Source organism: Nostoc edaphicum CCNP1411 (assembly GCF_014023275.1).
Classification (GTDB): Bacteria; Cyanobacteriota; Cyanobacteriia; order Cyanobacteriales; family Nostocaceae; genus Nostoc; species Nostoc edaphicum_A.
The window spans coordinates 2939511-3054853 of record NZ_CP054698.1 but is presented as its reverse complement, the minus strand read 5'-3'; the positions used below and the strand labels follow the sequence as shown (position 1 = coordinate 3054853).

General features: G+C 42.3%; 99 protein-coding genes, 1 tRNA gene and 6 pseudogenes (2 of these 106 cut by a window edge). 56 read left to right on the top strand and 50 right to left on the bottom strand.

What is annotated here, in order from left to right; all coding sequences use genetic code 11:
* Both HUN01_RS35400 and HUN01_RS15265 read right to left on the bottom strand, forming a co-directional pair.
* Positions 1 to 82: the 5' portion of a hypothetical protein gene (locus HUN01_RS35400; protein ID WP_238846268.1), read on the bottom strand. 56 nt of this gene lie to the left of the window's left edge; the window shows 82 of its 138 coding nt (coding positions 1-82); it begins with the start codon at positions 80 to 82; its stop codon lies beyond the left edge, outside the window.
* 8 nt (positions 83 to 90) lie between these two features.
* Entirely contained in the window at positions 91 to 585 is a 495-nt protein-coding gene (locus tag HUN01_RS15265; RefSeq protein ID WP_181931974.1) for a hypothetical protein, read from the bottom strand.
* A 157-nt stretch (positions 586 to 742) separates the two neighbouring features.
* Between HUN01_RS15265 and HUN01_RS15260 the strand changes: the two are divergent.
* The 5 genes and pseudogenes from HUN01_RS15260 to HUN01_RS15240 all read left to right on the top strand — a co-directional run bounded on the left by HUN01_RS15260 (position 743) and on the right by HUN01_RS15240 (position 5099).
* A pseudogene (locus HUN01_RS15260) lies at positions 743 to 2056 on the top strand (IS701 family transposase).
* Positions 2057 to 2141: 85 nt separating this feature from the next.
* A complete protein-coding gene (locus HUN01_RS15255) occupies positions 2142 to 2942 on the top strand; it encodes a DUF1838 family protein (protein ID WP_181931973.1) in 801 nt (266 codons plus the stop codon).
* Positions 2943 to 3446: 504 nt separating this feature from the next.
* Positions 3447 to 3686 (top strand): hypothetical protein, encoded by a 240-nt coding sequence (locus HUN01_RS15250; protein ID WP_181931972.1) that lies wholly within the window; start codon positions 3447 to 3449, stop codon positions 3684 to 3686.
* A 139-nt stretch (positions 3687 to 3825) separates the two neighbouring features.
* Positions 3826 to 4734 carry a HEAT repeat domain-containing protein gene (locus HUN01_RS15245; protein ID WP_181931971.1) on the top strand — a complete coding sequence of 303 codons (909 nt, stop codon included), beginning with the start codon at positions 3826 to 3828 and terminating at the stop codon, positions 4732 to 4734.
* Positions 4725 to 5099, top strand: a complete 375-nt coding sequence (locus HUN01_RS15240) for a helix-turn-helix domain-containing protein (protein WP_181931970.1) — start codon at positions 4725 to 4727, stop codon at positions 5097 to 5099. Before HUN01_RS15245 ends, HUN01_RS15240 begins: the two co-directional genes overlap by 10 nt.
* A 51-nt stretch (positions 5100 to 5150) precedes the next feature.
* On the opposite strand, the gene HUN01_RS15235 is transcribed toward HUN01_RS15240, so the two are convergent.
* The 4 genes from HUN01_RS15235 to HUN01_RS15220 form a co-directional block, all read right to left on the bottom strand.
* Positions 5151 to 5759, bottom strand: a complete 609-nt coding sequence (locus HUN01_RS15235; protein WP_181931969.1) for a HEAT repeat domain-containing protein — start codon at positions 5757 to 5759, stop codon at positions 5151 to 5153.
* 229 nt (positions 5760 to 5988) lie between these two features.
* Positions 5989 to 6483 (bottom strand): globin family protein, encoded by a 495-nt coding sequence (locus tag HUN01_RS15230; protein ID WP_181931968.1) that lies wholly within the window; start codon positions 6481 to 6483, stop codon positions 5989 to 5991.
* Between the two features lie 85 nt (positions 6484 to 6568).
* Complete coding sequence (locus HUN01_RS15225; RefSeq protein ID WP_181931967.1) at positions 6569 to 7126, bottom strand: globin family protein; 558 nt, start codon at positions 7124 to 7126, stop codon at positions 6569 to 6571.
* 362 nt (positions 7127 to 7488) lie between these two features.
* Positions 7489 to 7659, bottom strand: coding sequence for an NblA/ycf18 family protein (locus tag HUN01_RS15220; protein ID WP_238846266.1), 171 nt, complete (start codon positions 7657 to 7659; stop codon positions 7489 to 7491).
* 314 nt (positions 7660 to 7973) lie between these two features.
* Here HUN01_RS15220 and HUN01_RS15215 point away from each other — a divergent pair, with 314 nt between their 5' ends.
* The 3 genes from HUN01_RS15215 (at position 7974) to HUN01_RS15205 (ending at position 10367) form a co-directional block, all read left to right on the top strand.
* Positions 7974 to 8591, top strand: coding sequence for a phycobiliprotein lyase (locus HUN01_RS15215; protein ID WP_181932705.1), 618 nt, complete (start codon positions 7974 to 7976; stop codon positions 8589 to 8591).
* On the top strand, positions 8588 to 9133 hold the full coding sequence (locus tag HUN01_RS15210) for a hypothetical protein (protein WP_181931966.1): 546 nt from the start codon (positions 8588 to 8590) through the stop codon (positions 9131 to 9133). The genes HUN01_RS15215 and HUN01_RS15210 overlap by 4 nt, the downstream gene beginning before the upstream one ends.
* 466 nt (positions 9134 to 9599) lie before the next feature.
* On the top strand, positions 9600 to 10367 hold the full coding sequence (locus HUN01_RS15205; protein WP_181931965.1) for a phycobilisome rod-core linker polypeptide: 768 nt from the start codon (positions 9600 to 9602) through the stop codon (positions 10365 to 10367).
* A 240-nt stretch (positions 10368 to 10607) separates the two neighbouring features.
* On the opposite strand, the gene HUN01_RS15200 is transcribed toward HUN01_RS15205, so the two are convergent.
* From HUN01_RS15200 to HUN01_RS15185, 5 genes and pseudogenes are all read right to left on the bottom strand, one after another.
* Positions 10608 to 11525, bottom strand: coding sequence for an RluA family pseudouridine synthase (locus HUN01_RS15200; protein WP_181932704.1), 918 nt, complete (start codon positions 11523 to 11525; stop codon positions 10608 to 10610).
* Between the two features lie 236 nt (positions 11526 to 11761).
* On the bottom strand, positions 11762 to 12412 hold the full coding sequence (locus HUN01_RS15195) for a Uma2 family endonuclease (RefSeq protein WP_181931964.1): 651 nt from the start codon (positions 12410 to 12412) through the stop codon (positions 11762 to 11764).
* Between the two features lie 175 nt (positions 12413 to 12587).
* Entirely contained in the window at positions 12588 to 12941 is a 354-nt protein-coding gene (locus HUN01_RS35395) for a DUF952 domain-containing protein (protein ID WP_238846388.1), read from the bottom strand.
* Positions 12942 to 13112: 171 nt separating this feature from the next.
* A pseudogene (locus tag HUN01_RS35390) lies at positions 13113 to 13631 on the bottom strand (HAD family hydrolase); the annotation flags it as partial.
* 96 nt (positions 13632 to 13727) lie between these two features.
* On the bottom strand, positions 13728 to 15242 hold the full coding sequence (locus HUN01_RS15185; RefSeq protein ID WP_181931962.1) for a thioredoxin-like domain-containing protein: 1515 nt from the start codon (positions 15240 to 15242) through the stop codon (positions 13728 to 13730).
* Between the two features lie 78 nt (positions 15243 to 15320).
* Here HUN01_RS15185 and glsA point away from each other — a divergent pair, with 78 nt between their 5' ends.
* Positions 15321 to 16250, top strand: a complete 930-nt coding sequence (glsA, locus tag HUN01_RS15180) for a glutaminase A (RefSeq protein WP_420832800.1) — start codon at positions 15321 to 15323, stop codon at positions 16248 to 16250.
* Here glsA and HUN01_RS15175 read toward each other — a convergent pair.
* Positions 16227 to 17909 (bottom strand): hypothetical protein, encoded by a 1683-nt coding sequence (locus HUN01_RS15175; protein ID WP_181932703.1) that lies wholly within the window; start codon positions 17907 to 17909, stop codon positions 16227 to 16229. The two genes, glsA and HUN01_RS15175, sit on opposite strands and share 24 nt — an antisense overlap.
* A gap of 539 nt (positions 17910 to 18448) precedes the next feature.
* Between HUN01_RS15175 and psaA the strand changes: the two genes are divergently transcribed.
* The 8 genes and pseudogenes from psaA to HUN01_RS15140 all read left to right on the top strand — a co-directional run bounded on the left by psaA (position 18449) and on the right by HUN01_RS15140 (position 27264).
* A complete protein-coding gene (psaA, locus tag HUN01_RS15170) occupies positions 18449 to 20707 on the top strand; it encodes a photosystem I core protein PsaA (protein WP_181931961.1) in 2259 nt (752 codons plus the stop codon).
* A gap of 134 nt (positions 20708 to 20841) precedes the next feature.
* Positions 20842 to 23067, top strand: a complete 2226-nt coding sequence (psaB, locus tag HUN01_RS15165) for a photosystem I core protein PsaB (protein ID WP_181931960.1) — start codon at positions 20842 to 20844, stop codon at positions 23065 to 23067.
* Between the two features lie 403 nt (positions 23068 to 23470).
* A complete protein-coding gene (locus HUN01_RS15160) occupies positions 23471 to 24073 on the top strand; it encodes a hypothetical protein (protein ID WP_181931959.1) in 603 nt (200 codons plus the stop codon).
* Between the two features lie 154 nt (positions 24074 to 24227).
* Positions 24228 to 24539, top strand: a complete 312-nt coding sequence (locus HUN01_RS15155) for a hypothetical protein (RefSeq protein ID WP_181931958.1) — start codon at positions 24228 to 24230, stop codon at positions 24537 to 24539.
* On the top strand, positions 24533 to 25006 hold the full coding sequence (locus tag HUN01_RS15150; RefSeq protein ID WP_181931957.1) for a DUF7689 domain-containing protein: 474 nt from the start codon (positions 24533 to 24535) through the stop codon (positions 25004 to 25006). Before HUN01_RS15155 ends, HUN01_RS15150 begins: the two co-directional genes overlap by 7 nt.
* Positions 25007 to 25166: 160 nt before the next feature.
* The gene (locus tag HUN01_RS36105) at positions 25167 to 25301 is read left to right on the top strand and encodes a hypothetical protein (RefSeq protein ID WP_257798312.1); all 135 of its coding nucleotides are present in this window, start codon (positions 25167 to 25169) and stop codon (positions 25299 to 25301) included.
* 45 nt (positions 25302 to 25346) lie between these two features.
* A pseudogene (locus tag HUN01_RS15145) lies at positions 25347 to 26455 on the top strand (IS630 family transposase).
* A gap of 26 nt (positions 26456 to 26481) precedes the next feature.
* A pseudogene (locus HUN01_RS15140) lies at positions 26482 to 27264 on the top strand (DNA-methyltransferase).
* A 73-nt stretch (positions 27265 to 27337) separates the two neighbouring features.
* Here the strand turns inward: HUN01_RS15140 and HUN01_RS15135 are convergent.
* Together HUN01_RS15135 and HUN01_RS15130 are read right to left on the bottom strand one after the other, a co-directional pair.
* Positions 27338 to 27550 (bottom strand): hypothetical protein, encoded by a 213-nt coding sequence (locus tag HUN01_RS15135; RefSeq protein ID WP_100899890.1) that lies wholly within the window; start codon positions 27548 to 27550, stop codon positions 27338 to 27340.
* A 363-nt stretch (positions 27551 to 27913) separates the two neighbouring features.
* Positions 27914 to 28126 (bottom strand): helix-turn-helix domain-containing protein, encoded by a 213-nt coding sequence (locus HUN01_RS15130; protein ID WP_181932701.1) that lies wholly within the window; start codon positions 28124 to 28126, stop codon positions 27914 to 27916.
* A gap of 44 nt (positions 28127 to 28170) precedes the next feature.
* Between HUN01_RS15130 and HUN01_RS36100 the strand changes: the two genes are divergently transcribed.
* From HUN01_RS36100 to HUN01_RS15120, 3 genes are all read left to right on the top strand, one after another.
* Positions 28171 to 28299, top strand: coding sequence for a hypothetical protein (locus HUN01_RS36100; protein WP_257798310.1), 129 nt, complete (start codon positions 28171 to 28173; stop codon positions 28297 to 28299).
* 385 nt (positions 28300 to 28684) lie between these two features.
* Positions 28685 to 29737 carry an SGNH/GDSL hydrolase family protein gene (locus HUN01_RS15125; RefSeq protein WP_181931956.1) on the top strand — a complete coding sequence of 351 codons (1053 nt, stop codon included), beginning with the start codon at positions 28685 to 28687 and terminating at the stop codon, positions 29735 to 29737.
* Positions 29738 to 29807: 70 nt separating this feature from the next.
* On the top strand, positions 29808 to 30164 hold the full coding sequence (locus tag HUN01_RS15120) for a DUF4864 domain-containing protein (RefSeq protein WP_181932700.1): 357 nt from the start codon (positions 29808 to 29810) through the stop codon (positions 30162 to 30164).
* A gap of 10 nt (positions 30165 to 30174) precedes the next feature.
* Here the strand turns inward: HUN01_RS15120 and larE are convergent, their stop codons facing one another.
* Together larE and hrmK are read right to left on the bottom strand one after the other, a co-directional pair.
* Positions 30175 to 31002 carry an ATP-dependent sacrificial sulfur transferase LarE gene (larE, locus tag HUN01_RS15115; RefSeq protein WP_181932699.1) on the bottom strand — a complete coding sequence of 276 codons (828 nt, stop codon included), beginning with the start codon at positions 31000 to 31002 and terminating at the stop codon, positions 30175 to 30177.
* A 136-nt stretch (positions 31003 to 31138) separates the two neighbouring features.
* Positions 31139 to 32992, bottom strand: a complete 1854-nt coding sequence (hrmK, locus tag HUN01_RS15110; RefSeq protein ID WP_181931955.1) for a hybrid histidine kinase/response regulator HrmK — start codon at positions 32990 to 32992, stop codon at positions 31139 to 31141.
* Between the two features lie 206 nt (positions 32993 to 33198).
* Here hrmK and HUN01_RS15105 point away from each other — a divergent pair, with 206 nt between their 5' ends.
* Positions 33199 to 34065, top strand: coding sequence for a branched-chain amino acid ABC transporter permease (locus tag HUN01_RS15105; protein WP_181931954.1), 867 nt, complete (start codon positions 33199 to 33201; stop codon positions 34063 to 34065).
* 21 nt (positions 34066 to 34086) lie between these two features.
* On the opposite strand, the gene psaX is transcribed toward HUN01_RS15105, so the two are convergent.
* A complete protein-coding gene (gene psaX / locus HUN01_RS15100) occupies positions 34087 to 34224 on the bottom strand; it encodes a photosystem I protein PsaX (protein WP_181931953.1) in 138 nt (45 codons plus the stop codon).
* Between the two features lie 187 nt (positions 34225 to 34411).
* A complete protein-coding gene (lipA, locus tag HUN01_RS15095; RefSeq protein ID WP_181932698.1) occupies positions 34412 to 35326 on the bottom strand; it encodes a lipoyl synthase in 915 nt (304 codons plus the stop codon).
* A 236-nt stretch (positions 35327 to 35562) separates the two neighbouring features.
* Here lipA and HUN01_RS15090 point away from each other — a divergent pair, with 236 nt between their 5' ends.
* Positions 35563 to 36234 (top strand): response regulator, encoded by a 672-nt coding sequence (locus HUN01_RS15090; protein WP_181931952.1) that lies wholly within the window; start codon positions 35563 to 35565, stop codon positions 36232 to 36234.
* Between the two features lie 650 nt (positions 36235 to 36884).
* Positions 36885 to 42563 carry a trifunctional serine/threonine-protein kinase/ATP-binding protein/sensor histidine kinase gene (locus HUN01_RS15085; protein WP_181931951.1) on the top strand — a complete coding sequence of 1893 codons (5679 nt, stop codon included), beginning with the start codon at positions 36885 to 36887 and terminating at the stop codon, positions 42561 to 42563.
* A gap of 278 nt (positions 42564 to 42841) precedes the next feature.
* On the opposite strand, the gene HUN01_RS15080 is transcribed toward HUN01_RS15085, so the two are convergent.
* On the bottom strand, positions 42842 to 44233 hold the full coding sequence (locus HUN01_RS15080) for a cytochrome P450 (RefSeq protein WP_181931950.1): 1392 nt from the start codon (positions 44231 to 44233) through the stop codon (positions 42842 to 42844).
* A 148-nt stretch (positions 44234 to 44381) separates the two neighbouring features.
* Positions 44382 to 45347 (bottom strand): terpene synthase family protein, encoded by a 966-nt coding sequence (locus tag HUN01_RS15075; RefSeq protein ID WP_181931949.1) that lies wholly within the window; start codon positions 45345 to 45347, stop codon positions 44382 to 44384.
* 472 nt (positions 45348 to 45819) lie between these two features.
* Between HUN01_RS15075 and HUN01_RS15070 the strand changes: the two genes are divergently transcribed.
* The 4 genes from HUN01_RS15070 to HUN01_RS15055 all read left to right on the top strand — a co-directional run bounded on the left by HUN01_RS15070 (position 45820) and on the right by HUN01_RS15055 (position 49633).
* Complete coding sequence (locus tag HUN01_RS15070) at positions 45820 to 45972, top strand: hypothetical protein (protein ID WP_181931948.1); 153 nt, start codon at positions 45820 to 45822, stop codon at positions 45970 to 45972.
* 56 nt (positions 45973 to 46028) lie between these two features.
* On the top strand, positions 46029 to 47351 hold the full coding sequence (locus tag HUN01_RS15065) for a sensor histidine kinase (protein ID WP_238846264.1): 1323 nt from the start codon (positions 46029 to 46031) through the stop codon (positions 47349 to 47351).
* A 192-nt stretch (positions 47352 to 47543) separates the two neighbouring features.
* Entirely contained in the window at positions 47544 to 48086 is a 543-nt protein-coding gene (locus tag HUN01_RS15060; protein ID WP_181931947.1) for a methanogen output domain 1-containing protein, read from the top strand.
* 83 nt (positions 48087 to 48169) lie between these two features.
* Positions 48170 to 49633 (top strand): PAS domain-containing sensor histidine kinase, encoded by a 1464-nt coding sequence (locus tag HUN01_RS15055; RefSeq protein WP_181931946.1) that lies wholly within the window; start codon positions 48170 to 48172, stop codon positions 49631 to 49633.
* Between the two features lie 178 nt (positions 49634 to 49811).
* Here HUN01_RS15055 and HUN01_RS15050 read toward each other — a convergent pair whose 3' ends face one another.
* From HUN01_RS15050 to HUN01_RS15035, 5 genes are all read right to left on the bottom strand, one after another.
* Positions 49812 to 51416 carry an NAD(P)H-quinone oxidoreductase subunit N gene (locus HUN01_RS15050; protein ID WP_181931945.1) on the bottom strand — a complete coding sequence of 535 codons (1605 nt, stop codon included), beginning with the start codon at positions 51414 to 51416 and terminating at the stop codon, positions 49812 to 49814.
* A gap of 208 nt (positions 51417 to 51624) precedes the next feature.
* Positions 51625 to 51756 carry a hypothetical protein gene (locus HUN01_RS36095; protein ID WP_257798303.1) on the bottom strand — a complete coding sequence of 44 codons (132 nt, stop codon included), beginning with the start codon at positions 51754 to 51756 and terminating at the stop codon, positions 51625 to 51627.
* A 229-nt stretch (positions 51757 to 51985) separates the two neighbouring features.
* The gene (locus HUN01_RS15045; protein WP_181931944.1) at positions 51986 to 52258 is read right to left on the bottom strand and encodes a hypothetical protein; all 273 of its coding nucleotides are present in this window, start codon (positions 52256 to 52258) and stop codon (positions 51986 to 51988) included.
* 78 nt (positions 52259 to 52336) lie between these two features.
* Complete coding sequence (locus tag HUN01_RS15040) at positions 52337 to 53398, bottom strand: WD40 repeat domain-containing protein (protein ID WP_181931943.1); 1062 nt, start codon at positions 53396 to 53398, stop codon at positions 52337 to 52339.
* An 86-nt stretch (positions 53399 to 53484) separates the two neighbouring features.
* Complete coding sequence (locus HUN01_RS15035) at positions 53485 to 54456, bottom strand: CobW family GTP-binding protein (RefSeq protein ID WP_181931942.1); 972 nt, start codon at positions 54454 to 54456, stop codon at positions 53485 to 53487.
* A gap of 299 nt (positions 54457 to 54755) precedes the next feature.
* Here HUN01_RS15035 and HUN01_RS15030 point away from each other — a divergent pair, with 299 nt between their 5' ends.
* Positions 54756 to 55700, top strand: coding sequence for an all3515 family Zur-repressed PEP-CTERM protein (locus tag HUN01_RS15030; RefSeq protein ID WP_181931941.1), 945 nt, complete (start codon positions 54756 to 54758; stop codon positions 55698 to 55700).
* Between the two features lie 52 nt (positions 55701 to 55752).
* Here the strand turns inward: HUN01_RS15030 and HUN01_RS15025 are convergent, their stop codons facing one another.
* The 5 genes from HUN01_RS15025 to prfC all read right to left on the bottom strand — a co-directional run bounded on the left by HUN01_RS15025 (position 55753) and on the right by prfC (position 63064).
* The gene (locus tag HUN01_RS15025) at positions 55753 to 56667 is read right to left on the bottom strand and encodes an alpha/beta fold hydrolase (protein ID WP_181932696.1); all 915 of its coding nucleotides are present in this window, start codon (positions 56665 to 56667) and stop codon (positions 55753 to 55755) included.
* Between the two features lie 94 nt (positions 56668 to 56761).
* Positions 56762 to 57202 (bottom strand): SufE family protein, encoded by a 441-nt coding sequence (locus tag HUN01_RS15020; protein WP_181931940.1) that lies wholly within the window; start codon positions 57200 to 57202, stop codon positions 56762 to 56764.
* Positions 57203 to 57671: 469 nt separating this feature from the next.
* Complete coding sequence (locus HUN01_RS15015) at positions 57672 to 58187, bottom strand: RNA recognition motif domain-containing protein (protein WP_181931939.1); 516 nt, start codon at positions 58185 to 58187, stop codon at positions 57672 to 57674.
* Positions 58188 to 58952: 765 nt separating this feature from the next.
* Positions 58953 to 61223: a M48 family metallopeptidase gene (locus tag HUN01_RS15010; protein WP_181931938.1), complete on the bottom strand. Its 2271-nt coding sequence runs from the start codon at positions 61221 to 61223 to the stop codon at positions 58953 to 58955.
* A 212-nt stretch (positions 61224 to 61435) separates the two neighbouring features.
* Positions 61436 to 63064, bottom strand: a complete 1629-nt coding sequence (gene prfC, locus HUN01_RS15005; protein ID WP_181931937.1) for a peptide chain release factor 3 — start codon at positions 63062 to 63064, stop codon at positions 61436 to 61438.
* A 124-nt stretch (positions 63065 to 63188) separates the two neighbouring features.
* Here prfC and HUN01_RS15000 point away from each other — a divergent pair, with 124 nt between their 5' ends.
* The 8 genes and pseudogenes from HUN01_RS15000 to HUN01_RS14965 all read left to right on the top strand — a co-directional run bounded on the left by HUN01_RS15000 (position 63189) and on the right by HUN01_RS14965 (position 70186).
* The gene (locus HUN01_RS15000) at positions 63189 to 63548 is read left to right on the top strand and encodes a DUF4870 domain-containing protein (RefSeq protein WP_181931936.1); all 360 of its coding nucleotides are present in this window, start codon (positions 63189 to 63191) and stop codon (positions 63546 to 63548) included.
* A 411-nt stretch (positions 63549 to 63959) separates the two neighbouring features.
* A complete protein-coding gene (gene hemB, locus HUN01_RS14995; RefSeq protein WP_179074055.1) occupies positions 63960 to 64940 on the top strand; it encodes a porphobilinogen synthase in 981 nt (326 codons plus the stop codon).
* Between the two features lie 111 nt (positions 64941 to 65051).
* A pseudogene (locus HUN01_RS14990) lies at positions 65052 to 65282 on the top strand (VapC toxin family PIN domain ribonuclease); the annotation flags it as partial.
* A gap of 366 nt (positions 65283 to 65648) precedes the next feature.
* Complete coding sequence (locus HUN01_RS14985) at positions 65649 to 66632, top strand: alpha-ketoacid dehydrogenase subunit beta (protein WP_069070088.1); 984 nt, start codon at positions 65649 to 65651, stop codon at positions 66630 to 66632.
* 129 nt (positions 66633 to 66761) lie between these two features.
* Positions 66762 to 68171 carry a protein translocase subunit SecD gene (secD, locus tag HUN01_RS14980; protein WP_181932695.1) on the top strand — a complete coding sequence of 470 codons (1410 nt, stop codon included), beginning with the start codon at positions 66762 to 66764 and terminating at the stop codon, positions 68169 to 68171.
* Positions 68171 to 69157: a protein translocase subunit SecF gene (secF, locus tag HUN01_RS14975; RefSeq protein WP_181931935.1), complete on the top strand. Its 987-nt coding sequence runs from the start codon at positions 68171 to 68173 to the stop codon at positions 69155 to 69157. Before secD ends, secF begins: the two co-directional genes overlap by 1 nt.
* A 66-nt stretch (positions 69158 to 69223) precedes the next feature.
* Complete coding sequence (locus HUN01_RS14970; RefSeq protein ID WP_181931934.1) at positions 69224 to 69595, top strand: hypothetical protein; 372 nt, start codon at positions 69224 to 69226, stop codon at positions 69593 to 69595.
* A gap of 96 nt (positions 69596 to 69691) precedes the next feature.
* On the top strand, positions 69692 to 70186 hold the full coding sequence (locus HUN01_RS14965; protein ID WP_181932694.1) for a GNAT family N-acetyltransferase: 495 nt from the start codon (positions 69692 to 69694) through the stop codon (positions 70184 to 70186).
* A gap of 14 nt (positions 70187 to 70200) precedes the next feature.
* Here the strand turns inward: HUN01_RS14965 and HUN01_RS14960 are convergent.
* The 6 genes and pseudogenes from HUN01_RS14960 to HUN01_RS14935 all read right to left on the bottom strand — a co-directional run.
* Positions 70201 to 70743: pseudogene (locus HUN01_RS14960) on the bottom strand (sensor histidine kinase); the annotation flags it as partial.
* A gap of 98 nt (positions 70744 to 70841) precedes the next feature.
* Positions 70842 to 71450, bottom strand: coding sequence for an L-threonylcarbamoyladenylate synthase (locus HUN01_RS14955; RefSeq protein WP_181931933.1), 609 nt, complete (start codon positions 71448 to 71450; stop codon positions 70842 to 70844).
* A gap of 71 nt (positions 71451 to 71521) precedes the next feature.
* Positions 71522 to 72412 carry a peptide chain release factor N(5)-glutamine methyltransferase gene (prmC, locus tag HUN01_RS14950; protein WP_181931932.1) on the bottom strand — a complete coding sequence of 297 codons (891 nt, stop codon included), beginning with the start codon at positions 72410 to 72412 and terminating at the stop codon, positions 71522 to 71524.
* A 25-nt stretch (positions 72413 to 72437) separates the two neighbouring features.
* Positions 72438 to 73253: a Tic22 family protein gene (locus HUN01_RS14945; RefSeq protein ID WP_181931931.1), complete on the bottom strand. Its 816-nt coding sequence runs from the start codon at positions 73251 to 73253 to the stop codon at positions 72438 to 72440.
* Positions 73254 to 73993: 740 nt separating this feature from the next.
* Positions 73994 to 74067 (bottom strand) — tRNA-Pro (locus HUN01_RS14940).
* A gap of 299 nt (positions 74068 to 74366) precedes the next feature.
* Entirely contained in the window at positions 74367 to 74912 is a 546-nt protein-coding gene (locus tag HUN01_RS14935; RefSeq protein WP_069070095.1) for a GNAT family N-acetyltransferase, read from the bottom strand.
* 471 nt (positions 74913 to 75383) lie between these two features.
* On the opposite strand from HUN01_RS14935, the gene HUN01_RS14930 reads away from it, so the two are divergent.
* Together HUN01_RS14930 and HUN01_RS14925 are read left to right on the top strand one after the other, a co-directional pair.
* The gene (locus tag HUN01_RS14930) at positions 75384 to 76103 is read left to right on the top strand and encodes a hypothetical protein (RefSeq protein WP_012410214.1); all 720 of its coding nucleotides are present in this window, start codon (positions 75384 to 75386) and stop codon (positions 76101 to 76103) included.
* A 165-nt stretch (positions 76104 to 76268) separates the two neighbouring features.
* Positions 76269 to 77180, top strand: coding sequence for an alpha/beta fold hydrolase (locus HUN01_RS14925; RefSeq protein WP_181931930.1), 912 nt, complete (start codon positions 76269 to 76271; stop codon positions 77178 to 77180).
* A 158-nt stretch (positions 77181 to 77338) separates the two neighbouring features.
* Here HUN01_RS14925 and tsaD read toward each other — a convergent pair whose 3' ends face one another.
* A complete protein-coding gene (tsaD, locus tag HUN01_RS14920) occupies positions 77339 to 78388 on the bottom strand; it encodes a tRNA (adenosine(37)-N6)-threonylcarbamoyltransferase complex transferase subunit TsaD (RefSeq protein WP_181931929.1) in 1050 nt (349 codons plus the stop codon).
* Positions 78389 to 78655: 267 nt separating this feature from the next.
* On the opposite strand from tsaD, the gene HUN01_RS14915 reads away from it, so the two are divergent.
* From HUN01_RS14915 to HUN01_RS14905, 3 genes are all read left to right on the top strand, one after another.
* Entirely contained in the window at positions 78656 to 79150 is a 495-nt protein-coding gene (locus tag HUN01_RS14915; protein WP_181931928.1) for a Photosystem I reaction center subunit III, read from the top strand.
* Positions 79151 to 79189: 39 nt separating this feature from the next.
* The gene (gene psaJ / locus HUN01_RS14910) at positions 79190 to 79339 is read left to right on the top strand and encodes a photosystem I reaction center subunit IX (protein ID WP_012410218.1); all 150 of its coding nucleotides are present in this window, start codon (positions 79190 to 79192) and stop codon (positions 79337 to 79339) included.
* 273 nt (positions 79340 to 79612) lie between these two features.
* Positions 79613 to 80134, top strand: a complete 522-nt coding sequence (locus HUN01_RS14905) for a photosystem I reaction center protein subunit XI (protein ID WP_181931927.1) — start codon at positions 79613 to 79615, stop codon at positions 80132 to 80134.
* Positions 80135 to 80200: 66 nt separating this feature from the next.
* Here the strand turns inward: HUN01_RS14905 and gmk are convergent, their stop codons facing one another.
* Both gmk and remA read right to left on the bottom strand, forming a co-directional pair.
* On the bottom strand, positions 80201 to 80800 hold the full coding sequence (gene gmk / locus HUN01_RS14900; protein WP_181932693.1) for a guanylate kinase: 600 nt from the start codon (positions 80798 to 80800) through the stop codon (positions 80201 to 80203).
* Positions 80801 to 81094: 294 nt separating this feature from the next.
* Positions 81095 to 81361 carry an extracellular matrix/biofilm regulator RemA gene (remA, locus tag HUN01_RS14895; RefSeq protein WP_041233849.1) on the bottom strand — a complete coding sequence of 89 codons (267 nt, stop codon included), beginning with the start codon at positions 81359 to 81361 and terminating at the stop codon, positions 81095 to 81097.
* A 254-nt stretch (positions 81362 to 81615) separates the two neighbouring features.
* Between remA and HUN01_RS14890 the strand changes: the two genes are divergently transcribed.
* Positions 81616 to 82641 carry a phosphotransferase enzyme family protein gene (locus tag HUN01_RS14890; RefSeq protein ID WP_181931926.1) on the top strand — a complete coding sequence of 342 codons (1026 nt, stop codon included), beginning with the start codon at positions 81616 to 81618 and terminating at the stop codon, positions 82639 to 82641.
* A 5-nt stretch (positions 82642 to 82646) separates the two neighbouring features.
* Here the strand turns inward: HUN01_RS14890 and HUN01_RS14885 are convergent, their stop codons facing one another.
* The 3 genes from HUN01_RS14885 to tyrS are packed head-to-tail and all read right to left on the bottom strand — an operon-like array spanning position 82647 to position 85321.
* Positions 82647 to 83381 (bottom strand): hypothetical protein, encoded by a 735-nt coding sequence (locus HUN01_RS14885; RefSeq protein WP_238846263.1) that lies wholly within the window; start codon positions 83379 to 83381, stop codon positions 82647 to 82649.
* Positions 83378 to 84109: an orotidine-5'-phosphate decarboxylase gene (gene pyrF / locus HUN01_RS14880; protein ID WP_181931925.1), complete on the bottom strand. Its 732-nt coding sequence runs from the start codon at positions 84107 to 84109 to the stop codon at positions 83378 to 83380. Before pyrF ends, HUN01_RS14885 begins: the two co-directional genes overlap by 4 nt.
* 21 nt (positions 84110 to 84130) lie before the next feature.
* On the bottom strand, positions 84131 to 85321 hold the full coding sequence (tyrS, locus tag HUN01_RS14875) for a tyrosine--tRNA ligase (RefSeq protein ID WP_181932691.1): 1191 nt from the start codon (positions 85319 to 85321) through the stop codon (positions 84131 to 84133).
* A 173-nt stretch (positions 85322 to 85494) separates the two neighbouring features.
* Between tyrS and HUN01_RS14870 the strand changes: the two genes are divergently transcribed.
* A complete protein-coding gene (locus tag HUN01_RS14870) occupies positions 85495 to 87420 on the top strand; it encodes a transglycosylase domain-containing protein (protein WP_181931924.1) in 1926 nt (641 codons plus the stop codon).
* A 91-nt stretch (positions 87421 to 87511) separates the two neighbouring features.
* Here HUN01_RS14870 and HUN01_RS14865 read toward each other — a convergent pair whose 3' ends face one another.
* Together HUN01_RS14865 and HUN01_RS14860 are read right to left on the bottom strand one after the other, a co-directional pair.
* Positions 87512 to 87835: a DUF1825 family protein gene (locus HUN01_RS14865; protein WP_109011164.1), complete on the bottom strand. Its 324-nt coding sequence runs from the start codon at positions 87833 to 87835 to the stop codon at positions 87512 to 87514.
* 126 nt (positions 87836 to 87961) lie between these two features.
* Positions 87962 to 88894 (bottom strand): J domain-containing protein, encoded by a 933-nt coding sequence (locus HUN01_RS14860; protein WP_181931923.1) that lies wholly within the window; start codon positions 88892 to 88894, stop codon positions 87962 to 87964.
* A gap of 192 nt (positions 88895 to 89086) precedes the next feature.
* Between HUN01_RS14860 and HUN01_RS14855 the strand changes: the two genes are divergently transcribed.
* Positions 89087 to 89461, top strand: a complete 375-nt coding sequence (locus HUN01_RS14855; protein ID WP_069070106.1) for an NINE protein — start codon at positions 89087 to 89089, stop codon at positions 89459 to 89461.
* Positions 89462 to 89475: 14 nt separating this feature from the next.
* A complete protein-coding gene (locus tag HUN01_RS14850) occupies positions 89476 to 90009 on the top strand; it encodes a ComEA family DNA-binding protein (protein ID WP_181931922.1) in 534 nt (177 codons plus the stop codon).
* 85 nt (positions 90010 to 90094) lie between these two features.
* On the opposite strand, the gene lepB is transcribed toward HUN01_RS14850, so the two are convergent.
* Positions 90095 to 90667 (bottom strand): signal peptidase I, encoded by a 573-nt coding sequence (lepB, locus tag HUN01_RS14845; protein ID WP_181932690.1) that lies wholly within the window; start codon positions 90665 to 90667, stop codon positions 90095 to 90097.
* Positions 90668 to 92323: 1656 nt separating this feature from the next.
* Here lepB and HUN01_RS14840 point away from each other — a divergent pair.
* Complete coding sequence (locus tag HUN01_RS14840) at positions 92324 to 93235, top strand: polysaccharide deacetylase family protein (RefSeq protein ID WP_181931921.1); 912 nt, start codon at positions 92324 to 92326, stop codon at positions 93233 to 93235.
* Between the two features lie 149 nt (positions 93236 to 93384).
* Here HUN01_RS14840 and HUN01_RS14835 read toward each other — a convergent pair whose 3' ends face one another.
* The gene (locus HUN01_RS14835) at positions 93385 to 98088 is read right to left on the bottom strand and encodes a glutamate synthase-related protein (protein ID WP_181931920.1); all 4704 of its coding nucleotides are present in this window, start codon (positions 98086 to 98088) and stop codon (positions 93385 to 93387) included.
* Positions 98089 to 98855: 767 nt separating this feature from the next.
* Between HUN01_RS14835 and HUN01_RS14830 the strand changes: the two genes are divergently transcribed.
* The 9 genes from HUN01_RS14830 (at position 98856) to HUN01_RS14790 (ending at position 108574) form a co-directional block, all read left to right on the top strand.
* Entirely contained in the window at positions 98856 to 100913 is a 2058-nt protein-coding gene (locus HUN01_RS14830; RefSeq protein WP_181931919.1) for a phosphodiester glycosidase family protein, read from the top strand.
* Positions 100914 to 101271: 358 nt separating this feature from the next.
* On the top strand, positions 101272 to 101691 hold the full coding sequence (locus HUN01_RS14825) for a cupin domain-containing protein (RefSeq protein WP_181931918.1): 420 nt from the start codon (positions 101272 to 101274) through the stop codon (positions 101689 to 101691).
* Positions 101692 to 101941: 250 nt separating this feature from the next.
* The gene (locus tag HUN01_RS14820; RefSeq protein WP_181932689.1) at positions 101942 to 102268 is read left to right on the top strand and encodes a HesB/IscA family protein; all 327 of its coding nucleotides are present in this window, start codon (positions 101942 to 101944) and stop codon (positions 102266 to 102268) included.
* 124 nt (positions 102269 to 102392) lie between these two features.
* Complete coding sequence (gene rpsL, locus HUN01_RS14815) at positions 102393 to 102776, top strand: 30S ribosomal protein S12 (protein ID WP_015214573.1); 384 nt, start codon at positions 102393 to 102395, stop codon at positions 102774 to 102776.
* A gap of 516 nt (positions 102777 to 103292) precedes the next feature.
* The gene (rpsG, locus tag HUN01_RS14810) at positions 103293 to 103763 is read left to right on the top strand and encodes a 30S ribosomal protein S7 (protein ID WP_069070112.1); all 471 of its coding nucleotides are present in this window, start codon (positions 103293 to 103295) and stop codon (positions 103761 to 103763) included.
* A 138-nt stretch (positions 103764 to 103901) separates the two neighbouring features.
* On the top strand, positions 103902 to 105980 hold the full coding sequence (gene fusA / locus HUN01_RS14805) for an elongation factor G (protein WP_181931917.1): 2079 nt from the start codon (positions 103902 to 103904) through the stop codon (positions 105978 to 105980).
* 23 nt (positions 105981 to 106003) lie between these two features.
* On the top strand, positions 106004 to 107233 hold the full coding sequence (gene tuf / locus HUN01_RS14800; RefSeq protein ID WP_181931916.1) for an elongation factor Tu: 1230 nt from the start codon (positions 106004 to 106006) through the stop codon (positions 107231 to 107233).
* A 183-nt stretch (positions 107234 to 107416) separates the two neighbouring features.
* Complete coding sequence (gene rpsJ, locus HUN01_RS14795) at positions 107417 to 107734, top strand: 30S ribosomal protein S10 (protein WP_008232935.1); 318 nt, start codon at positions 107417 to 107419, stop codon at positions 107732 to 107734.
* 192 nt (positions 107735 to 107926) lie between these two features.
* On the top strand, positions 107927 to 108574 hold the full coding sequence (locus tag HUN01_RS14790) for an LON peptidase substrate-binding domain-containing protein (protein WP_181931915.1): 648 nt from the start codon (positions 107927 to 107929) through the stop codon (positions 108572 to 108574).
* A 114-nt stretch (positions 108575 to 108688) separates the two neighbouring features.
* Here the strand turns inward: HUN01_RS14790 and pheA are convergent, their stop codons facing one another.
* Positions 108689 to 109564: a prephenate dehydratase gene (pheA, locus tag HUN01_RS14785; protein WP_181931914.1), complete on the bottom strand. Its 876-nt coding sequence runs from the start codon at positions 109562 to 109564 to the stop codon at positions 108689 to 108691.
* Between the two features lie 469 nt (positions 109565 to 110033).
* Between pheA and HUN01_RS14780 the strand changes: the two genes are divergently transcribed.
* Positions 110034 to 110621 (top strand): DUF1997 domain-containing protein, encoded by a 588-nt coding sequence (locus tag HUN01_RS14780; protein ID WP_181931913.1) that lies wholly within the window; start codon positions 110034 to 110036, stop codon positions 110619 to 110621.
* A gap of 8 nt (positions 110622 to 110629) precedes the next feature.
* Here the strand turns inward: HUN01_RS14780 and HUN01_RS14775 are convergent, their stop codons facing one another.
* The 3 genes from HUN01_RS14775 to HUN01_RS14765 all read right to left on the bottom strand — a co-directional run.
* Positions 110630 to 111286, bottom strand: a complete 657-nt coding sequence (locus tag HUN01_RS14775; RefSeq protein ID WP_181931912.1) for a ribonuclease HII — start codon at positions 111284 to 111286, stop codon at positions 110630 to 110632.
* Between the two features lie 8 nt (positions 111287 to 111294).
* Positions 111295 to 113469 carry a ribonuclease E gene (rne, locus tag HUN01_RS14770; protein WP_181931911.1) on the bottom strand — a complete coding sequence of 725 codons (2175 nt, stop codon included), beginning with the start codon at positions 113467 to 113469 and terminating at the stop codon, positions 111295 to 111297.
* Positions 113470 to 114403: 934 nt separating this feature from the next.
* Positions 114404 to 115343: the 3' portion of a TIGR03960 family B12-binding radical SAM protein gene (locus tag HUN01_RS14765; RefSeq protein WP_181931910.1), read on the bottom strand. The gene runs 1775 nt beyond the window's last position; 940 of the gene's 2715 nt are visible here — the last part of the coding sequence; its start codon lies off the right edge, out of view; the stop codon is at positions 114404 to 114406.

The following is a 115343-nucleotide window of genomic DNA, read 5'->3' as shown; positions in this document are numbered from 1 at the left end:
CAGACAATGCAGGAGCCGTCAGTTTAACTTCTGGCGGCTCCACATTCTCTACTACTGGATCTTCAGAAGGGTTTTCTGACATACTCTCATTCACACACCACTCTGAGCAGGTGGCGACTTTAATAGCACTTCATCAGTTTCGGCACTAAAAGCATCTGCCAGTTCAGGACTAGCGATCGCAATGGCGCTCTCGTGCCATTCATGGATGAGAGCGTCAATCATCTCCCATGCTATGGGAGAAGAATCTATCAACCGAAAAGCCTCACTTAGTTCCTTAATAAAGTCTTGCAGATCATCTTTTTCAAAAACACTAAGCCATCCATAAGGATGTTCAAAGCCAATTTCTTTTCCAAGTAGCAAAGAGAAGGCGACGGTTAATGCTTCAAAAACAGCTTTACTCTGTGTTGCTGCCTTTACAAGAAAAGTCATTTCCTCCCGGCGTAACAAAGCAAAAGACTGATCATTGCGAGTAATTGTCACTGGACGTTCTAAAGCTTTGTCCAGAACTCGCCCAGGCTGACGATTCAACTCAGTGGCTGTAATTAACTCATCTGAGTAGATATTGCCGAAAGTCGCGATAGACATAGGTTATGCGTTTTTAGCCAACGCCGATTTCATGAAAGCAATGATTGTATACGTATAATTGTAGGTACTATTCATCAAGGGTCAATAGGGATAACCCTGTTTTGTCACTCTGGCAGTAGTATAATAAGGTACAAACGCTAGAACCAAGACACAGAGTATGGTACAGCCTCGTCCAGCCGCACCAACAGTAAAATTCGTGGACGAATATTGCCAATGGTATAAAAGCCTGTTTCCAGATGTTAGGAGCTTCGAGGCTTTTAAATACCTTCATGTAGGGTGTATTTCTGAACTAAAACGGAAAACCCTACCAGAAATAGCAAAAATTGTAGGATTGGACAATCAGCAGGGTTTGCACCATTTTTTTAACTACATCACCTTGGGATATAGAGAAGTTAAGAGCCTTGCGATTAGAGCTAATTTTACAAGTTCTAAAAGGTAGACCAATCATTCTAATTATTGATGAGACAGGAGATAAAAAAGAAAGGGAATAAGACAGATTATGTGAAACGACAGTACATAGGTAATTTGGGTAAAGTAGAAAATGGAATTGTAGCAGTCACGGCGTATGGTGTATTCTGTGGGATGACTTTTCCATTACTGTTTGAAGTATACAAGCCACGCGAAAGATTAAAGCCAGGGGATAAATATCTTACGAAGCCTCAAATAGCAGCAATAATGATGAAAAAGCTAGAGTTGATGGGTTTTAAATTCAACCTAGTACTAGCAGATAGCTTATATGGTGAGAGTAGTGCTAATTTCATATCTATATTAGACGATCTGGGGTTAAATTATCTAGTGGCGATTCGCTCAAACCATTCTGTAGAGCTACTTCCTAGACAACATACTCAATATTTAAAGTGGCATAAGTTTAAAAGAGTATTCTCTAACTTGAGTAGTGAGAATCGGTTTATTAGGGAAATAATTCATGGTAAACGACAAGAAAAAAAGGTATTGGCAGATTACTACTGACATTGAGAAATTACCCGGTAACACTACTTGGTATGTGATGAGTAAATACGCAGACCTTACACCAAGAGATGTTGGTAACTTTTATGGGTTAAGAACTTGGGTTGAATATGGCTTGAAGCAAAGTAAGAATGAATTAGGTTGGGCAGATTATCGGCTGACTCATTATGCGGATATTGAACGCTGGTGGGAGATTGTTTGTAGTAGCTACTTAATGGTGAGTCTACACTCTGAACAAATGCAGTCTTCTCCACCAAAGTCTCCATCAAAATTGGCTGCTCATCCTTGGTGGGATGATGGGAAGGGTTGGAAGAACATTCTTAACAATCTCCGTTTAATAATTCAACCTTTTACTTTATTTAACCTAATATATCCCTGGTTGACAGTTTTTCCTATTCCCCAATTGTCTTTGGGTTTTTCGAAACTTCAATCTATTATTTATAACCTCACCAGTTCAATATTTATTTTCCTGTCTCACCCTGATTTCTACTTTTCCTCTGCCTAGAGTGACAAAACAGGGATAAAAGCTCTGGGCGCTGGAACTATCTCCAGAAAGGCATTTCAGATTTTCAGACTAGAGAAAATGCGGTATGAGTGATTATTTAGATGACTACGAATTTAACAACCTCGATTTTTACAGAAAAAATCATGGTTTACAGCTTTATTACAACTGGTCTGGGGAAATTTGGTGGCAAGAAACACCAGACAAGTCAAAGGAGAAATTATTCTCTATTATTGGGATGAATGCTACCAAAGTATTTCTCAAACCCGATCCTGAGTATGTCGAAGTCGGGTATCGCATCAATAGAGAGTTGGGTTTATTTTGTGACCCGGATACTCAAGAAATTCTGCACTTTTGGAAGTTACCAACAGCAAGTCAACCAGTACCAGTAGTACACATTGCTAACCGGATTGTCCAAGGCTCAGTTAAACCAAAGAAATTTGTTATACCCAAAGGCAGCGGATATATTACCTCTGTCATGGAAATTCCTTTAGAATACCCGCATCCCTTAGCAGGAGATAGCAAATATTCAGACTATTGCCCTGGAGAAAAGTTTAAGGGAGTTGAGTACTTTATCTCAAATACATGCCGACCCGATGCAACTGATGTCCCTCCTGCTAAGTGGGCGAGAGACTGTCCTTGGTTGCCGTGGATGAAGTTAGGATATGCTCATCCAGCTAAATTAAGATTTGAAACCACAATCTTTAGAGTAGATTCTTTTGAACAGCTCCATCCTAGCTTGGTCAAGCTGGTGAGGGAAAAAGTCCCAATTTATGAATTCACGCCAACAGAAAGTGATGAACCGAATGTGACAAGCATTCAATATTTTAAGAAAAACTTTGAGTCCTACTTACGAGGAGATATTTTTCCACTTGAGGAAACCTCTTAAAATAATTCGTAATTCGTAATTAAATTCTTAGTATAAATTATGAATTAGTTATACCGTTTCTTTGTGAAGCTGCATATAATTCACCCCCCGGCTATCGCTGTCCTCCCTTGCCAAGTAGGGTGTGTTGTCGCAGAGCGCAACGCACCGTCAACAATCTCAGGTGCGTTAGCCTACGGCATTAACACATCTTACTAATTTATATTTCTTCATATACATTGAATTTTTCTCACCGACTTACTTAAAATACTTATCAGAACTTGGAGCAAAAGCTGTAGTTGGGTTCAACTTTTGAAGAATTCCGTAAAAAAGCTTTACCAGTGGTAACTCGATCTGAGAAGATCGGAATATATGCATTTTTCAGCTATTAGTTAGTTGCCTCTTGCCAATTGTTCAGTTTTATGTAAAAGCTAATTACTGGTCTTTAGCGAATAAGCAAATACAAACATTCTTTGGAACACTAAAAACACATCATTCATATAAACACGCATTTAGGAAACAAAACTTATGGATGAAACCTCAGAATTTACAACAACCAATAACGTAACCGCCCAAGATGTAGCAGAAGTCATTGCAGAACTTGAGCAATATCGGGAACGTCTAATCCAAGAAACTACGGAAACAGCAAAACGGGCTAAATTAATGAGAGTAAACGTCATGGCAAAACTAGAGCCTGAGCTTACCAAGATTGATTCTGCTCTCCAGGAACTTCGTAATCAACAGGCTGCCCTGAGTGTCAGCAACTAGTACCGCAAGGCGGAATTAAAAATTAAAAATTAAAAATTAAAAATGAATACAGCATAAGGGTTTCGTTGATTTGGAATGATTGGTTTATTTCCGCCGTGTTGTACTAGTAATTCATTTTAATAATTTAGCTATAAGTTATATGCTCAACTCCGAAACTCAATCCGGGGCTGATTCGTTAAGTCTGTCCCATGCAGAAACTGATGCTTTATTTGCAGCGGTGAGTGAGCAATTAAGCTTAAACACCTTCAACCCAGATGACCAAGAGCTAATACAGCGGATGGTTGAGAGTATGGGGGATTCACGGGGTATGGTTAGGTTGAGTTTCGCAGAGGCATTGGGTAAAATTGGTAAACCAGCGACCCCTTTATTGATGGAAGCTGTGGCAAATCATCCAAACCCAGTTGTGCGGAGAGCCAGTGCTAAAACCTTGACACTCATCGCTGACCCGATCGCAGTTCCCACTTTGGTCAATGCCCTCTTAAATGATGAAGATACCGTGGTCAAAACCTCTGCGGTTGGCGGGCTTGCCAAAATAGGGGAGGCAGCTGTACCAGCGTTGCTGAAAATCTTAGCGTCAACCGAGTATCCAGAAAGTGCCAAAGGTCATGCGATATGGGCGTTGGGATTTATTGGGGCAGAGGCGAAGGAGCATTTATATCGGGAAATTAACTCAGACTCGGCTGAAGTTCGGGCTGCGGTGGTAGGTGCGATCGCTAAAATCGCTCAAGAAGGCACTGAAGAAGGAGCATTTCACATTCTGGTGAACGCTCTCACTGATTCATCGTTAATCGTGCGGTGTGAAGCGGCATCTGCTTTAGGCAGCCTAGCCTATCAACCAGCAATTCCTAATCTGGTTGAGTTACTACATCATGCCGATTGGGAAACTCGAAAAGCGGCGGCTTTAGCATTGATGAAAATTGGCGATCGCACTGCTTTAGAACCACTGCAAGCTGCATTAACTGAGGAAAAAGAAGCGGGGGTTCAGGCAGTGATCAAGTTGGCGATTTCTCAAATTGAGAGACAGTTAGAGGAGGATGCTTGGGAATAAATCGATTATCTGAAGTTGCCCCCAAGGTCATTGAGACGGAAGAGGAATACAATCGCGCCCTAGCTGTGGCAGAGCGCCTAACGTTTTGCAAGAACCGGACTCCAGAAGAACAAGCTCTGCATAAGCTGATAGTAACGCTGATTGAAGCGTATGAGGCACAGAACTATCCAATGGATGAATCTGCGCCGCATGAAATTCTCCAACACATTATGGAAGCGAGTGATACTCGTCAAGCTGACTTGGTGGGCATCATCGGATCGAGCGGCGTGGTGTCTGAGGTTGTGAACGGTAAGCGGTCGATTAGTAAGGCACAAGCTAAGGCACTCGGAGATCACTTCAAGGTGACACCCAGTCTATTCATCTAATGTATCTGGTCTATTAGGATTGATAAAAGTAGTTGTATTTAAGAGCGATCGCTACTCTCTCTTATACTTAATCACCTGATCTAATCGAGGCAAAGCACTGACTGCGGACTCTCTAACATACGGTTCAATAGATTCATCATTTGTCAATGCTGTCAGCACTTCTACTCCTCGGATATCACCCATCGAACCGAGTGCATTGACGATCGCTACAGCCATTGCAACGTTATCTATTGTTTTCAAAGCTTCAGTCAAAACCTCAAAAGCAGGAGAACCAATTTCACCCAGCGCCATCACTGATGCAATATAAACAACGGGATTTTGGTCATTGAGCGCTGTTTTTAATCCCTGTAAGCCCTCAGCCGGGAAAGGAACATCAGGATGGTTAGCAGCAACCTGTGCCAGCGCCTTAGCACAGCTACCCCGAATGGTCGCATTATCGCTATTTACTAATGACTCTACTAGTAGAGGTACAGCATCTATACCAATAGCACCCAGCGCCTTTACCGCAGCTCGACGATAAGTGACATCTTCCTCATCCAAAATGCCCATCAACCGAGGAATGGTATTTTCATCACGGACATCAGCCAGTTCCCACATAGCCCGTTCCCGCAGATTGGGGTTGGGGTGTTTCAACTGTTCAAATAGAGAATCTATTGTCATAAAAGAAATTTCCCTGTTTAAATCCCCCAAGTTCAATCATGAATTACGAATTACGTTAGCGAGTATTCGTTCGCTTTTAGCGTTTCGTAGAGAGCGTCATTACGAATTACGAATTAGTAACAACTGAGGGACTCTTGGTCAGTCACTCAACCAGATACAGGCAAAGCAACAGACTGAGAGTCCCTAAGTTTTAGAGTATGACTATTGCTCGTCTAGTCAATCCGTGTGACTATGACAGGGAGTTGATTACATAGTCGAGGAGAGCGCGGAACTCAACCAAAGCTTGAGGAGACAAGTCACGAGGAGAGCAAGCGCGATCGCGAGTGTAAGTCAACGCGGTAACGTAAGGAGCGGTGGGCAGACCCAAAGAGCGATAAACTTCACGAGCGCCTGCAATACCCCATTCGTCTAGAGGGCCAGTACCGCCCACAACTAAGCTGTAGTTGATCAAGCGTAGGTAATGCTTGATGTCGCGGAGGCACTTGTCTTTTTTGACTTGGGTAGCGCCAGCTTCACCTTCTTGGGTCAAGTAAGGATATTTCTTGAAGGCAGCATCATAAGCTTCCTTAGCTACGTTATCGATACCAGCAGCTAGCTTTTCAGCAGCTTCTAGACGAGCACTAGCACGTTGAATGCTACCTTGAACTGATTCTAGATCAGAGGAGGTTGGGAAACGACCTGCTGCATCAGCAGCTCCAATAACCGTAGTGATAACTGATTTCATTGCTTTTTATACTCCAGATTAGATTTGATCGAGTTTTTATTTCAGTTGGCTTGACTAATAGGCTTTAGGCGTTAGCGATTAGCAATTAGCTCAGAGCAGAAATAACGCGATCGAAGTAGCTAGCAGCTTCAGCAGCTAGAGCAGAGCAGTCGCCTTGAGGAGTGTCCAGTTTGCGGAACTTTTTGCCAGCGTTAGCTTCAGTGTTGGTGTTGGTGATGTGAGCGACGCTGATAGCCTTCAGGATTTGGAAAGCGCGTACAGAAGATCCGGTGGGTACGCCCAAAGCTGTGTAGGTTTCTTTCAGACCGTTCAAAGCACGATCATCCAATACGGAAGAATCGCCAGCCAATAGCGCATAAGTTACGTAGCGCAGAACGATTTCAGCATCACGTAGGCAAGCAGCCATCCGACGGGTGGGGTACAAGTTACCACCAGATTGAATCAAACCTGTGTTTTCACAAGCAATCCCTGCAATGGCATCAGAAACCGCACAGCTAGCGTTGCTGGCGATCGCATTCACTGCATCAAGGCGCTTGTTGCCTTCAGCGATGAAAGACTTAAGGGCTGCCAAGTCAGCACCACCGATAGGAGCGGTTTTGGCATCAGCCGCAATTACAGCTCTGGAAAAAGCATCAAGAACCATGAGTTCTCCTTAATATTCACAAATGGCGGATATTATTTCTGGCGTGTTCTCGATCAGATTAACTGCGAGTAGCCAAACAAAAACATAGGGGATCAATAGTACCCTAGTCTTTACTATGAGAGACAAAGTAATAATCTGTAATATTTAATTTGGGATTGGGGCATGGGGACTAGAGAATCAGTAGTAGGGAAGCAGGGAGCAAGGGAGAAGAGTTTTACTCTCTGCTAAGAAACCCTGCCCATAGAGTCTCTTTCCAATGCCCAATGCCCAATTCCCAATGCCCAAAAAATTAAGACTTACGCGTTTCAATGGAACTCTACCACTGCGTAAGTCTTAAGGAAAAAATCTTATTTTTTAATTGATTAAGCTTGTTTGAGCAGATGTTTGACCAAATTATCTTTTACCATCATCTGCCGTAAGACTTCTAACAAAAAATCCTGAGCCTCTTCTTGACTCAAATTTTTTACCTGGTCTTTCAAATTTTGTAAGCGAAACTGTTGCTCTAAAGTTAGTTCGATAGGGAAGTCCATCATTCACTCCTGGATTGACTGGATCGAATGGTATGTGTTGTTACCGCTAGTGTGAAGGCGTAAGCTGTCATTGACATTGCTTCCTAATAGTCTAGCACTGAGATATTAAAACGTCTACATTGTCAAGCCATAAGAAATAGTCCCCATAAAAGTTTACAATTACACAACGACACGTCCGCCTCTCCCTTTGTAGGGAGTTTATTGAAGCTGACCGCTAATAGCTGTAATGTTTAGAATGTTTATATACCAACAACTGTAAAAAGAAAGAACAAGGAAAACATCATCCGCAGGAGTAATAAGTAGGAGTCAGAAGATTGATAGACGCAATGGAATTTTTTCAGCTAAGTGCTGGTAAGTGGCGATCGCAACGTGCAACTCATCATCTGGCGTTCAAGCGCTCAGAGACGGGAGAATCAGATATACAGGTAGAAACTCTAGATGCCGATCATCCAGAAATCATTGAACTGTGCCAGTATCATGAGATTGACCCCAGCCTTTCAATAGGTGGGTCACGTGTGTGTTGGCTAGGCACTATGGCTTGGGATAGAGAGGGTGAGGAAAACCATCAGGGAAAAACCATATTTGCGATCGTGCCTGATGGCGATAACCCAAGGCAAGGCAAATTACTCCGGGAAAGAGGTTACGCCGAAATAGTGCCTGTAGTCGGTCTTTTTCACATGGATGATGAAGATGGACTGGTGCTGACAACCGAATACGAAACAATGAGTTCCATTGAGCGATTCTGGTTTGCCAGCCCAAATATGCGACTGCGAACCAGTACAGTCAAACGATTTGGCGGCTTCAGTACAGCATCATTTTGTTCTGAAACCCGCATTGATAATTCTGTTGAGGTTTCCAGCACAGCAGAAGTAACAGAAACACAAGGGCCGGATGTTCTGGAAAAAAGACAGTTTTATTCAGTTTTGGGCTGGTGAATTATCTCAAGCAGAGTGATGCTTTTACTCGTGGGCAAGATTACCTGCGTCTGGTACAGGGACTTGCCCTAGAACCGGGTATGGTGGATGTGTTTGATAACCTGCGCGATCGCATTCCCATTTGCACTTGGATCGGTGAAAATATTAACACCGTAAACGCTCAGATAAATGCCTATCTAGAAGTTTGTCATGAGTGCTTTCATCCCCAAGAGCGTCGCCACATCCAAATTTTTGCAGTACCCATAGCTCAATCCTTCGGTATAGATGGGCTGTGCAACATTCTCACAAACCCAACCACCATTTTGGTAGATGTCGGTCGAGTTGCACCTCAAGACTGGTTTGGTGTAGTCGTCCATGAATACGCCCATGCCCATCTAGGAGACTTTGGTCACAATGAGCAGTTTGCTAGTATCCTCTCTCATCTATGTTTAGGACTGGGATTGGAACCACCCTACTGGGAGGTAGGTATGGAGTCAACCTTGCGTAGCTGGCCTTACTGTAAATCAACCATAGATCCCTTGGAATTTTGGATAGGTCACTGAAGGAGGCAGGGGGCAGGAGGCAGTAAGTAGAAACTCTTTATGTCTGATTTTGAGTCCTGCATTTTGTACCTTATCTACTTGAAAACTGCCGTATTATTTCTACCCAATGCCCAATGCCCAATGCCCAATGCCCCATTCCCCAATTCCCCAATTCCCCATTAATTTCTTTTGCTAAATGTTAAAAATTATTGCTCTAGTTCAAAAAGGTGAAACTGAATCTCCTAATCTAAAATATGTGAATAAAGTTTGTTTGGTGATTCACGTAGTCATTTAAGCTGGAAGTCCCACTCCCTTTATTGATTAGCTATGGTTGAATCTAGCGAGCTAATCATTTCTTTGAATTCTGAAAATCACTCTTAGTTAAGTTTCGTGAAATATTATCAGAATTCTGAGGTTCTGATCCAACTACTCCTTTAATATGTGATTAAAAGTTGTTAACTTTAATTAAGAACATGGAGGCTTTAGAGTGCCAATTCCTCTGTTAGAATATGAACCTTCAAGTCAAAACCAGCGTGTAGCTGGATATGAAGTGCCAGGTGATGAACAGCCCAGGATTTTTAATACAGACAATATACTTTCTCCGTCAGATTTAGGTGATCTGATCGAAGCAGCATATCGTCAAATTTTCTTTTATGCCTTTGCTGCTGATCGCGAAACATATTTAGAGTCTCAACTCCGTAATGGACAAATTACAGTGCGGGACTTTATTCGTGGGTTGCTGCTTTCTAATACCTTTAAGAAAAGCTTCTACGACCTCAACAATAATTATCGCTTTGTTGAGCAAGTAATCCAGCGGGTTTTAGGACGCGACCCATACAACGAGCGCGAAAAAATTGCTTGGTCAATTGTAGTTGCGACCAAGGGTATTGTAGGTTTCGTTGATGAAGTACTCAACACCGAAGAGTACCTGAGCAATTTTGGATACTCTACAGTGCCTTATCAGCGCCGTCGGATACTGCCATCTCAATCTGCGGGTGAGTTGCCATTCAACATCAAATCACCACGATACGAAGATTACCACCGTACCAAACTGGGTTTCCCCCAAATCATTTGGCAGGTCGAAGTACGCAGATTCCTTCCACAAGAGCAAAAGCCCAAAGCTGGCGATCCAGCTCTATTCCTGTCTATGGCACAAAGTGTCAATGCAACTGGCAATGCGCCACAAAGGATCTCGTCATTCAACATCGATATCGAAAAGTCTGTACCTTATCGGCAACTGGCAGGAATTAAATAACGATTTTTGATCGGTGGCTGGCTAGTACATCCATTTGATTGATTATTTTATAGCGTGCATAAGTCCTGGGTTATGTAGGAGTTTTATTTAGATATAACTAAGTGAAACAAACTCTATCCCATGTCTGATGCACGCTAATTGTTAATGGGAATTGGGCATTGGGCATTGGGAATTGAGTATGGTTTTTTATCAATGGCTCAATGTATGTGAAATGGAGCTAGTTTCAGGCGTGAGATGAGCTTAAAGTACAGTTCGTCTTTTTAACATCTCCAAAAGTTTTGTAAAGTGGGCGGGAGGAGTAGCTGTCACCTCAATCAACTCCCCAGACAGAGGATGCTGCAATTTTAGTCGCCAAGCGTGTAGTGCTTGACCGGGCAAATTTACCCCCACTGAATGACCAGAACTATAAACTCGATCGCCGACAATTGGATGACCCATTTTGCTGCTGTGGACACGAATTTGATGGGTGCGTCCAGTTTCTAATTGAAAGTGAATCAAGGTGAAGTTACCAAGGCGTTCTAGTACTTGCCAATGAGTGACGGCAGATCGTCCGCCTTGTTCAACGGATATAATTGCCATTTTCTTCCGGTCTTGGGGATGGCGACCAATGGGCAAATCTATGGTGCCACTTTCAGTTTTTGGCGCACCGTAAACTACGCCCAAGTATTCTCGCCGTGCAGTTTTTGCTTTGAGTTGTGCTTGTAGGTGATGATGGGCAATATCTGTTTTAGCGATCGCGATCGCTCCCGTTGTATCCTTATCCAATCGATGGACAATTCCGGGACGTTGGACTCCGCCAATTCCTGGTAAATTGGGACAGTGAGCCAATAAAGCATTTACCAAAGTGCCATCTGGATGACCGGGTGCTGGATGGACAACTAAACCTGCGGGTTTGTTGAGAATAAGTAATTGGTCATCTTCGTAGAGAATATCTAAGGGGATATCTTCTGCTAGTAGTTCCAGGGGTTGCGCTTCTGGTATTTCTAGAGTGATGCGATCGCCTAGCTTGACATTGATCTTCTTAGATGTGCAAACTTTGTCGTTAAGTTGGACGTTACCCTGTTCAATTAACTGTTGGATGCGAGAACGGGATAAATCTGGTAATTCTTGGGAAAGGAAACGGTCAAGGCGATCGCCTTTAGTGTTGATGCAGTGTATCGTACTCTTAAGGGGAAGCAAGCTAGGTAAAGCATCCTCCAGTGGAGTTGATAAGCGATCGCTATTTTCTTGGATTTGTAAATTAAATTCGGTCACAATTACTCTATATTAATTCCCCTTCTTTAAGTAAAGCGCGGAATGCCTTTAATTTGGCGGTTAGAAATCGCGTCTACCCAGGTAAAACCTTGATTTGACTTTAGCGGACAAGAGTTCGTGTACCCGCAAATGCTATTGCCTTAGCTGCCTTGTATTTGTTCTCTTACCGATTGTCGAAACGCTCTAAGTGCTGAACTCATTCCTGTAGTTCGCGCCATTTCCACAAACAGGGGAATGAGTTCCATGATAGAAAAAGTAGGAAATGTGGGGCTGATGAGAGACTTCACATATTGTTCACCTTGCAGCAAGCTAATTTCTAGGTTTTTGTTTTCATATCGCCAAATTTCAGGTACTCTTAACGCTTCGTAGGCACTAATTTGGGTTTTAGAGGTGACATCAATTTCAATCGCCAAATCAGGAGGAGGATCAACAGTTAGGTCGATCCTGTCTTTCCCAATCATTAGCTTATAGTTTTGAATATAAAAACAATCATCAGGTTCAATACCTGCACTTATATCTTTTCGCTTAAAGGTAGTTGAACCTAAAGACTCCCAATTGAGATCGAGTTCATCTAACAAAGCTTTCACCAAGTCTCCGATGATTACCTTAGATCGCTCATGTTCTGGTAATGGAGCCATAATTTCTAACGTTCCTTGGCTGTATGCTATTCGACTCCCGCGATGTTCCCCTAACTCATTGAGAATTGCTTCAAATACTTGCCAACTCACATCTTCCAGTATTATTCTTTGCCCTGGTGGAACTCGAATTTGGCTGAGTTGAAGAGTAACCATAGGATGTTAGTTGTTAAATAATTTTATTTTTACTCAAATTTGATATGAGCGAAAAGGGAATTTTCCCAAATTGGATGTAGCAAACGCCCCAAAAGCGATGGCTTCGCCAACGCCAAGGGCGAACGCTTAAATTCTTTCCATCTCTTCTCCTCTGTGTCCTCCGCGCCTCTGCGGTTCATAATTCTAAATTTATAACTTCTTGCGGCAACTCAAATAAACCATCTTTCCCAGCTTCAAAATCAATCACCTGATACACAGCATCAATATTTAATTCACCATAAATATGAGGAAATAATTCCCCTATTTCAGCAGGTTCATAGCGAATTTCAGCTTGTACTTTTTCAGAATCAATAAAAAGTAGTACTAATTCTTTTTGATTATCAAAAAATCTCTTGGCAACCTTGAGTATTTGCGTTGATTTTGAACAATGTATAAAACCTTCACTGTCTAACGAATCAGCGCGATATGTACCGAGATTTTTTGCTTGTTGCCATTGTTGGCGTTTGGTAATGTGGAGAATAGTGTTCATAGAAAATCTAGGGATTTCTGCATCTTGTAATATTGTCATGAAGTCATCTAAATTGGTAAAGTCTTGAATAACTTTTGTAGCGCCTATATTTATTAATATATTATTACCTATTCCAATAAAAGCAATACTCAACTGATAGGCTGCTTTTACATCCCAAACCCCATCGCCGATAAAAACAACTTTCTGAAATTTTTCAACTTGATAAAGATTCTCTGCTTTGATAATAGCTGTTTTAATAATATCTTCTCGCGAAAGTGCATCATTAGCTGAGGCTAACGGAATGCCTTCTATTTCTAAGTTGGCTTTTTGAAGTTTTAGTTTAGCAGACTCACGCCAACCACCAGTTGCGATCGCAACACACCAATCAGGGTATAACTGTAATTTAGCTAATACATTTGCAGAACCAGGTATTTCGCTGAATAAATCTTGGTTATTAATATACGCTTCTTGGAGTAGACTAACAAAACGCGCTTTGATTCTGATTAACTCTTCATCTGAAGGAAGACGTTTTAATTTTTCTTTGAAAATTTCTTGGGTAATTCCCGAATCTGTGGTGTATGAGTATTCAGACCAATTTGTATGTACACCAAAAATTCCAAATTCTAATGCAAAAGCACGTTTAAAACAATCTTCATCAACTTTGTAGGTATTTGTCAGTGTACCATCAATATCAAAAATTACTAATTGCATACAAGCGATCGCTCTACAAAATTCTTCTTTAAAATATCACGCTTAGACACTCCAGATGCAGAGCTTTTCTTTGTGCTTTTGCATGAGGTTATGATTCTATAAATTCGGCGGAATACAAACATCTGGCGCACATAACCCAAGAAACTCTAGGGTTGTCACCTCAAAAGTATTCAAATCTACGCGACGGATAGAGTGATTATTGGTATCAGCAATATATAGATATGAATCCATAGCACTCAATCCTGAAGGTTCAAAAAAGCGGCTATTCTTACCTTGACCATTTTGTAAACCAGCAAAACCATCTCCCAAAACTGTTTGACAATTCCCACTAGGACTAACTAATTTAATTTTATGGTTATAGGTATCTGCCACCCACAGAAAATTCTGGGCATATTCCACTCCTAAACAGTGCTGCAAACGGACATCTTCACCTTGTCCATCTACATCGCCAAAACCAAATAAACCGCCACTACCGCAAACAGTTCGTACTTGGTACGGTTCGACAATTCCCACACCACGAATTGAACTAACTTCACTGTCAGCTATATATAATTCTTGCCCATTATTAGTAATACCACTAGGTTGAGCAAAAGCAGATTCAGTAAGTGAACCATCAATACACGCTTCTGCACCAGTACCAGCATAAGTTTTGATAATGCCAGTTTCTAAATCCATTTCCCAGATTTGATGCGGCCCAGCCATTGCAATAAATAAGGTATTTCCTACTTTCACTAAATCCCAAGGGGAATTCAGCGCGGTTTCTAAACCAGCACCGCCATGAGGATGGATATTGTGGCTTTGTTCACCAATTCCTGCAATAGTTTCAACTACTTGGCCCTTTAAATCAACTCGCCGCAATGCATGATTTTCTGTATCAGCAACATAAAGAATCTCATTTTCGGTATCAAATACCATTCCCTGTGGTGCAAAAAATTGCGCTTCGTGAAAAGCACCATCGGTTAAACCTGATTTTCCAGTACCAATTAAGTGCAAAATTTCTCCATCAAAGCTACTCACAACCAGGCGGTGATGTCCAGAGTCAGCGATGAATAAATCGGCTTGGGTAGCTAGAACTTTACCAGGAAAAGCTAGGGGTGTGATTAATGGTTGACGCTGTTTTTCTAAAGTCAAGCTGATTTCTTGAAAATTAATTGTGCCTTTGTTTTGGTGTTGCTGAATTAACTTTTGAATCAACTCGTCTAAAGTGTCACGGTTTCCTTCACCAGAAATCTGGCCAATCACGTAACCTTCTGGATCAATAATTATTAACGTAGGCCAAGCACGCACAGCATACTCTTGCCAAATCCGAAAATCTCTGTCAACTACAACTGGATGTTCAATGTCGTAGCGCAGAATAGCTTGGCGGATATTTTCTGTTTCTTTTTCATTTTCAAATTTGGCGGAGTGAACGCCGATAATGGTAAGGCTATCTTTATATTTTTTTTCTAAATATTTCAGGTTTGGCAGAATATGTAGACAATTAATGCAGCAGTATGTCCAAAAATCTAAAATTACGACTCTACCTTTGAATTGTTTAAGAGACAAAGACTTATCGGTATTTAGCCAAGAGTAATTTTGTGGTAATTCTGGCGCTCTAACACGGGGAAGCATAATAATTCGTAATTCGTAATTCGTAATTCGTAATTAATAAATGCAAGCTTTATGCTTATTGACTATATGTAATTTAAGGTGGCTGTATCTGTTGTGGAAGGATTGGAAAAATTAACTAGTACGGAGTTATCAGTTTGGGTAGAACAAGCTAAATTCCAGGCTAAACGGGGACGAGTTATTGATCGCATTCCGCAATTAGCTAAAGCTGATCCTGGTTGGTTTGCAGCCCATATCTGCTGTGAATCGGGAAAAAATATCATTTTTGGGGATATAGCTTGCATTTTCCCGCTAATGAGTGTGATTAAGACATTTTCTCTCCTTTATCTGCTGGAACATTTTGGAGTAGAAACGGTTTTTAAGTGGGTTGGGGTGGAACCATCGGATGCACCCTTCAATTCTTTAGAACAATTAGTTAGCGATCGCGGCCGCCCCCGTAACCCGATGATTAATAGTGGGGCAATCACCCTCGCTGATAAGTTACCAGGAAAGGATGCTAATCAACGCACTCTTTTATTTTGTCAATGGCTCAACCAATTAGCAGGTTGCAAATTAAGCTTAGATGAGGTAATGCTGGCTTCAGTGCGATTAACCCGCTCAACAGCCAATGAAGCGATCGCAAATCATCTTGCCGAAGCTGGACATCTAGAAAATATTGAAACAGCACTTGACACCTACGAGCAAATATGCTGCATATCTGGGCAGGTTGAAGATTTAGCCTTGTTAGGAAAACTTCTAGCTTGTGAAAATAACTTTTTAAATTCACAAAACCGCCGAATTGTCAATGCTGTGATGTTAACTTGTGGACTGTACGAAGCTTCTGCCGAGTTTGCAGTCAAGATTGGTTTACCGATGAAATCAGGGATTGGTGGTGGACTTGTAGCAATAGTACCAGGTGAGGGAGCGATCGCTTGCTACAGTCCTGGGTTGGATAATATCGGAAATCCTGTAAGTGCGATCGCATTTGTTGAGGCTTTAGCGCAAGAGTTACAGTTGAGTATTTTTGGTTAACTCTGGTTTTTCTGCTTCGGGAGCGCTTATTTTAGATAACGGCGTTGATTCAGGAGTTGGCGTTACCTCCGGCTGTGCTTCTGGTGCTGGAGACTCGATAATCTCTGGCAGCGTTGGTGGCAAGGTAGGAGATGGCGCAACTGTTACTTGTGGAGTTGGTGTCTTGCCCGTTTGACGGTTAAAAAATCCGCCAAATTTAGATTTTTTTGTCTGAGGGACAACTTTTTCGGGTAACGGCGTTGATTCAGGAGTTGGCGTTACCTCTGGCTGTGGTTCTGGTGTTGGCGTAATTATTTCTGGTACTGGAGACTCGATAATCTCTGGCAGCGTGGGTGGCAAACTAGGAGATGGTGCAACTGTTGTTTGTGGTGTGGGAGCTTTACCAGCCCCACGGTTAAAAAATCCGCCAAATCTAGGTTTTGTTGGCTGGGGCGTAACTTTTTCGGGTAACGGCGTTGATTCAGGAGTCGGCGTTACCTCTGGTTGTGGTTCTGGTGTTGGCGTAATTATTTCTGATGGTGTCGGGGATAAGGTAGGAGATGGTACAGCCGTTGGAACTTCCAATTTTGGTTTTTCTGGCTGTGTTTTAGATTCTTTTGGAATTTCCGTTTCAGGAATGGGCTGTTTTTCTAGCTTCGGTTGTATTTGGGGTGTTTTTTCAACAGAAGGCGTAGGTGTAGTTTTAGGTGCAAGTCTATAATTCGGGTCTACAATGCCCCGCACCTCATCTGCTGTGAGTTCTCCTCTCACAATTTTTGATAAAGTGTCTTTACCCTTTGGCTGGTAGTCAATCAACCGGACTGTGGTATTAAAGGCATTTTTGAGAGGATTTCCCTGATTATCGAGAAATTCTAACTTTATCCAGTTTTTACCAGTTTGGAAGCCTTTAAGATAAACAGCTTGCCAGCGATCGAAAATAAAGCTTTCACCATTAATTGTGACGCGGATACGCCAATCACTAAATCCGTCGTTAGTGTTTTCCTTCTCAACCAGGTGTAGGGGAGCGTTAGTTAGATAAAAATCCAGTAATATTGGCTCTGCCCCATAGCTGCTTTGAGGACGGCTGTAAGTTAGCAGGGGTAATTTAGGATCTGGGTTGTTGTCGTCGGTTTTGGTAAAGACGTGAAATGTTGTCTGGGCATATGCGCCATCATTCTTAAAGCTTTCATGCCAAGGACGAGAAGCGAAGACGCGCAGGGTATGAGTACCTGGAGACAAGTCTGGCAAAACCAAGGGCTGATTCAGGTCGTAAACAGGTATATAAGGTTGATTATCCAGAATTACGTGTAGATGTTGCCCCAGTTGTAATTGTGGATCTTTAAATATTGGTAGATCCTTAACCTGAAAACTGGCTGTGATTTTATCATCTTGGAAAACTTCATCAGATTTTGGAGTAACAATTGTCACTTGTGGCTGATAAACTTCCAAAATTGTCCGCAGTTCTTGAATAACAGATGGTGGGGAAACTTCCGAAAATTGCTTTGAAATTTGAGAAATCTGTGGAGAGTTTTCTCTATAGCTATTAGATACTTCTTGGCTAGCGACTTTCTCGCCGCAACTGGTCAAGCTTAATACCAGCAACAATGTCATTATCCACCTGAGAATCGGGAACCTCTCAGGGAGGAGCTTCTCTAACACCCTTTTCTGCCACGAGTTCATGCGTTGCACCCAGTGATAGTCTTCGACAATTGACAGATTATTTTGGCTCAAACTGTCCATCTGGAACTATAGCCCAAAAGGTGAAATCTACCTCACATCGCCGAAGTTTTCCTGTGTCTATTTCAGTAGATTTGAAAATAAGTCATACTTTTTACAGCTTTTTACTTACAACAATGGAAAGATGACACAAATGTTCATGAGTAATAGAAGTAAAAGCTGGAACGCCCAACGCATACAGCAAAACCATAAAACTTACGAATTGTTATTCTTTGTAAATTAAAATGGTTAATCTATTGACTTTTAGACAAATAGTTTGAAGTTAAAAGGCAGATAAGGCGGGAATTCCAGCAATATTCCACCAAGTTTGAATTATTGTTAAAATATCTCCAACAAAGTGCAGGTGAAGACTCTATAATTCAACGAGAAACAACTCTCCACATAGGGTCTTCATCGCGGCTTCAGTAAAATTCTGAGTATCCGGTAATGGTTCACTTTGTGGTATTCATGATTCCTCATTCCTTATCAAGAGAGGAGGTCAAATGACAATAAGTCCTCCGGAGCGAGAGGAAAAAAAGGCAAGAGTAATCGTCGATAATGACCCAGTTCCAACCTCATTTGAGGCATGGGCAAAACCTGGACATTTTGACAGATCCTTAGCCAGAGGTCCCAAAACCACCACATGGATTTGGAACCTGCACGCACTCGCCCATGATTTTGATACACATACAAGCGATTTAGAAGATATATCCCGCAAGATATTCTCAGCCCACTTCGGCCACTTAGCCGTAGTGATGGTTTGGTTGAGCGGGATGATTTTCCACGGCGCGAAGTTTTCTAACTACGAAGCTTGGTTAAGCGACCCGTTAAACGTTAAACCAAGTGCCCAAGTTGTTTGGCCCATTGTCGGGCAAGACATTTTAAACGGTGATGTTGGCGGTGGTTTCCACGGTATTCAAATCACCTCCGGTTTGTTCCAAGTATGGCGTGGTTGGGGGATCACAAACTCCTTCCAGCTTTATGTAACAGCGATCGGTGGCTTGGTATTAGCAGGCTTGTTCCTATTTGCCGGCTGGTTCCATTACCACAAACGCGCTCCCAAACTGGAATGGTTCCAGAATGTGGAGTCGATGCTGAATCACCACTTGCAAGTACTGCTAGGTTGTGGTTCCTTGGGATGGGCAGGTCACTTAATCCACGTGTCCAATCCGACCAACAAGCTTTTGGATGCAGGTGTTGCTCTCAAAGACATCCCCTTGCCCCACGAGTTCATCTTGAACAAAGACTTGTTGACCGAGTTGTATCCCAGCTTTGCTGCTGGTTTAGCACCTTTCTTCACCTTGAACTGGGGTCAGTATGCTGACTTCCTGACCTTCAAGGGCGGTCTAAACCCAGTAACAGGCGGCTTGTGGATGACTGACATTGCTCATCACCACTTAGCGATCGCAGTTCTCTTTATCGTTGCTGGTCACCAGTACCGTACCAACTGGGGTATTGGTCACAGCATTAAAGAGATTCTAGAAAACCACAAAGGTCCTTTCACCGGTGAAGGTCACAAAGGTCTCTACGAAAACCTGACCACATCTTGGCATGCTCAGTTGGCTACTAACTTAGCCTTCTTGGGTTCGCTGACCATCATCATCGCGCATCACATGTACGCGATGCCCCCCTATCCATATTTGGCAACTGATTACGCTACGCAGTTGTGCATATTCACTCACCATATTTGGATTGGTGGCTTCTTAATCGTTGGTGGAGCGGCTCACGCTGCTATCTTCATGGTGCGGGATTACGATCCAGTTGTGAACCAAAACAACGTGCTGGATCGGGTAATTCGTCACCGGGATGCGATTATTTCTCATCTAAACTGGGTGTCTATTTTCCTCGGCTTCCATAGCTTTGGACTTTACATCCACAACGACACAATGCGTGCATTGGGTCGTCCTCAAGACTTGTTCTCTGATACAGGGATTCAATTGCAGCCAGTATTTGCCCAGTGGATACAAAATATCCACGCCTTGGCTCCTGGTACAACTGCACCCAATGCCCTAGAACCAGTTAGCTATGTCTTTGGCGGCGGTGTCTTGGCTGTTGGCGGTAAAGTGGCAGCTGCACCCATTGTTTTGGGCACAGCGGACTTCCTAATTCACCACATTCACGCTTTCACCATTCACGTCACCGTCCTAATTCTGCTCAAAGGTGTGCTGTACGCCCGTAGCTCTCGTCTGATTCCAGACAAAGCAAACTTGGGCTTCCGCTTCCCTTGCGACGGCCCCGGTCGTGGCGGTACCTGTCAAGTCTCCGGTTGGGATCACGTATTCCTCGGACTTTTCTGGATGTACAACTCCCTGTCTATTGTAATTTTCCACTTCAGCTGGAAGATGCAATCAGATGTTTGGGGAACCGTAGATGCAGATGGGACTGTAACTCACATCACTGGTGGTAACTTCGCCCAAAGCGCCATTACCATTAACGGTTGGTTACGAGACTTCTTGTGGGCACAAGCTACACAAGTCATCAATTCCTATGGCAGCGCGCTATCTGCCTATGGTCTACTCTTCTTAGGCGCTCACTTTGTCTGGGCATTCAGCTTGATGTTCCTGTTCAGTGGTCGCGGCTACTGGCAAGAACTGATTGAGTCCATTGTTTGGGCGCATAACAAACTGAAGGTAGCACCAGCAATTCAGCCTCGCGCTCTGAGCATTATTCAGGGTCGGGCTGTAGGGGTAGCTCACTACCTCTTGGGAGGAATTGCCACAACTTGGGCATTCTTCCATGCACACATCCTTTCAGTAGGGTAGCAATCAGTTGTGGAGTGCTGAGTGCTGAGTGCTGAGTGCTGAGAAAATACTCAAAACTTGGTACTCAGGACTCAAAACTCAGGACTCTAAACGCTGGTATTTGATGGCTAAAGGTCAGAGGATTTATTAAACCTATGGCGACAAAATTTCCGAAATTTAGCCAGGATCTCGCACAGGACCCGACGACTCGTCGGATATGGTATGCGATCGCTACAGGCAACGATTTTGAAACCCATGATGGCATGACGGAAGAAAATCTTTACCAAAAGATTTTCGCAACTCACTTCGGTCACTTGGCAATCATCTTCCTGTGGGCATCCAGCCTCCTGTTCCACGTAGCCTGGCAAGGTAACTTTGAACAGTGGATTAAAGATCCCCTTCACATCCGTCCCATCGCCCATGCGATTTGGGACCCCCACTTTGGTAAACCAGCGATCGAAGCTTTTACCCAAGCAGGCGCTAGCAATCCGGTAAACATTACCTACTCTGGTCTTTACCATTGGTGGTACACCATCGGTATGCGGAATAACGGCGAACTGTACAACGGTTCAGTGTTCTTGCTATTATTCGCTGCTGTATTACTGTTTGCTGGTTGGCTGCACTTGCAACCCAAGTACCGTCCTAGCTTGGCATGGTTTAAGAGCGCGGAACACCGCCTAAACCACCACTTAGCAGGTTTGTTTGGTGTTAGTTCATTGGCTTGGGCTGGTCACTTAATTCACGTTGCTGTCCCCGAAGCTCGCGGTCAGCACGTAGGTTGGGATAACTTCCTGAATACCCCACCCCACCCAGCCGGTTTAACACCATTCTTTACAGGCAACTGGGGTGTTTACTCTCAAAACCCTGACACTCCTGGACATATCTTCGGGACATCGCAAGGTGCAGGAACTGCAATTCTGAGTTTCTTGGGTGGTTTCCATCCCCAGACAGAAGCTTTGTGGCTGACTGACATAGCTCATCACCACCTAGCGATCGCAGTTTTATTCATCGTTGCTGGTCACATGTACCGGACAAACTTTGGGATTGGTCACAGTCTCAAAGAAGCATTAAATGCCAAGAGTTTCTTTGGTATTCCAGTTGAAGGCCCGTTTAACCTACCTCACCAAGGTATCTACGACACCTACAACAACTCCCTGCACTTCCAATTGGGTTGGCACTTAGCAGCGCTAGGTGTTGTTACTTCCCTGGTAGCGCAGCACATGTACTCCATGCCTTCCTACGCATTTATTGCGAAGGACTACACAACTCAGGCAGCGTTGTACACGCATCACCAGTATATTGCTGGATTCCTGATGCTTGGTGCTTTTGCTCACGGAGCAATCTTCTGGGTACGTGATTACGATCCAGAACAAAATAAAGGCAACGTACTTGACCGCGTGCTGAAGCACAAAGAAGCGATTATTTCCCACCTTAGCTGGGTATCCCTTTTCTTGGGCTTCCACACCCTTGGTTTGTACGTACACAACGACGTAGTAGTTGCTTTCGGTACTCCTGAAAAGCAAATCTTGATTGAGCCAGTATTTGCTCAATTCGTCCAAGCTGCAAACGGTAAAGTACTATACGGTTTAGATACTTTGCTATCTAACCCAGATAGTATTGCTTACACAGCATGGCCTAACTACGCTAACGTTTGGCTTCCAGGCTGGTTAGATGCCATCAATGCTGGTACTAACTCCCTGTTCTTGACAATTGGCCCTGGCGATTTCTTGGTACACCATGCGATCGCTTTAGGTCTGCACACCACCACCTTGATCTTGGTTAAAGGTGCTTTGGATGCCCGTGGTTCTAAGCTGATGCCCGATAAAAAGGACTTCGGCTATGCCTTCCCTTGCGACGGCCCCGGTCGTGGCGGTACTTGCGACATCTCAGCATGGGATTCCTTCTACCTCGCTACATTCTGGATGCTCAACACCATTGGTTGGTTGACCTTCTACTGGCATTGGAAACATCTAGGTATTTGGCAAGGCAACGTAGCTCAGTTTAATGAGAACTCTACATATCTCATGGGCTGGTTCCGCGATTACCTCTGGGCTAACTCTGCTCAGTTGATTAACGGTTACAACCCTTACGGCGTGAATAACCTGTCTGTCTGGGCTTGGATGTTCTTATTTGGACACCTAGTTTGGGCTACTGGCTTCATGTTCCTAATCTCCTGGAGAGGTTACTGGCAAGAGTTGATTGAAACCCTTGTTTGGGCACACGAACGCACTCCTCTAGCTAACCTAGTTCGCTGGAAAGACAAGCCCGTTGCTCTGTCAATTGTTCAAGCTCGTGTAGTTGGTCTAGCTCACTTCACTGTTGGCTACATCGTGACTTACGCCGCGTTCTTGATTGCTTCTACTGCTGGTAAGTTCGGTTAATTCCGCTACTAGTTTTGTAGATAAGTAATAAAAATCCCCTGCCGCAAGGTGGGGGATTTTCTATAGTGGTCATAAAGCCTGTGTGGTTGGTTTAGCTCACTTCACTGTTGGCTAACCTATGTCTTGATTTACGCAACATTGTTGATTTTTCGACTGCTGGTAATACTGCATACTGCGGTTTCAACCTCATCTTCACCTGATTCCTAAACCGAGTAGTATAGTATTGGACTGCTGGTAGATTTGGTTAATATGGCTACTAGTGTTGTAAGTATATAATTAGAATCACTACCAAAAAATCGGATATTTTTTAGTCAGTAATTTAAAGGTTAAGAAAACAAAATGGATCAACAAGAAATAGACAAAATCCGACAGCAGCATCTTGCTGGACAATGGCCTAAGGATAATGCTACTGCCTGGTCCATCTGGGACAAATATAGTTTATGGAGCGACTCCAGAATTTGCTTTGAGCCGTTTGGACGAAAATGTACATCCTGAACTATACATTTTTGTAGAAGACAGAGATTCGGAAATATTTTTACGCGAAATACTAGCAAGTAATCCTGATTCAGCAGAACTGCTTACACGTTTGGCAATAGTTCCTGTGGGACCATCCAATGTTGTTCAAATCATGGGGAATCTTGCAAAAAATAATAAATTGCCCTACAAATCGATTGCTGTACTGGATGGAGATGTTGTATCTAACGGTAGTTGTATAACTCTTCCTGGAACTGAAGCTCCTGAACGTGTTGTTTTTAAAGAACTAAAACAACTCGCATGGCCAGATCTTCCAGCTAGATTTGGAATTGGAGCAGGCACACTTCTGACATACCTTGATGACTCCATGTTAGAACCTGATCATCATAGGTGGACATCAATGGTTGGTGATCGAGTGATTAAAAGTTCAACAAGCGTCTGGGAAACTCTTGTGAATCAATGGTGCAAATCTTGCTTAAATAATGATGTGAGAGAAGCGTTGTTTAGGGAAATTAATAATGCACTAACTTAATAAATATTATTTAGGTTTTGGTTATGACTACTGAAAATCCGCTTGTTTCATAGAAACGCTTGGGTTAACTTTGTCAGATAAAAATTAAGTGTGATGATCATAACCTCACTGTATAGAGCGATCGCCTAAAATTAACTTAGTTATAAGCAGCAATATGGAAGAACTGCAAATCTCAGAAATAGAAGCTACGTTTACAACGCTTGTTAAGCAATGGCGTGAAGAAACTTTTGGGATATCATCTACTAACCAAATGTCGATGCACCCTGCATATCAGCAAATTATCGGCATGGGAAAACCTGTAATCCCACTTTTGCTTAGGGAACTGGAAAATAAATCTGGACACTGGTTCTGGGCATTAAAATCCATCAGTAGAGAAGATCCGGTTCCTCAAGAATATAGGGGAAAAGTAAAGGAAATGACTAAAGCTTGGTTGGAGTGGGGTAAGCAAAGAGGATACAGGTGGTAGGTAATAACGCTTGGGTTAAGTTTGTCAGAGAAAAAATTGAGCGTGATTATCCTAACCTCATAGTCTATGGATACAAACTTACCAGCCCAGATACAATTGATTACAACTGTGTTGCTTGGGCAGCAGAGGATGATGAAACATGGTGGTGGCCAGATATTCAACATCAATTTTATTGGCCATTGAGTGTTCCCAGAGAAGAAACTATAGAGGCTTTTCAACAGGCATTTGAAACACTTGGTTATGAAGTTTGTCAAGGTGATGTTTTAGAAGAGGGATTTCAAAGAATAGCCATATATGCTAATTCCAATAAAGTACCAACTCACATTGCTAGACAACTACCTACTGGTAAATGGACAAGTAAGCTTGGATCACTTGAAGATATAGAGCATAATAATTTACAAGGGCTAACTGGAAATCCTGGTTATGGTGAAATTGCCTGTATTATGAAAAAATCAATTTCAGTGTAGAAAATATTTAGCACAATCTAATTACCAGGCTAATTAAAAGTCTGAAGCTAATATACTCCTCTGCGTTACTTTGCGCTTTACTCTGTGTCCCTTTGCGTTAAAAAATAACTGTTAAAATTAAATCCTTGAACAATACCAAAACAAGTTAATTTTATAAATTTTGCAAGAAGAACCAATAACACCACCAAAAGAAATAAATTTTAATCCTTTTTATACCCAGCAGAACGGAGCAGCATATTTAGGTGATAGCCTTAAACTTATTAAATTTATTGATGATAAGCTGTTACGCAGCTAGATTGTATAATATTAGATTAAGTAATTAATTTAGTATCAGCCATCTATGCCAGCAAAAAATCATCTTTCCCAAGAGCAGAAGGAAAGGCTACTAAAAACGCTAAAAGAGCATGAAAATCCCTACGTAAGAGAAAAGATTCTGATTTTATTATTAATGAATGATGGAAAAACTTATCAAGAGATTAGTAAGTTTTTAGATATTGCATATCCAACAGTAGCATATTGGGCAGTTCACGGCGATCCAGATAACCTAGAAAGTTTTTTAGATGGAAGAAGAGAAGGGAACTTCCGCAAAGTTACCAAAGAATATGAGGATTTATTATTAGAAATAATTGAAAAAGAGCCACTAGAGTATGGGTATGAATTTGGTCGTTGGACAGCAGCAAGACTAGCTACATACCTCGAAAAGATAACAGGAATTAAGTTAAGTGGTTCACAAGTTGGGAGAATATTAGAGCGAAAAAAAGTACGTTTACCTTTGGGCAAAATACAGCCTAGAGGACAAACAGAATCCTGAAATGCGTAAGGCATTTAAAGAAAAATTGTCAGAATACTTAAGAATAACAAAGGAAGCCCCAGAGCGTTTACAGGTATGGTTTTGGGATGAGAGTGGATTTAGTTTAAGAGTGATAAGAAGAAAAAACTGGGGGTAAGAAAGGTACAAGGAAACAAATCACAGGTCAAAGAAGAAGAGGAAGAGTAAATATTATGGGAGGGTTACGTTATCACGACAAGAAGAGAATGAATTTTGTGATTAAAAAAGGAAATGCCGATGTATTTTATGAGCAGCTTCAATCTTTGAATAATTTTCTATTGCAAGAATGGATAGAGCAAGGAAATAGAATTGAGACTTTCAATAAATGTTCTGCGAAAATAGTGATTATCTTAGATAATGCCAGCTTCCATAAAAGAAAAGATATTTTAGTTCGTATCAAGGCAGAAATGCCAAATATTATCCTGGAATTTCTACCACCTTATAGTCCAGATTATAATTTGATTGAATTGGTTTGGCATTCAGCAAAAGAATATATAGCTCATAGATTGTTCGAGTCAGTATCACAGCTAGAAGAGTTGTTAAATAAATTGTTAAATGAAGGAGGTCTTATTATTAAATGGGAACGCAAAATTAAAAATAAAGGTAATGCTGTTTATTAAATTTAGCTGCGTAACAGCTTAATAGTATTAATTTAATTATCACATCACCTCCATTCGCACTCACCCGCAAAAAAGAATACGGTAACGAAACTGCTGAAAAATATATTGAGTGGTTTCTACCTTTTGCTTATGAATTTAAAAGAGTCCTGGCAGATAATGGCTCATTCGTATTAGATTTAGGCGGCGCTTACCTACCTGGTAATCCCGTGCGGAGTATCTACCAATACGAGCTTTTGGTCAGATTATGCAAGGAAGTAGGTTTCTTTCTTGCTCAAGAATTTTACCACTATAATCCGGCTCGACTGCCAACTCCTGCGGAGTGGGTGACAATCAGGCGAATTCGCGTCAAAGATTCAGTCAATACAGTTTGGTAGTTATCTAAAACACCGCATCCTAAAGCAGATAACAGAAAAGTTTTAAAGCCCTATAGCCAAAGTATGAAACAATTACTCAAAAATGGTTATAAGGCAAAAATACGTCCTAGCGGACATGATATTTCTGATAAATTCCAAAAGGATAACCAGGGCGCAATTCCGCCGAATTTGCTAGAAATTGCGAATACTGAATCTAATAGTGCTTATTTACGACGCTGCAAAACAGCAGAAATTAGACCCCATCCAGCACGTTTTCCGCAAGGGTTCGCCGAGTTCTTCATCAAATTCTTAACTGATGAAGGTGATATGGTATTAGATCCATTTGCAGGTTCTAATACAACTGGCTTTGTTGCTGAAACTCTGCAACGCCGATGGATTTCTTTTGAAATTAATGAGAATTATGTAATGGGAAGTCGTTATCGATTTAGCAAATAACCAAATTAAGTGAAGAGTCAGGAGTGAGGAGTTAAAATTTATAACTCATAACTCTTAACTCATAATTACTCACTTAAATTTCTCCATTCACCTGCATTTGATGAACTTGATCCGCTAGCTCTTGACGACCTTGATCATCTAATTTGTCAATAGCTAACATCCCCATCAGAATAACTTCTTTTAGGGTCAAACGTGTCGAATGTGCCTGTTTTTGCACAATCTCTTTAATAATGGGACTGACACCAATCGCTGTACTAGCTCTAGCCACGGAATAAAAGGAAAACACTAATGATTCAGCCTAAATCTTAGCACTTTCAATGAGGTTATTCTCTAGAGGTAAAACTTAATTTAAATGTGTTTCAACCCATACTTCAATGAGTAAACATAAATTTTTAAATTACGTATATAGGACTAGTATTTTATTCTTGAAATATACGTATATTATGTATTGCCGAGAGTACGGTACTACAAGCTTGAAATGGCGCGTTACCCTCTGCTAAAACATCCTACAAGACAACTGAGATTTTTTAAGAAATCAAATATGATTCCTATAGTGAGTTCTAAACTTCTCAGTATGGTAAACTTGATGCTTGCTCACTCAGGACACATCATCGTATGATATCAATATTCTAAACAGTTAAACTTTTGCCTATTCCTCCAGAATTTCCACTAAATTTTCAATCGTCACATCAAAGGTGCGAGCTAATTTGTGGATAGCAGTAAAGTCAACTGTTGTCATTGCCGGACGACGCGCATAACTTCTAACTGTGCTGTAAATTACCCCAGAACGGTCAGAAACTTCCTTTAGTGTCCATCCTTTCTCTTTTGCTAGTTCTCGAATCTTTAATCTGACTAATCCCATATTTGATAACTGATGCATTTGCACCGCTCAATTTAATATGAGAAATGAAAAAGGGTAGACGTGTGCTTCTACAAAAAAGCAAGCTACATGGAGCGTATCGTAGAGAAACCGCTTGTGGTCGGACATCGCCTCTCGGTCTAGCAAACTCTCATGCGATCGCTACAATTTACTGAAAGCTAGAAACATGAAATCAAATGGTTATTTCCTATATTACCAATATCAAAAGCAAAAGCCTCTGTCCTGAGATACTCAAAAATTACTCACTAATCGCCAAGTTTGCAAACACTTACAATATTTGTGACAACTGAGTTGTGGAAAGTGGTCGGTTGATGACAACAATGCTTTCAGTAGAAAGATTCTCACAAACAAGACTTCTATACCACCGAGAAAACCGTACTTTAAAGAGATCGTAAATTGTCAAATATAATCTCGTGAACACGCTTTACAGAACTATACAGTGTAAATAAGAATAATAACTTAACCGAAGTAAAATTTTCCTGAATACAGGCAACTAATGCTGTCATAGGGAAAAGCAGTGAGTAGAGGAGAGAGAAAACGATGAGGGACCCTTATCTGTTGGCAGCAGGCTTGTTAACAGGATTAGCAATACCAGCATCGGCTCTTCCACATCTGTCAATTGTCCTGCCCGAAAGTTCTAAGTTCCTGTGGGATTTAAAACAGGGTTCGCAGGCAATAGTCAGTACAAAAATTATCCCCAGCGTTGATCTCTCCTTACCAGAACTCAGCGGCCAAGCGTTCCAACCCCTAAAAAGTTCGCAGCCAACAGTAGGTGAGAAAAACGTCCCTAGCGTACCAGAATTCAGCAGTCAGGGACTACCAGCCGCAACAGAGTCATTAATCAACCCCAGCGCCCAAGCAACTAGCCTCTTATTGACATCTGGCAATCAGCTTTACTACCAAAGATTGGCGGCTCTGAAAACAGGTCAGATTTATACACGCGTAAATAGTGATAATTTGCAATCATTGTGGGAGTCGATCAAGAAACGTCAACTAACTTATGACGACTGGAAAAGTTTATTAGCTTTAGAAGCAAGAGCGATCGCTCAAGGTCAAGGTGCCAATCATCTAAGTATCTTAGTTGGTGATTCTTTAAGCATGTGGTTTCCTAGAGAAAAACTACCTGCTGGTAAATTGTGGCTAAATCAAGGCATATCTGGAGATACTTCCAGTGGCGTTTTAAAAAGATTGGGAGCATTTTCGGCAACACGGCCAAATGTAATTTACATTATGGCTGGGATTAACGACTTACGAAAAGGCGATAGCGATCAAGCAATTTTGCGTAATTATCGCCGGATTGTCCGTCGTTTACGGCAGACTCATCCCCAAAGTCAAATCATTGTCCAATCAATTTTGCCGACTCGCCTACCAAAACTTTCCAATAGCCGCATTCGTAACATCAACACACAACTAACCCTGATTGCCAAACAAGAAGGCGCTAATTATCTAAATATTTATAGCTGGTTTACGGATATGGAAGGCAATTTGCGCCCAGAGTTGACTACAGATGGATTGCACCTGTCTCAAGAAGGATATGATGTGTGGCGAACAGCACTACAGCAGATAGAATACAAGCTCACTCAGCGTGAGTAATTGAGCGATCGCTTGACCGACATTTTGAGCGATGTCTACGACGGGCTGCGCCTACGCAATTTTGACATTTATGGAAGTTACTGACAGCGATACCATCAACATCCGTTCTGTAATTGAACACCAATTGGCAGCCTTTAAAAAGGATGATGCCCAAGGTGCTTTTGCCTTCGCTAGTCAAGCAATTCAGGCGCAATTCGGAAACCCAGAAAATTTTATGCAGATGGTAAAGACAAGCTATCCGGCAGTATACCGTCCTCGTTCTGTTTTTTTTGAAAAGGTAACATCCATCCAGGGAAACATAACTCAACCAGTGCTGCTACTTTCTCCTGATGGAGTTCCCTTGAGGGCTTTATATTTCATGGAAAAACAGCCCGATAATATCTGGAGGATTAACGGTTGCTTTCTAGTTTCTCTAGAAGGCAAATAAATTAAAAATCTTATGCTTTAACGCCCAAGGCTTCCCGATTTAAAACCTGATTCAACTTACCGCTACGATAACCTTCCAAATCTAAGGTTACATAGATAAATCCAAAATCTTGGAATGCAGAAACTAATGTTTGTAAATCATTAGTCAACACAAACTCTTTAATTTGTTCTGGTGGTAATTCAATGCGTGCTGTATCCCCTTCCGATCGCACACGCAAATTCTGCCAACCTAGCTTTCGCAGATACATTTCTCCTCTACCGACTCGTTGCAACTTAGCGACAGTAATCTCTTCACCGTAAGGAAACCGAGAACTGAGGCAAGGTTGAGCAGGTTTATCCCACCAAGGTAAACCAAGTTGTTGCGAAAGTTGGCGAACTTCAACTTTGCTGACACCCACTTCTGCTAAGGGCGATCGCGCCCCTCTTTCCTTAGCCGCCTGAATTCCTGGGCGATAATCATGCAAATCATCAGCATTTACCCCATCGACTACATAGGGATAACCCAACTCTAAAGCTAAAGGTTTGAGAGTGTCGTGCAATTCACTTTTGCAAAAATAACAGCGATTAACCGGGTTAGAGGTGTAATTGGGATTTTCCATCTCGTGAGTCTGGACGATTTCATGACGAATCCCAATAGTTGCAGCTTGAATTTTGGCGTCTTCCAACTCTTCTGGTAATAGCGAAGGAGAAACAGCAGTGACAGCCAAAGCGCGATCGCCCAACACATCATAAGCAATTTTGGCAACCAAAGTGCTATCAACGCCCCCAGAGTAGGCAATCAACGCCTGCTCCATTTCTCTAAATAAGGCTCTTAATTGCTCAAATTTTTCTGTAAGCATCATTTCCCAATCCTGCCAAAACCCTATAGCACCCAATAAACACTATTGTAGTCATGAATTATGGGGCATTGAGCATGGGGCATTGGGGCAGGGGGAAGTGTCAGAGGAGAGGAATTTTCCCCCTGCTCCCCACTCCTCATTCCTCATCAACCGAGTTTGGTGCTTTACTGTACTTGGCCACCAGACTGGCTAAAAGTGGTAAATCAATTGGTTTAGAAATATAGTCATCTACTCCCGCGGCTAGACAAGTTTCGCGATCGCCTTTCATTGCCATTGCTGTTTGAATAATTACCGGAATCGTCCGATATTGTGGATGTTCTCGCAGTTGTTGCACCAAGTTAAGACCATTTCCATCTGCTAGATAAACATCCATTAAAATCACCACAGGCTCTAACTCAGTTAGAGTTTCCCACATCTCGGCAGCATTCTTAACCCAAGTCACTTGATATCCCAATTTACGTAGATAAATTTGCATCAAATCAGCGTTGGGTAAGTCATTTTCTACCAGCAAAATTTCTACAGAAGAACTAGGGGTGAAAGGCAGAGGATATGAGGAAAATTTTGCTTCCCTTGCTCCCTCATCTTCCCCTACTTCCTCATCTCCTCCCACTCCCACCTCTTGCTTAAGGGGAAGTACGAGGGTAAAACGGGAGCCGCGATCTACTTCAGATTCAACTTTCACCGAACCACCATGAATTTGGGCAAGTTTCTGAGTCACTGCTAAACCCAAACCAGTACCTTCAACACCATCAGCTACGGCCTTGGCAATTTGGAAATAGGGTTGAAACAGTTGAATTTGGTCTTCTTGAGAAATGCCACTGCCAGTATCCCAAACTGTAAAATGCACAGATACACCTTTGGAAACAACCTGTAAACCAACACTTCCTTTACTAGTAAACTTTAGGGCGTTGAAGAGTAAATTCAACAGCATTTGCTTGAGTCGTAAGGGGTCAGCTACTAGGGTTGTGATATCAGGTTCAAGTTCTAAGCACAGTTTCAAACCCTTATTTGCGGCTTTCTCTTTCACCAGTGCCAAAACGTTGCTACACAGCACTGGCACATCTACTTTTTCCCACTGCACTTCCAGCTGATTTGCTTCAATTTTAGAGAGATCCAAAATATCATTAATCAGAGCTAGCAGGTGCTTGCCGCTAGACTGAATGATATTTAAATACTCTTGCTGGCGTTCTCTAGTTGGTTCGTACCCTGGAGCTAAAAGCAGGTGGGTAAAACCAATAATAGAACTAAGTGGTGTGCGAATTTCGTGACTGGTATTTGCCAAAAACTGATTTTTGAGTTGATTGGTGCGCTCCAATTCTTGATTAGAATTACTTAACTGTTGATACCGTTGCTCCCAAGATAGGATGTGTCTAAGTTGCACCAAAGCTGTAGTACAGTACTTGGCAGACCTTGCCATCAATTGTGATCTGAGTTGAGCTTGTGATTGTATGAGCGACTCACGATCAGAGCTTAGGGGCGTTGCCGCGATAATTAGCCAACCTATGACGCTGCCAGAATCATCAGCCAACCGCCAAGCACTGGGTGGTTGTTGATTCTCAAGCTGTTGCAAATCTTCGAGTTTTATGACCTCTTGCAATCTCAACAGCAGCTTTTTTTCTGCTGTCAGCACTTCTAGAAATAAAGGTTGTGAGTTTGGGGATGGAGAACGAGAAATATAGCAAACTGTGGCAACAGTTTCTTGTGGTTGAAACAGAGCGATGCCTACGGCACAATCTGCAAGCACCAGATTACTGCTGTTAACAGCACTGTTAATTTCGTTAACCACAGTTTGGAGAATTTCCGCTTGTGCGGCTCCTGCCTGTGGGACAGTGTTACAAGCAGAAAGCAGGCAATCATTAAGGCGACTTTGCAACTTGTTCAAGCTGCTCTCCAGCCACAGCTGTGCGCGAAGTTGCTCAATTGTTCTCAAAAGTTTTGGCGTTACATCTATCTGTGAGTTCTGGTCTGATAAGCTTGAATACTGCTGCATGGTCAACTAGACCGCTGAACAAGTTTAGCTTCGCATAAAAATCCGAATAGGATTCTATGTATATTAGCCGACAATTCTTTTTTATTTATAAACCATAACTTATGTTGTTATAAACCATAGCTTATGATGTCGAGTTTAGCAGCTAGACCAAAAAAAATATTTTATGAGCCACTGACCTAAAATTTTTTAAAAGCAACTTAAGACTTATGGATACACAATTCGCCCAACTAATCGTTAATGGGATTGCGGTGGGGAGCATTATTGCTTTAGCCGCAGTCGGACTCACTCTTACCTATGGAATTTTACGGCTATCGAACTTTGCTCATGGTGACTTTCTCACTTTAGGAGCCTATCTGACTTGGCTGATAAACACTATTGGAGTTAATATTTGGCTGTCAATGATTTTGGCGGCGGTGGGAACAGTAGCAGCAATGCTGTTATCGGAAAAGTTGTTATGGTCAAAGATGCGCTCTATTCGTGCTACTTCCACTACGCTGATTATTATTTCTATCGGACTTGCCTTATTTCTTCGCAATGGGATTATTTTTATCTGGGGTGGCAAGAACCAAAATTATAATTTACCTGTTACTCCGGCTTTAGATATTTTGGGTTTAAAAGTGCCGCAAAATCAATTATTGGTATTGGGGTTGGCGGTGCTAGCAATTTTGGCGCTGCATTACCTGCTGCAAAATACCAAAATTGGCAAGGCAATGCGAGCAGTTGCCGACGATCTGGACTTAGCTAGGGTTTCAGGTATCAATGTCGACCGAGTAATTTTCTGGACTTGGCTAATTGCCGGCACTCTTACGTCATTGGGTGGAAGTATGTATGGGTTAATTACAGCCGTGCGCCCCAATATGGGTTGGTTTCTAATTTTACCATTATTTGCCTCAGTAATACTTGGTGGCATTGGCAATCCCTACGGTGCGATCGCAGCAGCTTTTATCATTGGCATCGTCCAGGAAATTAGCACTCCTTGGCTGGGTTCACAGTATAAACAAGGTGTAGCACTATTGATCATGATTTTGGTGCTACTCATTCGTCCCAAAGGTTTATTCAAAGGAACGATTTGAGCAGCACCATTCCACTTCTAATTATTCAATAATGTGGAAATAGTAGGCTGCTACCAGGAAATTGATAGCCAATAAGAACAGTGCCCAGCCTGTGCGATAAGCGTAGGGAGGTTTAGCTCCACTGTCGGCAACTGCGGAATTCTTAGCTTTAGCAGTCATAATGCGATTCTCCTAATGTCAGGACTTTTTAAGAAATACCAAACTGGCGTACCAAATACCCAAATTCTTTAAGAATATTTGTGTGAAGTTGGGAATTGGGCACAACAGTTCCGAGTTCCGAGTTCCGAGTTCTGAGTAAAGAAGTAAGATTTCCCACTCAGCACTCAGCACTCAGCACTCAGCACTACTACTTCCCCACTCCCTCCTCTCCAGCATGATAGGAACTGCGAACCAGAGGCCCAGAACGAACATGATTGAATCCCATTTCCCATGCTAATATGCCAAGTTGCTCGAATTCCTCTGGATTCCAATATTTTTGGACTGGCAGATGTTCAAGAGTTGGACGCATATACTGCCCGATAGTCAGGCGATCGCACCCCACAGCCCTTAAATCGGTCATTGCTTCAACGACTTCATCAAGTGTTTCTCCGTGTCCTAGCATCAAACCTGATTTGGTGGGAATTGTCGGATCGATTTCTTTGACTATAGCCAGCACCAAGAGCGAGCGATCGTACTTGGCACCCCGACGCACTGGCCCAGTTAACCGTCGTACTGTCTCAATATTGTGATTGAAACAAGCTGGTTTGGCTTTCACAATCATCGCTATCCGCTGGCGTTGACCTGATTCCCCAACACCAGCACCACCCCAAAAATCTGGGGTCAGCACCTCAATTTGAGTCTCTGGGTTTAACTGGCGGATAGTCGCGATCGTCTGCACAAAGTGCCCTGCGCCTTGATCGGGCAAGTCATCACGAGCTACAGAAGTCAGCACCACATAACGCAATCCTAAAAGCTGCACCGCCTGTGCGATCTTTTGGGGTTCCTCTAAATCAAGAGGCATTGGTGCATGACCTTTATCTACTTGACAGAAAGCACAAGAGCGTGTGCAAGTAGGCCCCATTAGTAAGAAAGTTGCAGTTTTTTGGGCATAGCACTCTCCCCGGTTGGGACAGCGTCCTTCTTCGCAAATCGTGTGAATCTGGCGCTGCTTAATAATGCGTTGTACGGTAGAGATTTCACTGGCTTTGCCAATAGGGCGACGTAACCAGCTAGGCATTGCCATAATTTCAGACTTGAGTTCGGCTTGTTGTGACGAAATCATAGACATTCAAGCAAGATCCAAAGGAACTGTGGGGCAAGTTTAAGCTTTAAATATCACGATGACATAAATTGCCCATAACAAAAATAGAAGTTTTGCAAAACACATCTAGCAATGTCATTTATACCGAAATATACTATCCCCCAATTGCTAGAAATTTTGTATATAGTGGGAGGATTCTCAAGGACAATCGGCAAGGCCGCTATTTACACTTATAGTTTCTGTTAGAGCAAACAGTCGTGGCAAGCAACAAGATTTTAGTTATCGATGACACTACAGTTGTCAGAGTAAAAGTACGAGAAATGTTGCCTCCGGGCAATTTTGAGGTACTGGAAGCAAAAGATGGTTTGGAAGGACTAAATTTTATCCTTCAGGAAAAACTCAGCCTGATTATGCTGGATTTCCTGTTGCCTAAAATGAGTGGCTGGGAGGTTTTCCAGAAAGTTCAAGCCGATCCGGAGTTAAGGAAAATTCCTTTAGTGATTATGTCTGGTCGCAAGGAAGAGGTGACCGAGAAAATTACAGAACCCTTTGAATATTTTGAATTTCTGGGCAAGCCTTTTGATCAGAAGCAACTAATTAGCGCAATTAAGTTAGCTATGACCAAGGCGAAACAGCCGCGCCCAGAACTCGTAGCAGTAGGAGCAGCAGTTGCTGTTAAAAATAGCACGGCTACAGCTTCTGGTGTTGCAACTGCTACGATGCCTACGGTGGCAAGCAACGTAGCCCCTAGTGTCGCAAATACTGCGATGCCTACGGCGGCAAGCAACGCAGATCCTAGTACTGGAGGAGTCTCCAACGCAGAAATTAATGCGTTGAACGAGAAAATTGTCAAAATGCAAGCAGAAATTGATGGTTTGAAGAAACAGCTAACTCAGGTTGTGACTTTTATTAAACAAAAAATCAAGTAGCATTTGTACTCCTTATTATTATCGCAGCCAAAAATACACCGTCTCTAATAACGGGTGTCCGATTAAAAGCGGGTAAAAATAGTTAGTTCAAAAACACTTATGTTGACAAATCAACGTTGACAACAAAATTCAAAAACAGGAAAAAATAACTAGCGATTATCTGCACCTCTATAATTTCTGAATTTTGAATTTTAAATTATCCATACTCCTATGGTGAAGTCAGCTACACATAGCGTCTTTACATGAGAAGGAGTTGAACTCAGTTGTTAGTCTAGAAAATCAGCCCAATACTCATGAAACCTGCCACAGTTTCCTCTTAAGCTAAGGAGAACGGCAGGCTTTTTTGTTATTTAGTCTGCTCATCCAAAATCTGCATCAAAATTTGCAAGCTAGTCCATAGATAAAAAGTAACAAGAGCAAATATTTGTCAGATACATTTGGTAGCAATATCCTTATAAACCTTATAGCTTTATACCAAAGTTAGCCTTTCCATAATTACATAGTTCAAGATTCAGATATTCGCGAAAATTATATTATAAATTATATTTTTTAAGACAAATTAAACAAAAAAAAAGCCTATTTAATGATACGGACAGTCTTAGCACGGGAATAATAAGCCATAGAAACAAGAATTATGAGCATAGTTTGCAATGTTAGTAGTATTAGATACTTTATATGCATTTCCTGGTTATCGCATTACCGAGGATATTTACTCAGGTAGTAAAACCCTGGTTTATCGGGCCATTAGAGAAAAAGACAAAAAACCAGTCGTTCTCAAATTGATGCGGAACGAATATCCGACGTTCGCGGAAATCGCCCAGTTCCGAAATCAATATATCATCACCAAAAACCTTGAGCTTCCTGGCATAGTCAAAACTTATAGCTTAGAAAGCTACCGTAACAGCTACGTCTTAGTAATGGAAGATTTTGGCGGCATTTCCCTCCAAGACTGGCGACTGGAGGACAAGGGGAAGAAGGAAAACTGGCTTTCCCTCAATGAGTTTTTCCATATTGCTATTAAAATTGCTTCTACCCTTGAAGGACTGCATCGCGATCGCATCATTCACAAAGACATCAAGCCTGCCAATATCCTAATAAACCCTACCACAGATGAAATAAAACTCATCGACTTTAGTATTGCCACCCTCCTACCAAGAGAAATCCAATTTCTTACGAATCCCAACATCTTAGAAGGCACCCTGGCTTACATTTCCCCAGAACAAACTGGAAGGATGAACCGAGGTATCGACTACCGCACTGATTTTTATTCCCTTGGTGTTACTTTCTTTCAACTCCTTACCGGACAGTTACCCTTCACCAGCAAAGATCCGATGGAGTTAGTTTACTCTCACATTGCCAAACAACCGCCAAGAGCAAGCCGAATTAACTCTAATATTCCATCAATTTTGTCTGACATCATCAGTAAGCTAATGGCAAAAAATGCCGAAGACCGCTATCAGAGTGTCTTGGGGTTAAAGCATGACTTAGAGATGTGCCAAAACCAGTGGCAAGAAACAGGAAATATTGCACCCTTTGAACTAGGTGTGAGAGACGTCTCAGATCGTTTCGTAATCCCTGAAAAACTCTATGGTCGCCAAAGTGAAGTTGAAACCCTACTTGCTGCTTTTAAGCGCGTTACAGAGGGGGCAACAGAAATGATCTTAGTCGCGGGTTTCTCTGGCATTGGCAAAACGGCTGTGGTCAATGAAGTCCACAAACCGATTGTGCGGCAGCGTAGTTACTTCATCAAAGGAAAATTTGACCAGTTTCAACGCAATATTCCTTTATCAGGATTGGTGCAAGCCTTTCGGGATTTAATCGGGCAACTGCTCTCGGAAACTGATGCCCAAATTCAACGCTGGAAAGCCAAAATTCTGCGGGAATTGGGTACACAAACTCAGGTGATTATTGATGTAATTCCTGAACTCGAACAAATTATTGGCAAGCAACCTCCGGTTACAGAACTGTCTGGTAGTGCTGCCCAAAATCGGTTCAATGTATTGTTTCAAAAATTCATCCAAATATTCACAACGAAAGAACATCCTTTAGTTCTCTTTATTGATGACTTGCAATGGGCAGATATAGCTTCTTTAAAATTAATTCAGTTATTAATGTGTGAAAGAGCATTGTCTTCTCTATCAAACGATACAGAACAGATGTTTGAAAACAAGGGTGGATTCTTGTTAGTTGGTTCCTATCGAGATAATGAAGTTTCCAAAGCACATCCACTCTATTTGACATTACAGGAGGTTGAACAATCAGGAGCAATTATTAATACGATCACCCTAGCACCATTAAATCAGGGTGACTTAAATCATCTCATTGCTGATAGCCTACATTGTCCTGAAGTAGTTGCGGTTCCTCTCACCCAGATGGTCTTTGCCAAAACTAAAGGCAACCCCTTCTTTTCCGTTCAATTTCTCAAATCTTTAAACGATGATGGCTTAATCGTATTAAACTTTGATGTTGGTTATTGGCAATATGATATTTCAAAAGTTAAAAAATTAGCTCTCACAGATGATGTAGTAGAATTTATCGGACTGCAAATAGAAAAATTGCCCATATATACCCAAAAAGTTCTGAAGCTTGCTGCCTGTATTGGTAATCAATTTGACTTAAAAACTTTAGCGCTTGTCCATGAAAAATCTGTAGTAGATACTGCATCAGACTTGTGGCAAGCATTACTTGATGGTCTAGTTTTACCACAGACTGAAAATTACAACATCTTTTCAAAAGATAATACTAATCAAGAATTTATTGTTCATGGAATAGAATCTACACAATTTCCAATTTCTAATTTACAGTTACCTAAATATAAATTTGTCCATGACCGCGTGCAGCAAGCTGCTTATTCTTTAATTACCGAAGAAGAAAAAAAGCCAATTCACTTAAAAATTGGGCTACTATTATTCAACAATATTCCTGTTGCAGAACAGGAAGAAAAGATTTTTGAACTTGTTAATCAATTTAATATCGCAGCGGAATTTATCTCCCCTCAAGCTAAACGAGATGAACTGGCCCAGATGAATCTAATTGCTGGACGTAAAGCTTTAGCATCAACAGCTTATCTTGCTGCTGTGAAGTATTTAACTACTGGTATTCAATTGCTGACAGATGATAGTTGGCAGACGAAATATGAGCTAATCCTAGCTTTGTATGAGACAGCCGCAGAGGCGGCGTACTTGGACGGCGACTTTGAGCAAACCGAGCAGTTAGCAGAGATAGTGTTGGCACGAGGGAAAACTCTCATAGATAAAGTTAAAGTTTACAAAGTAAAAATTAAAGTCTATGGAGCGCAAAACCAAGCACTCAAAGGAATTAATACTGCACTAGCTTTTTTGAAGCTTTTTGGAGTGGAGTTTCCTAAACATCCAAGCCAATCTGATGTTCAGCTAGTAATGGCAGAAATAGCATCAAATCTAGCTGGGAGGCGTATTGAAGATTTAATTAATCTGCCAGAAATGACAGAAGCTAAAATACTGGCAGTTATGAGTATTCTATCAACTACTCATGCTTTGACCTATCAAGCTATTCCTGAGCTATTCCCACTTATTCTTGTTAAACAGATAAACTTATCCCTACAATATGGCAACGCACCATTGTCTGCCTTTGTCTATGTTAATTATGGACTAATACTGTGTGCGCTAGTGGGAGATATTGAGTCCGGCTATCAATTTGGTAAACTAGCTGTAAATCTTTTGTCTAGGTTACAAATTAAAGAAATTAGTGCGAAAGTACTTGGATCTTTTCATCCACTTGTTAGACCTTGGAAGGAGCAAGCCAAGGAAATATTAAAACCTTTGTTGGAAGCTTACTCTATCGGTATTCAAACAGGAGATTTAGAGTACGCAGCTTATTCTCTACACGCTTATTCTTACTGTTCATATTTTATCGGTAGAGAACTGTCAGGGCTAGAACAAGAAATGGCAAATTACAATAATGCCATTAGACAAATCAAGCAAGAAACAGTATTTCAATGGGGTACTGTTTATCGGCAGAGTGTATTGAACTTGCTAGGGCGTGCAGAAAATTCGTCTTGTTTAATTGGTGAAGTTTATAACGAAGATAAAATGCTGCCGATTCACTTGGAAACTAAAGATGGACTCGGACTTCTATATCTGTATGTCAGCAAACTTCATCTCTGTTATCTATTTCATGAATTCCATCAGGCAGTTGAAAATGCCACACTGGCGAAAAAATATTTAGATGCAGCAACAGGACATCTAGTTATTCCAGTTTTCCATTTTTATGATTCTTTGGCAGGTCTGGCTGTGTATTCTGACGTATCCGGCTCTGAGCAAAAATCCATTCTCGATCGGGTTCAAGCCAATCAAGAAAAAATGGAGCATTGGGCACATCATGCTCCAATGAATTATTTGCACAAATATTATCTTGTAGAGGCTGAACGCTATCGGATTGGAAGTAAATATCTCGAAGCAATGGAATTCTACGATCGCGCTATCTTGCTTGCCAAAGAACATGAGTATATTAATGAAGAAGCCCTTGCTCAAGAACTTACTGCCAAATTCTATTTAGAATGGGGTAAACATAAGATTGCCCAAACCTACCTAATAGATGCTTACTATAGCTATGTTCGCTGGGGAGCGTTAGCCAAAGTTGACGATTTGGCAAAACGCTATTCCCAATTACTGGCTCCTATGTTTCAGCAAGAAAAACTGAGTATCCATTCCAGCGAGGAAAGCACTTCTTTACATAACACATCTATATCATCTTTATCTACCCTGAGTAATCAACAAACTGTTATTGGCTCGAAGACAAGTATTTCTGATTCTCTGGATTTAGCCGCATTCATTAAAGCATCTCAAGCACTCTCTGGCGAAATCGAGCTTGAGCGACTACTTTCTACTTTGATGGAAGTTGTGATGGAGAATGCAGGAGCTTCTAAATGCGCTTTAATTTTGAGTGAAGGTGATAACTTAGCATTAACTGTTACAGCAGTTTGTTCAAGTTCAAATTTTGATCATACCCACACCGAGTTTCCATCAACTTCTTTGGAGTCAAGTTACGATGTTCCCATTACTTTGATTAACTACGTTAAACGATCTAGAGAAATTTTGGTTATTGATGATGCAATGACTGTTTCCTTTTTAGTAGGTGATAGCTACATTCTGAGTGAAGAACCTAAGAGTTTGTTGTCTATACCTCTTCTAAATCAAGGTAAATTGATTGGAATTATTTACCTAGAAAATCATTTAACGACAGGAGCATTTACACGCGATCGCATAGAAATCCTTAAACTCCTTACTACTCAAGCAGCAATATCCCTAGAGAATGCTATCCTCTACAGAAATTTGGCACAAGCTAAAGAAAGCTTGGAGGAATACAACCATACCCTAGAGGAAAAAGTCCAGGAAAGAACGCAGGAACTCAACGACAAAAATCACTGTTTGCAACAAACTCTACAAGAATTGCAACGTACCCAAATCCAATTGATTCAAAGTGAAAAAATGTCTTCTTTAGGACAAATGGTGGCAGGAATTGCCCATGAAATCAATAACCCTATTAACTTTATTAATGGCAATATTACTCATGCTAGTGAGTATGTCCAAGATTTGCTGGATTTGGTAGTTGCTTATCAGCAGGAATATCCCCGTCCTTCGCCTTTAATTGAGGAAAAAGCTGAGGAGATTGATATAGATTTTCTATCAGAAGACTTGCCAAAGATTCTAGATTCAATGAAAGTGGGGAGTTCGCGTATCCGGAATATTGTTTTAGGCTTACGCAACTTTTCTCGCCTAGATGAATCTGAGATGAAGCCTGTGGATGTTCATGAGGGAATAGACAACAGCTTAATGATTTTACAACACCGATTTAAAGAAAAGAGCAATTTTACTGAAATTGAAGTCATCAAAGAATACGGAAAATTACCGGAAGTTATTTGTTACCCTGGTCAACTCAATCAGGTGTTTATGAATATCTTGAGTAATGCAATCGATGCTTTACAAGAGGCATTTTTCATTGATCATCCATCATTGGTAAATGACAAAGAACAAACAACAAAACAAATAGACGCGTCAGCGGCTTCTCATAGAGTAGGACAAATTCACATCTTTACTGAACTAACAGATTATAATACGGCGATAATTAAGATTGCCGATAACGGTTCTGGTATGACAAAAGCAGTGCAGCAGAAAATCTTTGACCCATTTTTTACCACTAAGTCGGTAGGAAGTGGTACGGGGTTGGGGTTGTCGATTAGCTATCAGATTATTGTGGACAAACACAAGGGTAGTTTAACCTGTGATTCCACATTAGGAAAGGGGACTGAGTTTACTATTGAGATACCGATGCAACAGTCAGATATCTAGACTATGGCAATTTTATTTTATTTTATTTGCTCTCTACTGAGATGCTCAGATCCCCGACTTCTTGAAACAGTCGGGGATCTTTTTGTTCGTAACTCTTGCACGGATTGCTATAGTAACACTTCTTTTAAAATACAAAGTTGGGTTAAGTAAAATGAAACCAAACATTTGTAAGTTTGTCGAGTTTTGCTCCACTCGACCCAGTCTAAAATTCTAAAAACCCAGTTTTTGTGACAAACTAGGTGATTTCTAAGACTCATCAAAACAACTCTGACAAGCTACTAGGATACGGATGCAGTTTTCATCTTCACTAAAGACTCTAAAGGCTCACGTCGTCCTGTAACTATCATCTTGATTCCACTAGCAGGTGCTAGGGTAAAACCTCGGCGCTGAAGTCGCTCAGGTTGCTCATTAACTAATGCGAACTGATAACGTGACAGGATGGTGGCTAATACTAGTTTCATTTGAAATAAGGCTAAAGCCTCACCCATACAACGACGGACACCACCACCAAAAGGCAGAAATTCATAGGGAGAAAATTGGCGTTCTATAAAGCGCTCTGGTCGAAACTCCTTAGGTTGAGGATATAAATCTTCGCGTTGATGAGTAAGATAAACACTGGGAAGCAATACTGTTCCAGTCTCTAAAGGATGTCCCAAAAGTTCAACTGATTCTCGTACCACTCTAGGGAATAAAATCATCAAAACAGGATGAATTCGCAAGGTTTCATTACAGACAGCAGTGAGATATGGTAGCCGATAAATGCTCATAGGATCTGGGAAATCACCAAGGGTATCCAGTTCCTTGAAAAGTTTTTCACGGACTAGCGGCTTATGGTAAATCCAATAGAATCCCCAAGCTATTGCTGTTGCAGTAGTTTCATATCCTGCAATTATTAGGCTCATCAACTGATCGCGCAATTGATGATCTGTCATTAATTGACCAGTTTCATCTTGAGCTGACATCAGTAAGGAGAGGATATCGACGCGTTCTGAATTAGGTTTTTGTCGGCGTTCGGCAATTTCGGCATAGAGCAATTGATAGATTGTCTCCCGATCGCGCAGAAACTTTCCCCAAGGACTCCAAGCTCCTAAATCCTGTTGCAAGAATCGGAAAAAGAAAAAACTGGAAGTGACAGGTGAGCGAAACAAATCTAACATCAATGGCAGTAGATGCTTAAGTTTCTCAAATCTTTCTCCTTCATACAAGCCTAATACAATCTGTAAGATGAGTTCCAAGGATATGTTCTGTGCGACATTACGAGCCAAAAAGGGCTGATCAAGTGGTAACTGACTAAAAACTCTATCGCTCAGATTACAGATTAGTTGGCCGTAGACTTGCATTCGCTGTCCATGAAAACAAGGCGTCATCAATTGTCGTAGCCATTTGTGAGGACTGCCATCAAGCATGAGGATTGAATTTTCTCCCACAAAGGCTTCAGTAATTCTGTTGAGTTCACCAGCAGCTACAAATTTCTTTCTATCATTCGTTAAAATTTCTTGGATTGCCTGAGGATGATTCACAAATACTATAGTGTCCCCAAAGCCAATTGTCCTACCAGTAAAAATATCCGGATATTTTTGAGTTGCATTTTCCATGTAGCCCACAGGGTCAGCAACCCAATGAAGCTTTTGTAGTAAAGAAGGAGTTTTGAGAGGATTAGGTAGTTGCATGTGAATTTTAAGTCCAAACCAAAATCTAAAATTGTATTAGCAGGGATAAACCTTTAACAGAATAAGATGGGGTTCATCTGTGATCAACTTTCAAGGCACTAGTGTACCTCTTAGGTATTTTTATTTGTTCTCAAAATAGAGTGAAATTTTATTGAGTTAACTCCAATCTTTCTATAGTTTGGTAGCGACCAGAGTGATAATACCAAGTCAGGTTAGCAGATATCCAGCTATGTATTCCTGATATGTAATTGGCAAGTTCAGTATCTAATTGTTCTCCAAAAGATGGAATAGATAATTCAAACTCTTTTAAGTGGCATAATTCTTGATCGTGTATTTTGCTAGCTGCAATAATTGATGTTTCTAAAGAAAGATTTTGTTGATAATGAATTAGTAATACTAAATTATGAACATCGCCACTTGACATTTCTCTATGTACAGAGAAAATATCATTACACCAGGCAAGAATGTTAATTGTCATCACTTTTAACTCTTTCATCACCTCATGATTCCGAAGAAAATCAGGAATTGTTAAATGATTACAAAATTCCATCAATGCAAGGCAAAGATACCCCCCTAAACTTAACCTACGTATAAGCATATAACTCTCAATATCGGGTGTAATTTCTTGTGCTCGGTTAATTGCTTCTTGGACACATCCATCGAAGTAGCCTTCATAGCGAGCAACAAAGTAATGAAACCATTCTTGACTGCTTCTTTGAAGTATCCGTTTTCGTAAATCATTTAAGGCATAAGCAAGTGGTATATCCTTACTCGTAAGTTCTGCGCCATTCAATACTTCCAAAAATCTTCTATGAAAATCTTTGAGAACATTAGGTTCTCTTCCTAAATTTGATAAATCACATTGGTCATCCCAAATAAACACCCAGCTTAACCAATCATTTGCAATTTTCAATTCTTCAAGCTGGCAGTTAGGATAAGCACTTGCTGCTAGGAAGAAAAACTTTGATTTGCAAAAACGCCTATAAGATGATTCATTAGCCAAGAGGTTAAAGCGAGTTACCCATTCAAGAGCATACTCTTCTAGAACATCAACATGCTTATTAATCTGGGATGGAAATGGACAGTATAGACCAGGGTAAAGTAATTGGTTCATAAAAAGTGTATTAGTTTTAAGTACTGAGAAAAAATGAATTGCATTAGAAGAAAGACAATATCTCAATAAATTTATTAAGAGTCTTTGAAAAAACTTTTTGAAAAATTCACAGCAATACGACTTTAATAAAATTTGTAAATGATACTTACGCCACTATGAGTAACGTGTAAATCTATATGAATATTTCAAAAGTTATTTAGCTATTGTTCAATGTTTTTTATTAAAAAATAACCGTAATTATCTGGAATTCTATTTTTTAATAAAAATAGCTATCTTTGTGTCTATTCATGTCGTGTCTATTCATGAGAAATGCTGTTGACGAACTGAAAAAATTAACTTAAGCCCTCAACAATATTTTCTGATAGAGTTCTACTCGTTCTACTCTTATAAAAAGACAAGGGTAATAATCACTAATTTCAGACCGATCACCTTCATGAAAGAGGATCTTCAACTTCGGCGAAAATGAAGATTCATGGTTGATGTCCATGCTGTAGCGATCGCACCAGCTAAAAGCTGTGGGCAATTTGGTGTAAGAATGTTGCTGTTATCAGACTTTTTGGGAACTATAGGATTGTCAGACGAGAAAATTGTCAGTCAGTCTGTAAAAAAAATGGAGATGACTTAGCTGCGATCGCAGGGCAATAGTGAATAAGTAACAAGGAGTTAAATTAATTTAAATACATGAATTACGAGCAAGATATAAAGATGCTTTATGCCCCAGAAGATAGTTTAATTTTAGTAGTAGATGATACTACTACTAATTTAGAAATTGTCTTTGATATATTAATGAATGTAGGATTTAAAGTCATTACAGAAAATGATGGGAAAAGAGCAATTCAACAGGTTGAGTATAGACTACCTGACTTGATTTTATTAGATGTAATGATGCCGGGAATAGATGGCTTTGAAACCTGTAAACTTCTAAAAGAAAATTCAGCTACTTGTGATATTCCTATAATTTTTATGACAGCTAATTCTGATACTGATAGTAAGGTAAAGGGTCTAAGTATAGGAGCAGTTGATTACATCACAAAACCTTTTCATGAAGAAGAATTATTAGCTAGAATTAAAACCCATCTTCAATTACGAAATCTCACAAAAACTTTAGAAAAGCGAGTTGCAGAAAGAACAGCCGCGTTATCTAAAGCATTAAAAGACCTACAAGAATCTCAACTTCAGCTTGTACAGACAGAAAAAATGTCTGCTCTTGGTCAATTAGTAGCAGGAGTTGCTCATGAAATTAATAATCCAGTTGGTTTTATTCATGGAAATCTCGGACACGCTTCAGTATATTTCCAAGACATGATTAATATTATTAACCTCTATCAGCAGCATTATCCTAATCCGGTTCCAGAAATTCAAGAGGAAATTGCAGCTATAGATTTGAAGTATATGCTTGCCGATCTACCTAATTTAATTTCTTCAATGAAAGAGGGAGTTCAGCGCATTCGCAACATTAGTACCAGTTTGAGAACCTTTTCTCGAGCAGATAGCGATCGCAAAATTTATTGCAATATTCATGATGGCATCGACAGTACCATCATGATTCTCAAACACCGCTTAAAAGCATCTGAGAATCGTCCTGATATTCAAGTAATTAAAGATTACGATAGTTTGCCAGAATTAGAATGCTTTATTGGACAACTAAATCAGGTATTTATGAATTTACTAGCTAATGCTATTGATGCTTTAGAGGAGTCTAATGTCGGACGCACCTATATTGAAATTGAAGCAAATCCCAATAAAGTTTTGATTCAGACTACTCTTACTGAAGATAAAAATCATATCTTGATTCGGATTAAGGATAATGGCATGGGAATGTCAACTGATGTCCAGCAAAAAATCTTTGACTATTTATTCACCACCAAGCCTGTGGGTCAAGGCACAGGATTAGGATTATCAATTGCCCGTCAAATTGTTGTCGAAAAACATGGAGGAACTTTAGAAGTAAATTCAGTCTTAGGAGAAGGTTCAGAGTTTATCATTAAGCTTCCCATTCAATAATCATAGTAAGTTACGTTCATCTACATAAACTGTCAGAACCACAAAATTCAGAATTTGTGATGAGCATTACATAAATATTGATTAGAAACAAAAGCAAGCATTAAATTCTCTGAGGAAAGAGATTAAGAGTTACTTTGGATATATTTTGGGGAACCCTAGAACTGTAGTTCCCAGATTGTGTCCTGAAAATTTATGAACAATGCACTTAATCACTCAATAGCTACGCTTAATCTCTCTTTAGAACGCGATATATTTTTACGTACATTAATCAGAGAATTATCTGGCACTTTACAGGATGTAGTTGGCTTAGAAGAAGCTTCTGGATTTATTAGCGTAGTTGGTGAAAGGATGGGAAGGCAGATTAACCAAGATTATAAATCTGCCTTGGAAGTCTCCAACCTTTCTCGTAAACAGGTAGCTGATGTCTTGATTGATTTAAAAAAACGAATTCAGGGCGATTTTTATGTGATTGAGCAGGATGATGAAAAAATCGTCTTTGGCAACCGCGTCTGCCCATTTGGCGAAAAAGTACTTAATCGCCCTGCCATGTGTATGATGACTTCAAACGTCTTTGGGACGATTGCAGCTAATAATCTAGGATATGCGAAAGTAGAATTGCAAGAAACCATAGCACAGGGTGATCCTGGATGTAGAGTTATTGTTTACTTAAAACTTACAGAAGAAGCAGAAGATGCAGAAGGTCGAGAATACTTTAGAGGACTAGAATCTGTGTAAACCCTTCAGCATCAAAATAATTCCGGGATATAAGCTTAGTGCAGATATGTAAAGTAGAATCGAACCCTGAGATTGGAAGCACCATGACTCCTGAACAATTTCTTGAATTTGCCAGAGTTTTACCAGAACCTTTACTTCTGGTGAATGGAGAGGGTCAGTTGTTAGCTACCAATCAACCAGTGGCAGATATGTTGGGGTTACGCCGTCAAGAACTGCAAGGAAGAATGCTTTTTGAAATTGTAATTGAGCCTGCCAACGACATTGTCAGGTATCTGCAAGCTTGTTCAAGTAGCAGGGCAATGGTTATTGGCTCCTTGACTTTACGAAAGAATGATGAGCAAACATTAATATGTCGTAGTCAAGGAGCCGTTATTCAACCTTGGTCTCCTGAATCTTCAGCTTTAATTCTCTTACGCTTGGAAAATAGAACTTTGACCAGCAGTAATTTCGTTCTCCTGAATGAAAAAATTGATGAGTTAGCCAAAGAAGTTCAGAGACGAAAACAGACAGAGGAAGCACTCAAGAAAGCGAATCAAGAGTTAGAAATTCGGGTTGAGGAACGTACCACTGCTTTACAAGAAACATTAAACGAACTACAACTTACTCAAACTCAGCTTATCCAAGCTGAAAAAATGTCTAGTTTAGGTCAGATGGTCGCTGGTATTGCTCATGAAATTAATAACCCAGTGAGTTTTATTTATGGGAACCTTCATCACGCCCATAAATACACTCATGATTTACTAAAATTGGTGCAAATTTATCAACAATTTTGTCCAGAGACTCCTCCAGAAATTCAAGAGCAAGTAGAAGAAATAGACTTAGATTTTCTGATTCAAGACATAACTAAACTTTTCAAGTCAATGCAAGTGGGAGCAGAACGCATTCAGGAAATTGTTAAATCACTGCGTAACTTTTCCAGACTTGATGAAGCAGAACTTAAGCAAGTCAATATCCATGAAGGAATTGATAGTACTTTAATGATTTTGGAGCATCGCCTGCAAGCTAGGCATGAGTACCCAGAAATCAAAGTCATCAAAAAATATAGTCAACTGCCAAATATAACTTGCTATCCTGGTCAACTTAATCAAGTGTTTATGAATATTCTTGCTAATGCGATCGATGCACTGGAGTCGTCGGCGCTTAATAGTCAGTGGTCAGAAGTAAATTCACAAACAACTGACAATCAAAAACGGATAAATAATAATCCCCAAATTCAAATTAAAACTGAGTTAGTCGATGAAAAATGGATCGTGGTTAGTATTGCTGATAATGGTTTGGGAATAAATGAACAAGTTCGCTCAAAGCTATTTGATCCATTTTTTACCACTAAATCTGTGGGCAAAGGTACTGGACTAGGACTATATATAAGCTATCAGATTATAGTTGAAAAACATAACGGACAACTTAGCTGTTTTTCTGTTCCAGGAGAAGGTGCAGAATTTATAATTAGGATACCTATCAATACTTGTCGGTTAAGGGGGAAAGGGGAAGGTGGGGCCCCCTCTGGGGATAAGGGGCGGGGGGAAAGGGAAATTAAAAACCTTTAACTCTTACTTTTTAACCCTTTCCCAAAACCAAACTTTGGGTTCAAAATGCTTAACCGAGTAGTATTGGGATACCTATTAATTCAGTCTCATAAAATTTCAGTTAAAAGATATAACAAACGCCTGTCTGCTAATTAGCAAACAGGCGTGTCGCTGAGTACAAAGTTTAGTTGAAACTCGGTTAAATCTTAGCAGTAGAATCAACTGAGGGTTGAGACTGACTAACCGAATCTAACTTTGGCAAAAGCAGGAGATTTTGTGCTTTTACATTACTGTTGATTGTTGCTTGCAAAAATGGTGTGTTGGAGATGGAATTGTTAGCCAATGTAAACAGTGGATTTGATAAAATCCCTGCTACGGTAGTGGCAATTAATGTTACTACCAACCCGACTTGCAAAGGTCTTAGCCCAGGCAAATCCCAACGCACTTGGGGATAATTCTTCACTGCGTCGGACATTTCATGGGGTTCTTTGACTACCATCATCTTAACTACGCGAATGTAGTAGTAGATGGAGACGACGCTGGTAACTAAGCCTAGCAAGACTAACCAATAAAGTCCTGCTTGCCAACCAGCCCAAAATAAGTAAATCTTGCCGAAAAACCCTGCCAATGGTGGAATACCACCCAAGGAAAGCAGGGAAATACTCAACGCCAGTGTTAGGAGTGGATCTTTTTGATATAAACCAGAGTATTCGGCAATCTGGTCGGTTCCTGTCCGCAGTGAGAATAAGATGATGCACGTAAAGCCGCACAGGTTCATGAACAGGTAAACCAGTAGGTAAAATACCATACTGGCATAGCCCGCCTGTGTACCAGCAATCAAGCCAATCATCACAAACCCAGCTTGGGCAATGGATGAATAAGCTAGCATCCGTTTCATGCTGGTTTGGGCTAAGGCGACTACGTTACCCAAAATCATGCTGAGAACGGCTAGAGCGGTGAAGACAAACCTCCACTCTTCAGCAACAAGTGGGAAGGCTGTTGTTAGCAAGCGGATGGCTAGGGCAAACCCAGCTGCTTTGGAACCGACTGATAAAAAGGCGATGACTGGGGTGGGAGCGCCTTCGTAAACGTCTGGTGTCCACTGGTGGAAGGGTGCAGCGGAGATTTTGAAGCCAATACCTGCGATCGCAAAAACTAGGGCAATCACTAAACCTAAAGATTGACCGACTTTCGCTGTGGCAATGCCATTCGCGATCGCACTTAGTTCGGTTTGTCCTCCCGATAGTCCATACAGCAGTGATACACCGTACAAAAATATTGCCGTGCTGGAAGCTCCAATTAACAAGTATTTCAGCGCCGCTTCGTTGGAGCGGGGGTCACGCTTGGTATAACCTGTCAACAAGTAAGAGGAGATACTCAGGGTTTCTAGGGAGATGAAAATCATCACCAACTCACTAGCCCCGGATAAAAACATCCCTCCTAAAGTAGCACTCAGCAAAATAGCGATGAATTCTGCTAAAGCAGTGCCGCTCTGCTCAACGTAGCGAATTGACATCAGTATAGTCGCGATCGCAGACAAGGCAATAATACCGCGAAAGACGATACTCAGGTCATCACTGTTAAAGCTACCGGTAAAACCGATGGGATTAGGAGAATCCCATTGAAAATATAGGGCGACAATCGAAGCAAATAAACCTGCGATCGCTAGATATCCAATCCAGCGCGCGGATGTACGCCCCAAAATCAAATCAACAATCAAAACCCCCAAGAGGGTGAGAATAACAATCCCCTCTGGTAAAATCGTTCCAGCGTTTAGCTGGGATGCAATATTAGCAAAATCCATGAGATGTATAGGTTTTGGCGATTAGACATTAAGGCTAACTCTGTTCACTCTAGCAAGTTTTCTAATTCCCAGACTAGCTCTTTTAACAAGAGCTTAACAGCTTGGGTGCAGATGGCGATTGCACCAATGTCACTGGCTTACCAGCAGCTTTCTCAGTATCTAGGAATTTACCTAACAGCTTTCCTACCTGGTTTTTCAGGCGTGAGCTTTAGCGAATATCATAAATAATTATGCAGCAATGAGTGCGATCGCGTAGTGTGCCGTAGGCAATCGCCACATACAAAAAGCTTATAAAGCTAATAAGGGCACAGCATTGCTCATTGGTGTCTACTTTTGCCAAAAATAGCGTACTGATTGGGTGTTGTTCACCCGCCAGGGATTGTAAATCCCTGACTAATTGCTCAAGTCTACTGAAGTAGACTGAAAATTTTCGCGCTATCTTAGTCCTCTTCAGAGGACTTTAGCTATGAGACAGGGATTTACAATCCCTGGCGGACGTGCGGTTTCACGTTAAGTTGACACCTATGAGCATTGCTGTGCCCCTACAATATTCATAACTCGTAACTTTATTAAAAATCGACAGATGGCAGTTTGCCTTGTAAAGACTGAAATTTAGACTGAACACAGTTTGCACAATTGCAACCAAGTTGATCAATAATCGGATTAAATGTTTGAGTCAACTTTGGTGTTACCAGATCAGGAATTTGTTGTGTAGATACTACCGTAACAATTTGTGTAGGGTATAGAGATTTCAGGCTGGATGCGTGTGCTGGATTGACTACCAGCAGCATCGATACCAGAAATGCAGGACAGGCGAGTAAAATCAGTTTGACTATGTTCATAATTCACACAAAGATAGCTTTGCTGATACAGCATAGCTAATAAATTGCCCACCTTCAATTTTAATTACCAAGTATTACTTAACTACGCCCAAATCCTTGACCCCGCAAAACTTTTGACCAAACAACTAATTCGCCTTGTTCACCGCCTGCGGCCAGTAACTTACCTTGGGGATGCCAAGCTAGGGTGGAAAATCCTGCTGAGACACCTGTGATAATTTGGGATACTTCCTTGGCTTTGTTCCATAAACATAACCAACCGTCAGCAGCAGCAGAAGCGAGAAGGAAACTTTTTGGTGCAAAGGCGATCGCATTAATCACGCCCACATGATTAGTTAATACTCGTGCTTCCCAGCCTAACGAATCATCCTCTAGCTTTTCCCACACCACAATACCTTCAACGCTAGAAGATGCCAGTATTGGCGCACCTACTTTAGTCATAGCTTCCGACCATGCCAATTGGCGAATTTTACCAGGGAAGCCACGCATCACCCACGGGTCGGGGTTGTTCCATTCTAAAACGGTAACACTACGATCCATGTTGCCAGAAGCCAGGAATTTGCCATCGGGCGACCAAGCCATAGCTAAACTGACAGTAGTCATATCTAAGCTGTATGGTTCTTCATCCCAGTTTTGACTATGCCAAATTTTGACTCCCTTGTAACCACTAATGGCTAAGTATTGTCCGTCAATACGCCAATCTATACCCAATACTGAAGAGTTATCGAAATTCAGCGTTACGACAATTTCACGAGTATCTGCATCCCAAACTTGCACGTAACGCCCCAAACTAAAAGCTAGTTGGTTACTGGTGTAATTCCAAGCTAGCTTGTCAACCCATGCGGGGGCATTTTCCAAGGTGGCGATTAATTCAGTGTCGCGCCAAATTTTTACTTGTCCATCTTGTCCACCAACGGCTAAAAATTTTCCATCTGGGGAAAATGCCAGACAGTCTACTGATTTACCATTACCAGTTTGTAAGGTTGTGAGTTCAGCATCATTCCACAAAACTAGTTCCCCGGCGGCGGAAGTTGCTGCTAAAGTTTTACCTTGTGGCGACCAAGCGATCGCAGTTACATAATCTGAAAGTGTCCCCGAATAGTGTTGTTCAAATTCCTTAGATTTGCTGGTTGTGGTGTTCATATTTTATGTGGAGGGCATGGGGCATGGGGCATTGGGCATGGGGTATGAGTATTTCCCCTCTACCCCCTGCTCGAAAACAGCTTGTTTTAAGCTAGACAAGCGAGAAAATCTTGCTTGAGTTGGGCTGCATCAAGGTTGCGGCCGATGAAGACTAGTTCGTTTTTGGGAGTTTCACTTGGTTTCCAGGGGCGATCGGGTTTGCCATCAAATATCATGTGTACTCCTTGGAATACAAATCGATTATCTTCTCCAGCAATATTTAAAATACCTTTCATCCGAAAAATATCTGGCCCTTGGGTACGCAGTAACTCGGAAAGCCAAGTGTTTAATTTTTCTCCATCAACTGCACCTGCTTCTACTAAAGCTACAGAATAGACAGTTTCATCGTGAACGTGGGCATCTTCGCCTAAGAAATCTGGATCAATTTCTAATGCACGATCTAGATCAAAGGCTTTTACACCTAATAAAGCATCCATTCCTAGTTCGGAATTTTGAGTACGGTAAATTTTTGCGATCGCATTCATCGCCCGAATCCGTTTTTCTAATTCATTTAACTCTTCTGGCGCTACTAAATCTGTTTTATTAAGTAAAATTACATCGGCAAAGGCAATCTGTTCTTGGGCTTCGTCTGCATCCCAGTGCTGCGAGATGTGCTTGGCATCTACGACTGTCACCACCGCATCTAGAGATAGTTGACTTTGCAAGTCTTCATCAACAAAAAATGTCTGAATCACTGGTGCAGGATCGGCTAATCCAGTTGTTTCAATTACTAAATGGTCAAATTTATCGCGCCGCTTCATCAAATTGCCAATGATGCGAATTAAATCGCCGCGCACTGTACAACAGATACAGCCATTATTCATTTCAAAAATTTCTTCATCAGCATCGATAATCAATTGATTATCAATACCCACTTCCCCAAATTCATTGACAATCACAGCAACTTTTTTGCCGTGTTCGTAGGTGAGGATGTGATTAAGTAGAGTCGTTTTACCTGCTCCCAAATAGCCAGTCAGAACAGTAACGGGAACTGAATTGTTGATTACGTCAGCCACCATACTCTAAATTCCTCTTGTCTCACCTTATGGATAATCATTATCGCCTATGATAAATCTTTTTATATTTTTGTGCGAACTTGCTATTATTTTGGCTTTCAGCACAATAATCACATAATTTAACCAAGAAACATTTTATTTTTATGCATCTGTAATAAGTAATAAATATTCACGGGTTGGCGTAGCTGATAAGAATATTCCAACTCACCCTGCGGGAAATCGCAGGTTAGTACCTTGACAATCCTGTAGCTGTCGTGATAATCATTATCACATAGAAAATTATAGATTGATGGAGAAGCGTGGTGGTTTCAAGAAACACTACCTGCTCGAAAAAGCAAGTAACTCAAACAGGACAAGCATCTGCGTCTATTGCAGTCAGCTTTTTAGTTGTTGCGCCACTGGTTTTATCTACCGCTTTAGCGCCAGCACAAGCAGATGATACTCATAATCATTCAGATGAAACGGGCTTTTATATTGGATTAGATGGTTTGGAGGCTCTCTCTACAGGGACATACGCAGGTTTAGAGAACCCCAACTACAATCGTTTAACCCTTCTCTTTGCACACAGGGATGAAGACACGCCGGAATCAAGTCATTTCCACGGCATTGGTACTTATAGCTACTCAGGGTCTTTAGATAACCTAACTATTAACCCAACCAATACAAATAATCGGATTCCTGAATCTTACTCAGAACAACCGCCGCTAACATTATTACCTGGTACAGGGTTTTATACTGGTCGCTTGATTAGTACTGCAACAGATAAGGAATATAGCAATCTGACAATAGAACCTATCGCGTCTTTAAAAACTTCAAAAGAATTAGACAACCAATATTTGTTCAATAGCTCTAATGGTCGTTGGCAGTCCTCCCTTGAGGGTGCAAATATTGGTTTACAATTAGCGTCAATTAGTAGCGGATTGAATATTGGTGATTCAGCAGGTGTTGATATTGTCAAGTCAGTCGGTGATATCTACACAATCGGCAGTGGTGATAAGTTTTCGTTCACCCCTACCTTTTGGACTGATGCTGCTGCACCACTGGGAACTTACTCTGCATCATTCAAACTCGTTGATTTAGGCAATGGCAATAATCCCATTCCTTTTAAGGAGTCTGGCACTTTCAGTTTTGATTTTGAAGTCAATACCGTGCCTGAGTCCTCAACTGTCCTTGGTCTTGGTATAGTCGGTCTACTAGGGCTTTCTCTTTCTCGCTTGCAAAAACTTAATCGCAGTAGTTTGAACTAATTTTAATTTCGCACCAAGGTGCAAAATGATCTTTGCGTCTTGGTGCGAGGATTTAATTTTCTGACGAGAACAAAAAATCTTGAACTGCTTCTAAAACAACTGCTGGGTATTCTTCATGCAATCCCAGAGAACCAGGGATAACAACACTTTTCACTCCTGGTAATGCTACCAAAGCGTTCATTTCTTCTCGTGATTTTGGGGGGCTGGATTCCCCAATTACTACCATGAGCGGTATGCTTAGAGACTTTACAAGTTCTAAAAAATCAGATTGTTCTTGTACAGCATCAAGATTACCAGTGACAAAGGCAGCAGATGCAAATCGCGCTCCTGGTTGTTGAGTCGTGTGCCACTTCTTCTCAATGAAACTGGGTGTAATTTTAGCCGCGTCAGTAAAGACATGACGGCGGTACATAAAACTTAATAAAGATGGGGCAGTATTGAGTTTGTAGAGAGCTTGACCAAGTATAGGCGATCGCACCAATTCTCTCACAATGCCAGCTATTTGCTGACTTGCGCCCATTGTTGGCAAAGGCCCACGCCAAGTAGGAGCTAACAATATAATCTTTGAGAAAGCAGCAGATTGTTTCACAGCTAATTGTAAAACGTAACTAGCAGCATGACCAGCCGCGATCGCAGTAATGGGAGTATTAAAAACAGCTTTGACAAAATCTTCCAGAAATTGCTGATAAATTTCCGGTCGATAATTCAAACTAGGGCGAGAAGATTCACCAAAACCAGGCCAGTCTATGGCTACAACTTGAAAATTGGGAGCTAGTAACTTGGCAAGTTCGCCTACTTCCAAACGCGTCGAAACACTGCTGAAAGATGGTAGTAGCAATAGCGGTGAACCTTTACCGAGGGTTTCATAAACAACCCGCAATTGCTGATTTTCAAAATTCCAGAGATATTCTTGAACTACTCCACCAAAGCCAATACCAGCAGGAGTAGATAATAGATTGCTTGACATAAGACTAAATTTTGGTAGTTGTACGCTATTAGTCATTTGTCAGTTGTCCTTTGTCCTTTGCAAATGACTAATGACTAATGACCAATAACCAAGTTTAGCTAAGTAAATCTAACTTACATTCCAACGCTTTTTTTTGCATGGTTCTAAAAATATTGTAAAATCCATTAGCGCGGGAAGCTGTCAGACTAACGTTTAAGCCTGTTTCTTGAATAAAATCTGGAGTCACTTGTAATATTTCTGTGGGAGTTAGCCCATTTAATCCTTCAATTAAAAGACCAACCATCCCTTTGCTTATGAGGGCATCTGAGTCAGCACGGAATACGACCTTATCATCATTGAGTGAAGCAGTGATGTAAACTTGAGAAACGCAACCAGGAACTTTATTTTCCGGTACTTTGTCAGCATCTGGAAAATCCTTCAGCTTCTTACCGTAGCCAATTAGCTGTTCAGTACGTCTTCTTTGGTCAGTTGACCGTTGAAAGCGCTGGACGATTTTAGCGAGCGCAGGTGGCAAAGAATCTAGAGTTGAGGACATAACAGAAGCTGAAAATGATCGGTATCACTTTGAGTGTAGATTATCTTTAGAGCGATAGCGCCTCTTGTTCACTTGGCATTATGAAGCTTGCCATTACTGAATATAATTTATCAAATCCAGCTAATTACTGCGTAGGCGCAGCCCGCCGCAGGCATCGCATCCCTATCATCCAGGTTTATTTAATGCGTCTGATCACAAAAACTTAATTTTATTCTAAGTAAAAATTTTCTTACTTTGTAGCATATTTTCTGCATGCCTCTGCGCTTACCTTTGCGTTCCTCTGCGTTTAAATTTCAACCCTCAATTCTCCACGATTCGACAATTCGATGCCTACGCCTGGCTGCACCTACGTACTTACAAAATTAGCTGCAAGTTCATTAAACTAAGCAGCTAGATAATTATCAACAATTAAAAATTAAAAATCAAAAAAAATTCTGATTTTTAATTTTTAACTTCTCTCCCTTAAGGATTAATTCGTAGTTTGTGCAGCTAGCATCTGCTTCAGCTTTTCTAATTCTGAAGCCCAACGAGGATCTGGACGAATAGTGTCTGAATCTGTGGTTGTGGTGCTGGTTTCACGAGAACCACCGCCGCCACTGCCGCCACGACGAGGCTTCTTAGAGCTTTTCTCACGACGGCTACCTTCTCTGTTGGGGCTAGGAGTCGGGGTACTATTACTAGTACTAGCAAGAGTAACTGGTTTAGGAGCTTGCTCGTCGCCCTCTTCACCCTTTGTCCGAGGTAATGCCTTCTCTAGCTTAATGGGAGTGTCTTTGAACAGCTGCCCATTATACTTTTCAATGATTTCGTCAGCTTGCTCGTCATTGTTGACGGTAAGAAAACCGAAACCACGGCATTTGCCAGTTTTGCGGTCTTTAATTAATTTAGTTGTTACAGCATCACCTTCGGCTGCAAAAACTGCTTGCAGATCTTGACGATCTATTTCATCTTTAGGCAAATTACCTATATATAGGCGAACGGACATGAACTATACCTCCAGAGTTGAATGAACATGGCAAGGCGAGAAAACAATCGCTTGGCTTTGGCTTTTAATAAATAGATGCTATTAACCAAGGCTGCCATTAACCAATTTTTTTGCTCGAAACTGTCAACTTATACAACAATACAGTTTTTCGTCGGGATCAAGCTTGTTTAATCCAAAGGCCCACACTATGGTGAGCTAATAACACCTTAATTCTAAGAATTGTAAATTTAATAGCCTATTGCCTGCTAAAGTACACGCTTTCTTCTATGCATTTTTCGCAGAATCAAATACCATTCCTTACATTACCACGGTATTTTCTACGTAGCTAGTTTAGCGCACACATTTCCGACGTTAGTATTACTGCATCGTAACATAAAACACATTTTTTATTCAAGGGAGCATATTTTGAAACAAAAACCAGCCGGTGGCTGGTTGATTTCCTGCTGTGTTGGGAGGATAAAAAGGTATGGAGTGGGGGAAAAGCATCCGAATTCATCACTAAGCTGTAGTGCTGAGTTATGTTGGCTGCTAATGTTTGTGTAAATAAATGTAACACTTGTAAAGAAAACCTGCAACTTTTGTTTACATTCCGATTTGTCCTTTGTCCTTTGTCCTTTGTCCTTTGTCCTTTGTCCTTTGTCCTTTGTCCTTTGTCCTTTGTCCTTTGTCCTTTGTCCTTTGTCCTTTGTCCTTCGTCCTTTGTCCTTTGTCCTTCGTCCTTCGTCCTTTGTCCTTTGCTAATGACCAATGACAAATGACCAATGACTAACCAGTAAGAAAAACGTATGCGCCCCAAGCCTGTGCTGCAACTGCTAAAAAAGTAGACCAAATGGGATGAGGGCTATGAATGGTTTTACCACTTTGAGTTTCCAAGGTTTGGATATCGATCCAAGGTGTTGCTCCTCGGCGGAACCAACCTGTAACGATAATTTGCCTACCAATTAGATCCTGATGATTAACTGACTGTCCTAGCCAAGAAATGTGGTGTAATTTCACTAAACCTGCGCTGGATTGGAGGATTAAATCTTGCGCTAGGGAGTTGCTAGTGCCTTGACGACCTAATAATTTGCCCACAAGACGCACGCTGACGCTATCAATTGGTAAGGCAGAAGGGTCAGATAAGAGGTTGGGTAAGTAGTCGTCAGTTTGCACAGTGTCAGGTTTGATATCGGGGAAGAAAGAATTAATCCGCATCACTGTACCGATGCTAAAGCCAATCAGAAGACAGCCTGTAATGAAAGACCAATCTTCGTATATCCACTTTAGATTTAAAAACTTTAGTGTGAATGCTAGTTGCCAGGTTATCCAGACTAAAGCTGCAAACAAAACCCCTAGAGGGATTCCCAACCAGGGAGCGATTTGTAATAAGAAAGACTGACGCTTCACCTTTGATGGTTCGCTAGCAAAATGTAGCTCGGTGTCTAGATGCCAGTGACGGGCTATTTGGCAGAGGCGTTCGATGCGATCGCCTATCAAAGGATGACTACTATTAATCGTAAACCATCGGCGATAGGGATTGGCAGTATCCCATTTCAAAAAGGCTTCAAAAGATAGATTGCTGGCAATAGTGCCCAAAGCGAGGCTCTGTTGGTAGCTGACTGGTGTCAAAAGATTTAAGCTTTCTAGTTGCCAACTCGTCTGTTCCTGTTTTTGGATATCAGCTGCAATACCAATAGCAATTTTGAGTAAAGCACGAATCAGGGCATTGGGATTGCCAGTAATTTCAGATGCAACGCGATCGCTATAATAAAGCCGCAACCGCGATAACCACAATCCAGTCCCAGTCAGCAAAGACCAAACTCCATAAATTAGACTAGCCACAATTGTCACCGGCCAGCGCCAAATTTTCGCTGATATTTTGTCTCCCCACTGCGACACTTGCTGATATAGCTGATGAATTGGTAGTGTCACCAGCAGCAACAAAGACATCACAGCAAAATCCCAGTGAGCAATATGCCCTAATTGCGTGGCGTAAATAGTGGCGATTTCATCATCTGCTAATTGCTCTAATAGCCCTTGACTCACAACAATCCTGGCATTACGTGGTAAACTACCATAAGTCAGGATAATTGGTGCAGCCATTGGTAAAATCCGCAGTTTGGGTATGGGCCAGTGTCGCTGTTGGCAACAACGTTGTAGCACCCGAACGGCTTCGCGGCTATGGGTATTCAATACATCTTTAGGAAATTCTCGCTGACCATACAATTTCGCCAGTAGCAGATCCAGCAACCAAGGTGATACTCCGATTAAAATCACCAATACTATTAGCAACAATCTAGTAGGATCGCGGTATAAAAGTTGCAGCGGCTCCAGATAAGGTAGTTTGACTAAAGTCTGGTTGATGAATCCCAATGCTAACTTCAGGATTTCTCGCATAACCCAAAACAGGGCGATGAATGTCCCTGCTGACAGTAGCCGCAAAGGAATTAATTTCGGTTTGCGTAGCGGTTGCCATGCTCTAGCGCGTTGTGCTTGCCGCCAATAAATAACACCGAATAATTTGGCTTGGGTGCGAGTCACAGAACCCATGAAGCCATTTAGGGGTGCAGTCGTCGGTGGTGGTAATGGAGATGCTACCGTAGCTTTGAGTCTAGCGAGTGGCACCATCGACGGGGAGTCGTCGCTTTTGCTTTCTGTGACTTGATCTTTTGGTTTTTCCTCTAATGTAGGAGTTTCCGGGGGGGGAACTGGGGCAGAATCTGGAGTTGAATTATTAAAGGCAACAAATCCAGTTTCGACATTTTTTGATTCTTGATCGCGTTTTTTACGTTTTGTCAGGTGTTCGAGAGCGCGTGTTGCCCACTCTTGAACTTGCGGATTATTACTCTCAATGAGATTCTGGGATATAGCGATCGCTTTGGACACTTCGCCAGTGCGAGCATAAGCCATCACTAAACCAACTTGGGCTTGTAAGCTAGCAGTACCATTGCTTTGGCTACTAGCAATAGGTTCTAAGTGAGCGATCGCTGTTTGGTAATTTCCCTGCTTGAGGGCAACTAAACCAGCCTCCAAAGACGATTTGGCATGTGAAGGCATACAAATTCTGGCACTCCAATCTCTTCTAGGTGATCCACGTTTGTGCAAAAGCGCGAACCTCGGATGCCGTGGAACTCAACCGCGCTCAAGTTTTGCTTGTCAAGTGAACGATAAAGATTGAATTCAGGAGTCAGGAGTCAGGAGTCAGAATTCAGTTGGGACTTCTGGTAGGATTAATTCTGAATTCTGAATTCTGTATTCTGGATTCTTCTTCATTCCTCCACTGGTTTTTGACTAGAAAATACTGGAGCGATCGCGCTTAATTTTAACTCTGGATGGTCGCCCAATAATTGTTGACAATTCCATTCATTGCGGAATAGTAACACTGGGCGTCCCATACTGTCTTTAACTGTAGTGGTGTTGAATATTCGTCCCACTTTTTCTAATGCTTCCCAACCACCCTCAACCCAACGGGCGACACTGTAGGGCAATAACTCTAATATGGTTTCTACACCATATTCATTTTGTAAGCGAAACTGCACTACCTCGAATTGCAACTGACCCACCGCCGCCAAAATTGGATCGCGCTTGGCTTCATCAATTGAATACATAATTTGTACAGCACCTTCTTCTCGCAATTCCGCAACGCCTTTTTGGAATTGTTTAGATTTTGAGGGGTTGGGATTCCTCATAGACGCAAACAGTTCCGGCGAGAAATACGGAATCCCCTCATATTCGAGTTTTTGTCCCGTGTAGATTGTATCCCCGATCGCAAAAACACCGGGATTATTCAAACCGATCACATCGCCAGGATAAGCCACATCAATCGATTCCCGCTCTTGAGCAAAGAGTTTTTGCGGGCGAGATAGACGGATGAGTTTACCAATGCGGGCGTGATTCACCATCATATCTTTTTCAAACTTACCAGTGCAGACCCGGATAAATGCGACGCGATCGCGGTGCTTCGGGTCCATATTCGCTTGCAGTTTGAAGACAAACCCCGAAAATTCTGGGTATGTAGGTGGAACTTCGCCAACACTGCTGACATGAGAACCGGGTTTGAGGGCATAGTCGAGGAAATACTTGAGGAATAACTCTACCCCGAAGTTAGTCATGGCGCTACCAAAGAACACAGGCGTCATTTTGCCTTCGTGTATCAACTGTAAATCTAGCTCTGGCCCAACTCCTTCTAACAGTTCTAGATCGTTTTTCAGTTGGTGGTAGATGTCTTGTTCTAGCTGTTCTTCTATTCTCGGATCACCTAACTCGATTATCGTATCACGGGCTTCGCGGCTACCGTGGAAACTGCGCTCAAAGAGGTGTATTTGTTGCTTGTGTCGGTCAAAAATACCTTTAAAGCGATCGCCCATACCAATCGGCCAGTTGACCGCATAGGTTTGTAATCCCAATTCTTGCTCAATTTCATCCAACAGTTCCAGAGGTTCCCTACCTGGGCGATCGAGCTTGTTGACAAATGTAAAAATCGGGATACCCCGCAACTTACACACTTCAAACAATTTGCGGGTTTGGGGTTCCAAACCTTTTGCCGCATCAATCAGCATCACGGCATTATCGGCGGCGGCAAGTGTCCGATAAGTATCTTCACTGAAATCTTGGTGTCCCGGCGTATCTAATAAATTTATTTGACAGTTCCGGTATTCAAATTGCAACACTGTGGAGGTGATGGAAATACCCCGTTGTTGCTCCATCGCCATCCAGTCAGAGGTAGCCTTTCGCTGCGCCCGTCGCGCCTTCACCGCCCCAGCTTCGTGAATTGCACCTCCGTACAGAAGTAGCTTTTCTGTTAGTGTAGTTTTACCCGCATCAGGGTGAGATATAATCGCAAAATTGCGGCGAAGTTCAACCGCTTGAATAAGTTCAGACTGAAGTTCAGTAGACATAAGTGTATTTGTTTGTTAGCTAACTTAATTTTTCTTGGCTCTTGTAAGTCTTTTAATCTTAAGACAACGATGCTCGTGATAGGGTCGTAATATAACCAACAATCTGACTAAATAGGAGAAAAGAATGTACGACACAGACAAGCGAAAGCTTCTATCTGCCTTGTCGCATGGAGCTATATTTTTCAGCACAACCTTGGTATCTGTAGGTATACCTATCGCTATACTGCTCGTCTCTGATGATCCTGTTGTTAAAGAAAACGCCAAAGAATCCATCAATTTCCACTTTAATGTCTGGCTTTACGGAGGAATTCTGGGAGCGTTGTTTTTTCTATTCGGTTGGTTAGTATTACCTCTATTATTGCTGGGGCCACTAGCCGGTCTGGGATATCTATTGCACTGGGGATTAACAATTTGGGCACTCATCGGAGTTTTCAGTAATCCTGATATACCCTTCCGCTATCCCTATATTTTCCGAGTTTTTTAACACAAATTATCATTGGGAATGGGGCATGGGGCATGGGGCATTGGGCATTGTCAGTTATTTACTACCAAGTACAACCTTTCATTAATTAGTAGCAAATTCTCTGCGTGCCTCTGCGTTTACCTCTGCGCCACTTTGCGTTTAAATTTCAACCCTCAATTCGCCAAAATTTTGCCAATAGACAGCCTTAACCATTCTGAATTTTGAATTGCTTACTATGTTGTTTTTTTTCCAGTCCGTCGGATAGATGCAACCAAGCTGTAGAATACAAAATTGCCCCACAACTTGATTAAGAGTAGGGCAAAAGGACAGTTAAGCACTGTTTGTAGTCTGTCTGACGGCAGGAAAATTTTAGCCTGCTTTTGTGACGCTTTGTTTTGTGTCCAATTGCGTTGTTTTTCTTCATAAAATTTTATGTTTCCTACACATCGTCCCCGTCGTCTGCGTACTCATCCCCAACTGCGTCGGATGGTTCGTGAAACTGTTTTAACAACAAGCGATTTAATCTACCCATTATTTGCCGTACCCGGTGAGGGAATCGCTAACGAGGTGAAATCCATGCCCGGAGTCTACCAACTTTCGGTAGATAAAATTGTTGAAGAAGCAAAAGAAGTTTACGACTTAGGAATTCCTTCGATTATTTTATTTGGGATTCCGGCTGATAAAGATGTGGATGCTACTGGCGCTTGGCATGATTGCGGTATCGTCCAAAAAGCAGCGACGGCGGTAAAAGCAGCAGTGCCAGATTTGATTGTAATTGCTGATACTTGTTTGTGTGAGTATACCAGCCACGGTCATTGTGGTTATTTACAAGTTGGTGATTTAACGGGACGAGTTTTAAATGACCCAACTTTGGAATTGTTGAAAAAAACAGCAGTTTCTCAAGCGAAAGCCGGTGCGGATATCATTGCGCCTTCGGGGATGATGGATGGGTTTGTGCAAGCAATTCGTCAGGGTTTAGATGAAGCAGGATTTCAAGACACGCCGATTTTGTCTTATGCTGCTAAGTATGCTTCGGGTTATTATGGCCCATTTCGGGATGCAGCAGACTCGACACCACAATTTGGGGACAGAAGAACTTACCAAATGGACCCAGGTAACGCCCGCGAAGCAATTAAAGAGATTGAATTGGATATCGCTGAAGGTGCTGATATGCTCATGGTTAAGCCAGCCTTGGCATACATGGACATTATCTGGCGCGTGAAGGAAGCGAGTAACTTACCCGTTGCAGCTTACAATGTTTCTGGTGAGTATGCGATGGTGAAAGCTGCGGCTCTCAATGGTTGGATTGATGAGGAGCGCGTGGTTATGGAGACTTTAACAGGCTTTAAACGGGCTGGTGCAGACTTGATTTTGACTTACCATGCCAAAGATGCGGCGCGATGGTTAAAGTAAGGTGAGCGATTGAGCAAGAATTTAGAAATCTCACGCAGAGGCGCAGAGGCACAGAGTTGTGTTTTGGTGTCTGGGTGTGAGATTTTGGTATTTTGGGTTTGGCTGGTGCTACAACTCTATGAGTGTGAGCAATTATTACCTCAAGATTTTTCGCGTATTGCTGAGTTGAATACTCAGTACAGAGATTTACCAGGGGATTTTGCAGATTTATCATTGATCGTCATTTCGGAACGCTTAGATATTGCTGCGATGCCTGCGGCGGAATACGCCTACGCTACTTTGGACAGTGATTTTGATATTTATCGGCGTTATCGGAAAAAACCTTTTGAGTCGGTATTTTAAGGATTGCGATTGTCAATGCGTAAGTCCTAAAACCTATAAAATCTAACTTAGGTAGGTGGATTTATGAATTTGCAACTCCTAATGTAGGGTGCGTTAGTGATTTTCGTAACATAATTTTTCTCAAGTATTGATGCGTTAAGCTTGACGGAATGCAACAGCAACTATATATCTGAGAATCAGCTGTCCATTCCGCCTCTGTTACGGAGTTAAAGTTTTGCGTTTTATTTGGCTCCACGTTTCTTATATTCTTGCTCCAATGAAGAGGATCGTTTAAACAACCCAATCTCTAACTAGTGCGATCGCTCACTGTATTTGTGACAGCAGCACGATAAAATTCTAAAACCATAATCGTACTAAAAGGTCTAAATGGCAGAAACACTATTCTTCAACGCCTTACGGGAAGCCATTGATGAAGAAATGGCACGTGATTCCAGCGTATTCGTTCTCGGTGAAGATGTAGGACATTACGGCGGTTCCTATAAAGTTACCAAAGACCTGTACCAAAAATATGGCGAACTCCGCATTCTAGACACCCCAATCGCTGAAAATAGCTTTACTGGGATGGCTGTGGGAGCCGCAATGACTGGGTTACGCCCCATCATTGAAGGCATGAATATGGGCTTTTTATTGCTCGCCTTTAATCAAATATCCAACAACGCTGGGATGCTCCGCTATACTTCCGGCGGTAACTTTAAAATTCCGATGGTAATTCGCGGCCCTGGGGGTGTGGGACGGCAGCTAGGCGCAGAACATTCACAGCGACTAGAAACTTACTTCCAAGCTGTGCCAGGGTTGAAGATTGTTGCCTGTTCCACACCAAGAAATGCTAAAGGTCTACTAAAATCCGCTATCCGCGATGATAATCCAGTGTTGTTCTTTGAACACGTTTTACTTTACAACTTGAAAGAAGATTTACCAGAAGAAGAATACTTGCTACCTCTGGATAAAGCAGAAGTTGTGCGTGAGGGTAAAGATGTCACAATTATTACTTATTCGCGAATGCGGCATCATGTGTTGCAAGCTGTGAAAACTCTTGAAAAACAAGGATACGATCCAGAAGTTATCGATTTAATATCCCTCAAACCATTAGATTTTGATACCATTGGTGCATCAATAAGAAAAACCCATAAAGTCATTGTTGTGGAAGAATCAATGCGAACTGCGGGTATTGGAGCAGAAGTCATCGCCTCAATAAACGATCGCTTATTCGATGAATTGGATGCGCCAGTACTACGGCTTTCTTCCCAAGATATTCCCACACCTTATAACGGTAATCTGGAACGACTAACAATCATCCAACCAGAGCAAATCGTGGAAGCTGTGGAAAAAATGGTAGCTTTGCGAGTCTAGGGATTGGGGACTGGGGACTGGGTATAAGGATAATAATCAATCCCCAATGCTCGATCCCCAGTACCCAATACTTGCTCATAACTCCATAAAAGAGCGCTATTATAGCCTTTGTCAGTTGCGAGTTATGGTATGCAAAGACAGCGATCGCTATTAATTTTGATTTTAGTCCTGATAATCGCCGCTATTACGGTGATTGCCACAATTCCGATACCCCTTGGACTGGACTTGCGCGGAGGGTCACAACTCACAATTCAGGTGAAACCATCAGCGGATATTCCCAAAATCACCGAACGAGAATTGGAAGGTGTGAAGAAAGTTGTCGAAGGTCGGATTAATGGTTTGGGTGTTTCTGAGCCAGTAATTCAAACAGTCGGCACAGATAAAATATTGGTACAACTACCAGGAGTTAATGATCCAGAGCAAGCTGAACGGGTGCTAGGGGGTACAGCGCAGTTAGAATTTCGGACACAAAAGCCGAATACAGAAACCCAACTGCTTGCTTTCCAAGCATCTAGAGCCGAATTGAAAGCCAAGCAAGAAGAGTTGAGAAAGAGCACCGACAAAGCAGCAATTGTCAAAAATCAAGAAGATTTACAGAACAGTAATCAAGCGATCGCAGAATTGTTTGAAAGCACTAATCCACCGCTAATTGGCAAATACCTCAAGGATGCATACGGTGAACCCACTCAAGGCGACAACTGGAATGTTGCCATTCGCTTCGACCAACAGGGTGGTGAACTGTTTGCCAATTTGACGAAAAATCTCGCCGGTACTGGGCGCAGCATTGGTGTTTTTCTGGACAATGAACTGATTAGCGCTCCTACTGTAGGTATAGAATTTGCCGCCACTGGTATTACTGGTGGCTCTGCCGTAATTACAGGACGGTTTACCCCACAACAAGCCAATGACTTAGGTGTACAGCTACGAGGTGGCGCATTACCCGTACCAGTAGAAATTGCCGAAATCCGCACTGTTGGAGCAACCTTGGGTAAAGACAGCATCACTAGCAGTATCTACGCTGGAATCGGTGGTCTGACTTTAGTATTAATATTTATGGTGGTGTACTATAGACTACCAGGACTGATTGCCGATGTCGCACTATTGATTTACGCATTGCTGACCTGGGCTACCTTTGCTTTATTGGGTGTCACCCTGACCCTACCAGGAATTGCCGGTTTCATCCTCAGTATTGGGATGGCGGTAGATGCGAATGTGCTAATTTTTGAGCGGACGCGTGAAGAATTGCAAGCAGGCAAATCCCTTTATCGTTCTGTAGAATCTGGTTTTTACCGCGCCTTTTCCAGTATTTTAGACGGCAACGTGACTACAGTCATTGCCTGTGCGGCACTATTCTGGCTAGGGGCTGGTTTGGTAAAAGGCTTCGCCCTAACTTTGGCCTTGGGTGTAATGGTGAGTATGTTTACAGCAGTTACCTGTAGTCGCACCTTAATGTTTTTAGCAATTACAATTCCCGCATTCAAGAAACCAGAACTTTTCTCTCCGAACCTGCCAACATCAAATAAGGCAGAGGTGGCTTAATGAAACTGAGTATTAACAAATCGCGATCGCTTTGGTGGGCTATTTCTAGTGCCTTCATTCTCGCCGGTTTCATCTCAATGGTGATTTCTTGGCAAAACCCGAATATCAAAGCACCCCTACGTCCCAGTTTAGATTTTGTTGGTGGTACACGATTGCAGTTTGAACGGGATTGTACCAAACCCGGTAACTGCGACCAGCCAATTGATATTAATATCGTCCGAGAAGTAGCTAAAGAACAAGGACTGGGCGATAGCAGCATCCAAATTGTCACTGACAGAGACACTGGTGGACAAAATGGTATATCAATTCGCACAAAAAACTTGGATCGCGAACAGCGTACCAATTTGCAAAATGCCTTAAGTGAAAAAGTCGGTACTTTTGACCAACAAAAAAATCAATTTGACACGGTTGGTCCTACTCTGGGATCAGAACTATTTAGGTCTGGGGTAATAGCTTTAATAGTTTCCTTTGCAGGCATCATAATCTACTTGAGCTTCCGTTTTCAGTTGGATTATGCGGTGTTTGCGATCGTTGCGCTATTACATGATGTCTTAATTACGGCAGGGATCTTTTCGATTTTGGGTTTAGTACTGGGTACTGAAGTAGATAGCCTGTTCATCGTTGCTTTACTCACAATTACAGGTTTTTCAGTCAACGATACGGTGGTGATTTACGATCGCATTCGAGAAACCCTGAAAATTAATCCCGATCGAGCGATCGCTGACATTGTGGATGATGCTGTGAACCAAACCCTAGCAAGGTCTATCAACACGACTTTAACCACGATGCTATCATTATTCGCTATCTTTCTGTTTGGTGGCGAGACACTGAAAAACTTTGCCTTAGCTTTAATTATTGGCTTTACAGCCGGGGCTTATTCAAGTATTTTCATCGCTAGTACTCTTCTAACTTTGTGGCGAGAGCGCAATGGTGAAACAAGTGTGGTAGTCACTGATGAATCGATTGATACATCTGCGGGTAATTAGTCATTGAGTATTGGACATTGGGCATTAGTCTTTAGCAAATGACAAATGACAAAGGACAAATGACAAATGACAACTGACCCATCCTTTACTCAACAAGTAGAAAGATTACATAGGTTGACAATATATGGTAGATGGCTATTTGTGGGCTGTTTATGGCTCACTGTTGCCCCTGCTTCCTTGTGGGGTCTACGTGCAGAAATTTCTCTGTGGCAACAATATTTTACCTGGGTGGCGGTGCGATATGGGCTTTTCTACAATCCACTGTCTACCTTTGGTTTAGCCTTTTGTATCGGAATGACCGCTGCTGTTTTAGTTTGGCAAAGTCGGAATATCTTACTCGGACTACCACAGCAAGAAAAACAACGTTTAGAAAAGCAAGTTTCTCGAATACGTCAACAGGGGCCAACTCATCCTCTGTGGAAGTGGATTTGTCATTAAATCTTCAAATCGTTGCATATAGATATACGTATTCAGCAATTTCTAGCAAAATATGACTTAGAAATAGCAAATATACTGCCAAAAGTGATGCCATACATGAACGATCATCAGATTCAATTTAGCGATCGCAAGTCTGAAATTGACCTTTACCAACTGCAAGAACTGTTAAATGTTTCAGCTTTCTGGGCAAAGGGACGCAGTATTGAAGATTTAGGTATAGCTATTGCCAATAGTGAACCAGTGATTTGCGTCTGGGATAGTGAGCGACTCATTGGCTTTGCTAGAGCAACATCTGATGGCATATATCGCGCCACAATTTGGGATGTTGTGATTCATCCAGAGTATCAAAGTAGTGGTTTGGGAAGTAAGTTAGTAGAAACCGTTTTGACTCATCCCCGCATGAGGTGGGTTGAGCGCGTTTACCTGATGACTACTCACCAGCAGGGTTTCTACGAAAAGATTGGTTTTCAACCTAACACCACCACTACGATGGTGTTACACAACCTAGCTAACGCTGCTTTCGTTACCGCTACAGAAGTTCAGCTTCAGGAATCACCGCAGCAGTTCCGAGCAATGAGTGCTGAGTGCTGAGTATAAGAGAGGTTATCTGCCAAAATATAAATTTCTGGGTCGGCGGGTAACAATTGCAAGGGAAAATTGCGATTAGCCGCCAGCATATAAGTTAATTTATGAACCTCCTCCAAAATTTGGATTAAGGGTCGGGGCTGAATATCTAATTTATTGGTACCATGTTCAGTTCTCGCAACATTGAGAATTTCATCCATCAGCTTCAGCAGTTTCAGCGTTCGCTCGTGAGCTTGGGCAATAAATTCTCGCTCCTCAGCTGGATCTTCACACAAATCGGACAAAATTAACTGTTGCAAGCCAATCAGACCATTGAGGGGCGATCGCAATTCATGAGTAGTCCGTGCTAAAAAACCAGCTTTAAACTGGCTCATTTCCCTTGCCATCAGGTATGCCAGCTGCGTTTGTTGTAGCTGTTGCGATATTGGTGGCATATCCTGTTGAGCTAATGGCGCTACTGGGGATGAGCTAGATGAAACATTAGACGAACGCACAAATAACTGACGGAAAACCATACCTAGTGCTATTCCTGCTCCTAGATATATCCAGTTGCTCCAATTCATAATCTGGCAATTATTAACTTGTTAATTGATCACAACAGTGCAAACGAAAGTTCCAGATTTATCTGTTGTGCAAATCAGCGAAACAACATTATAGCTACCTATATCTGGTTATCACTCGAAATCTCTAACTCGATCGCACCTTGTCGCAAAATCTGCCAATTTATCCCTGTCCATTTAGCAACGGTGGAAGGTACACCAATTCCCAGCATTTCACCCTCATATTCTGTTGTTGCTAGAGTCAAAACTTTGGGAAACTGATTCTCAATTTCTGCTATCGTTTGCAAAGGCGGTTGACCAGAAAAATTGGCGCTAGTGGTGGCAAGAGGGCCTGTTTGCGCCAAAATAGTTTGGGCGATCGCACTGTTTGGTACTCGGATACCAATTGTTGTCGGGTCAATGGGGTTCATAACTTTTGGCAAGTGTTGACTCGCTGGTAAAACTAATGTCAGCCCTCCCGGCCAATATTTATCTGCTAATTCTTGCCAAACTTGATACTCATCTTCACTACCTTTGACATACGGCCACAAATCTTCAGCACTAGCCGCCATCAAAATCAAAGGTTTATCTTGACTGCGTTGCTTCGCCGCAAAAATTAATCCTGCTTTTTCTGGTACGGTTGCAAGTGCCGGAACAGTATCCGTAGGAAAGCTCACCAAAAGACCAGCACGTGCGCCAGCTATTAAATTTGTTAGAGAAATTTGTGTCATTGTTATGGGTTTGAGCATGAGGCAGGTTTCCTATTTTCTATGCGCTATGCCCCATGCCCCATGCCCTTTTCCTAACTTTTATAAGCAAGGGCAAAGCGTTCAATTCCAGCTAAATCAGCATGAATTTGAATTTTACAATAGCTACCTTGATTTTGCAAAAGTTCTCGCACTGCATCTGCCTGTCCTGCCATCATCTCAATCAACCACACGCCACCTGGTTGCAAATAAATAGGGGAGACTTCGATCAAATGGCGAATGCAATCTAAGCCATCACCGCCACCATCCAAAGCTAGATGTGGTTCATGGTTAACTACTTCTGGTTGCAAACTAGGTAAGGTACTGGTGGGTATGTAAGGGGGGTTCGACACCATACCACTGAACTGACCTTTTAAGAATGTCAGTGGCTCCCACCAAGAACCTTGATAAAATTTAATCCGGTCAGCAAAACCCAAATTATCGGCGTTGGTTCGTGCGATCGCCAGAGCTTCTAAACTGTAATCAACTGCATGAATTGTGGCTTTTGGCAAGACATCTGCTAATCCCAGTGCGATCGCTCCACTCCCAGTACCCAAATCTGCCCAGTGTTCTGAAGCATTGCTAGCAGATGCTTCCGCTAAATCAATTAAGCACTCTGTCTCTGGTCTAGGAATCAAAACCGCACTCGACACCGCGATTTGAAAGTTACGCCAAGGTGTAACTCCCGCAATATACTGCACTGGCAAGCGATCATTTAATCGCCTTTGCCACAACTGGTCTAACTCTTCTAAAGGCAATTGCAGTTGAATTTGCGGCCAGTTTTTAAAAGACTCCAAACGCAGTGCCAAGCGGTCTAAGCCAGCAACTTCGAGCAGCAGCCAATCTACCTCTGCTGGTGGGACATCAGTGGCGATCGCTGCTTCAAGAGCTGCATTTCGCCACTGCCAAAGTTGTAAACCAGAAACTATCAGATGTTTCTCCCCCATACCTCAACCTTGGAACGCATATCCGTTATTTTTTCGGAGCGGGGGCAGCAGGCTTGGCAGCTGGTGATTGATTCGGCGAAAGGGAGCGAATAAAATTGATCGACTCCCGTGATGGATAGAGAACAATTTTATTGATACTAGGATCGCTGCTGCTATTGAGAGCCTCCATAACACCGTACAAATCCACTACCTGAATTTCAGTGTTTTCTGCTTCCTTTGGCACGGCTTTCTTGAATTCGTCTAACAGAGCCACTGCTTGCTCTTTCTCAAAAAAGAAGGGGATGTACCGCTCGTTACCTTTGGCAACGGGAATGGTCAGATAGCTATTATCTTTCTTAAATTTAGGTACAAATAAGGGAATACCATTGAATTGCTCCCCTTTTTTACCATTTTGATTGAGCATACTTGTCGCCGAAGCTACCTGTTGTTGAGTCGGGACTAAAGTATAAATTACAGAGTCTGGTTTCTTTTTGCTTTCTTGCACTATTTTATAGTAGTCTGCCAGAGACAAAGGTCTAACCTGTAGGGTGTTTGCCAACTGGGGATTTTCTTTTTTGAGCCGATTGTCAAGGAATTTTTGAGCATCTTGCTTGCTAATAAAAAACCCTACTTGTGAAACTGGCTTGGATGCGTTGTTTCTGGAAAGAACTACGAATTCGCCTTTCGGATTGGTAAGCGTGAATACAGGTACTTCTTGGAGCTTTTTAACTACCTGATCTTGTGGCAACGCGATCGCCTCTAGATTGCCTATTCCTGGTAGATTGCCGATTCCTGAAAGCCCAGTTAAAAATACACTGCCAGCTATACCCAATGTTGCGCCCAAGCGAATAAATGATTTCATGACTGCTCCTCGCATCAATAGTCCAATTAAATTAAACAAATGCAAATGGTTGGATTTCCACAGCACCAACTAGCTTTAGTTATATAGCAATCTATTTCAGTTGTGAAAAATTCATTGTGCGCGTTGAGGTTGGGTGTTAAACATCAACGGTCAAAATCCAATGTTCCCCAACTATTTAGGGTTGCTATAGTATCGTTTTCAGAAATTGGCTGTGCTAACGTTGTGTTTTTCTCGGTTTAGCTCCGCTATTCACCGCGAAACGCCGTAGATGCCTATTATATGTCTTCTCAAACAGTGAAAAGTCTCTCCATCTCTCCGGCCTTGGAGATGATAAATGCCATTCTATCGGCTTTTTCTAATATTGGGTGACGCTATTGCTTTATCAATCGTTCCATCTGGGATTGGTTTAATATCTTCTCGAAGATATAGGAATCCGGTTTTATTCCTGAATTTACTTGCGTGGGCAGGGAACAGGGAATAGGGAATAGGGAACAGGAAAGAAGGCATAAATCCGTACTGAGTCTTGTTCAAAAATCAAATAGGAGTCCTATATACAAAGCTCAGTAGTAGAAATAACTTACACTTACTGCTTAAGGACTAAATTTGCCTGTTAGGCTTCAACAGCTAACGCAACAGCAGAACAGCCTAATTGATATCCCCGGTAAAAACACGCAATTAAACTGTATGTGTCAGCAAAAAAACTAGTTAATCTGCTTTAACTCTTAACTATACTAATTAAATCGGGATGACAGGATTTGAACCTGCGGCATCCTGCTCCCAAAGCAGGCGCGCTACCAAGCTGCGCTACATCCCGGTTATACTTATCGACTTTTTTGGTTTAGTTTTAACTTCCCATCAAAGCGATCATACTTTTTACAAGGCATTAATTTAATCATATCAGATAAAACGGCTTATGCCTAATATCTTTTATCTTCTGTAAAGACGAGCTAGATCACATCCTTACACTGATAAAGGTTTTTCTGCCGACTTAGTTTTACAAGAGATATACTTGTTTGTTCGTCGGCTAAACCTTGTCAAACCAAATTAAAGTAATAGTTTTGTACTAGTATACCTGATTTTCTTGTGCGAATCGGGTTTTATTTGGATTGAGCGCTAGTGAGGATACCAGAACATGCCTTTGATGCCTTCTGGATCAGCCATAAACCCCATAGTTCGGTAGAAATCTACAACATGTGGGTCAGCAAAGAGAGTGACATTACTAATTTCTTCACTCCTAAGTTTTTTGAGAACGTATTTCATCAGCGCCTTACCCAGTCCTTGACTTTGAAAGTCTGGGTGAACCACCACATCCCAAATTGTGGCATTAAACGCGTGATCTGAGGTAGCCCGTGCAAAACCAATGAGCCGCTTTTGGTTTCCTCTCACCTGCCACATTGAGGCGACGAGAAAACTATGCTCAATAGCTTTTTTCACTTTTCTTAGAGGACGACGCGACCAACCAACTGCATCACAGAGTTCTTCTAGCTCATATAGGTCAATGTCTCGTTCCGTACTAAAGACGATTCGAGCCTCCTTTGAAGAAGCTTCGCTAATGCTGCTGGAGTTGCCCGCAGCTGCCGCTGTATGCTCTTCAAAGGGGTTTGTCCTAGTTGTCGCTATAGATTCAGGAGTACTAAACCAAGTTTTCCAAAAACCCATGCCAACGTGGTTCGGGTAGTATAACTGAATTGGTTTCCACTCTCAGGAGTGTTGATTCATGTTTAACATAGCTACCCCCATTTACTACCCTTTACACTCAAAGTTTTTCGGTTGTTTTCGGGATTTGTAATGGTAACAGCCAGTTAAAGCGTGTTTCACACCAATCATTTTCAACTTTAGCATTTTGTTGTAGAGGCTAGGAGAAATTCATCAAAAGGGAAGGATAATAAGTAATTCAAAATTCAAAATTCAAAATGAAAAAACCTAATCCTGGGAATTACTCGTATAGAGCTTAAATGCACGTTAGCTTAGGAGTGAATTGTATACAAGGGATTGAGCATTAGGCATTGGGTATTAAGAACACTCTATTTCTTGTCCCCCCAGTCCCCAATTCCCAGTCCCCCATCCCAGCCCTCAATCCCCAACACCCAGTCCCCAGGTGACGAAAGCAAGCGAGTCTTACCCTTAACAATGGCTTCTGGTTTAAAATCTTCGACACTGGAACTCCTAAAGCGCTTTAACCGAGCGTTTCCCCAGTTTTATGAGCAATTCGTCAGCAGTGAAATTCAACTGCAAAATTTGCGGCTAGCCTACCGTCTCTATAAAACTAGACGCGCTGTGATTGAACTGAAACCGGAAGGTAGCAAAAGTGCCCTGCATTTTGCTTACCGCAACCAGTCTTTTCTCCTCAGCGATATTTTTGGTGTACTAGCAGCTTATGGGTTGACTATCCACGGTTTGAGTCTATACGGTCAGATCCGTCCGCCAATGTTAGTTTTTATCAAACTTTTGGTGTCTCGTGGTAGTAAAGCCTTGACCGAGAAAACCGCAGAAAATGTCTGTCGCGCCATTCGCGAGGCTTTGGGAGGTCGGTTTGAGGTAGAAGAGATGCTGGCAGTAGAATTCAATCTTGACACTGGCTTAGAACAGGTACAAACTGAGTTCTATGTCGATCCGGTCTTTCATCTCCCCGCACTAGTGATTGAAGCCGATAATCAACCAGGATTATTCTACAAAGTGATGTACGCCATCTGGCAGGAAGACCTTTTGGTAGTCAATGCCAATTTACTAGTTTGGCGCGGACGTACACGGCTAATTCTCTACTTGTTGGGGCCAAATGAAAGCCTCATTCCTGAATATCTGGGCCACAAAATTGCTGAAGGAGTGCGACAGAGGTTGCTAGGTAAATGAAAAAAGTGAGGAGTTATGAGTTAGATAATTCGTAATGACGCTCCTGCGTCGCTAACGCTGCGCTAACGTAATTCGTAATTAAAGATTAATAATTCCTCACTCCTAATTTTTAACTCTTCGCACTCCGTATTTAGTCGCACCCGCCCTTAAGGGTACGATATAAGTATGGCAACTATCGAAATCTTGGGCGTTCCACACGCATACGAGCTAACGGCTCCCACTTCCTGCCCCCATGCTTTAGTATTTATCCACGGTTGGCTTAATAGCCGTGGATATTGGCAACCTGTGATTTCCCGCCTATCAGATGATTTGCAGTGCCTTTCCTATGATTTGCGGGGTTTTGGTGAATCGCAATCCCAGGTAAAAACTGATTTTAGTCGAGCACAAACGTCTCTGAGCCTGACGCCCATCTCCAGTAGTGCGCTTGGCTCACCTTTCGATTCTATTTACACTCCTGCTGCATACGCTCAGGATTTAGCAGTTCTTCTGAAACAGCTGAATATTAAGAGTGCTTGGCTAATTGGTCACTCGTTGGGTGGGACGATCGCTCTTTGGGGAGCAGACCAAATACCTGAGTGTGTTAAGGGAGTTATCTGTATCAACGCTGGTGGTGGTATTTACCTCAAAGAAGCCTTTGAGCAGTTTCGCTCGGCGGGTCAGAAATTTTTGCAAGTCCGCCCGCGCTGGCTGTCCCAGGTGCCTTTGATTGATTTGCTGTTTACTAGAGCGAGTGTGGCTCGTCCTTTAGACCGCTATTGGGCACGTCAGCGGGTAATTGATTTCGTCGTGGCTGACCCAGAAGCGGCTCTGGGAACTCTGTTAGACTCCACAACGGAAGAAGAAATCAATCGTTTACCTGAGTTAGTATCCCAACTGAAGCAGCCAGTTTATTTTTTGGCTGGCGCGGAAGACAAGGTTATGGAACCCAAGTATGTGCGACATTTAGCTAGCTTTCATAGACTGTTCCAATATTGTGCTGACAATGTTTTGGAAATTCCTAATTGCGGACATCTGGCTATGTTGGAGCAGCCGGATGCTGTAGCTGATCACATCCGGTCATTAGTCATTAGTCATTAGTCATTAGTCATTAGTCATTGGGGATTGGGGATTGGGGATTGGGCATTGGGAATTGGGCATTGGACAAAACGACCCGCTAATTCTATGTACAGTAATCATTAGTCAATACTCTTGAGGGTCTATTGGTCTGGTGGTTACAAATGACAAATGACAAATGACTATTCAATAGGTTGATACAACTTCATCACCTGAGTGAGCGCTAACCTAGACTCAACCCCTAGCGTGAGGGGGGATATATGACCACGGGATAGATGGTCAGCGGCGGCACAGCCGATCATGGCGGCGTTATCGGTACAGAATTTTAGAGGTGGGAATAGGACGCGTAGGCTATGTTTAACGGCAGCGGCTTGGAGGTTTTTTCTCAACCCGCTATTAGCTGCTACACCGCCACCGATGGCAATTGTGTCTAGACCATAATCTAGGGCACAGGCGATCGCTCTTTTGGTTAGCGATCGCGCTACGGTATTCTGAAAGCTAGCTGCTACATCTGCTACTGGCACTTGTCCACCATCTTTCTCTAACTGCTGCACTAAACGCAAGACAGCTGTTTTTAACCCGCTAAAACTCGCATCATAACGATGAACCCCCCCACCAGGTAGAGAAACTTTTCCTTCCGGTAAGGCAAAGGCTTGAGAATTTCCCTGTTGTGCCAACTTGTCAATCACTGGCCCACCGGGATAACCCAGCTTTAACAATCGCGCCACTTTATCAAAGGCTTCACCCGCTGCATCATCACGGGTTTGTCCCAGTGTTTCGTAAATACCACAATCTTTGACATAAATCAAGCTTGTATGTCCGCCTGAAACTAATAAACTAAGGAAAGGGGGATTTAAAGTTGATTCACTCAAGTAAGTTGCGTAAATGTGACCTTCGAGGTGATGAACTCCCAAAAATGGCTTGTTGTGTACCATCGCTAGGGTTTTAGCAGCAGTCAACCCCACCAACAGCGCACCTACAAGTCCAGGGGCACAAGTGGCGCCAATTGCGTCAATTTTTCCCCAGTCTAGTTGGGCTTGCTCTAAGGCTTGAGCGATCACTTCATTGATTGTTTCCAAGTGCTGGCGAGACGCTACTTCTGGCACTACCCCACCATACTGCTGATGGACTGGAATTTGCGAGGCTACGATACTGCTACAAACTTTACGATTGTTAACAATTGCGACGGCAGTTTCATCACAGCTGGTTTCTATTGCTAAAACGGTTGTCATTGAGAGTGCTGAGTTTCTGAGTCCTGAATAGTGAAGAGAAAATCTTGCTTCTTTTCTACCCTACAACAACAATTCTTATACTCAGCACTCGTTACTCAGCACTCAGCACTAATTTTGGTTGAGAAGCTTTAACTTTTATTTACTTAAACTTTACTCGGTTCCCACCCAAGAGTATGATGACTTCCTAGTTATGCAAATAAACAACTGTACAAGCCGCTTCGTTTTGTACAAAGAACTTCTTGTTTTGTAATAAAAGGAAACAACTCTATGCGACGATTGTTTGCTTTGATGTTAGCGATTAGTCTTTGGTTCAATTTTGCCCCCCCAGCGCAAGCTTTAGGGGCTAATTTGACACCGTGTAAAGACAATCCCGCTTTCCAAGAGCTAGCAGCTAATGCCCGTAATACCACCGCTGACCCCCAATCAGGGAAAAAGCGGTTTGAGCGTTATTCTCAGGCGCTATGCGGCCCTGAGGGCTATCCCCACTTGATTGTTGATGGTCGTCTGGATCGTGCTGGTGACTTTTTGATCCCTAGCATTCTGTTTCTATATATTGCTGGTTGGATTGGTTGGGTAGGTCGTGCCTATCTGCAAGCAATCAAAAAGGAATCTGACACTGAACTCAAAGAAATCCAAATCGATCTTGGTTTGGCACTACCCATCATCCTCTCAGGCTTTGCTTGGCCAGCAGCAGCAGTCCAAGAACTTCTCTCTGGTAAGTTAGCAGCCAAGGATTCAGAAATCCCCGTTTCTCCACGCTAAATCAGCTTAACTAATTCATTCGTTTTGGAGACTAAATTAATGGCAGACAAAGGCGATCAATCATCTTATTTGATTAAATTCATTTCTACAGCGCCCGTGGCAGCTACCATCTGGCTGACAATCACAGCAGGTATCTTGATTGAATTCAACCGCTTTTTCCCCGACCTACTTTTCCACCCACTACCGTAAGTGGAAAATTGGATTTAGCACAGTTGAATTTCTTGTGTTTTGCCTAATATTGTGTAGTGGATGTATTCAGCTTAGTTAAGCAGAATTATCACCAAAATAGTCAGCAAAAATAGTTTTTTGAAACTCGTGATTCTGTTTACAGATCGCGAGTTTCACAGTTTTAAAACTAGCTAAATTAATTTTTCTAAACTTCCTAGCAAAAAGACATCTTTAGCCACAATTATTATTAATATAAAAATGCCACCATTTTAATTTAGAGGCTGAACATAAAATATGGCACAAGCAGTAGATGCATCAAAGAATCTTCCCAGCGATCCAAGAAATCGGGAAGTTGTTTTTCCCGCATTCGGCGATCCTCAGCTAGGCAACCTAGAAACCCCGGTTAATTCTTCTCCCTTGATCAAGGGATTCATTAATAATTTACCTGCCTATCGCGCAGGTTTGACTCCTTCCAGACGGGGTTTAGAAGTTGGCATGGCTCATGGTTACTTACTATTTGGCCCCTTTGCCAAATTGGGTCCACTGCGAGACACAGGTAATGCTAACTTAGCTGGATTATTGGGAGCTATAGGCTTGGTTGTTGTACTTACAGCTTGTCTATCTCTGTATTCCAATAGCAATCCTCCCAAAGCACTTCCTAGCGTTACCGTACCCAACCCTCCAGCAGATGCTTTTAACTCTAAAGAAAGCTGGAACAACTTCGCCAGTTCTTTTTTGATTGGTGGTATTGGTGGTGCAGTAGTTGCTTACTTTTTGACTAGTAATTTGGCACTAATTCAAGGTTTATTTGGTTAATTACTAGCAGTTAGGAGTTAGGAGTTAGGAGTTTAAATTTATAACTTCTAACTCCTAACTCCTAACTTATTTAAACAAAACCATTTCAATGTCATTTAAAGCAGTTTCAAAATCGTCATTAACGATTTGAATATCAAATTCATCTGCGGCTTGAATTTCTTCTTGGGCGCGGAGTAGACGACGGGCGATCGCTTCTTCGGAGTCTTGGGCACGAAAACGGATTCGTTTCTCTAATTCATCAAAGGAAGGCGGTAAAATAAAAATGCTGAGGGCACTGGGGAAGGAAGCACGAATTTGTCTTGCCCCTTCTAGTTCAATTTCCAACACCACCAACTTACCGGAATGAATTTGGTTAAGTACAGCTTCACGGGGTGTGCCGTAATAGTTACCAGCAAACTCTGCCCATTCTAAAAATTCACCTTCAGCAACTAATTGTTCAAACTTGCTGCGGCTGATGAAGTAATAATTTTTACCATCAATTTCCCCTGGACGGGGAGAACGTGTCGTCACGGATACGGAATAATAGAGTTCTGGATGACGCTCTAGGAGCGATCGCATTAAAGTACCCTTACCGACCCCACTGGGGCCAGTTAAAACAATTAACCTGCCTAAATGTAAGCATTCTTCGGTAGTAGCACTACTCTGGATGGGTAAAGCTGGCATCATCCCTTCAACCTGTGAATCAATCAATAGATATTATTCATTAGTGTTGTGTTCTTGGTCTAGTCCACTAGTGACTAAAGAATTTGTAGCAAGGGTGACAGAAAGCTTGTCTAATTCACATGTTACTGCCGATACGGTGCAAATAAAAATGGGATTTGGGATTGTTAGTTTACTGTTAGTAGTCCACCAAAGCAACTTTGCTAGGCAGCCAAAAATTTGACAAAACAAAAGAAAACACTTGTCTCTACTCCCTACTCCCCACCCTCACCCAGCAAATTTGGGTTGTTTGAGTACTAGTCAATTATCTACAGTTTGATGTTCACGGGAAATCACAAAGCGATTTGCTACCGTTTCCGGCTGAATCGCTGAGAGAATTACGTGGCTGGAATCGGTGATAATTACAGCCCTAGTCCGACGACCGTAAGTTGCATCAATCAGTTGGCCTCTGTCCCGTGCATCGGTAATAATCCGCTTAATCGGGGCAGACTCTGGACTGACAATGGCAACTACTCGGTTGGCAGACACAATGTTACCAAAGCCGATGTTGATTAACTGAATGTCCATAAAAAAAACTGTCGCTAAACGCGGTTTGAGAAGCTTGAAATAAACTTATCCTCATGTTATCGCCAAAAAACAGGAGTTACAACGCTTAAATTCAAGCCAGTCTGAGATTTTAAATAATGTCTGCTTTTTTTAGCTGTTTATCAGCTATTTTTCCTCAAAATCTTCCCAAAGACATAGGCGAAATTTCACTGATTCAAGCTAGTTGGGTGATGTACATTTATTTTGTTTGAAATAAGTATCTGAATCAGAAATTGATGGAGAGCAAAATCGATTGGAAGAGTCTCGCTTCAACTACGCTGGCTCAGTACAATCTCAGTGCACCTCAAGTAGTATTCTTGGGTCATAGCGAAAATGTGACGTTTCGCGTTGACACTCGGAATAATCAAAATTTGGCGACATCTACAGAAAATGATGAGCAAGGGTTATTTCTTCTCCGTATCCATTATCCGATCGCTAAGTTCCGCGATCGCATTTGGCAACAAAATGCCGTCATTGAGTCAGAACTCATGTGGCTGACTGCGTTGCATAGAGATACGGATTTGGTCGTCCCATACCCCGTACAGAACCTCAGTGGCAGTTTTATTACCTCTGTCCCAATTGATGAGACTAGCCGAATGCTCAACTGTACACTACTAAAGTGGGTCGATGGTTCCCCTCTCGACACTGAACCTACAGCGATGCAGGCTAGGGAAATCGGGGAACTTATGGCTCAGTTACACCAGCACGCCAGCCTTTGGGAATTGCCTTCAAGCTTCACACGACCAAAATATGACTGGGAGCAACTACACGCCTCACTAATGAAGCTGCGATCGCTAATAGATGCTGGTACGATATCTCTGACTGATTTCGCTGTGCTTGAGAGTGTCGTTCAGCAAATTAGTAATGTGATGACAGCACTAGAAAAAACACGTGCCAATTGGGGTTTGATTCACGCAGACCTGAATGAAAATAATTACATCTTTTATGTAGGTAAGGCGCGGGCTATCGACTTTTCCTGTTGTGGCTTTGGCTACTACCTTTATGACATTGCTCATACACTGCTGCATCTGTTTCCCGAAAACCGTAGATCGTTCGTCAGGGGATATCAAAGCGTGTGTCAACTGCGCGATGATTATCAGAGTATCTTGGAGGCGTTCTTTCTCGGAGCAATAATAAACAATTTTGCTTTTTTAGCGTCGCAGCCAAATGAACACAATTTCTTATTAGAAACTGTACCCTACATTAGTGAAAGCTTCTGTAGCAAATATCTTAGAGGCAAGGCATTTTTGTTCGAGTTATAGCTGTTCTACTTTGATATTAACGGTTCAATTTTGTCTCCTCGATTTACAGCACGCAACCGTCGTACACTTCCAGCTTGACAATCGCGCAACCAAGCTTTAACTCCTTGGGCAACAGTACCCTTACTACTATCGCGTGGTGGGGATAGTGGCTGCTGTGCTGAATAGGAACCAGTTTGAGAAAACATCATTACTAGTTGCCAACCACTTTTAGTTTTAGTCAACAACAGCCAGTGAAATTGCTGCAATTCTACAAGTTTCTTTCCTATGTACTGCCGTTCTAAGGTAGTAAAGAAAACTTGCTCGATTCCTGATGCAGAGCTTTTAGGCGCATCTGCACTATATTCTTCAAGGTTAAGGGGCAGAGGACTAAACTCAGGTCTTCCTGCCACTAGCATATAACTATAAACATCACTGCTTCTACTGAGGCGGCGGGCGCGTTGACTAGCGCGATTTGTATAACTAGGCAAATCTTGCAGTAGTTGTGTAGTTAATGTTTCTAAATTTTGCTCAGAACACAAAGACTTCACGCCAGTATTGACATTTTCCCTTTGTGCTAGCACCAAAGGTTTAGAGGAGAGGTTTGTCGATAACGCTGGGTAAGTAAGGCTATGTGATACTAAAACCCAGAAGCCACAAACTAAAAGCCAACTATAATTTTTCTTCCTGAGCGAAGGCGCAAGATTATTCTCCCCTACACCCTGCACTCTGTCCCCCAGTTTCTCACTGACTCTTAGCTTCATGCCACCGTGGTTAACTCCTCAGAAATCCTTTTCCAGGCTAACTCAGGCTCAGTAGCAGTAGTGATGGGACGCCCAATTACTAGGTAATCTGCGCCGGCTTTAATGGCTTGCGCTGGGGTGAGCGATCGCTTTTGATCTGCATTATCTGACCAAGTTGGTCGTACTCCCGGACAAACTAGCAAAAAGTCATCTCCACAAGTTTGTCGCAACTGCGCCACCTCTTGAGGTGAACAAACTGCCCCATCCAAACCAGATTCTTGAGCCAGCAGTGCCATTTCTAGAGCATATTCGGGCAATTCCAAAGGTATTTTTAAATCAAATGCCAACTGCCTAGCAGAAATACTTGTCAGCAAAGTAATAGCAATTAACTTTGGTGGTTCTACACCTGCTTTTACAGCCCCTTCCTGTGCCGCCTCAGTTGCAGCTTTCAGGGCATCTCTACCAGCAGTAGCATGAATTGTCAGTAAATCCACTCCGTATCTAGCTGCACTCCGGCAAGCACCAGCAACGGTATTGGGGATATCATCAAACTTTAGATCCAAGAAAATGCGCTTTTGCCGGGACTTTAGTTCTTCTAGGATTTTCGGGCCAGTGCTGGTAAATAACTCTAAACCGACTTTCCAAAAAGTAACTTGCGGTAGCTGATCTATAAGAGCGATCGCACTTTGTTCATCCGGCACATCCAAAGCCACAATAACTCGTTGTTCTGCCTGTTCACCATTCCCCATCTCCCACTCCCCATACCCAATTTAAGGCACTAAACGCACAAACTTATTTTTCCCAACTTGTAAAACCTTACCTTGTAATTCACTAGGAGAATCGAAAGTGGTATCAGCATCAGTAATGCGATCGCCATCTAAGCGCACTCCACCCTCTTGAATTTTCCGCTTTCCTTCACCTGTACTTTTGCACAAGCCACTGACATTGAGAATATACGCTAACTTAGTAGGAAATTGCTGTACGCCAGCTAGAGAAAATTCTGGAACTGCACCTTCTTTACCGCCGCTTTGGGCTGCTTCTTTGGCTTCTTGGGCTGCGGTTTCACCGTGATACTGCTTCACAACTTCCCATGCTAGGAGTGTTTGGCGATCGCGGGGATTTTCTGGCATTTGATCCAAAGGTAAATCCGTCAACAGTTCAAAATACTGCTCCAGCAGATTATCAGGAACTCCTTGCAACTTTTGATACTTTTGTCCTGGGTGTTCTGACAATCCGATATAATTACCTAAAGACTTAGACATTTTTTGCACCCCATCTGTGCCAATCAAAATTGGCAACAGCATCCCAAATTGGGGCTTTTGACCAAAATGGCGCTGCAAATCTCTGCCTACAGCAATGTTAAATTTCTGATCAGTCCCACCTAATTCCACATCTGCCTCAACTGCAACCGAATCAAAACCTTGCATTAACGGGTACAGGAACTCATGGATAAAAATCGGATTCTCTTTTCTATAGCGATCGGCAAATCCTTCCTTCGCCAACATCTGCCCCACCGTCATCGTGGAGAGTAACTCTAAAATTTTCTCTAAGTTTAGTCCAGAGAGCCATTCGGAGTTATAACGCACCTCTAACCTTCCTGGTGTGTCAAAATCCAAGATAGGACGTACTTGATCAAGATAAGTCTGAGCATTTTGCACTACGTCTGCTTCTGTAAGCTGACGACGCACTTCAGACTTACCAGTTGGATCGCCAATCCGCGCTGTAAAATCGCCAATAATTAAAACTGCTGTATGACCTGCATCTTGAAAACTTCGCAGTTTTCGTACTGGTATGCTATGACCTAAATGAATATCAGTACCCGTTGGGTCAATCCCCAATTTGACCCTTAAAGGTTGGTTTGTAGTTAGTAAGAGCCTTTCTAAACTTTCGCTGTTAACATCAGCTGATTGTGGGAAAACTTCTACTACACCACGACGCAGCCAAGCAAAATCTGGTGTCATACTAAGAGACTCATTATTAGCTACGTTTTGCACACTAGAAGTTAAGTTGGTTATATTCACTGGCAATTTATCCACTTTCTCATCTGCCAAACTACTATAATTGCAAAAAATTAACCGCCTTGCTTCACCCAATCAATTACAGTTAAATTTACAAGTGAGGAAGTGAAATAGCCGTGTCGTCGTCTAGGACTTTTGAAAATAAACAGCCACAGCGTCGGGCTTCATCAGGTTTTGAGTTTTTGAAAGGAGTTGGTCAGGTAACTGGCGGTACTCTCCTCTCAATCACCATGCTGGCAAGTTCCATTGTAGCCGGAGGACTGGTTGGTTTAGCCATCAGTTTCCGTAATTTGCCAGATGTGAGACAGCTACGTAACTTCTTTCCCTCAGAAACGACTTACATTTATGACGTTAAGGGCAAACTCTTAACGAGTATTCACGGAGAAGCCAACCGGGAAGTCGTACCCCTAGATAGAATTTCCCCAAATCTCAAACGGGCGGTATTGGCAAGTGAAGATAGCCACTTTTACGATCACCACGGTATCAACCCCACTGGTGTTGGACGTGCTGTAGTCGTTAACGCTGTAGCAGGTGGAGTCAAAGAAGGTGGCTCTACTGTTACTATGCAATTGGTAAAAAACCTATTTTTATCTCGCAAGCGTGCCTTTACCCGGAAGTTAGCGGAGGGAGTGCTAGCAATTCGGTTAGAGCAAATTCTCACTAAAGACCAAATTTTAGAAATGTACCTCAATCAAGTTTATTGGGGTCATAACAATTATGGTGTACAAACAGCGGCCCGCAGTTACTTTAATAAATCAGCAGAATATTTAAGTTTGGGTGAGTCAGCGATGATGGCGGGTTTAATCCAAGCACCAGAAGAATTCAGCCCGTTTGCGAGTATGAAACTGGCAAAACAAAAGCAAAAAGAAGTGCTGGGACGGATGCTGGAATTAAGCTGGATCAACCAGTCAGAGTACGACAGTGCCCTCAAGCAAGAAATCAAACTTGGTAGAATCAAATCGTTTCAAGGTAGTGCCCTACCCTATGTAACTAATACTGTGGCCCAGGAGTTGGCCAAGAAGTTTGGGCGTGAGACACTACTCAAAGGCGGGATGCGGGTGCAAACTACAGTTGACGCCAACTTCCAAATGATGGCTGAGGAAACTGTCAGTAAGTGGCATAAATCACTGCTTGGGCAGGGATTATCTAAGAATCAAATCGCCTTGGTGGCAATTGATCCGCGCACGCATTTTATTAAAGCACTAGTGGGCGGTGTAGATCCTAAGACCAGTGAATTCAATCGTGCAACTCAATCTCAACGGCAGCCTGGATCTTCTTTTAAACCGTTTGTCTATTATGCTGCTTTCGCTACTGGTAAATATGGGCCGGACTCAACGGTTATAGATTCTCCAGTCAGCTATCAAGATGGTAGTGGTCGCTACTCTCCCAGAAATTATGATGGGGGTTTTAGCGGACCTATGCCAATCCGCACAGCTTTAGCCCAGTCGCGCAACATTCCCGTGATCAAGATTGGTAAGGCTGTTGGCATGAATAGAGTAATCGAAACTTGCCGTACCTTGGGAATCATGAGTCCGATGGAACCTGTTACCTCCCTGCCTCTGGGTGCAATTGGTGTCACTCCCCTAGAAATGGCTAGCGCCTATGCTACCTTTGCTAATTATGGCTGGCAATCTCCACCAACTGTAATTGCTCGTGTCACCGATAGTAGTGGTAACGTGTTACTAGATAACACCCCTAAACCCCAGCTAGTTTTAGATCCTTGGGCATCAGCAGCAATTATCGATGTGATGCGAACGGTAGTTACTAATGGTACTGGTAAAGGTGCTGCGATCGCTCGCCCAAGTGCTGGAAAGACGGGTACAACTTCCTCAGAAAAGGATATCTGGTATGTAGGCACTGTGCCACAACTAACAACTGCTGTCTGGGTGGGGAGGGACGACAACAGACAATTAGCTAGCCGTGCGACGGGTGGCGGTATGGTTGCTCCCATCTGGAAAGATTTTATGGAGAAAGCACTTAAGAACGTACCAGTAGAAAACTTTAAGTCACCTTCCCAGTTTTCTCGGCCCAAGTCACAATAATTTTGGCTTTTGGGTCGCACCTTTGGTGCGCTTCCACCACAATTTGGATTTTGGATTGGCAATTAATCCAAAATCTAAAATCTAAAATTGACTAAGCCTGTTTCTCTAGCTCGGCTTTCATCCGTTCTAAAGTAAGGTGCATTTGGTCAAACATTTGTTGCGGGGTAACACCGAACTGACCTAATTGTGTTTTCAGTTGTTCTACTGTCATTTGTGCCATAAAATCTTCGGATAGCTCGAAGCGCTTCATAAAGATGCGATATCGATCCATCATGGCTTCCATTTGCTCAATAAACAGCTTTTTGCCATCACGGTCAAATTTGCCGTAGTTGTTACCAAGCTTGATTAGCGCTTGATAATCCTCAAACAGCTGCTTTGCTTCTTGCTGAATTATCTCAGAATCGAAGAATCCCATATTGCTTATATTAAACTGAGTGTCCAGACTCAGTAGCTTAATAGTTTTACTTCTATTTATTATTTTAGTCTAGGGGAGTAATCTAGTGACAAAGCTTCGGTTTTAGTACGGTTTGTTACCGAAATTTCAACACTTGACTTGAGAACCTTTCTTTTGTGTAAACCGACTTAATAAAGCCGCAATACTTATAGCTTTAGCCATTGATTTAGGATTGGTGTTTTCACTCGGTTGAATTTTCAGACCGGGAGCGTATTTCAAGGCTAGTGAATTTTGCGGGTTCAGTTTTAATGCTTGATAGATGTAAACCCTAGCCATCCCGATAAATTTTTGTTTGAGATGTACCAAACCTAATAAAGCATAATAGTCGCTGTTATTTGGCTCTAACTTGATGGCATCACGCAGTTCTTGCACGGCTAGGGGCCATTTGGCTAGCCTGACGTACTCAATAGCTCGCTGGTAGTGACGTTGAGCGTAGTTTGTCAAAACTGGTTTGACATCAGTTTGTTCAGATAATGTCAATTCAACTGGCTTGACTTTTACCTCAGAGATGATGGGAACAGCCTTTTGCGGTAGGAATAGGTCTGGTTTGTGCAACCGTAAGTATACCAAATTCAGTATAGTAATTTGTTGCGTCACCTGATAAAACTGATCTAGTGATTTATATTGAGCTTCTGCATAACAGGCGATCGCTTCTTCGTAAAATAATTCTGCTTGGGGTGTAGACATTTCTATCATTTCCTGAGCTATGGCACTTTGAGAAGACAAAGACTTCTGCTCTGAAACTCTTGCGTCTGATCGCAGCATAGCGATCGCAATCAAGCGCTTCTGTCGATGTTTCAGCTGTTCATAAGCTGGATTGATTAAATGGCTAAATATTGCCGTAGCTAATTCTTGGTCTGGATTAGAGTTTTTGGCATTGCGATCGGGATGTAGCAGCTTGGCTAAACTGTGATAGCGTTTAAAAATCTGGCGATCATCAGCAATCACAGAAATTCCTAGCACAGCGTAAGGATCACAAAGCTGTTCAAGCCATTTTGGCGGTAGGAAGGTCTGTGACATAGTAGTAATAAAGCTGTTAAAAACTTAAAATTAGCATCAAAGCTCAATGCACAGTCATGTGAAACTTACTCAACTTTCTTCAAGTACTAAATTAATTATGTGTGGGACTTCCCATCTAAAAGTCTGAAGGGCAAGGCAGGGTAGTTGACTGTCTGATTGTCGAACTGTGGTATTGGTAGATTTATTAGAAATATGTTGACTAAGCGCAAAAGCCGAAGTGTTGCCGCTGTTTTAGCTTTTTCTGGCACACTAACAATTTCAGGATTACATAAATTCTATTTGGGACAGCCGTTGTGGGGTATTTTGTATGTGTTGCTTTCCTGGACGCCGATCCCCAAGGTAGCTAGTGCAATTGAGGGAGTTTGGTATTTAGCCCAAGATGAAGAAGCTTTTGATCGTAATTTTAATCTAGGTAAGTCAGCAACAAGAAACTCACAAAGGGTAAGTAATCAGGTAGGAGCGATCGCTGATGCAATGCGGGAATTAGATGCTCTGCGCCAGGATGGACTGATTTCAGAGTATGAGTTTGAGCAAAAGCGCCGCCAATTGTTAGACCAGATTTCTTGAGGTGAGCGACAATCATGAATAACTGGCTACCTTTGAACCCCAGACTGCAAAAACTCCGCGCCAAGCTCCTTAACGATCCCTATTATCGCCTGCAATCTGGGGAAGAAATTCAGATAGCGGCAAAATTAGGTATTCGCATTGATGTTAATCAAGCGACTGTAGATGATTGGTTACGCCTACCAGGTTTGTCAATTCACCAAGCGCGATCGCTTGTGGAACTTTCACGTTCTGGTGTTAAATTTTACTGTACTGAAGATATCGCTGCGGCTTTGGCTATACCAGCGCCGCGCCTGGAGCCATTAAAGCCTCTGCTGAATTTTGTTTACTATGACCACGAATCTCTAGAAAATCCGACCCATTTAGTCAACCCAAATACAGCAACAGTTGAAAAGTTAGCACAAATTCCATTTATAGATTTGTCTCTGGCACAAGCAGCGGTGCAAAATCGGCAATCAGCCGGGCCTTATCGGAACCTGGCTGATTTTCAGCGACGGTTGGAGTTAACTGGTGATGCGATCGCTCAGATGATGTATTATTTAACGTTTTAAGTTAAAAGTTAGAAGTTTTAAATAACTCCTAACTCTGACAATTTTGAATTTTGGATTGAAGGAAAAATCCAAAATCTAAAATTGATTAAATGAACCCAATGCGATCAAGAGGCCAAAAGCGAAACGTTGCCCGACCGATGACATTTTTTCTGGGTAAAAAGCCCCAATAGCGAGAGTCATTACTATCGTTGCGGTTATCTCCCATCACAAAAAATTCGTCTTCTGGAACTTTCACTGGTTGATATGGCTGATTTGGGGGTTCCGCGATGTAGTCTTCTGCCAAGGGTTGACCATTGAGGTAGACTTTGCCAGAAGCAACACTAATTACCTCACCAGGCTGACCAATAACCCGCTTGATGAAGGCTTGGTCTTTGGGATATCCTCGACGTTGTAGTTCTGCGGGTGGCTGAAAAACAATAATATCTCCAGTTATAGGAGGGTGAAAATGGTAGGAAATTTTTTCTACCACCAAGCGATCGCCTGTATGTAAGGTTGGCAACATCGAATCAGAAGGTATATAACGGGGTTCAGCGATAAAAGTCCTGATTAGGAATGCCAAACACAATGCGATCGCAATTAAAATCAGATTTTCTTGCCAACTACGCCATAATTTTAACGACGCACGCTCTTTTTCTACATCACTTTCGTGAGGAATCATAAAGGTTTCTAGCCAGTTTAAGAAGTAAGACAAATACCTTGATTATTTTGACTCAAAAGGTATATTAATAGGAAAGCTGGGTTTAATAGTCAACCCATACAGATATTAAATAATACACTTATTGCATCTAGCAAAGATAAGCAAAAGTACTGTAAATAAACTATGACCTGTCTAAGGCAATATAAGCTAATGATTAGGATTTATAAATAAATAATTAAAAATCTTAATTCTAATGTGACTCTAATACATACGGGACTTCCAAAAAATAAATTACCCAATCTTGTGGGGTGGGCGTCTAGCCATAGGTGTCAAGTTAAGCTCAAACTTCCTATGTCAATAAGCATTTATCCTTAACAATTTGGTTTTAAAGGGACAAAAAACGAACTTTTTCAGGGACTATTAATGATTTGTTTATTAGCACCACTCCCAGCTTGCGTATAAAAGTTAGAAAAAAGTTCACCTTTATACTTCGTTCCTAACAAAACCTATCGTTGACAAATGGGTTTTAACCTTAAGTTGACACTAACGGCAAGATGCCCACCCCACAAGAAGTAGTTGAGTATTTTTTTATTTGGAAGTCCCTACTTTTAGCTAAGTAAAGTGTTTTTAGTAAAAAATATTACATTTCAATCTAGAATTTAATGGTTCGATAAATAGACGCCATACTATTGCAATTCAATTATGATAACTTACTCATATACATGTGATTAACTTCCGTAATTACACGGTGACGGTAAATATTAAATTGTACTATTAATAAGATATAAATCTCCTTAGTTATCAGAGAAAAACATTAACAGACAGAAAGCTACTAGTAATTTCGGCTAAAGTATCAGCATCCAAAAGAGAACCAAACTGGCGATAGAATTGTTTTTGCTGAATGAGTCAAAAGTATCTACATTAACGAATAAGTGCCCCTTGGCAATGAGAAACTATATTGAATCAATTTTCGTCTGATCTATTTCCTAGAAGATACAAGGTAACATTCTGTCAGTAGAAAATTTAACTTTTTCTTAAAAAGGAAGTAATAGCAGCAGGCAGTAGAATATATCTTATCAAGAATAGAACTAATAGTTTACTAGACTCTTTTTTGAAAGATACCCCGCCTCTCTTAAGTAGTTTTGTATGTTAATCAAATAATTTACTAAGTTGTAAATTATACAGTTTTACTGTCAGAATGTCTGGCTATAAAAACTTCAGTCCACGAAAAGTGCAAATTGTAGGCTCTACAGTTTAGTTCATCTTATTTGCAAAACTATAAAACTTGAAAGGATAATGCTGCCTTAGCGGTGAATTGAAAAACAGCAACTAATTCAGAACTCCTATTAAGAGGATTTTGGGGTGTGGTTAATTATCTGATTGTGCTCCTTCTTAGAGCTAGCGGTAATAACGTGCAAGTGCAGACTTTGCCTTTTATAAGTGGATTGACGTTCGATATTACCAAGTATCGTATATTCAACGCTCGTCCAAATCTAGAGCATCTAGATTTCAGTTAAAACAGTATAGTCTGTCTTCTCGATTCTGAATTTCCGTTATTCTCAATTTCAATTTTCATGATTATCAGAAAGCAACTGGTATCTAAATATCTAAATAAAATGTGCTATAACGTACCGTCATAACCGTGGTTGATGGTTCGATCTTTGAAGGAGCTATGAGGTGGAAAACAATAAGTCGTTTCTGTGGCCAGAAGGAATATTAATTGCACTGCTTGCATTAGGTGGTGTTTTTAGCCTTGCTTTCATGATGCTTTTAAGACCCAATGTTTCAGAGGCTCAAAGTAGACAAAGTATAAATGTAAAGCGTATAGCTGCAAAGGTAGGAACTCAGCAGCGCATTGAGAAATTAAAGGCGTCGATGCTTACAAGTTGGCAGCAAGAAGCACAAACAAAAGGACTATCATACGCTGTACCACCACGTTTTCAAGGGGCAATAGTTAAAGCAGCAAAACTCACTCAGAGTGAGAAAGTGATTGCTCTCACTTTTGATGATGGCCCTTGGCCTGAAACCACAGAGAAAGTGCTAGATATTCTGAAATCAAATAATATCAAAGGGACATTTTTTGTTGTCGGGCAGAACCTAAAAAATTATCCAGAATTAGGAAAGCAGATTGTCACTCAAGGTCACGTCATTGGCAATCATACTTGGCATCACTGGTATCACTTCTTTAATCAACAAGCTGCTGCTTTTGAAATTGAGCGCACAACAGATTTAATTTATCAAGTTACAGGTGCTAAAACAAATCTGTTCCGACCACCTGGTGGCAACCTGCACAATGGATTAGTTGCTTATGCTAAAGGTCAAAAATATAGTGTGGTGATGTGGTCAGCTGACTCCATAGACTACAAGTTGCCATCTGTACCAAAGTTGATTGATAACGTAATTAAAGATTCAAAACCTGGTGGTATTGTGCTAATGCATGATGGTGGTGGTAACCGTTCCAAAACTATACAAGCTTTACCAGAAATTATTAGCAACTTTAGAAATCAAGGCTATCGCTTTGTGACTATTCCAGAACTTTTAGAAATGGAAGATACTGAGCAAAAGTTGCTTGCTAACAAAAAGCAATAATTATTAATGATGGGTAGTTAGTCAATAGTAATTGGCTAAAAACTAAAATTATATTTTTTAGTTAAAAATACGTTATTTCTGAATCAGTAGGCTCGTAGTAAGGGCTAGAGCCACTTACTACGAGCCTTTAATTATTCACGCCCACCTACTTAATGACTAGTCACTAAACTGAACTCAGTTGTTTTTTCAGGATTAGCTTCTGGACTATCAGCTTCAGAAGGCGGAACCAACTGCCAGAATTTCGGCAAAAATTCTTGCCAGTTTTGCAGAATTTTCTTTGCCTTGGGTGAACCAGTACGTTCTGCATGAGTTTGAATTAACTCTTGCAGTTGCTTTGCACCCACTTCTGTAATCACTCGCTGGATTTTGACAATTTCCGGGTTGACTAACTCACGAAATGAGTCGTCTTCATCCAGGAAGTATGCCAGTCCACCAGTCATTCCAGCGGCTACGTTACGTCCGACTTTACCGAGGACGACAATCACACCACCCGTCATGTATTCACAGCAATGATCCCCAGCGCCTTCAATCACTGCTATGCCTTTGGAGTTTCTTACAGCAAAGCGCTCTCCTGCTAGTCCGTTGGCAAATAACATCCCACCAGTAGCACCATAGAGGCACGTATTGCCAACTATCACATTTTGTGATGCGTTATAGGTAGCATCTGTTGGGGGTTTGATGATGATCTCACCACCATGCATCCCTTTACCTACGTAGTCGTTTGCCTCTCCTTCGAGGGTCAAAATTAAGCCGGGGAGGTTGAAAGCACCAAAACTTTGCCCAACACTACCTGTAAAGTTGAGATTAATTTGTCCTTCAAAGTCACTGTCACCATATTGCGAAGCGATCGCACCCGCTAATCTTGTACCTACTGTTCTGTCAGTATTGACAATAGGGTAAGTCTTGGTAACGGTAGACTGATTCCTAATGGCAGCTAGAATGTCGGGATCAGCAAGGAAATTGTCATCCAAAACCACGCCATTGCTGTGAACTTCTTCATGCACCAACCAGCTACGATTGTCTCTGCTATTTGGTAGCTGAAGTAAACAGTCAAGATTCAGCGATCGCGTTTTGGTAAGTTTTACCTCTTGGCGCAGTTTTAACAAATCTGCACGTCCAATGATTTCTGACAAAGAACGGTAGCCGAGTCGGGCTAACAAACTCCGCACTTCTTCGGCAATGAAGTAGAAGAAGTTGACAACCTGTTCCGGTATTCCCGTAAACCGCTTGCGGAGTTCTTCTTTCTGGGATGCGACACCCACGGGGCAATTATTTGTGTGGCAGATACGCGCCATGATGCAGCCTTCGGCAATCATGGCAATGGAGCCGAAACCGAATTCTTCAGCACCCATCAATGCACCTATTACCACATCCCAGCCACTCTTGAGTCCGCCATCTACGCGTAAAATCACGCGATCGCGCAGGCTATTTTCCATCAAAACCCGATGTACTTCACTTAAACCCAATTCCCACGGGGAACCAGCGTGTTTAATCGAACTAAGTGGTGATGCACCTGTACCACCATCATGACCAGAAATCTGGATAATATCAGCGTTTGCTTTCGCTACACCAGCAGCGATCGTGCCAATGCCAACTTCTGAAACTAGCTTCACCGACACCTTTGCTTTGGGATTAATTTGGTGCAGATCAAAAATCAGTTGTGCTAAGTCTTCAATGGAATAGATATCGTGATGTGGTGGTGGCGAAATCAGCGTCACACCAGGCTTCGAGCGCCTTAACATCGCAATGTATTGGCTCACCTTGGGCCCCGGTAGCTGTCCACCTTCCCCAGGCTTGGCACCTTGGGCAATTTTGATTTCAATTTGTTTGGCATTGACTAGATACGCTGGCGTGACACCAAAGCGTCCTGATGCCACTTGCTTAATGGCACTATAAGCTTGATCACCATTCCGCAATCCTTTTAAATGAGGTAGGGTTGGCGAGTGTCCCGATTCATCTACATCATCTAGAATTGTGTAGCGCACTGGATCTTCGCCGCCTTCTCCAGAATTTGATTTACCGCCAATGCGATTCATGGCGATCGCTAAAGTTTCATGGGCTTCTCTTGACAAAGCGCCTAAAGACATGCCGCCGGTGCAGAAGCGTTTGACAATCTCATATACCGATTCCACTTCTTCTAAAGCAACCGGAGTGCGTAGCTTGCCGCCGTAGGCATCGCCTTCAAAATCCAGCAAGTCCCGCAAAGCAGTTACTGGTCTGCCTTGGAGGTGCTTCTTGTAAACTTCGTAGTGATCGTAGTTTTTGCCATCTAGAGCCTTGTGTAGCGCCTTAACCATTTCTGGGCTATTCATGTGGTACTCGCCGTTAGGACGGTATTGTACAAAGCCCAGGTTTTCTAACTTATTCGCAGTCAGTTCGGGGAAAGCCTTGCTGTGAAAGGAAAGCACTTCATCCGCAAGTTCGCTTACACTCAAACCACCAATACGGGAAGTCGTACCACGGAATCCCAATTCGATTAAATCTCCGCCAATGCCAATAGCTTCAAAAATTTGGGCTGCTTGATAGCTGGAGAGTAAAGAAATTCCCATCTTGGAGAGAATTTTTAGCAAACCTGACTCTACTGCTTTGCGATAGTTTCCTAAAGCTTGTTCTAGGGTGATAGTGGGAATTTTTTGCACACCCATTAACTTTTGAGTTTTGGGATCAGACCACCAACTACGCACCGTATCTAAAGCCATATACGGGCAAACTGCGCCAGCACCATAGCCAATCAGACAAGCAAAGTGATGGGTACTCCAACATTGGGCAGTATTGACAATCAGGGATGTTTTCATTCGCAACCCTTCCCGAATCAGATGGTGATGCACCGCACCAACTGCTAACAAGGGAGGAATGTAGGTGGATTCTGTGTTGATACTGTCATTGCCCTGGTCGCTTAATATTAAAATCCTTGCACCGGCCCGGACTGACTCAGCTGCTTGTGCTTGTAAAGATTGGACTGCGGCTTTCAATCCTTCTGGGCCGCTGGCGATCGCAAATAGGGTTGACAATTCAGCCGTGGCAAATCCTGACAGCTTAATCGCCTCTAACTCTGGCTCTGTTAACAGCGGCGACTCAAGTTTTAATCTCCGAGCATATTCTGCCTTGGGTTCTAATAAGTTACCCCGTTCCCCCAGTTCGACTTTCAAAGACATCACTAGCTTTTCCCGCAGGGGATCAATTGCCGGGTTCGTCACCTGAGCAAAGCGCTGTTTGAAATAGTCATAAAGCAGGTGAGGCTTTTGTGACAGCACCGCTAAGGGAATATCATCACCCATGCAGAAAGTCGGCTCTGAACCTGCGATCGCCATTGGATGAATCACCATTTCTACATCTTCTGTGGTGTAACCAAAGGCAGTTTGATGCTGAAGTAAGGTTTGCTTGTCAGTAGTCAATTGTCCTGGGTCATTTGTCATTTGTCCTTTGCCATTGCCATTTGCTAATGACGGATGACTAATGACTAATGACTTTAATTCTTGACGGTGCTGTTGCAGCCATTCTCCATAAGGGTGCTGTTTGGCGATGCGTTGCTTAATATCCCAATTCTTCAGGACTTCATGATTTTCTAAATCCACGGCAATCATTTGCCCTGGGCCGAGTCTACCTTTCTCGACAATATCGGCTTCTGGGAAGTCCACTACACCAGCTTCGGAAGCTACAACAATGTAGTTATCTTTGGTAATCACGTAGCGAGCTGGTCTTAAACCATTACGATCTAGTGTTGCACCAACTTTTTTGCCATCACTGAATACTAAAAGGGCTGGGCCGTCCCACGCTTCTTGCAGTCCACTGTAATATTCGTAGAAATCAACAATTTCTGGATATTCACGTAAAGAAGGCTGATTTTGGTAAGCTTCTGGAACCATAATCATTAAGGCTTCCAGGGGGCTGCGTCCAGAGCAAACCAGCAATTCCACTACGTTGTCTAGGGTAGCTGAGTCGCTGTTATCAATATGAACTAATGGCTTGAGTTCCTTGATGCGATCGCCCCATACAGGATGATTCAGGCTAGCTTCTCGTGCCATCATCCAGTTGATGTTGCCCAACAAGGTGTTGATTTCGCCGTTGTGACCCAAAAGCCGCATTGGTTGCGCTAGAGGCCACTTGGGCATTGTGTTCGTACTAAAGCGCCGATGGTAGACAGCAAAGGCACTTTTGTAAACTGGATTTTTTAAATCTTCATAAAAGTTGCCCAAGACAGCGGAACGCACCATGCCTTTGTAGACAATCGTCCGACTTGACAAAGAGCAGATATAAAATTCTTCTGAGATATTGGTTGCAACTTTACTAATTCGGCGGCGAGTAATGTACAACTGCCGTTCCAATTCATCGCCGCTTTTGTCAACAGAAGCTAACAAAACTTGTTCAATCTGGGGTTGATTTTCTCTTGCCTGTATCCCTAGTGAATCAGATTGCACTGGCACTACTCGCCAACCCAGCACAATCAATTTTTCTTCGGCAGCTACTTGCTCAACAGTCACTCTCGCTTTCTGTGCTGCTTCTTGGTCTTGTGGTAGAAATATCATCCCCACAGCTATATTATTGGTGGATGTAAATTCTTTCCCCCTTTGGGCAAAGTCTTGTTGGAACAACTCCCAAGGGATAGCTGTCAATACTCCAGCACCATCACCAGAGTCTTGATCAGCGCTACAACCCCCCCGGTGTTCTAAGCAAGTCAAAGCAGCTAAGGCTTTTTCAACAATTTCGTGGCTGGTATGATTTTGGCGATGAGCAATAAAACCGACACCACAGGCATCTCGTTCTTCTACTAACCACTTTTGCCCCTGATAGGTATCTCTTGAGTTTATGTCCGCTGTGATTTTCTGGTCTTGATTCATCGGTTTATTATTCATACCCTGTTCCTGAAGTATTGAGTTACCAATTTTGCCACTACATTGTCGGAAAAAATTTCTAAATTCAGCGATGGAGAAATATGTAAGCACCGAAATTTAGGGAAAAAAAATTTTAACTTCGGTTTTACTTTACTAGTTCACCCGTGTTAAAATAGTTGCGTCTCTTTTATGTATTTATGCGGTGTTGGACAAGTTACCTCCGCCAAGACATTATTTTTGCCCTGACAGTTTCTTTTTTATATTTTGAAGTTAAGTATTTTCTCAATCCCTTTTTTCCAGATGCACGCTAGCTACTCTTAGAGCCTATTTTGGCTTACCTGAAACAAAACTAAAACCAAATGCTGTACTAGGTTCTAAAGCAAAAGTTATCCTGATTCAGCAATAAAATCAGCGTATTACAATATATACCCATTTGACAATTCCCAAATATTTTTGTTGTCTAGAATTTGGCCGCTTACGAGTTGCCGCATGTATTACTATTAACTAGACCTTACTGAAGTAACAAGATTCAGCGAGGATTAAATATTTTAATCCAGTTTTGATAACCAAAACTACCGTATATGGTGTGGTTAGAATTAGTGGGAGTTAAAACACTTGATCGTAGTGGCTTTAGCGTCTAAATAAATTGGTTAATGTCTAAAAGAGATAACTAGCCAATATATAGAGTATCATATTTATTCAAAAATAAAGTCATGTTTTTTTTATACTTCCAAATAATTAGTTAGTTTATACCTTGGGTGATAGTTTTCAAAAGTACTTAGTAAATTATGGTAAAAATGCCGAATTGTTGCCAATCAGGGATTAGCGATGGCTCCGCCAACACCAAGGACGAACGCAGATTTTTTCGGGCTAGTGTGTCACCAATACTTTTGACAGCACTGTGCTTAATTACTACCTATCCTACCAATGCCCAAGAGTCACCGAAAAATGCCAAACCAATACCCAGGTTAATATCACAGTCAACTGTACCTCCTTTGACAGGTGCAGTATCCTCTGGTAATCAAATTTCCCTGAATGGGCGTACTTTACCAGGAACTTGGTTACAGCGACCGGGAAAAGCTGGTCAGATGACAACTAACCTCAGTGACGGGGCATTCAGGCAATTAATTGGAGTAAATTTCTTAAACAGTAGTAATTCAGCGAAGCAACCAATACAGTGGTTTTCGTCGGTGACAAAGCCACTGGTTTTAACCACCAGGCTAGCAGGAGCATATCGCTATCTGGATATTACTAATTTTGCTCAAACATCTGGATGGCAGATTCAAGCTAATGGCAACACCTTGGTGATTGCTACCCCGAAAGCACAAATCACAAATATTGTTCAGAGCCAGGAACCTCCAGAAGCGAGTGCCCCTTTGCAACAGGCTCGGATTCTTGTCGATTTAGATCGTCCAACCCCCTGGCAAGTTGTACAAGGGTTAGCGATCGCAAAACCCCAAACTCCATCCTCTGATCCAGACACGCCAACTCCCAAATCCACTGTACCGCCAAATCGACAGTGGACAGTTACTCTGGATGGAATAGCCGCCCCTGTTTTGATAGAACGCTATACTCCCCAGCCACCAGCAGCACCACCAACATTGCTGCCAAACCTGCTTAAACAATTATCACCAGTTACACCAACACAACCAATATCACCAGTCCCTGAACCACTAATTCAAAAAGTGGAGGTGCTGAAAAACCAAACGATTATTAGTCTGAGCGTTCCCTTTGGTCTATCACCTCAAGTTAGTACTGTAGCTAATCCCAACCGCCTGATTATCAATATTCGACCCGATCCTCTAGAAGAACGAGATATTACTTGGGCCCCAGGATTGCGCTGGCGACAGAATTATGTGAATTTAGGCACAGAACGCTTTCCTGTGGTCTGGTTAGAAGTTAATCCCCGCAAATTTGGGCTAGCGTTAAAACCTATGTGGGCTAGTACTGATGGGCTTACGGGTACTGCTCCCTTAATTCAAACAGCACAACGTTACTTAGCAATAGCTGGAATTAATGGTGGTTATTTTAACCGCAATAACAGATTACCATTGGGTGCGATTCGTCAGAATAATCAATGGTTATCAGGCCCCATTCTGAATCGAGGTGCGATCGCTTGGAATGATTCTGGCCAATTTTACTTTGGTCGTCTCACCTTAGAAGAAACTTTAATTACAGCAAATGGTCAGCGTCTACCAATTCTGTTTCTTAACAGCGGTTACGTCCAGAGTGGTATTGCTCGTTACACACCAGCTTGGGGATCAACTTACACGCCTATAACGGATAACGAAATTATCTTAGTGGTACAGAAAAACCAAATTACTAATCAGTTACCAGGCGGCAAAGTTGGAGTCACAGCGGTTCCCATTCCCCAGGATGGCTACCTGCTAACTTTACGCGCTAATGCTGCTAGTGCTGCCTCACAACTACCTATTGGAAGCGCAGTAAGTATTTCCAGCACCACTACACCAGCTGATTTTAGTCGTTATCCTCACATTATCGGAGCTGGGCCGCTACTAATCCAAAACCGTCAAATTGTCCTTGATGCCAAAGGCGAAAAATTCAGCAATGCCTTTATTGCCGAAAAAGCTATTCGCAGCGGTATTTGCACAACGGCAACAGGCACACTGATGATTACTGCCACACATAATCGTGTCGGCGGTTATGGGCCTAATTTGGCAGAACATGCCCAATTGATGCAACTCATGGGCTGTGTGAATGCTCTAAATTTGGACGGTGGTAGTTCCACCAGCCTTTATTTAGGAGGACAACTACTCGATCGTTCACCTAGTACCGCTGCTCGTGTTCATAACGGAATTGGTATTTTCCTGCAACCACGAAAATGAGGGAATGGGAGAAGTCGCTTAATCATCAATGCCTCTCAAGAGTGCTGAGTAATGAGTGCTGAGTGCTGAGTAAGGAATCTCACTTTTTTACTCAGAACTCGGAACTCGGAACTCGGAACTGTTTTGCCCAATGCCCCATTCTTTTTTAAAGTTTAGAACAAGCTATCATTTTGCTTGATGAAGACTTGGTGTAGACATCAGAGTTTTAGTAGTGATGGTTTACACCATAAGGTTTGATTTTGCTATGTTTATCAAGGTGCGACAAAATTGCTGATTTTCAAGGTTGCAAGATAGCACCAGATTTTTGATCAATAGTTAAGAGTACCAACGGTTTGTTATGTCTCCAAATGAGGTAACTATGGCTCGATATCAAGAAACTACACAGACTGAAACTCTACACCTACCTCCAGCCATAACTTCTAGGGGCGTTGCTGCAACGGAATTACGTCCTTGGGGCGCTTTTACAGTTTTGGAAGAAGGGCGCGGATACAAAATTAAGCGCATCGAAGTTAAGCCTGGACATCGCCTCAGTCTACAAATGCACCATCACCGCAGTGAACACTGGATTGTCGTCTCTGGTACAGCTAGGGTAGTTTGTGGTGAAAGAGAAGTCCTACTGAGCAATAATGAGTCAACTTATGTACCCCAATGTACATCTCATCGTTTAGAGAATCCTGGTGTGATCCCCTTGGTGTTGATTGAAGTCCAAAATGGCGAATACTTGGGAGAAGATGATATTATCCGCTACCAAGATGACTATGCCCGTACCAAGGATTAAAACCAAAAGAACGCTATTAAAGCTCTAATCCCAAAACTGAATACATTTTTGTGCAAACCGTCTTTGTGAACGAACTACTGCACCCCAGAAGTCCCTACCTTATTAAGGTGGGGATTGAAATATGTTAGTGTTATAAATGTAGTAATAGCGATCGCGCTCATGCCTTCGATGATTTGGAATTTTGCAGAAGCGAGAGTCAACCCATCTGTAAAATAGAACATGGGGTATTCAATTGCAAAAAACTAGTTCCATGATTCATCTGAGTCAAGCAGCCGCGAGTGAAATTGGGCGAATAAAGTCCAAGCAGCAGCCAAATGTATTGTTTCGATTGGCAGTAAAACCAGGTGGTTGTTCCGGGTTATTTTATGATATGTCTTTCGATGAAGCAATAAAAGTTGGCGACCAGATTTTCGACTTGGATGAAATTCAAGTAGTCATAGATGCCGCAAGCTTAAATTACCTCAACGGTTTGAAAGTGGATTATTCAGAAGACTTAATGGGTGGTGGTTTTCGCTTCCAGAATCCCCAGGCGATCGCAACCTGTGGCTGTGGCAATTCCTTCTCCATTAATCATTAAGTAATCGTTCAAAGAAGCAATAAATAGCAAATGACAAATAACAATTGACATAAAGCCGTAAAAAAAGATATAATCAGGATTTGTTAAAACTTAGACATATAAGCAGCTTTACGCGCTGTAACTCATGCCAACAATACAGCAGCTAATACGTACTGAGCGCGAACAAGCGCGTCAGAAAACCAAGTCTCCGGCTCTGAAACAATGCCCCCAACGTCGGGGAGTTTGTACCAGAGTATACACGACCACACCAAAGAAGCCTAACTCAGCTCTACGAAAAGTAGCAAGAGTCAGGCTTACCTCTGGATTTGAAGTCACAGCTTACATTCCAGGTATTGGTCACAACTTACAAGAACACTCAGTTGTGATGATTCGTGGTGGTCGGGTTAAGGATCTACCGGGCGTGAGATACCACATTATCCGTGGCACCCTAGATACAGCCGGAGTTAAAGACCGCAAACAAGGCCGTTCCAAGTATGGAACCAAGCGTCCGAAAGAAGCGAAAAAATAGGATTAGGCGATTAATCGCATCCAACACGATTAATCGTCTACCTTAAAAGTGCCAAGGGCAAAAAAACTATCAGGGTATGTGTTCTAACAGCAGTTATGAAAGCTGTTAAAGTCTGTTTAAAAAAATCAAGCTACACCTACACTAAGCGAGCAAGTGTAGAAGTTCTGAGGAGAACGCTGTAACCCACAGCAGAATTCTAATCTGGACATTAAGGTTTAGAATCTTGTCCCCTTGAGTATTTAGTTGCAGGTAGCAAGTCAATGAATTTTAGATTTGCGATTTTGGATTGGTCGAACCCAGGAGGGGATGAGGCTTAAAGACTTTTGATTTTTTCCAATCCTTGTGGTCGGAACATTTACCAAAAACTCTAATCCAAAATTGGCAGTCAATAGGTCAGCCTTGCTGCAACAGTCGAAAACAAAATTGAGAAAGTCTGAGGGTTGGGTTCCACAGCTTTTAGTTTCCGGTGTCTGATAGCATATAATTTCGTTGCCAATTCCGAATTAAAGGTGAAGTATGTCTCGTCGTGGTGTTATTCAAAGGCGCCCAGTTCCGTCTGACTCCGTATATAACAGTCGCCTTGTGAGCATGATTATCAGACGGATCATGCGTCATGGCAAAAAATCACTTGCCGCACGTATTGTTTATGATGCATTAAAAACTATTGAGGAACGCACTGGTGCTGGTGCTTTGGAAACCTTTGAAAGAGCAGTGCGAAATGCCACGCCTTTAGTAGAAGTAAAAGCTCGGCGAGTAGGTGGAGCAACCTACCAAGTACCAATGGAAGTGCGTACAGAACGGGGCACTACCCTAGCACTGCGTTGGTTAGTGCAATATTCCCGGTCTAGACCAGGCCGGACAATGGCAAGCAAACTGGCAAATGAGTTAATGGATGCTGCCAACGAAACTGGCAATGCCATTCGCAAACGGGAAGAAACGCACCGGATGGCGGAAGCTAACAAAGCATTCGCGCACTATCGTTACTAAGTAGAAAAGCGGTATATCGCCTTGCCGAAGCGGTATATCGTGGATTTGCAAAACAAAGACGGTTTTCCGTAAAAGTATAGAATCTTAACAAAGAGTAATATACAAGATATCATGAGGCAAAAACTATAGGAGGTAGCTGTGGCACGCACGATCCCGCTAGAGAAAGTACGCAACATTGGTATTGCGGCGCATATAGATGCGGGCAAAACAACAACAACAGAGAGAATATTATTTTACTCTGGGATAATTCATAAAATAGGCGAAGTTCATGAAGGAACTGCCGTCACAGACTGGATGGAGCAGGAGCGCGAGCGGGGAATTACCATCACTGCCGCTGCTATCAGTACCAGTTGGAAAGATCATCAAATTAACATTATCGATACTCCAGGTCACGTAGACTTCACAATTGAAGTTGAGCGTTCCATGCGTGTGTTGGATGGTGTAATCGCAGTATTTTGTTCTGTGGGCGGCGTGCAACCGCAGTCGGAGACAGTATGGCGGCAAGCAGAACGCTACAAAGTTCCTCGGATAGCCTTTATCAACAAAATGGATCGCACCGGAGCGAACTTTTATAAAGTTCATGAGCAAATCCGCGATCGCCTGCGGGCGAATGCGATCGCTATTCAACTACCAATTGGTAGTGAAAATGACTTCCAAGGTATCGTTGATCTAGTAGGGCAACGTGCGTATATTTACGCCAATGACCAAGGTACTGATATCCAGGAAACCGATATCCCGGAAGAATTGCAAGCGCAGGTAGACGAATTCCGCACCAAGCTCATAGAAGCGGCAGCAGAAACCGATGATGCTCTGATGACTAAGTACTTCGAGGGCGAAGAACTTACAGAACAGGAAATTCGGACTGCCCTGCGTAAAGGCACAATTGCGGGGACGATTGTACCAGTACTTTGTGGTTCAGCATTCAAAAACAAAGGCGTGCAATTGATGCTGGATGCCGTTGTCGATTACCTGCCAGCGCCAAGTGAAGTACCACCAATTCAAGGCTTACTGCCCAATGGCGATACTGTTGAGCGGCGGGCTGATGACAACGAACCCCTAGCGGCTCTGGCATTCAAGATTATGGCTGACCCTTACGGTCGCCTGACATTTGTCCGTGTTTATTCTGGTGTCCTGAAAAAGGGCAGCTACGTTCTTAACGCTAGTAAGAATAAAAAAGAACGGATTTCCCGCTTAGTTCTCATGAAGGCAGACGATCGGCAAGATGTCGATGAACTGCGAGCGGGTGATTTGGGAGCAGCTCTGGGATTAAAAGATACCTTAACAGGTGACACACTCTGTGATGATGGATCGCCAGTAATCCTGGAATCCCTATTCATTCCTGAGCCTGTGATCTCGGTGGCGGTTGAACCTAAAACCAAGAACGACATGGACAAGCTGTCCAAGGCTCTGCAATCTCTCTCAGAAGAAGACCCGACCTTCCGTGTCCGTGTCGATCCCGAAACAAACCAAACCGTGATCGCGGGGATGGGAGAGCTACACCTAGAAATTCTAGTAGACCGGATGTTACGAGAATTCAAGGTGGAAGCGAATGTAGGTGCGCCACAAGTAGCTTACCGAGAAACAATTCGGAAAGCTGTGAACAAAGTTGAGGGCAAATTCATCCGCCAAAGTGGTGGTAAAGGTCAATACGGTCACGTTGTGATCAATTTGGAGCCTGGAGAACCTGGTAGTGGCTTTGAATTCGTTTCCAAAATTGCTGGCGGTACAGTACCTAAAGAGTACGTTGGCCCCGCAGAACAAGGGATGAAAGAAAGCTGTGAATCCGGTGTTCTTGCTGGATATCCATTGATTGACGTTAAAGCGACGCTAATTGATGGGTCATATCACGATGTAGACTCTTCAGAAATGGCTTTCAAAATCGCTGGTTCAATGGCGATGAAAGAGGCTGTGCTGAAAGCTTCACCTGTCATCTTAGAGCCTATGATGAAAGTTGAAGTTGAAGTTCCTGAAGACTATATGGGGAACGTCATTGGCGACCTAAACACTCGCCGAGGGCAGATTGAAAGCCAAAGCACCGAAAAGGGACTTGCTAAGGTAACATCCAAAGTTCCACTAGCGAGTATGTTTGGCTACGCCACTGATATCCGGTCAAAAACGCAAGGTCGGGGTACCTTCACGATGGAGTTCAGCCACTACGAAGAGGTGCCTCGGAGCGTAGCTGAAACTATCATTGCAAAAAGCAAAGGGAACGCTTAGTTAAAATAAGGAAATGAGCATTCATGGCACGCGCAAAGTTTGAAAGAAATAAACCCCACATTAATATCGGTACAGTTGGCCATGTTGACCACGGTAAAACTACCTTGACAGCAGCCATCACTATGACCTTGGCAGCTATGGGTCAAGCTGTAGCTAAGGGTTATGACCAAATTGATAATGCCCCAGAAGAAAAAGCACGGGGTATTACCATTAATACCGCTCACGTAGAGTATGAAACTGCAAGTCGGCACTATGCTCACGTAGACTGTCCAGGACACGCTGACTATGTGAAAAACATGATCACCGGTGCTGCCCAGATGGACGGAGGTATCCTCGTAGTTGCTGCTACCGATGGACCCATGCCCCAAACTCGCGAACACATTCTGTTGGCAAAACAGGTTGGCGTTCCCAGTCTGGTTGTCTTCTTGAACAAAGAAGACTTGATGGATGACCCAGAACTGCTGGAACTAGTGGAACTAGAACTGAGAGAACTGTTAAGCAGCTACGATTTCCCTGGCGATGATATCCCCATTATCAAAGGCTCTGGTCTGCAAGCTCTGGAAGCAATGACCAAGAATCCCAAGACCCAACGAGGAGAAAATCCTTGGGTAGACAAAATCTATGAACTGATGGATGCTGTAGATTCTTACATTCCCACTCCTGAGCGGGATGTTGATAAGCCCTTCCTAATGGCTGTAGAAGACGTATTCTCAATTACAGGTCGTGGTACTGTTGCCACAGGTCGGATTGAGCGGGGTATAGTCAAAGTCGGCGATAACGTTGAACTAGTGGGTATCAGAGATACTCGCGCCACTACCGTAACTGGTATTGAAATGTTCAAGAAGAGTCTTGACCAAGGTATGGCTGGAGACAACGCTGGCGTACTACTTCGGGGTATCCAGAAGGCTGATATTGAACGGGGTATGGTCATCGCCAAACCAGGTTCAATTAAACCTCACCTTCAATTTGAAGGTGAAGTTTACGTCCTAACAGAAAAAGAAGGTGGTCGCAAGACTCCATTTTTTGCTGGCTACCGTCCCCAGTTCTATGTGCGGACAACAGATGTAACTGGCACGATTAAAGCCTTCACAGCTGATGATGGCACTGAGGTGGAAATGGTGATGCCAGGCGATCGCATCAAGGTGACAGTTGAATTGATCAACGCGATCGCTATTGAACAAGGAATGCGCTTCGCCATCCGTGAAGGTGGTCGCACCATCGGTGCTGGTGTCGTCTCCAAAATTCTGAAGTAGCACCTTTTTGCTCATAACAAAGGAGCAGAGATGGTATTTATTTTGCCTCTCTGCTCCTTTCTCTTCCCTCTATAAATAAGGTAATAGGTTACAGGGGACAGGTAATAGTTTTCTGTAACCTATAACTTGTAACCTTTAACCTGTAAATACTCCCCTAATTACGCAGAACCTGGAAAATTAAAGATGGCAACTCTACAGCAGCAGAAGATTAGAATTCGTTTACAGGCCTTTGATAGGCGCTTATTGGATACATCTTGCGAGAAGATTGTAGACACAGCTAACCGCACCAACGCTACAGCTATAGGCCCAATTCCTTTACCAACAAAACGCCGGATCTATTGTGTGCTGCGATCGCCTCACGTAGATAAAGATTCACGGGAACACTTTGAAACCCGTACTCATCGCCGGATTATTGACATTTACCAGCCCTCTTCTAAGACTATTGATGCCCTGATGAAATTGGATCTACCATCGGGTGTAGATATCGAAGTCAAACTTTAATTTAGTCATTAGTCATTAGGCATTAGCAAATGACAAATGACTAATGACATTAGTATTAATATTTACATGGCCCTGAAGAAATATATCTCAGGGCTTTTATTTAGCTAGGAAACAAATGATAGAATGTAGACAAAATACGGGAAAAGCAGAGAAAAGGAAAATTTTAAAGATTAAGTTTATACTAAGGTAACAATGACATCATCTTCTAAAATTGCAGTTCGCGAACTACCTCTGTTCCCGTTACCCGAAGTAGTTCTGTTTCCTACAAGACCATTACCCCTGCACATCTTTGAATTTCGCTACCGAATCATGATGAACACGATTTTGGAGAGCGATCGCAGGTTCGGTGTTTTGATGTTCGATCCAGTCAAGGGTACAATTGCAAACACAGGTTGCTGTGCCGAAATTGTTCATCACCAGCGGTTGCCAGACGATCGGATCAAGATGTTGACTTTAGGGCAGCAAAGATTTCGTGTATTAGAGTATGTTCGTGAAAAGCCATACCGTGTTGGCTTAGTCGAGTGGATTGAAGACCAAGCACCAACTAAAGATTTGCGACCTTTATCTTCTGATGTCGAACAACTACTGCGAGATGTTGTACGTTTGTCAGCCAAGTTAACTGAACAAAATATCGAACTGCCAGAAGATTTGCCTGACCTACCAACAGAGTTGTCTTATTGGGTAGCTAGTAACCTTTACGGTGTCGCTCCCGAACAGCAGCTCTTGCTAGAAATGCAAGATACTGCAACTCGTCTAGAGCGAGAAGCAGAAATTTTAACCTCTACTCGTAATCACTTGGCAGCTCGTGCTGTTCTCAAAGACACATTTAATGAAAAGTGAGGAGTTAAGAATTAGGAGTGAGGAGTTAGGAATTAGGAAGAAATAACAAAAAATAAAAGATTGACAACTTATAATTTATAGTCCCTAACTGAATCACTGATAACTCTTAACTTCTCAAGTAACACCGCTGATCGATAAAACATTGTAAGCACCAAGAATTTTTAAAATTTCTGTGTGGGTAGTTAATTCTGCTAAAGCAGATTGCATCTGTGCTTCCTTGGCATCCGCTTCTAAATCCATGAAAAATAAGTATTCGCCTAGCGATCGCTTCGTCGGACGAGATTCAATTCGGCTGAGGTTAATTCCTAGTTGAGCAAATATTTGCAAAGGCTTGACTAATGCTCCCGGTGTGTTGGCAGGCATACTAAAAGCCAGCGATGTGTGACTAGCAGACGCTTTTGATGTCTGGTATGCAGCATTAGCTTCGCCATGACTGACTACCCAAAAACGAGTAAAGTTTTCTGGATAGTCGTTAATGCAACTAGCAAGTATGGGTAATTTGTAGAGTTGAGCAGCTCTACTAGAAGCGATCGCTGCCGTTGTTGTATCTTGCCCTAATCGCTGTAGTGCTTCGGTTGTAGAATTGCTGGGAATAATCTGTGCAGTCGGCAGAAACCGCTCTAACCATCCCTGACATTGTGCCAAAGCTTGCGGGTGAGAGTAAACAGTTTTAATCTTATCTAAATTAGACGCGCAGGAAATTAACATATGGGCAATGGGTAATACCAAAGCCAATTGAATTCGCAGACTATCTAATTGCCAGAGTGTATCCAGTGTTGTGGTAACACTCCCTTCAATAGAATTTTCCACTGGCACAACAGCCAACTGAGCTTGACCATCAGCAACGGCGTGCAATGATTGAGAAATACTGGGATAGGGAGATAATATAGCTTCAATTTCCGTACTTTTTTTCAACCAGTTGACATAAAAAATAGTTGCTTGTTCTGCGTAAGTGCCGGGAGGCCCTAAATGTGCGATCGATAGAGTCATACTTTTAGCCTTGAGTTACGAGTTTAATCGGTAAATAGAGGTATGATATTTTGGTTTTGGCAAAATACATCCAATATCTACTTTTACTAAACATTCTTATATGTAAAATTTACGCACTAAACAAATAGACCGAAATATGTATCCAATAAAATAAGTGATGGAAATTAGTCTTTGATCAGATAGGTTTCCTGGCAGTTTTTTTTGCTACATTGCTCCGGATATTTCAGAGAAATTATACTTATTTCTGCCTAGATAAGAAACCATATTTTTGTTTTTATGTCAAGGCTTAAATCATAATCTATATTTCTTAAACTTAAAGATAATAATGAGCGTACCAACTTTTTACTAATAATGTATAGCTGATCAGCAACAATCATTTTTATGGCCAATAAATTTTGTACTTTTCTAATAATCAGAGCTAAGTTGTTAAAAAATATTAAAATTAAGAAACAGATATTTTTATCCGCTCATGGCTACCCGGTTTACTGCCTCCCAATCGGTTGAAATCGCTGTTCCAGAGCAGCCTATTCCCATTCAGCACTACTTACGTCAGCCTCAAAGACTGGTTAAGGCTTTAGTTGACAATAACCGGATTCAGCAACTTTCTGAAGAAGTATTTCGCTTGAAAATGCGTCCGCTAACTTTTATGTCACTAAGTATTCAACCTACTGTGGATATGAGAGTGTGGGCAGAATCAAATGGAATAATTTATTTGCGATCGCTAGGCTGTGAAATCCTGGGTTTCGAGTATATTAACCAGCGCTTTGCTCTCAATTTAAAAGGGCATTTGTCTCCCAAGGAGTTTAGCACTGGCACTCGCCTGCAAGGAAAAGCTGATTTAGAGGTGATGGTGGATTTGCCACCGCCATTTTCCTTTACTCCGAAGCCGATTTTAGAAGCTACTGGAAATGGTTTGCTTAAAAGCGTGCTGTTGTCAGTCAAACAACGCTTATTAAATCAACTTTTGGCGGATTATCGCTACTGGGTGATATCACAAACCAAAGATAAAGGACTTGACGGTGATAGTACTGAGTTACCAATCCTGAATGCTGAGTAATTTTTTAATCACTCAACACTCAGGCGTTTGATTTGGCAAGGACGAAAAGACTGACGATGCAGAGGCGAAGGCCCGTATTGTTGCAAAGCCAGCAAATGGCGCTGGCTACCATACCCTTTGTTACACTCCAGGTTGTACATAGGGTATTTTAATGCTAGACGCAGTACCAGATCGTCACGCCAAACCTTAGCGACAATACTAGCAGAGGCAATAACGAGCGATCGCTCGTCTCCTTTAACTATTGTTTGTTGCGGCAATAGCAAGTCTTTTATTAACTGATTGCCATCAACCAAGCAAATTTCGGGCTGTACCTTTAACTTAAGCACAGCCCGCTTCATTGCTAATAGCGTCGCTTGCAAAATATTTATCTTGTCAATTTCGGCAGTAGAAGCAAATCCAATTTTCCAATCTATAGCCAGCCCGCAAATTTGCTGCGCTAGCTGAGTTCTTCGAGAACTAGATAACTTTTTACTGTCTTTAATTTTAGCTGCCATTAGTATTGGCAAAGCGTGATCTGGTAGGATCACTGCTGCCGCCACCACAGGGCCAAATAGAGCACCTCGCCCTACTTCATCCACACCTGCAACCAACCCTGGAATCCCTGACAAGGTAGAAAACTCCAGCCAAGTGGATTTTTCCAAAGGCGTTGGCGATGTTTCTACCATAAAGCAAATTAATTATCCTCGATCGCTGACGAACGACGACGGCGGCGACGGCTGGCAGTGGCACTGCTATTAGCTTCACTTTCATCTGCGATCTCGTTCGCGGCTGCGGCTTTCGCAGACAAGCGTCCCGAAGGATTCACAGTTAACTCCGGTGGTTCAGTTGTCGCTTCGAGCAAAGATTTTTGTTCTGGCTCAATAACTTTTGGTGTTGGTATCTTGCTTGCGGTTATTTCAGGTGTTGCTTTTTGTGGAATAGGAGTTATTTCAGGTGTTGCCTTTTGGGCAATAGCGGTTATTTCAGGTATTGCTTTTTGGACAATAGTTGATTCTGAGGTTGATTCAGTTGGGGTCGTTGGCAATTGACCGGGCTGAATCACATTAATAATCACAGACTTGGTATTTTTAACCTCTTGCTCTAACTTCACCAAGGGAGATATGCCCATCAAGGCAAACATATCCTGTTCTTGGAGGCTCATTTCTACAGTTCTAATCTCCGGTGGTTCTACCACTGGTTTAACTGGTTCTGCCTTGATAATTTTAGTGCGCTCTACTCTTTCACTCCAACCTGGTTTACCAAGGGTGGGTGAGGGAATTTCTGGTGCAACTCCTAGTTCTGGTTCCATATCAAGGTCTAAGTCTGGCTCGTTGGCAAAAGCCAGGGGATTGGGAACAATCCGAGCTTCATCTTTCCCGTTTAACCCATTGACACCAATGCGACTGCGGCGAGTGCGGGTACGACGCTTATCATTAAGCTCTTGATAACTAGGATGATTGATCAGATTTAGGTTACTCAATTCCGAGTCGCCGTCAAATGCTTCTCCAAATCCATCATAGGTTTCACGTGGTTCTGGGGTGCGCGCAGATGGCTGACGTGGTTCTCGATGAGGCAAGGATACAAAACGCTCACGCTCTGGTGTCTCTGCCGGTATAGGTAATCGGTTTTCGATTTCTCCAGGCAGACGCACGGTATGTCCTAAACCGCCACAGGTGGGGCAAGTTTCACCAAACAATTCGTAAATATTTTGACCCTGACGTTTGCGGGTCAGTTCTACTAGACCCAGTTCGGTAAGTTGGGCAATCTGGGGACGAGCTTTGTCTGCTTTGAGTGCTTTATTAAAATGTTCGAGAACTTGTAATTGGTCACGTCGCGATTCCATATCGATAAAATCAACGACGATCACCCCGGCAATATTCCGCAGACGCAACTGGCGAGCAATTTCTGTTGCCGCTTCGCAGTTTGTCCACAAAACTGTTTCTCTAGCTGTTGCCGATCGCGTAAAGGAACCTGAGTTAACATCGATTACGGTTAATGCCTCCGTCGGCTCGATGATAATGTAACCACCAGAAGGTAGGTCTACCCTCGGTTTCAGGGCTTCTCTAATCGCAGCTGTGATCCGGAAGTATTCTAAAATTGGGGAGCGATCGCGATGATGGTCAATCAACAATCCCTGCGGTGTTTGACCGCCACTCCAATTCTGCAAGTACTGTTTGACGCGCTTCAAACCAGTACTGGAATCTACGACAATCCGATTGACATCCGCACCGTACATATCTCGCAATACGCGCTGGATAAAGTCATCGTCTCGGTTGAGCAGTGCTGGGGCGCGGGTAGAATGGGCTTCCTGCTGAATAGCTTCCCATTGCTTTTGCAGCAACTCCAAATCTTCCATAATCGCTTCTTCGGGTTTGCCTTCGGCTTCTGTACGCACAAGCAAACCCATTCCCGCCGGCTTGACCAAAATTGCTAGTGCCCGTAAGCGGTTGCGCTCACTTTCACTTTTAATTCGTCGAGATAAATTTACGCCCCTACCGTAGGGCATCAGTACTACGTAGCGTCCGGGTAAGGTGATATTACCCGTGAGCCTGGGCCCTTTTGTCCCCGTTGGCTCTTTCATTACTTGCACCAAAACTTTCTGCTGTGGTGCTAGTAGTTCTGTAATTGCCGCTGCGGTACGCTTGAGCTTCAATGGCCCCAAGTCGGTAACATGAATAAAACCGTTGCGCTCTGGGTCGCCAATATTGACAAAAGCCGCATCTATCCCAGGCAAGACGTTTTCTACTACTCCTAAGTAGATATCACCTATTTGATGATGACCCGTAGCAACAACGAGTTCTTGTATTTGATCTTCAGAAAAAACCGCAGCAATTTGGTGCTGCTCCGCGATGATAATTTGTTTCGGCATTCAATTTCCTCAAAAATTGGCAGCACTTACAGGTTTGAGGTTTGTTGTATCAAGTCCGGTTAATTACTTTTAATTCAAAACTCCCTGCGTCTCCGCGTCAGTTTTAATTATTAGTATTTTCTCGGTTTGATATTATACTTTTGCTGCCCTCACAACCCTCAAAAGGCGCTACTGATAATAAAAATCGCAAATCTGAGCTTCTAAGTTAAATAGCTATTGGCGCTCTTAAGAGCGTTTCCACGGCTGATTATTCCAGAACAGCTGCATATCGTTTAAGCAATTAAATCAACCATCCGTGGTTGATTTGTGATGCAATACCCTCAATTAAGAGAGTTCTGAGTTGAAAGTTCTAAATCCTGAGTGAGCATTTTAACTCAGGATGGTTCATTTGATAGTAACCTACTGAATTCGTGGAGAAAAATAAACTATTTCTATTTTCCATTCCCCGGATTTATCTTAGGGTTATACTCAGCAGCGCCAGTTGCTACCCTGCCTTGAGCCGCTCTAGCCTAAGACAAGCCGCGCTTTGCGCGTCTGTGAAAGTCTACAAGTCGGCATAACCGACAGCAGTTGCTTTAACTCTAAAAAGTAATGCACTAGCTCTTGGGCACTACGTGGATTAGACATTCAGCAGTTGTTTCAAAAGCATGGATTTGGAGAAGCTAACCGAGCCTGCTGTTAGTTACTGATTCACAAGGTAGCTATAGAGAGAGTGTGCATTCTTTAATCTGCTTTTTGTTTGTCTGGGATAAAATCCTAGAAGTTCCACTCTAATATCTTTGCTTTCGCCCCCTGAATACCAGGGTAGTGAACCAGCTAATTCAATGCAGCGCCAGAAAATTTCTCTTCAACCCATTCTAACGCAACCTTGCTAAAAATCAATTCATATTACCTGCGATGTTAGGACAACTACTAGCAAGTTGCCCTACAGGGATTATACCCCTAAAATTAGCCGATTGCGGTGGATGTGCAGGAGTTGAAATTCTACACTAGCCACTGTCTCTAGCATAAACAGGATTTGTTCAGGACGCAACAGCAAACCGTCTTGGCGATAGCTACCTAGATAACGGATCACAGATGACATAGATTCTGCTTTGCTATTGGATGTTTCTACTAATTCCAGTTCAAATAAGCGATCGCGCAGATTTATTAACTGGCTCTTGCCTGACTTAGTTATTTGCTCGTACCAAAGTTCCTCTTTTGCTTTGATTGTATCAATCCAGTTTTGCCATTGTATGGGTGTTGTTTCTGCAAGTGCTACTACAGTAATTAAATACTCTGCGGACTCTAGCAGTTGGGTAGCGGCACTAGCTTTTAAATCTATCTGCTCCACATTATATATAGGTATGTCTGTGGGCATTTCACGAGCCAACTGTTCTCGGAAAGTATCAATTTCCACTGGCACAGTTAACTCAAAATCGGCAATTTCACCGCTGCTAGTAGCCCCTAAAGCCAAAGCAGTTGCTAGAGAAATCCGCGGCATTGGATGAAATCCACCAGTGAAAGCGATTGGTAAGCCTGCTCGCCGCACAACTCGATCAAACAGACGAATTAAATCTAAGTGGCTCATCAAAGCCATGTCACCCTGTTTACCAAACCAAAGTCGCAGTCTTTGCGCCTTTGTTGTGTTGGGGACAAACTCACCAGCGAATTGTGGGATAGCAGGTGATTCAATCACTATGTTATGCCCAAAGTCGGTGCCACAGACGCCACAGTGAGAACAACCTTCAAAGGAGCAATCGGGTACAATTGCAGCTTCTAAAGCGCGTTGCAAGTCTTCTTGGAGCCACTTTTTGTCAATCCCGGTATCAATATGATCCCAAGGAAGGGGAATATCCAGGGAGTGGGGAGGGACGCGATTAATCGTGTCTGTA

Coding starts and splice junctions, on each gene's coding strand:
- HUN01_RS15265 (WP_181931974.1), bottom strand. CDS start 585: ATGTCTATCGCGACTTTCGGCAATATCTACTCAGATGAGTTAATTACA.
- HUN01_RS15255 (WP_181931973.1), top strand. CDS start 2,142: ATGAGTGATTATTTAGATGACTACGAATTTAACAACCTCGATTTTTAC.
- HUN01_RS15250 (WP_181931972.1), top strand. CDS start 3,447: ATGGATGAAACCTCAGAATTTACAACAACCAATAACGTAACCGCCCAA.
- HUN01_RS15245 (WP_181931971.1), top strand. CDS start 3,826: ATGCTCAACTCCGAAACTCAATCCGGGGCTGATTCGTTAAGTCTGTCC.
- HUN01_RS15235 (WP_181931969.1), bottom strand. CDS start 5,759: ATGACAATAGATTCTCTATTTGAACAGTTGAAACACCCCAACCCCAAT.
- HUN01_RS15230 (WP_181931968.1), bottom strand. CDS start 6,483: ATGAAATCAGTTATCACTACGGTTATTGGAGCTGCTGATGCAGCAGGT.
- HUN01_RS15225 (WP_181931967.1), bottom strand. CDS start 7,126: ATGGTTCTTGATGCTTTTTCCAGAGCTGTAATTGCGGCTGATGCCAAA.
- HUN01_RS15220 (WP_238846266.1), bottom strand. CDS start 7,659: ATGATGGACTTCCCTATCGAACTAACTTTAGAGCAACAGTTTCGCTTA.
- HUN01_RS15195 (WP_181931964.1), bottom strand. CDS start 12,412: ATGGTTACTCTTCAACTCAGCCAAATTCGAGTTCCACCAGGGCAAAGA.
- HUN01_RS35395 (WP_238846388.1), bottom strand. CDS start 12,941: ATGAACACTATTCTCCACATTACCAAACGCCAACAATGGCAACAAGCA.
- HUN01_RS15185 (WP_181931962.1), bottom strand. CDS start 15,242: ATGCTTCCCCGTGTTAGAGCGCCAGAATTACCACAAAATTACTCTTGG.
- HUN01_RS15175 (WP_181932703.1), bottom strand. CDS start 17,909: ATGAACTCGTGGCAGAAAAGGGTGTTAGAGAAGCTCCTCCCTGAGAGG.
- psaA (WP_181931961.1), top strand. CDS start 18,449: ATGACAATAAGTCCTCCGGAGCGAGAGGAAAAAAAGGCAAGAGTAATC.
- psaB (WP_181931960.1), top strand. CDS start 20,842: ATGGCGACAAAATTTCCGAAATTTAGCCAGGATCTCGCACAGGACCCG.
- HUN01_RS15160 (WP_181931959.1), top strand. CDS start 23,471: ATGCTACTGCCTGGTCCATCTGGGACAAATATAGTTTATGGAGCGACT.
- HUN01_RS15155 (WP_181931958.1), top strand. CDS start 24,228: ATGGAAGAACTGCAAATCTCAGAAATAGAAGCTACGTTTACAACGCTT.
- HUN01_RS15130 (WP_181932701.1), bottom strand. CDS start 28,126: ATGGGATTAGTCAGATTAAAGATTCGAGAACTAGCAAAAGAGAAAGGA.
- HUN01_RS36100 (WP_257798310.1), top strand. CDS start 28,171: ATGAAAAAGGGTAGACGTGTGCTTCTACAAAAAAGCAAGCTACATGGA.
- HUN01_RS15125 (WP_181931956.1), top strand. CDS start 28,685: ATGAGGGACCCTTATCTGTTGGCAGCAGGCTTGTTAACAGGATTAGCA.
- HUN01_RS15120 (WP_181932700.1), top strand. CDS start 29,808: ATGGAAGTTACTGACAGCGATACCATCAACATCCGTTCTGTAATTGAA.
- larE (WP_181932699.1), bottom strand. CDS start 31,002: ATGCTTACAGAAAAATTTGAGCAATTAAGAGCCTTATTTAGAGAAATG.
- hrmK (WP_181931955.1), bottom strand. CDS start 32,992: ATGCAGCAGTATTCAAGCTTATCAGACCAGAACTCACAGATAGATGTA.
- HUN01_RS15105 (WP_181931954.1), top strand. CDS start 33,199: ATGGATACACAATTCGCCCAACTAATCGTTAATGGGATTGCGGTGGGG.
- psaX (WP_181931953.1), bottom strand. CDS start 34,224: ATGACTGCTAAAGCTAAGAATTCCGCAGTTGCCGACAGTGGAGCTAAA.
- lipA (WP_181932698.1), bottom strand. CDS start 35,326: ATGATTTCGTCACAACAAGCCGAACTCAAGTCTGAAATTATGGCAATG.
- HUN01_RS15085 (WP_181931951.1), top strand. CDS start 36,885: ATGTTAGTAGTATTAGATACTTTATATGCATTTCCTGGTTATCGCATT.
- HUN01_RS15080 (WP_181931950.1), bottom strand. CDS start 44,233: ATGCAACTACCTAATCCTCTCAAAACTCCTTCTTTACTACAAAAGCTT.
- HUN01_RS15075 (WP_181931949.1), bottom strand. CDS start 45,347: ATGAACCAATTACTTTACCCTGGTCTATACTGTCCATTTCCATCCCAG.
- HUN01_RS15070 (WP_181931948.1), top strand. CDS start 45,820: ATGGTTGATGTCCATGCTGTAGCGATCGCACCAGCTAAAAGCTGTGGG.
- HUN01_RS15065 (WP_238846264.1), top strand. CDS start 46,029: ATGAATTACGAGCAAGATATAAAGATGCTTTATGCCCCAGAAGATAGT.
- HUN01_RS15060 (WP_181931947.1), top strand. CDS start 47,544: ATGAACAATGCACTTAATCACTCAATAGCTACGCTTAATCTCTCTTTA.
- HUN01_RS15055 (WP_181931946.1), top strand. CDS start 48,170: ATGACTCCTGAACAATTTCTTGAATTTGCCAGAGTTTTACCAGAACCT.
- HUN01_RS15050 (WP_181931945.1), bottom strand. CDS start 51,416: ATGGATTTTGCTAATATTGCATCCCAGCTAAACGCTGGAACGATTTTA.
- HUN01_RS15045 (WP_181931944.1), bottom strand. CDS start 52,258: ATGAACATAGTCAAACTGATTTTACTCGCCTGTCCTGCATTTCTGGTA.
- HUN01_RS15040 (WP_181931943.1), bottom strand. CDS start 53,398: ATGAACACCACAACCAGCAAATCTAAGGAATTTGAACAACACTATTCG.
- HUN01_RS15035 (WP_181931942.1), bottom strand. CDS start 54,456: ATGGTGGCTGACGTAATCAACAATTCAGTTCCCGTTACTGTTCTGACT.
- HUN01_RS15025 (WP_181932696.1), bottom strand. CDS start 56,667: ATGTCAAGCAATCTATTATCTACTCCTGCTGGTATTGGCTTTGGTGGA.
- HUN01_RS15020 (WP_181931940.1), bottom strand. CDS start 57,202: ATGTCCTCAACTCTAGATTCTTTGCCACCTGCGCTCGCTAAAATCGTC.
- HUN01_RS15015 (WP_181931939.1), bottom strand. CDS start 58,187: ATGTCCGTTCGCCTATATATAGGTAATTTGCCTAAAGATGAAATAGAT.
- HUN01_RS15010 (WP_181931938.1), bottom strand. CDS start 61,223: ATGCCTTCACATGCCAAATCGTCTTTGGAGGCTGGTTTAGTTGCCCTC.
- prfC (WP_181931937.1), bottom strand. CDS start 63,064: ATGTCTACTGAACTTCAGTCTGAACTTATTCAAGCGGTTGAACTTCGC.
- HUN01_RS15000 (WP_181931936.1), top strand. CDS start 63,189: ATGTACGACACAGACAAGCGAAAGCTTCTATCTGCCTTGTCGCATGGA.
- hemB (WP_179074055.1), top strand. CDS start 63,960: ATGTTTCCTACACATCGTCCCCGTCGTCTGCGTACTCATCCCCAACTG.
- HUN01_RS14985 (WP_069070088.1), top strand. CDS start 65,649: ATGGCAGAAACACTATTCTTCAACGCCTTACGGGAAGCCATTGATGAA.
- secD (WP_181932695.1), top strand. CDS start 66,762: ATGCAAAGACAGCGATCGCTATTAATTTTGATTTTAGTCCTGATAATC.
- secF (WP_181931935.1), top strand. CDS start 68,171: ATGAAACTGAGTATTAACAAATCGCGATCGCTTTGGTGGGCTATTTCT.
- HUN01_RS14970 (WP_181931934.1), top strand. CDS start 69,224: ATGACAACTGACCCATCCTTTACTCAACAAGTAGAAAGATTACATAGG.
- HUN01_RS14965 (WP_181932694.1), top strand. CDS start 69,692: ATGAACGATCATCAGATTCAATTTAGCGATCGCAAGTCTGAAATTGAC.
- HUN01_RS14955 (WP_181931933.1), bottom strand. CDS start 71,450: ATGACACAAATTTCTCTAACAAATTTAATAGCTGGCGCACGTGCTGGT.
- prmC (WP_181931932.1), bottom strand. CDS start 72,412: ATGGGGGAGAAACATCTGATAGTTTCTGGTTTACAACTTTGGCAGTGG.
- HUN01_RS14945 (WP_181931931.1), bottom strand. CDS start 73,253: ATGAAATCATTTATTCGCTTGGGCGCAACATTGGGTATAGCTGGCAGT.
- HUN01_RS14935 (WP_069070095.1), bottom strand. CDS start 74,912: ATGGGTTTTTGGAAAACTTGGTTTAGTACTCCTGAATCTATAGCGACA.
- HUN01_RS14930 (WP_012410214.1), top strand. CDS start 75,384: ATGGCTTCTGGTTTAAAATCTTCGACACTGGAACTCCTAAAGCGCTTT.
- HUN01_RS14925 (WP_181931930.1), top strand. CDS start 76,269: ATGGCAACTATCGAAATCTTGGGCGTTCCACACGCATACGAGCTAACG.
- tsaD (WP_181931929.1), bottom strand. CDS start 78,388: ATGACAACCGTTTTAGCAATAGAAACCAGCTGTGATGAAACTGCCGTC.
- HUN01_RS14915 (WP_181931928.1), top strand. CDS start 78,656: ATGCGACGATTGTTTGCTTTGATGTTAGCGATTAGTCTTTGGTTCAAT.
- psaJ (WP_012410218.1), top strand. CDS start 79,190: ATGGCAGACAAAGGCGATCAATCATCTTATTTGATTAAATTCATTTCT.
- HUN01_RS14905 (WP_181931927.1), top strand. CDS start 79,613: ATGGCACAAGCAGTAGATGCATCAAAGAATCTTCCCAGCGATCCAAGA.
- gmk (WP_181932693.1), bottom strand. CDS start 80,800: ATGATGCCAGCTTTACCCATCCAGAGTAGTGCTACTACCGAAGAATGC.
- remA (WP_041233849.1), bottom strand. CDS start 81,361: ATGGACATTCAGTTAATCAACATCGGCTTTGGTAACATTGTGTCTGCC.
- HUN01_RS14890 (WP_181931926.1), top strand. CDS start 81,616: ATGGAGAGCAAAATCGATTGGAAGAGTCTCGCTTCAACTACGCTGGCT.
- HUN01_RS14885 (WP_238846263.1), bottom strand. CDS start 83,381: ATGAAGCTAAGAGTCAGTGAGAAACTGGGGGACAGAGTGCAGGGTGTA.
- pyrF (WP_181931925.1), bottom strand. CDS start 84,109: ATGGGGAATGGTGAACAGGCAGAACAACGAGTTATTGTGGCTTTGGAT.
- tyrS (WP_181932691.1), bottom strand. CDS start 85,321: ATGACACCAGATTTTGCTTGGCTGCGTCGTGGTGTAGTAGAAGTTTTC.
- HUN01_RS14865 (WP_109011164.1), bottom strand. CDS start 87,835: ATGGGATTCTTCGATTCTGAGATAATTCAGCAAGAAGCAAAGCAGCTG.
- HUN01_RS14860 (WP_181931923.1), bottom strand. CDS start 88,894: ATGTCACAGACCTTCCTACCGCCAAAATGGCTTGAACAGCTTTGTGAT.
- HUN01_RS14855 (WP_069070106.1), top strand. CDS start 89,087: ATGTTGACTAAGCGCAAAAGCCGAAGTGTTGCCGCTGTTTTAGCTTTT.
- HUN01_RS14850 (WP_181931922.1), top strand. CDS start 89,476: ATGAATAACTGGCTACCTTTGAACCCCAGACTGCAAAAACTCCGCGCC.
- lepB (WP_181932690.1), bottom strand. CDS start 90,667: ATGATTCCTCACGAAAGTGATGTAGAAAAAGAGCGTGCGTCGTTAAAA.
- HUN01_RS14835 (WP_181931920.1), bottom strand. CDS start 98,088: ATGAATAATAAACCGATGAATCAAGACCAGAAAATCACAGCGGACATA.
- HUN01_RS14830 (WP_181931919.1), top strand. CDS start 98,856: ATGGTAAAAATGCCGAATTGTTGCCAATCAGGGATTAGCGATGGCTCC.
- HUN01_RS14825 (WP_181931918.1), top strand. CDS start 101,272: ATGGCTCGATATCAAGAAACTACACAGACTGAAACTCTACACCTACCT.
- HUN01_RS14820 (WP_181932689.1), top strand. CDS start 101,942: ATGATTCATCTGAGTCAAGCAGCCGCGAGTGAAATTGGGCGAATAAAG.
- rpsL (WP_015214573.1), top strand. CDS start 102,393: ATGCCAACAATACAGCAGCTAATACGTACTGAGCGCGAACAAGCGCGT.
- rpsG (WP_069070112.1), top strand. CDS start 103,293: ATGTCTCGTCGTGGTGTTATTCAAAGGCGCCCAGTTCCGTCTGACTCC.
- tuf (WP_181931916.1), top strand. CDS start 106,004: ATGGCACGCGCAAAGTTTGAAAGAAATAAACCCCACATTAATATCGGT.
- rpsJ (WP_008232935.1), top strand. CDS start 107,417: ATGGCAACTCTACAGCAGCAGAAGATTAGAATTCGTTTACAGGCCTTT.
- HUN01_RS14790 (WP_181931915.1), top strand. CDS start 107,927: ATGACATCATCTTCTAAAATTGCAGTTCGCGAACTACCTCTGTTCCCG.
- pheA (WP_181931914.1), bottom strand. CDS start 109,564: ATGACTCTATCGATCGCACATTTAGGGCCTCCCGGCACTTACGCAGAA.
- HUN01_RS14780 (WP_181931913.1), top strand. CDS start 110,034: ATGGCTACCCGGTTTACTGCCTCCCAATCGGTTGAAATCGCTGTTCCA.
- HUN01_RS14775 (WP_181931912.1), bottom strand. CDS start 111,286: ATGGTAGAAACATCGCCAACGCCTTTGGAAAAATCCACTTGGCTGGAG.
- rne (WP_181931911.1), bottom strand. CDS start 113,469: ATGCCGAAACAAATTATCATCGCGGAGCAGCACCAAATTGCTGCGGTT.